At 66.0% G+C, this 115,343-nt stretch carries 102 protein-coding genes and 3 tRNA genes (1 of these 105 running past the window's edge); 30 read left to right on the forward strand and 75 right to left on the reverse strand.

What is annotated here, in order from left to right; translation table 11 throughout:
- Positions 1-276: 276 nt before the first annotated feature.
- The 3 genes from ACSLGO_RS15945 to ACSLGO_RS15955 all read right to left on the reverse strand — a co-directional run bounded on the left by ACSLGO_RS15945 (position 277) and on the right by ACSLGO_RS15955 (position 3,318).
- Complete coding sequence (locus ACSLGO_RS15945) at positions 277-1,074, reverse strand: MBL fold metallo-hydrolase (protein WP_436401472.1); 798 nt, start codon at positions 1,072-1,074, stop codon at positions 277-279.
- An 8-nt stretch (positions 1,075-1,082) separates the two neighbouring features.
- On the reverse strand, positions 1,083-2,189 hold the full coding sequence (locus tag ACSLGO_RS15950; RefSeq protein ID WP_263127086.1) for a branched-chain amino acid aminotransferase: 1,107 nt from the start codon (positions 2,187-2,189) through the stop codon (positions 1,083-1,085).
- A gap of 64 nt (positions 2,190-2,253) precedes the next feature.
- Entirely contained in the window at positions 2,254-3,318 is a 1,065-nt protein-coding gene (locus ACSLGO_RS15955) for a 3-isopropylmalate dehydrogenase (protein WP_091603686.1), read from the reverse strand.
- 175 nt (positions 3,319-3,493) lie between these two features.
- On the opposite strand from ACSLGO_RS15955, the gene ACSLGO_RS15960 reads away from it, so the two are divergent.
- The 5 genes from ACSLGO_RS15960 to ACSLGO_RS15980 all read left to right on the forward strand — a co-directional run bounded on the left by ACSLGO_RS15960 (position 3,494) and on the right by ACSLGO_RS15980 (position 9,587).
- Positions 3,494-4,759 (forward strand): sensor histidine kinase, encoded by a 1,266-nt coding sequence (locus ACSLGO_RS15960; RefSeq protein WP_419243464.1) that lies wholly within the window; start codon positions 3,494-3,496, stop codon positions 4,757-4,759.
- 3 nt (positions 4,760-4,762) lie between these two features.
- The gene (locus tag ACSLGO_RS15965) at positions 4,763-5,485 is read left to right on the forward strand and encodes a response regulator (RefSeq protein ID WP_091603680.1); all 723 of its coding nucleotides are present in this window, start codon (positions 4,763-4,765) and stop codon (positions 5,483-5,485) included.
- A gap of 167 nt (positions 5,486-5,652) precedes the next feature.
- Positions 5,653-6,423, forward strand: a complete 771-nt coding sequence (locus ACSLGO_RS15970) for an ABC transporter ATP-binding protein (protein ID WP_091603677.1) — start codon at positions 5,653-5,655, stop codon at positions 6,421-6,423.
- A gap of 2 nt (positions 6,424-6,425) precedes the next feature.
- Positions 6,426-8,939 carry an ABC transporter permease gene (locus ACSLGO_RS15975; protein ID WP_436401473.1) on the forward strand — a complete coding sequence of 838 codons (2,514 nt, stop codon included), beginning with the start codon at positions 6,426-6,428 and terminating at the stop codon, positions 8,937-8,939.
- 138 nt (positions 8,940-9,077) lie between these two features.
- Positions 9,078-9,587, forward strand: coding sequence for a hypothetical protein (locus tag ACSLGO_RS15980; protein ID WP_386918026.1), 510 nt, complete (start codon positions 9,078-9,080; stop codon positions 9,585-9,587).
- Between the two features lie 76 nt (positions 9,588-9,663).
- Here ACSLGO_RS15980 and metG read toward each other — a convergent pair whose 3' ends face one another.
- From metG to ilvD, 8 genes are all read right to left on the reverse strand, one after another.
- Positions 9,664-11,223 carry a methionine--tRNA ligase gene (metG, locus tag ACSLGO_RS15985; RefSeq protein ID WP_419243462.1) on the reverse strand — a complete coding sequence of 520 codons (1,560 nt, stop codon included), beginning with the start codon at positions 11,221-11,223 and terminating at the stop codon, positions 9,664-9,666.
- Between the two features lie 74 nt (positions 11,224-11,297).
- The gene (locus tag ACSLGO_RS15990; RefSeq protein ID WP_436401474.1) at positions 11,298-12,659 is read right to left on the reverse strand and encodes an FtsX-like permease family protein; all 1,362 of its coding nucleotides are present in this window, start codon (positions 12,657-12,659) and stop codon (positions 11,298-11,300) included.
- Entirely contained in the window at positions 12,656-13,366 is a 711-nt protein-coding gene (locus ACSLGO_RS15995; protein WP_436401475.1) for an ABC transporter ATP-binding protein, read from the reverse strand. The genes ACSLGO_RS15990 and ACSLGO_RS15995 overlap by 4 nt, the downstream gene beginning before the upstream one ends.
- A 166-nt stretch (positions 13,367-13,532) precedes the next feature.
- Positions 13,533-15,128: a phosphoglycerate dehydrogenase gene (serA, locus tag ACSLGO_RS16000; RefSeq protein ID WP_091603660.1), complete on the reverse strand. Its 1,596-nt coding sequence runs from the start codon at positions 15,126-15,128 to the stop codon at positions 13,533-13,535.
- 159 nt (positions 15,129-15,287) lie between these two features.
- Positions 15,288-16,313 carry a ketol-acid reductoisomerase gene (gene ilvC / locus ACSLGO_RS16005; protein WP_194782432.1) on the reverse strand — a complete coding sequence of 342 codons (1,026 nt, stop codon included), beginning with the start codon at positions 16,311-16,313 and terminating at the stop codon, positions 15,288-15,290.
- 45 nt (positions 16,314-16,358) lie between these two features.
- Entirely contained in the window at positions 16,359-16,871 is a 513-nt protein-coding gene (ilvN, locus tag ACSLGO_RS16010) for an acetolactate synthase small subunit (protein ID WP_091603654.1), read from the reverse strand.
- Positions 16,872-16,876: 5 nt separating this feature from the next.
- Positions 16,877-18,781, reverse strand: coding sequence for an acetolactate synthase large subunit (locus ACSLGO_RS16015; RefSeq protein WP_436401476.1), 1,905 nt, complete (start codon positions 18,779-18,781; stop codon positions 16,877-16,879).
- Positions 18,782-19,309: 528 nt separating this feature from the next.
- On the reverse strand, positions 19,310-21,013 hold the full coding sequence (gene ilvD, locus ACSLGO_RS16020; RefSeq protein WP_091603649.1) for a dihydroxy-acid dehydratase: 1,704 nt from the start codon (positions 21,011-21,013) through the stop codon (positions 19,310-19,312).
- A gap of 160 nt (positions 21,014-21,173) precedes the next feature.
- On the opposite strand from ilvD, the gene ACSLGO_RS16025 reads away from it, so the two are divergent.
- Positions 21,174-21,614: a hypothetical protein gene (locus ACSLGO_RS16025; RefSeq protein ID WP_091603646.1), complete on the forward strand. Its 441-nt coding sequence runs from the start codon at positions 21,174-21,176 to the stop codon at positions 21,612-21,614.
- Positions 21,615-21,617: 3 nt separating this feature from the next.
- On the opposite strand, the gene ACSLGO_RS16030 is transcribed toward ACSLGO_RS16025, so the two are convergent.
- From ACSLGO_RS16030 to bcp, 3 genes are all read right to left on the reverse strand, one after another.
- A complete protein-coding gene (locus ACSLGO_RS16030) occupies positions 21,618-22,574 on the reverse strand; it encodes a 2-hydroxyacid dehydrogenase (protein ID WP_436401477.1) in 957 nt (318 codons plus the stop codon).
- 74 nt (positions 22,575-22,648) lie between these two features.
- Positions 22,649-22,733: transfer RNA gene (locus ACSLGO_RS16035), tRNA-Leu, on the reverse strand.
- Between the two features lie 53 nt (positions 22,734-22,786).
- Entirely contained in the window at positions 22,787-23,254 is a 468-nt protein-coding gene (bcp, locus tag ACSLGO_RS16040; RefSeq protein ID WP_436401478.1) for a thioredoxin-dependent thiol peroxidase, read from the reverse strand.
- Between the two features lie 243 nt (positions 23,255-23,497).
- On the opposite strand from bcp, the gene ACSLGO_RS16045 reads away from it, so the two are divergent.
- Positions 23,498-23,908 (forward strand): MarR family winged helix-turn-helix transcriptional regulator, encoded by a 411-nt coding sequence (locus tag ACSLGO_RS16045; RefSeq protein ID WP_377955786.1) that lies wholly within the window; start codon positions 23,498-23,500, stop codon positions 23,906-23,908.
- Between the two features lie 133 nt (positions 23,909-24,041).
- Positions 24,042-24,890, forward strand: coding sequence for a DUF1206 domain-containing protein (locus ACSLGO_RS16050; RefSeq protein WP_263127104.1), 849 nt, complete (start codon positions 24,042-24,044; stop codon positions 24,888-24,890).
- A 10-nt stretch (positions 24,891-24,900) separates the two neighbouring features.
- On the opposite strand, the gene ACSLGO_RS16055 is transcribed toward ACSLGO_RS16050, so the two are convergent.
- From ACSLGO_RS16055 to ACSLGO_RS16070, 4 genes are all read right to left on the reverse strand, one after another.
- Entirely contained in the window at positions 24,901-25,161 is a 261-nt protein-coding gene (locus ACSLGO_RS16055; RefSeq protein WP_141653651.1) for a hypothetical protein, read from the reverse strand.
- A 184-nt stretch (positions 25,162-25,345) separates the two neighbouring features.
- A tRNA-Lys gene (locus tag ACSLGO_RS16060) sits at positions 25,346-25,418 on the reverse strand.
- Positions 25,419-25,617: 199 nt separating this feature from the next.
- Positions 25,618-25,690 (reverse strand) — tRNA-Lys (locus ACSLGO_RS16065).
- Between the two features lie 120 nt (positions 25,691-25,810).
- Positions 25,811-26,203 (reverse strand): hypothetical protein, encoded by a 393-nt coding sequence (locus ACSLGO_RS16070; RefSeq protein WP_436401479.1) that lies wholly within the window; start codon positions 26,201-26,203, stop codon positions 25,811-25,813.
- Positions 26,204-26,419: 216 nt separating this feature from the next.
- Between ACSLGO_RS16070 and ACSLGO_RS16075 the strand changes: the two genes are divergently transcribed.
- The 3 genes from ACSLGO_RS16075 (at position 26,420) to ACSLGO_RS16085 (ending at position 30,152) form a co-directional block, all read left to right on the forward strand.
- Positions 26,420-28,114 (forward strand): ABC transporter substrate-binding protein, encoded by a 1,695-nt coding sequence (locus ACSLGO_RS16075; protein WP_091603628.1) that lies wholly within the window; start codon positions 26,420-26,422, stop codon positions 28,112-28,114.
- A gap of 95 nt (positions 28,115-28,209) precedes the next feature.
- Positions 28,210-29,214, forward strand: a complete 1,005-nt coding sequence (locus tag ACSLGO_RS16080; RefSeq protein WP_091603625.1) for an ABC transporter permease — start codon at positions 28,210-28,212, stop codon at positions 29,212-29,214.
- Positions 29,211-30,152, forward strand: coding sequence for an ABC transporter permease (locus ACSLGO_RS16085; protein ID WP_152273486.1), 942 nt, complete (start codon positions 29,211-29,213; stop codon positions 30,150-30,152). The genes ACSLGO_RS16080 and ACSLGO_RS16085 overlap by 4 nt, the downstream gene beginning before the upstream one ends.
- 75 nt (positions 30,153-30,227) lie before the next feature.
- On the opposite strand, the gene ACSLGO_RS16090 is transcribed toward ACSLGO_RS16085, so the two are convergent.
- Positions 30,228-31,940, reverse strand: coding sequence for an ABC transporter ATP-binding protein (locus tag ACSLGO_RS16090; RefSeq protein WP_436401480.1), 1,713 nt, complete (start codon positions 31,938-31,940; stop codon positions 30,228-30,230).
- Positions 31,941-32,073: 133 nt separating this feature from the next.
- Here ACSLGO_RS16090 and ACSLGO_RS16095 point away from each other — a divergent pair, with 133 nt between their 5' ends.
- The 5 genes from ACSLGO_RS16095 to ACSLGO_RS16115 all read left to right on the forward strand — a co-directional run bounded on the left by ACSLGO_RS16095 (position 32,074) and on the right by ACSLGO_RS16115 (position 40,447).
- The gene (locus ACSLGO_RS16095) at positions 32,074-33,744 is read left to right on the forward strand and encodes an ABC transporter substrate-binding protein (protein WP_387004795.1); all 1,671 of its coding nucleotides are present in this window, start codon (positions 32,074-32,076) and stop codon (positions 33,742-33,744) included.
- A 97-nt stretch (positions 33,745-33,841) separates the two neighbouring features.
- Complete coding sequence (locus ACSLGO_RS16100) at positions 33,842-35,338, forward strand: malate:quinone oxidoreductase (RefSeq protein ID WP_263127111.1); 1,497 nt, start codon at positions 33,842-33,844, stop codon at positions 35,336-35,338.
- A gap of 165 nt (positions 35,339-35,503) precedes the next feature.
- Complete coding sequence (locus tag ACSLGO_RS16105) at positions 35,504-38,644, forward strand: efflux RND transporter permease subunit (protein ID WP_436401481.1); 3,141 nt, start codon at positions 35,504-35,506, stop codon at positions 38,642-38,644.
- A gap of 185 nt (positions 38,645-38,829) precedes the next feature.
- On the forward strand, positions 38,830-39,942 hold the full coding sequence (locus ACSLGO_RS16110; protein ID WP_091603609.1) for an LLM class flavin-dependent oxidoreductase: 1,113 nt from the start codon (positions 38,830-38,832) through the stop codon (positions 39,940-39,942).
- 4 nt (positions 39,943-39,946) lie between these two features.
- Positions 39,947-40,447, forward strand: a complete 501-nt coding sequence (locus ACSLGO_RS16115; protein WP_091603606.1) for a MarR family winged helix-turn-helix transcriptional regulator — start codon at positions 39,947-39,949, stop codon at positions 40,445-40,447.
- 31 nt (positions 40,448-40,478) lie between these two features.
- Here ACSLGO_RS16115 and ACSLGO_RS16120 read toward each other — a convergent pair whose 3' ends face one another.
- From ACSLGO_RS16120 to ACSLGO_RS16155, 8 genes are all read right to left on the reverse strand, one after another.
- Positions 40,479-41,966, reverse strand: a complete 1,488-nt coding sequence (locus ACSLGO_RS16120; protein ID WP_436401482.1) for an MFS transporter — start codon at positions 41,964-41,966, stop codon at positions 40,479-40,481.
- Positions 41,966-43,330 carry a M20/M25/M40 family metallo-hydrolase gene (locus ACSLGO_RS16125; protein WP_387004790.1) on the reverse strand — a complete coding sequence of 455 codons (1,365 nt, stop codon included), beginning with the start codon at positions 43,328-43,330 and terminating at the stop codon, positions 41,966-41,968. The genes ACSLGO_RS16120 and ACSLGO_RS16125 overlap by 1 nt, the downstream gene beginning before the upstream one ends.
- 104 nt (positions 43,331-43,434) lie before the next feature.
- Positions 43,435-44,595 carry a cysteine desulfurase family protein gene (locus tag ACSLGO_RS16130; RefSeq protein WP_436401483.1) on the reverse strand — a complete coding sequence of 387 codons (1,161 nt, stop codon included), beginning with the start codon at positions 44,593-44,595 and terminating at the stop codon, positions 43,435-43,437.
- Positions 44,592-45,515 (reverse strand): carboxylating nicotinate-nucleotide diphosphorylase, encoded by a 924-nt coding sequence (gene nadC / locus ACSLGO_RS16135; RefSeq protein WP_091603593.1) that lies wholly within the window; start codon positions 45,513-45,515, stop codon positions 44,592-44,594. The genes ACSLGO_RS16130 and nadC overlap by 4 nt, the downstream gene beginning before the upstream one ends.
- Before the next feature lie 21 nt (positions 45,516-45,536).
- Entirely contained in the window at positions 45,537-47,216 is a 1,680-nt protein-coding gene (locus ACSLGO_RS16140) for an L-aspartate oxidase (protein ID WP_436401484.1), read from the reverse strand.
- Complete coding sequence (gene nadA, locus ACSLGO_RS16145) at positions 47,213-48,517, reverse strand: quinolinate synthase NadA (protein WP_436401485.1); 1,305 nt, start codon at positions 48,515-48,517, stop codon at positions 47,213-47,215. Before nadA ends, ACSLGO_RS16140 begins: the two co-directional genes overlap by 4 nt.
- Position 48,518: 1 nt before the next feature.
- Positions 48,519-49,247, reverse strand: a complete 729-nt coding sequence (locus ACSLGO_RS16150; RefSeq protein ID WP_325787118.1) for an NUDIX hydrolase — start codon at positions 49,245-49,247, stop codon at positions 48,519-48,521.
- A 108-nt stretch (positions 49,248-49,355) separates the two neighbouring features.
- The gene (locus ACSLGO_RS16155; RefSeq protein ID WP_263127123.1) at positions 49,356-49,853 is read right to left on the reverse strand and encodes an Lrp/AsnC family transcriptional regulator; all 498 of its coding nucleotides are present in this window, start codon (positions 49,851-49,853) and stop codon (positions 49,356-49,358) included.
- Positions 49,854-50,713: 860 nt separating this feature from the next.
- On the opposite strand from ACSLGO_RS16155, the gene ACSLGO_RS16160 reads away from it, so the two are divergent.
- The 5 genes from ACSLGO_RS16160 (at position 50,714) to ACSLGO_RS16180 (ending at position 55,038) form a co-directional block, all read left to right on the forward strand.
- A complete protein-coding gene (locus tag ACSLGO_RS16160) occupies positions 50,714-51,757 on the forward strand; it encodes a thiamine pyrophosphate-dependent enzyme (RefSeq protein WP_436401486.1) in 1,044 nt (347 codons plus the stop codon).
- A complete protein-coding gene (locus ACSLGO_RS16165) occupies positions 51,750-52,790 on the forward strand; it encodes an alpha-ketoacid dehydrogenase subunit beta (RefSeq protein WP_263127126.1) in 1,041 nt (346 codons plus the stop codon). The genes ACSLGO_RS16160 and ACSLGO_RS16165 overlap by 8 nt, the downstream gene beginning before the upstream one ends.
- Positions 52,783-53,112: a biotin/lipoyl-containing protein gene (locus ACSLGO_RS16170; RefSeq protein WP_091603573.1), complete on the forward strand. Its 330-nt coding sequence runs from the start codon at positions 52,783-52,785 to the stop codon at positions 53,110-53,112. The genes ACSLGO_RS16165 and ACSLGO_RS16170 overlap by 8 nt, the downstream gene beginning before the upstream one ends.
- Before the next feature lie 2 nt (positions 53,113-53,114).
- Entirely contained in the window at positions 53,115-53,912 is a 798-nt protein-coding gene (locus ACSLGO_RS16175; protein WP_436401487.1) for an alpha/beta fold hydrolase, read from the forward strand.
- A 181-nt stretch (positions 53,913-54,093) separates the two neighbouring features.
- Positions 54,094-55,038 carry a serine/threonine-protein kinase gene (locus ACSLGO_RS16180; RefSeq protein ID WP_325787120.1) on the forward strand — a complete coding sequence of 315 codons (945 nt, stop codon included), beginning with the start codon at positions 54,094-54,096 and terminating at the stop codon, positions 55,036-55,038.
- A gap of 24 nt (positions 55,039-55,062) precedes the next feature.
- Here ACSLGO_RS16180 and ACSLGO_RS16185 read toward each other — a convergent pair whose 3' ends face one another.
- From ACSLGO_RS16185 to ACSLGO_RS16225, 9 genes are all read right to left on the reverse strand, one after another.
- Positions 55,063-55,221, reverse strand: a complete 159-nt coding sequence (locus tag ACSLGO_RS16185; protein ID WP_193313159.1) for a hypothetical protein — start codon at positions 55,219-55,221, stop codon at positions 55,063-55,065.
- A 156-nt stretch (positions 55,222-55,377) separates the two neighbouring features.
- Positions 55,378-56,292 (reverse strand): ABC transporter ATP-binding protein, encoded by a 915-nt coding sequence (locus ACSLGO_RS16190; protein ID WP_091603564.1) that lies wholly within the window; start codon positions 56,290-56,292, stop codon positions 55,378-55,380.
- The gene (locus ACSLGO_RS16195) at positions 56,282-57,055 is read right to left on the reverse strand and encodes an ABC transporter permease (RefSeq protein ID WP_091603561.1); all 774 of its coding nucleotides are present in this window, start codon (positions 57,053-57,055) and stop codon (positions 56,282-56,284) included. Before ACSLGO_RS16195 ends, ACSLGO_RS16190 begins: the two co-directional genes overlap by 11 nt.
- Entirely contained in the window at positions 57,052-57,840 is a 789-nt protein-coding gene (locus ACSLGO_RS16200) for an ABC transporter permease (RefSeq protein ID WP_091603557.1), read from the reverse strand. The genes ACSLGO_RS16195 and ACSLGO_RS16200 overlap by 4 nt, the downstream gene beginning before the upstream one ends.
- A gap of 41 nt (positions 57,841-57,881) precedes the next feature.
- Positions 57,882-58,868, reverse strand: a complete 987-nt coding sequence (locus tag ACSLGO_RS16205) for an ABC transporter substrate-binding protein (RefSeq protein WP_436401488.1) — start codon at positions 58,866-58,868, stop codon at positions 57,882-57,884.
- Between the two features lie 250 nt (positions 58,869-59,118).
- The gene (locus tag ACSLGO_RS16210) at positions 59,119-60,429 is read right to left on the reverse strand and encodes an MFS transporter (RefSeq protein ID WP_226802274.1); all 1,311 of its coding nucleotides are present in this window, start codon (positions 60,427-60,429) and stop codon (positions 59,119-59,121) included.
- Positions 60,430-60,614: 185 nt separating this feature from the next.
- Entirely contained in the window at positions 60,615-63,740 is a 3,126-nt protein-coding gene (locus tag ACSLGO_RS16215) for an AAA family ATPase (RefSeq protein ID WP_436401489.1), read from the reverse strand.
- Positions 63,737-64,903, reverse strand: a complete 1,167-nt coding sequence (locus ACSLGO_RS16220; RefSeq protein WP_436401490.1) for an exonuclease SbcCD subunit D — start codon at positions 64,901-64,903, stop codon at positions 63,737-63,739. The genes ACSLGO_RS16215 and ACSLGO_RS16220 overlap by 4 nt, the downstream gene beginning before the upstream one ends.
- A 110-nt stretch (positions 64,904-65,013) precedes the next feature.
- Positions 65,014-66,036 (reverse strand): MIP/aquaporin family protein, encoded by a 1,023-nt coding sequence (locus ACSLGO_RS16225; protein ID WP_091603545.1) that lies wholly within the window; start codon positions 66,034-66,036, stop codon positions 65,014-65,016.
- Positions 66,037-66,221: 185 nt separating this feature from the next.
- Between ACSLGO_RS16225 and ACSLGO_RS16230 the strand changes: the two genes are divergently transcribed.
- Positions 66,222-67,310, forward strand: coding sequence for an ADP-ribosylglycohydrolase family protein (locus ACSLGO_RS16230; protein ID WP_436401491.1), 1,089 nt, complete (start codon positions 66,222-66,224; stop codon positions 67,308-67,310).
- Positions 67,311-67,339: 29 nt separating this feature from the next.
- On the opposite strand, the gene ACSLGO_RS16235 is transcribed toward ACSLGO_RS16230, so the two are convergent.
- The 8 genes from ACSLGO_RS16235 to clpS form a co-directional block, all read right to left on the reverse strand.
- On the reverse strand, positions 67,340-68,353 hold the full coding sequence (locus ACSLGO_RS16235) for an exonuclease domain-containing protein (RefSeq protein ID WP_091603542.1): 1,014 nt from the start codon (positions 68,351-68,353) through the stop codon (positions 67,340-67,342).
- A gap of 1 nt (position 68,354) precedes the next feature.
- Positions 68,355-69,041: a DedA family protein gene (locus ACSLGO_RS16240; protein ID WP_091603539.1), complete on the reverse strand. Its 687-nt coding sequence runs from the start codon at positions 69,039-69,041 to the stop codon at positions 68,355-68,357.
- Positions 69,042-69,141: 100 nt separating this feature from the next.
- The gene (gene rdgB, locus ACSLGO_RS16245; RefSeq protein ID WP_436401492.1) at positions 69,142-69,789 is read right to left on the reverse strand and encodes an RdgB/HAM1 family non-canonical purine NTP pyrophosphatase; all 648 of its coding nucleotides are present in this window, start codon (positions 69,787-69,789) and stop codon (positions 69,142-69,144) included.
- Complete coding sequence (gene rph / locus ACSLGO_RS16250; RefSeq protein WP_091603533.1) at positions 69,786-70,541, reverse strand: ribonuclease PH; 756 nt, start codon at positions 70,539-70,541, stop codon at positions 69,786-69,788. The genes rdgB and rph overlap by 4 nt, the downstream gene beginning before the upstream one ends.
- 9 nt (positions 70,542-70,550) lie before the next feature.
- Positions 70,551-71,432, reverse strand: a complete 882-nt coding sequence (locus tag ACSLGO_RS16255; RefSeq protein ID WP_325787132.1) for an MBL fold metallo-hydrolase — start codon at positions 71,430-71,432, stop codon at positions 70,551-70,553.
- Positions 71,429-72,403, reverse strand: a complete 975-nt coding sequence (murI, locus tag ACSLGO_RS16260) for a glutamate racemase (protein WP_091603527.1) — start codon at positions 72,401-72,403, stop codon at positions 71,429-71,431. The genes ACSLGO_RS16255 and murI overlap by 4 nt, the downstream gene beginning before the upstream one ends.
- An 88-nt stretch (positions 72,404-72,491) precedes the next feature.
- Entirely contained in the window at positions 72,492-73,055 is a 564-nt protein-coding gene (locus tag ACSLGO_RS16265; RefSeq protein WP_226802276.1) for a DUF2017 domain-containing protein, read from the reverse strand.
- Between the two features lie 31 nt (positions 73,056-73,086).
- On the reverse strand, positions 73,087-73,395 hold the full coding sequence (gene clpS, locus ACSLGO_RS16270; protein ID WP_218054929.1) for an ATP-dependent Clp protease adapter ClpS: 309 nt from the start codon (positions 73,393-73,395) through the stop codon (positions 73,087-73,089).
- A 96-nt stretch (positions 73,396-73,491) separates the two neighbouring features.
- Between clpS and ACSLGO_RS16275 the strand changes: the two genes are divergently transcribed.
- Both ACSLGO_RS16275 and ACSLGO_RS16280 read left to right on the forward strand, forming a co-directional pair.
- Positions 73,492-74,826, forward strand: a complete 1,335-nt coding sequence (locus ACSLGO_RS16275) for a nicotinate phosphoribosyltransferase (protein ID WP_226802277.1) — start codon at positions 73,492-73,494, stop codon at positions 74,824-74,826.
- Positions 74,823-75,440, forward strand: coding sequence for a nicotinamidase (locus tag ACSLGO_RS16280; protein ID WP_436401493.1), 618 nt, complete (start codon positions 74,823-74,825; stop codon positions 75,438-75,440). Before ACSLGO_RS16275 ends, ACSLGO_RS16280 begins: the two co-directional genes overlap by 4 nt.
- Positions 75,441-75,517: 77 nt before the next feature.
- Here the strand turns inward: ACSLGO_RS16280 and ACSLGO_RS16285 are convergent, their stop codons facing one another.
- The 7 genes from ACSLGO_RS16285 to ACSLGO_RS16315 form a co-directional block, all read right to left on the reverse strand.
- Entirely contained in the window at positions 75,518-77,308 is a 1,791-nt protein-coding gene (locus tag ACSLGO_RS16285; protein ID WP_091603511.1) for a DEAD/DEAH box helicase, read from the reverse strand.
- Complete coding sequence (locus ACSLGO_RS16290; protein WP_325787137.1) at positions 77,305-78,723, reverse strand: MFS transporter; 1,419 nt, start codon at positions 78,721-78,723, stop codon at positions 77,305-77,307. Before ACSLGO_RS16290 ends, ACSLGO_RS16285 begins: the two co-directional genes overlap by 4 nt.
- A gap of 67 nt (positions 78,724-78,790) precedes the next feature.
- Entirely contained in the window at positions 78,791-79,096 is a 306-nt protein-coding gene (locus ACSLGO_RS16295) for a DUF3039 domain-containing protein (protein ID WP_091603505.1), read from the reverse strand.
- 40 nt (positions 79,097-79,136) lie between these two features.
- The gene (locus ACSLGO_RS16300; protein ID WP_263127146.1) at positions 79,137-80,708 is read right to left on the reverse strand and encodes a transporter; all 1,572 of its coding nucleotides are present in this window, start codon (positions 80,706-80,708) and stop codon (positions 79,137-79,139) included.
- Entirely contained in the window at positions 80,690-81,526 is an 837-nt protein-coding gene (locus ACSLGO_RS16305) for an ABC transporter ATP-binding protein (protein WP_436401494.1), read from the reverse strand. The genes ACSLGO_RS16300 and ACSLGO_RS16305 overlap by 19 nt, the downstream gene beginning before the upstream one ends.
- Positions 81,527-81,626: 100 nt before the next feature.
- Complete coding sequence (locus ACSLGO_RS16310) at positions 81,627-82,568, reverse strand: tetratricopeptide repeat protein (protein ID WP_091603496.1); 942 nt, start codon at positions 82,566-82,568, stop codon at positions 81,627-81,629.
- A 111-nt stretch (positions 82,569-82,679) separates the two neighbouring features.
- On the reverse strand, positions 82,680-84,380 hold the full coding sequence (locus tag ACSLGO_RS16315) for a hypothetical protein (RefSeq protein ID WP_436401495.1): 1,701 nt from the start codon (positions 84,378-84,380) through the stop codon (positions 82,680-82,682).
- A 259-nt stretch (positions 84,381-84,639) separates the two neighbouring features.
- On the opposite strand from ACSLGO_RS16315, the gene ACSLGO_RS16320 reads away from it, so the two are divergent.
- Positions 84,640-85,947 carry an AI-2E family transporter gene (locus tag ACSLGO_RS16320; protein ID WP_263127150.1) on the forward strand — a complete coding sequence of 436 codons (1,308 nt, stop codon included), beginning with the start codon at positions 84,640-84,642 and terminating at the stop codon, positions 85,945-85,947.
- A 15-nt stretch (positions 85,948-85,962) separates the two neighbouring features.
- Here ACSLGO_RS16320 and ACSLGO_RS16325 read toward each other — a convergent pair whose 3' ends face one another.
- Complete coding sequence (locus ACSLGO_RS16325) at positions 85,963-86,322, reverse strand: hypothetical protein (protein WP_263127151.1); 360 nt, start codon at positions 86,320-86,322, stop codon at positions 85,963-85,965.
- 39 nt (positions 86,323-86,361) lie between these two features.
- On the opposite strand from ACSLGO_RS16325, the gene nucS reads away from it, so the two are divergent.
- Together nucS and ACSLGO_RS16335 are read left to right on the forward strand one after the other, a co-directional pair.
- A complete protein-coding gene (nucS, locus tag ACSLGO_RS16330) occupies positions 86,362-87,057 on the forward strand; it encodes an endonuclease NucS (protein WP_091603484.1) in 696 nt (231 codons plus the stop codon).
- A gap of 287 nt (positions 87,058-87,344) precedes the next feature.
- On the forward strand, positions 87,345-87,548 hold the full coding sequence (locus ACSLGO_RS16335) for a cold-shock protein (RefSeq protein WP_055239636.1): 204 nt from the start codon (positions 87,345-87,347) through the stop codon (positions 87,546-87,548).
- A gap of 153 nt (positions 87,549-87,701) precedes the next feature.
- Here the strand turns inward: ACSLGO_RS16335 and murA are convergent, their stop codons facing one another.
- The 14 genes from murA to ACSLGO_RS16405 form a co-directional block, all read right to left on the reverse strand.
- Positions 87,702-88,967, reverse strand: a complete 1,266-nt coding sequence (murA, locus tag ACSLGO_RS16340; protein WP_091603481.1) for a UDP-N-acetylglucosamine 1-carboxyvinyltransferase — start codon at positions 88,965-88,967, stop codon at positions 87,702-87,704.
- Positions 88,968-89,072: 105 nt separating this feature from the next.
- A complete protein-coding gene (locus tag ACSLGO_RS16345) occupies positions 89,073-89,501 on the reverse strand; it encodes a DUF2550 domain-containing protein (protein WP_091603478.1) in 429 nt (142 codons plus the stop codon).
- A gap of 9 nt (positions 89,502-89,510) precedes the next feature.
- Positions 89,511-89,804: a F0F1 ATP synthase subunit epsilon gene (locus tag ACSLGO_RS16350; protein ID WP_055239633.1), complete on the reverse strand. Its 294-nt coding sequence runs from the start codon at positions 89,802-89,804 to the stop codon at positions 89,511-89,513.
- A 5-nt stretch (positions 89,805-89,809) separates the two neighbouring features.
- Positions 89,810-91,273, reverse strand: a complete 1,464-nt coding sequence (gene atpD, locus ACSLGO_RS16355; RefSeq protein ID WP_091603475.1) for a F0F1 ATP synthase subunit beta — start codon at positions 91,271-91,273, stop codon at positions 89,810-89,812.
- Positions 91,274-91,343: 70 nt separating this feature from the next.
- Complete coding sequence (locus ACSLGO_RS16360; protein ID WP_091603472.1) at positions 91,344-92,237, reverse strand: F0F1 ATP synthase subunit gamma; 894 nt, start codon at positions 92,235-92,237, stop codon at positions 91,344-91,346.
- 93 nt (positions 92,238-92,330) lie between these two features.
- On the reverse strand, positions 92,331-93,968 hold the full coding sequence (atpA, locus tag ACSLGO_RS16365) for a F0F1 ATP synthase subunit alpha (protein ID WP_091603469.1): 1,638 nt from the start codon (positions 93,966-93,968) through the stop codon (positions 92,331-92,333).
- A 101-nt stretch (positions 93,969-94,069) separates the two neighbouring features.
- A complete protein-coding gene (locus tag ACSLGO_RS16370) occupies positions 94,070-94,885 on the reverse strand; it encodes a F0F1 ATP synthase subunit delta (protein WP_263127153.1) in 816 nt (271 codons plus the stop codon).
- Positions 94,885-95,436, reverse strand: a complete 552-nt coding sequence (locus ACSLGO_RS16375) for a F0F1 ATP synthase subunit B (protein ID WP_091603459.1) — start codon at positions 95,434-95,436, stop codon at positions 94,885-94,887. Before ACSLGO_RS16375 ends, ACSLGO_RS16370 begins: the two co-directional genes overlap by 1 nt.
- Positions 95,437-95,481: 45 nt before the next feature.
- Positions 95,482-95,697, reverse strand: coding sequence for an ATP synthase F0 subunit C (atpE, locus tag ACSLGO_RS16380; RefSeq protein ID WP_026555392.1), 216 nt, complete (start codon positions 95,695-95,697; stop codon positions 95,482-95,484).
- Between the two features lie 69 nt (positions 95,698-95,766).
- Positions 95,767-96,573, reverse strand: coding sequence for a F0F1 ATP synthase subunit A (gene atpB / locus ACSLGO_RS16385; protein WP_436401496.1), 807 nt, complete (start codon positions 96,571-96,573; stop codon positions 95,767-95,769).
- A 94-nt stretch (positions 96,574-96,667) separates the two neighbouring features.
- The gene (locus ACSLGO_RS16390) at positions 96,668-96,946 is read right to left on the reverse strand and encodes a hypothetical protein (RefSeq protein ID WP_436401497.1); all 279 of its coding nucleotides are present in this window, start codon (positions 96,944-96,946) and stop codon (positions 96,668-96,670) included.
- A gap of 1 nt (position 96,947) precedes the next feature.
- Positions 96,948-97,430, reverse strand: a complete 483-nt coding sequence (locus tag ACSLGO_RS16395) for a hypothetical protein (RefSeq protein WP_436401498.1) — start codon at positions 97,428-97,430, stop codon at positions 96,948-96,950.
- A gap of 158 nt (positions 97,431-97,588) precedes the next feature.
- Complete coding sequence (locus ACSLGO_RS16400) at positions 97,589-98,593, reverse strand: MraY family glycosyltransferase (protein ID WP_386884952.1); 1,005 nt, start codon at positions 98,591-98,593, stop codon at positions 97,589-97,591.
- Complete coding sequence (locus ACSLGO_RS16405; protein WP_091603443.1) at positions 98,593-100,512, reverse strand: polysaccharide biosynthesis protein; 1,920 nt, start codon at positions 100,510-100,512, stop codon at positions 98,593-98,595. The genes ACSLGO_RS16400 and ACSLGO_RS16405 overlap by 1 nt, the downstream gene beginning before the upstream one ends.
- Before the next feature lie 179 nt (positions 100,513-100,691).
- Here ACSLGO_RS16405 and ACSLGO_RS16410 point away from each other — a divergent pair, with 179 nt between their 5' ends.
- Genes ACSLGO_RS16410 through ACSLGO_RS16420 form a run of 3 tightly spaced genes read left to right on the forward strand, consistent with a single transcriptional unit; the run spans position 100,692 to position 103,562 of the window.
- Complete coding sequence (locus ACSLGO_RS16410) at positions 100,692-101,591, forward strand: glycosyltransferase (RefSeq protein ID WP_436401499.1); 900 nt, start codon at positions 100,692-100,694, stop codon at positions 101,589-101,591.
- 1 nt (position 101,592) lies between these two features.
- Complete coding sequence (locus ACSLGO_RS16415; protein ID WP_436401500.1) at positions 101,593-102,600, forward strand: glycosyltransferase; 1,008 nt, start codon at positions 101,593-101,595, stop codon at positions 102,598-102,600.
- A complete protein-coding gene (locus ACSLGO_RS16420; protein WP_436401501.1) occupies positions 102,597-103,562 on the forward strand; it encodes an NAD-dependent epimerase/dehydratase family protein in 966 nt (321 codons plus the stop codon). The genes ACSLGO_RS16415 and ACSLGO_RS16420 overlap by 4 nt, the downstream gene beginning before the upstream one ends.
- An 82-nt stretch (positions 103,563-103,644) precedes the next feature.
- On the opposite strand, the gene ACSLGO_RS16425 is transcribed toward ACSLGO_RS16420, so the two are convergent.
- From ACSLGO_RS16425 to argS, 9 genes are all read right to left on the reverse strand, one after another.
- Complete coding sequence (locus ACSLGO_RS16425) at positions 103,645-104,382, reverse strand: L-threonylcarbamoyladenylate synthase (protein WP_387004746.1); 738 nt, start codon at positions 104,380-104,382, stop codon at positions 103,645-103,647.
- Between the two features lie 4 nt (positions 104,383-104,386).
- Entirely contained in the window at positions 104,387-105,262 is an 876-nt protein-coding gene (prmC, locus tag ACSLGO_RS16430; protein WP_436401502.1) for a peptide chain release factor N(5)-glutamine methyltransferase, read from the reverse strand.
- 8 nt (positions 105,263-105,270) lie between these two features.
- Positions 105,271-106,350, reverse strand: coding sequence for a peptide chain release factor 1 (gene prfA, locus ACSLGO_RS16435; protein WP_091603428.1), 1,080 nt, complete (start codon positions 106,348-106,350; stop codon positions 105,271-105,273).
- Positions 106,351-106,545: 195 nt separating this feature from the next.
- On the reverse strand, positions 106,546-108,612 hold the full coding sequence (rho, locus tag ACSLGO_RS16440) for a transcription termination factor Rho (protein WP_436401503.1): 2,067 nt from the start codon (positions 108,610-108,612) through the stop codon (positions 106,546-106,548).
- A 439-nt stretch (positions 108,613-109,051) separates the two neighbouring features.
- Entirely contained in the window at positions 109,052-110,023 is a 972-nt protein-coding gene (thrB, locus tag ACSLGO_RS16445) for a homoserine kinase (protein ID WP_226802279.1), read from the reverse strand.
- A 12-nt stretch (positions 110,024-110,035) separates the two neighbouring features.
- Complete coding sequence (thrC, locus tag ACSLGO_RS16450; protein ID WP_091603418.1) at positions 110,036-111,160, reverse strand: threonine synthase; 1,125 nt, start codon at positions 111,158-111,160, stop codon at positions 110,036-110,038.
- 4 nt (positions 111,161-111,164) lie between these two features.
- Complete coding sequence (locus tag ACSLGO_RS16455) at positions 111,165-112,463, reverse strand: homoserine dehydrogenase (protein ID WP_263127165.1); 1,299 nt, start codon at positions 112,461-112,463, stop codon at positions 111,165-111,167.
- Between the two features lie 23 nt (positions 112,464-112,486).
- Positions 112,487-113,908: a diaminopimelate decarboxylase gene (lysA, locus tag ACSLGO_RS16460; protein ID WP_152273525.1), complete on the reverse strand. Its 1,422-nt coding sequence runs from the start codon at positions 113,906-113,908 to the stop codon at positions 112,487-112,489.
- A 6-nt stretch (positions 113,909-113,914) separates the two neighbouring features.
- On the reverse strand, positions 113,915-115,343 hold the 3' portion of the coding sequence (gene argS, locus ACSLGO_RS16465; RefSeq protein WP_152273526.1) for an arginine--tRNA ligase. Its footprint extends 221 nt past the window's final position; 1,429 of the gene's 1,650 nt are visible here — the last part of the coding sequence; the start codon falls outside the window, past its right edge; its stop codon occupies positions 113,915-113,917.

Consider the following 115,343-nt stretch of genomic DNA (forward strand, 5'->3'; position numbering starts at 1 on the left):
TGCGAAACTGCCCGGTTTTACCCGGTTGATTCGTGTGGGTTTTGCTGCCGTCCGGCCTGTTCGGCCCCGCGGCAACTCGTTCTACTTTACACATCCACTGAACCCTGCGCAACTCGGCAGTCCTGTGACCTCCTGCACGAACTTGCGGGCCCGGTGCTGCGCTTCTCCACGGTTCCAGGGATCCTTCCCCGCGTATCAGCGCATTTCCATTTTAGGGAAGACTCCCCGGCGCCGTGCAAGTCCGAATCGGGTGGGAGTGCTCACACGGTTCAGGCGTTAGCCACGGACCCTGAGGTACTCCAGCTGTGCAGCTACGGACAATTCGGCCGCAGCCCGGACCGACGCGGGTACATCGGCATAGACAGCATTGGCAACTTGCTCAACCGTGGCGTCGTCACCCAGCAGGCTGAGCACCCCCCGGATCTGAGCCAGCCGCTCATCGCGGTGGTCCCGATAGGTCAGGACAACGGATTCAAGGTTTTCAAGATCGGGTCCGTGGGCCGGCAGCACCGTGGCCGGTCCCAGCCGGCCAAGCTTCTCCAGGCTGGCCATGAAGTCCTGCAGGGTTCCGTCCGGGTAATCCAGGACGGTGGTTCCCCGGCCCAGGATGGTGTCCCCGGTAAGGACAGACCCGCTGGGTCCGTCCGCAGGGAGAAAGAAACACACCGAATCCGAGGTGTGCCCCGGAGTTGCCAGTACCTGGATTTCCACTCCCCCGGCGGAGATGGTCTCCCCGTCCTGGAGCGGAGAACCGCTGAAGCAGAACGCGGGGTCCGCGGCCCGGACAGGAGCACCGGTGAGTTCATGGAAGCGCTCCGCGCCTTCGGTATGGTCCGGATGACGGTGCGTGATCAGCACCAGTTCCACTTTCCCTGCGGCAGCCAGTCCGGCAAGGTGCTCTTCATCGGCCGGCCCGGGGTCGACGATGACGCACGGTCCGCCCGGCTCGGCCGCAAGGACGTAGCTCTTGGTGCCGTCAAGGCTCATGGGCCCGGGGTTATCGGCCAGCCGGTACCGGGCCAGCGCGGTACTGCTGACTATCCGGCCCGGTGCCGGCTGCGCCGATGTACTCATGCTCTCCCCTAGGCCAGGCGGGTCAGCCAGCCCCGGGAGTCCTCCACGGCACCGGTCTGGATCCCCAACAGTTCACGCCGGATAGACATGGTTACTTCACCTGCAGCTGCTTCTGGAGAGCCGATCGTCTCGGTTTCAGACTTCAGTTCCCCGACGGGGGTGATCACTGCTGCGGTTCCGCAGGCGAAGACCTCAGTGATATCTCCGGAGGCAACGCCGTCGCGCCATTCGTCCAGGGTGATCTTGCGTTCTTCCACCGTCAGTCCGCGGTCCCGGCCCAGCTGGAGCACCGAGTCGCGCGTGATTCCGTGCAGGATGGTGCCGGAGAGCGCCGGTGTCACAAGGCGTCCGTCCTTGAAGACGAAGAAGACGTTCATGCCGCCCAGCTCTTCAACGGCGTTGTCATTGAACTCATCCAGGAACAGGACCTGCTTGCAGCCGTTCGCTTCGCCTTCCATCTGCGCGATGAGCGAGGCCGCGTAGTTGCCGCCGCACTTGGCTTCGCCGGTGCCGCCGCGGCCCGCGCGGGCGTACTTGGTGGAAAGCCAGATCGAAACCGGCTTCAGTTCTCCGCCGAAGTAGTTGCCTGCCGGTGATGCGATCACGCGGTAGGACACCTCACGGGCGGGACGGACGCCCAGGAACGCCTCGGTGGCGATCATGAACGGGCGCAGGTACAAGGATTCACCGTCACCGGAAGGCACCCAGTCGCGGTCGACGGCGACAAGCCGGCTCAGCGATTCGAGGAACAGTTCCTCGGGCAGCTCCGGCAGGGCAAGGCGGCGAGCCGAAGCGTTCAGGCGCGCGGCGTTGGCCTCGGGGCGGAAGGTCCAGACGGAACCGTCCCCGTGCCGGTAGGCCTTCAGCCCTTCGAAGATTTCCTGGCCGTAGTGCAGCACGGATGCAGCGGGATCCATGGCAATTGGCCCGTAGGGTTCAATGCGCGCGTTTTCCCATGCGCCTTCGCCGGACTCCGCAACACGGTAGTCAATGACGGCGGTGTGGTCCGTGAAGTGGTTTCCAAAACCCGGATCGGCCAGGATCGCGGCGCGTTCCTGCTCAGACTTGGGCTGGGTGGATAGCTTCTGGGTGAATTCCAGAGCGCTGACAGACATTATTCCTCCACGGTGAACGGCGCGGCCGTCGTTCGTCTTCCTGTTGATCGGGTCACTGTTGAGCTTATGACACAGCCGCGGCGATCGCATCGCCGATTTCCGCGGTGGTGCGCGTGTTTCCTGCGCGGGCAGCGACGTCGGCTTCCACTGCCTGTTCCACGCGGGCGGCTTCATCCGTGAAACCGAGGTGCGCCAGGAGCAGGGCTGCGGAGAGGATCGCGGCGGTGGGATCCGCCTTCTGCTGGCCTGCGATGTCCGGAGCGGAACCGTGCACCGGTTCAAACATGGACGGGAACGTGCCCTCCATGTTGATGTTGCCGGAGGCCGCCAGGCCGATACCGCCGGTGACGGCAGCCGCGAGGTCGGTAAGAATGTCCCCGAACAGGTTGTCCGTGACAATGACGTCAAAGCGAGACGGATCCGTGGTGAGGAAGATCGTGGCGGCGTCGACGTGCAGGTAATCCACCTCCACCTCGGGGAACTCCGCGGCCACGGCCTCGACGGTCCGCTTCCAGAGGCTGCCCGCATAGACCAGGACGTTGTGCTTGTGGACCAGGGTCAGCTTGCGGCGCGGCCGGTCGCTGGCGCGGCGGAACGCGTCGCGAACTACGCGCTCGACGCCGTAGGCAGTATTGAGCGAAACCTCGGTGGCGATTTCCTGCGGCGTTCCGGTGCGCAGCGAACCGCCGTTGCCGACGTACGGGCCCTCGGTTCCTTCCCGCACCACAACGAAATCGATCTCGCCGGGATGGGCCAACGGACTGGTGACTCCCGGGTAGAGCTTTGACGGGCGCAGGTTGACGAAGTGGTCCAGGCTGAAGCGCAGCTTCAGGAGCATCTCCCGCTCGATCAGGCCCGAAGGCATCGTGGTGTCCCCCGGGGCGGCGCCGACGGCACCGAAGAGGATGGCGTCGTGCTTCTTAATTGCCTCGAGGGTCTCATCCGGAAGCGTTTCCCCGGTGCGCAGCCAGTGCTCGGCACCGAGCTGGTATTCGGTGAGATCGAACTGCGCGGGGCCGGACGCGGTGACGGCCTTCAGGACCTTGACGGCCTCGGCCGTGACTTCGGGACCGATTCCGTCTCCGGGGATGACTGCCAGTGAGATGACCTTCGACGCTTCTTCGCTCATGCTGCAATTCTAGGAAGAGCGTCCAGATAGCGGTCAACATGTCTCGCATAATGAGACGCGCGACGGCGGCACGACGGAACGCGTCGCCATCCTGGGGTCACGCCCCTCCGCCCGAACGGCAAATCAGACCATGGCATGAGGTAGGGACCGCAGTGCGGGCCTAAAGTTGTTGTCCATGCTCCTGCACCGCCGTATCTATGCCTGGACCCAGGCGAATCCCTTCATCGTGGACCTCTTCGGTGCACTGCTGGCCATCCTGTTTTTCGCAATTCCTTTCCTGCTGGCGGGAGGCAGCACCGGCCTGCGCGAGTTCATCCTGTCCGTCGCCATCTGCCTCCCGCTGGCCTGGCGCCGCACCAGACCGGTCCCGGCAGCAGCGGTGATGGCCGCGGCCTGCCTGATCCAGCTCCCCGCGGTCCCGGAGACCGGCCTGCCGGCAGACTTCTTCGTCCTCGTCATGGTGCACGCCCTCGCCGCCTACGCCCCGCGCTGGGCCAGCCTCGGCGGGCTTGCCCTCGCGTTGATCGGCGGCGTGCTGCTGATCCTCCAGTACCTGGTGCGCCCCTACATCTCCTTCAGCACAGAGCCCGGCACGGTCTCCGGCGTCCACGTGGGCATGATCGGATTCTGGATCATCGCCCTCGTGGCGGTCGAAGCGGTGGTCCTGGTCTCCTGGACCTTCGGCGACCTGACCCGGACCAGGCGACTGGCCATGGAGTCGCTGCGTGACCGGGCCCGCCGCCTGGAAGTTGAACGCCAGCAGGAACGGGACCTGGCAGCTGCTGACGAACGCACCCATATCGCCCGCGAAATGCATGACATCGTGGCGCACTCGCTGTCGGTCATCATTACGCAGGCCGACGGCGCCAGGTATGCGAGCGCCCAGGACCCGGAGATCGCTGCGGCGACGCTGGGCACCATCGCAGAGACCGGCAGGGGGTCGCTGCGTGAGATGCGGCGCCTGCTCGGAGTGCTCCGCGGTGACGACGGCGCGTCTACCCGTCCGCTGCCGTCGCTGGCGGACATTGGGGACCTCGTGGACGGCGTCAAGCGCGCGGGAGTGGACGTGCAGATCATCACCGCGGGTGCCATGCGCCGGTCCCTGCCAGCCGGCGCCGAACTCACGGCCTACCGGGTGGTCCAGGAGGCGCTGACCAATGTGCTGAAGCACGCCGGTCCGCAGGCCCGGGCCAAGGTGGACCTGGACTGGACCGCGCGCGGACTGGGCATCACGGTGACCGACGACGGCCGGGGAGCCGGCGCGGATCCGGTCCGGGACGGAGACAGGACCACCGACGGCGCGCCCCGCACCCCCGGCGCAGGGCAGGGCATCATCGGCATGAAGGAACGCGTGGCGCTCTACGATGGAACCCTGGAGGCCGCTCCCGCCCCCGGCGGGGGATTCCGCGTCGCCGCATTCATTCCCTATACGGAGGCCTAACGCATGACCATCCCCTCCCCCGGTGCTCCCGGGGAGACTGAGCCCGCCGCGCCCATCCGCGTAGCCCTTGTCGATGACCAGCAGCTCGTCCGCGGCGGCTTCAAGATGCTGATCAACTCCCAGCCGGACCTGATGGTGACCGCCGAGGCCGGCAACGGGGCCGAAGCCGTGCGGGTGCTCTCCCAGGCCGCTGCCGACGTCGTGCTGATGGACGTGAGGATGCCGGGCATGGACGGCATTGAGGCAACCGCGCGGATCCTTGCGGAGGCCGGCTCGCAGGGAACGGAAATCAAGGTGGTGGTGCTGACCACCTTCGACCTCGACGAGTACGCGCTGTCCGCCATCCGGGCCGGTGCCAGCGGTTTCCTGCTCAAGGACGCACCGCCCGAGGAACTGCTCGAGGCCATCCGCACCGTCTACCGCGGGGACGCGGTGATAGCGCCGTCCACCACCCGCCGGCTGCTGGACCACGTGGCGCCCATGCTGCGCGAGCCCACCCCGGAAGTGAGCCGGCATGCCGCCAGCGTGGAGACCCTTACTCCCCGCGAGCGCGAGGTGTTTGCCCTCATCGCGGGCGGGCTGTCCAACCCGGAGATCGCCGCGAAGCTCTTCCTCTCCGAAGCGACCGTGAAGACCCACGTAGGGCACATCCTGGCCAAGCTCGGGGCGCGGGACCGCGTCCAGGCTGTCGTGATCGCCTATGAGACGGGAATCGTCACGCCGTAACTCCCCGGAGGTACCCATGGTGTCCGCAGAAGCAGCGGCGCAGGAGCTGCTGCCGGAGTCCTACCGGCTGGCGGGGCCGGTTCCACCCACGGGATGAGAAGGGGCGTGGAACATACCCGCCCCTGACCCGATGTGCCGGGCATGCCGCCGCCAATAGCGTAGAGGGCATGACAACCCTTACTGAGCACTCCGCTGCGCCGGGACCCGGCAGCTCCACGGCTGCCGCCGCCGCGCAGGCCCTGAACAAGACCTACGGAAAGGGCGACACCGCCGTTCACGCCCTGCGCGACGTCGACGTCCGCTTCGAAACCGGCACCTTCACCGCCATCATGGGCCCCTCCGGCTCGGGCAAATCCACATTGATGCACTGCCTCGCCGGCCTGGACAGCGCCGACTCAGGCCACATCTGGATTGGCGGAACCGAAATCACTTCCCTCAAGGATGCTGAGATCACCCGGCTGCGCCGCGACAGCGTCGGCTTCGTGTTCCAGTCCTTCAACCTGGTCCCCACGCTGACCGCCGAACAGAACATCACCCTCCCGGTGTCCCTGGCCAACGGCAAGGTTGATGCCGCCTGGCTCGCCGAGATCACGCGCACCCTTGGCCTCGAGGGCCGGCTCAAGCACCGTCCCCATGAACTTTCCGGCGGCCAGCAGCAGCGCGTCGCAGTTGCCCGCGCGCTGCTGACCCGCCCGCACGTCATCTTCGGTGACGAGCCCACCGGCAACCTCGATTCGCGCTCGGGCGCCGAAGTCCTCTCGCTGCTGCGGCGTTCCTCACGCGAGATGGGCCAGAGCATCATCATGGTCACCCATGATCCAGTAGCTGCTTCCTACGCGGACCGCGTGGTGCTGATGAATGACGGCGCGCTCGTGGGCGAGCTGAACAACCCCACGCCGGAGAGCGTACTGGCAGCGCTGACGAAGCTGGGGGCATAACGGTGCTGCAGGTAGCCCTGGCGCAGGTGCGCCTCAATGCCCGGCGTTTCATCGCCGTCGGCGTGGCCGTGATGATCGCCGTCGGCTTCCTCACCGCCACCCTGATCATCAACGCCTCCTCGAAGGCTTCCCTGACCCAGAGCGTCGGACAGAGCTTCCGCAACGCAGACCTGGTGCTTTCGGCCGCTTACGACGACGACGCCGGCTCCTGGGCAACCCTCGACGAGCAGACGGCGGAGGTGGCCGGCAGCGCTGACGGTGTGGAAGACACCTACGCGGTGCTCTCTTCCTCCGTGGCGGTTCGGGACGGCCGCGGAAGCTCCTACGCCGTCCTGGCCAATCTTCCGGACGACGTTTCCCTGCTGCCGGTGGACGTCGTGAAGGGCAGCCTCCCGGGAGCTACCGGTGAGGTTGCCATCGATGAGCAGACCGCCGAGCGCCGGGGCATTACCATCGGCTCGGTACTGCCCGTGGTGTCCTCGGACAATCTGGAGGGTGATGAAACTCCGCTCACGGTGACGGCACTCGTTGAGGCCTCTTCCGATCCGCGCTCGATGGGCGCCACCCAGCTTTACGCGACCGCAGCGACGGTCGCCCCCTTCGCCAACCTGGAGTTCGGCTTCGACTCCATCCAGCTCGCCCTGGCGGACAACGCGTCCGCGACGGCAGTCCAGACGGCGCTGACGCAGGCACTCAGCGACGCCGGCATCAAGGCGGTCACTGTTCGCACGGTGGAGGAAGAGACCACCGAACTCATGGCCGGCTTCACCGGCGGCCAGGACAGCCTGACGGTCATCCTGCTCGCTTTCGCCGCGGTTGCCCTGCTGGTCTGCGCCCTCGTAGTTTCCAACACCTTCTCGGTTCTGGTGGCCCAGCGCACCCGCGAGCTCGCCCTGCTGCGCTGCATCGGCGCCGGCCGGTCACAGATCCGCCGCTCCGTCCTCGTGGAGGCGCTGCTGGTCGGCATCGTGTCCTCGATTATCGGTGTGCTGGCAGCCGTGGGACTGGTGGGCGGAATCGTGGCCTACCTGCGAACCCTGCCGGAAAGCGGTTTCGCCACCCTGGATGTTCCCCCGCTGGCAGTCGCGGCAGGGATTGCGGCAGGCGTGATCCTCACTGTCCTCGCGGCCCTGGTTCCTGCCCGGGCGGCGACTGCCGTGGCACCGCTCGCAGCCCTCCGTCCCGCAGATGACGTCCGGGCCGGTACCCGCAAGGGGCGCGTCCGGCTGGTGTCGGGCCTCGTGCTGACCGCCGCGGGTGCCGCACTGCTGGGCTACGGTGCTTCCCAGGGAGACTTGCTGGTCGCGCTCCCGGGCGGCATCCTGAGCTTCGTGGGCATCCTGATGTGCTCCACGCTCTTCATCCCGCCGCTGGTCCGTGCCGTGGGCTTCCTCGCCTCCCCGCTCGGCGTACCTGGCAAACTGGCAGCGGTCAACGCCGTCCGCAATCCGCAGCGAACGTCCGCCACCTCCTCTGCGCTGCTCATCGGCGTCACCCTGGTGGTCATGATGATGACGGGCGCTGCCACCGCCCGGAGCGCGTTCAACGACACGCTCGCCGGCGAGTTCCCGGTGGACGTCACCGTCAGCGGAGCCATTCCGGTGGAATCGCCGTTCACCGCGAAGGACGCAGCCGCAGCAGCGGCCGTTGACCACGTGGACCAAGCAGCTTTCCTTCCGGTCGCCGGCCTGATCGACAGGGATGGTGAAGAAGTTCCGGTCTACTCCCTGGACCCTGCTGACAGCCAGGTCCTGCAGGACGCTTCCATGGTTCCCGAAGCGGGCACCATCACCATGCCGCAGGGCACCGAAGGAGAGATGCTCACCGTGCGCGGTGCCGCAGGAGACGTGGAACTGAAGATTGTGACTTCTGAGAGCCGCAACTTCTCCCCGCTGGTAAGCACTGACACCGCGCGGCTGCTGGGCGGCGTACCGGAGGAACAGAACCCGGAACAGTTCCGCGCACAGCCGATGCTGTGGATCGCCGTCGCCGACGGCCTGAACACGCCGTCCATCATGGAACTCCAGACAGCCCTCGCGGAGGCCCTGAACATCCAGGACTACCAGGTCACGGGCGCCGCCATCGAGCGCGCTGCCTTTGAACAGGTCATCGACGTGCTGCTGATGGTGGTCACCGGACTGCTGGGCGTCGCCGTCGTCATTGCCCTGGTGGGTGTGGCCAACACTCTGTCCCTCTCCGTCCTGGAGCGGACCCGGGAATCCTCGCTGCTGCGGGCACTGGGCCTGACCAAGGGCCAGCTGCGCGGCATGCTGGCACTGGAGGCGGTGCTGATCGCCGGAGTGGCGGCCCTGCTTGGGCTCGGACTCGGAGCGGTGTACGGGTGGCTTGGCGCGCAGTCCGCCCTGGGCGTTTTCGCCGATGTGACACCGGCACTGCCGTGGGTCCAGCTGGGCGGCGTGCTGGCCGTGGCCCTGGTGGCGGGGCTGGGCGCATCCCTGCTCCCGGCCCGCCGGGCAGCGCGGCTCTCCCCCGTCGCCGGACTGGCCGCGGACTAGCGGCCGCAGATAAGGCGCGAGGCGGTACCCGATGGGTGCCGCCTCGCGCTTTATGCCTCTGATCTGCAAAGATACACAGCATACTGATAACCCGAGCCGGCGCTGTCAGCCGTGCCAGGAACAGAAAAAGGAGCCGCCATGCCGCAGAAAGAAACCGGCCGCACGCCCCGCCACGAGTCACTGGCCGCTTACCTGGATGATCACCTGCTGGGTGCAGAGACCGGAGTCCGCCTCTTCAAGGCCGCCCGGGAAACCTGGGAGGGAACCGAGCACGAGAGTGTCTTCGCGGACCTGGTTCAGCAGATTTCCGACGAGCGGGATGAGCTTGAAACCCTGATCCTGGCGCTGGGCTACCAGCGCAGCCGCTTCAAGAAAGCGCTGGCACTGGTTGGCGCGGCCGGCGGCAGGCTCGGCCCCATCAATCCGCTCAGCACCGGAAAAGGAACCACCGGCCAGCTGGAACTTGAGACACTGCAGTCGATTGTGCGCGCAAAGGAGTGCCTCTACCGGACCCTGCTGGTACTTTCCCCCCACGACCACCGGTTCCACGCCCCGCGGATCCGCGAACTGCTCGAGCTCGCCCGGAACCAGCAGGACGCCGTCGCGAAGGTCATGGAGGATACCGTTCCCGCCCGCTTCCTCACCTAGCCTTCCCCTCCAACGAGATGACAGAAACTGCACGTACCAGCGCTGGTACGTGCAGTTTCTGTCATCTCGTTTAGGTTTACTCCGCCGGCTCTTCGTACTTGGGGAAGATCGGCGCCGGAGCGGGCAGTTCGGTGCCGGGGACCAGCGGGGTGCCCAACGCAGCGAAGGCGCGGGCATCGCCGTCGGGCTGGCCCAGTACATCCAGCAGCTTGCCGGCACTGACCGGCATGACCGGCTGGATGAGGATGGCGACGATCCGCAGGACTTCCAGCGTCACGTACAGCACGGTGTTCATGCGCTCGACGTCGGTCTTCCGCAGCACCCACGGGGCCTGCTCGGCGAAGTAGGCATTGGTATCGCCGAGGACCTTCCAGGTGGCCTCGAGCGCACCGTGGAAGTCCTGCACGTCATACGCCTCGCGGGAAATGTCCAGCAGCTTTCCGGCGGCCTCGAGCAGTGCCTTGTCCTCGTCCGTAAACTCCCCCGGCTGCGGAACCACACCGGCGCAGTTCTTGGCCACCATGGACAGGGAACGCTGGGCGAGGTTGCCCAGGTTGTTGGCGAGGTCGGAGTTCATCCGTCCCACCACGGCCTCATGGTTGTAGGAGCCGTCCGCACCAAAGGGCACTTCGCGCAGCAGGAAGAAGCGGACTGAATCGAGCCCGTACTGGTCCGCCCAGTCCTTGGGCGCCACCACGTTGCCCAGCGACTTGGACATCTTGACGCCCTTGTTGTGCAGGAAGCCGTGGATCATGATCCGCTTGGGCAGTTCCAGTTTCGCGGACATCAGGAACGCCGGCCAGAAGATGGCGTGGAAGCGGGAGATGTCCTTGCCAATGACATGGACGTCGGCCGGCCAGTACTTCTTGAAGGTTTCGCTCTCCGTGTCCGGGAAGCCGACGCCGGTCAGGTAGTTGGTCAGCGCGTCCACCCACACATACATCACGTGGTCCGGGTTGCCGGGAACCGGAACGCCCCAGTCAAAGGTGGTGCGGGAAATGGAGAGGTCCTCGAGTCCGCCCTTGACGAAGCTGATGACCTCGTTGAAGCGGGAACGCGGTGCGGCGAAGTCCGGCTGGGACTCGTACAGGGCCAGCAGCTTGTCCTGGTAGGCCGAGAGGCGGAAGAAGTAGCTCTCCTCTTCCGTCCAGGTCACCTCAGTGTCGGTTTCCTTGGAGTAGCGCACGCCGTCCTCACGGACTTCGGTTTCGTCTTCGCCGTAATACGCCTCGTCACGGACGGAGTACCAGCCGGAGTACTTGGACAGGTAGATGTCGCCGTTCTCCTCCATGCGCTTCCAGATGGCCTGGGCGGCGGCATAGTGGTCCGCGTCCGTGGTGCGGATAAACCGGTCATAGGAAGTGCCCATGTCCGCTTCCATCTGCTGGAAGGCAGCGGAGTTGCGGTCTGCCAGTTCCTTGGCGGTGATGCCTTCCTTGTCCGCGGACTGCTGCATCTTGAGCCCGTGCTCGTCCGTACCCGTCATGAAGAAGACGTCGTAGCCGTCCAGCCGCTTGAAGCGGGCCATCGCATCGGTGGCGATGTGCTCGTACGCGTGGCCGATGTGCGGCTGGCCGTTGGGGTAGGAGATGGCTGTGGTGATGTAGAACGGAGTCTTGGAGTCGGTTGAAGTCACACTAGAAAATTACCCTGTTTCGGCGCGGCTTGTCGCTTCGGGCCGGGCACGGCCCAGGCCCGAAGCAGCGTGTGTCAGTGAGCGTCGGCCTCCAGCACCGAGGTGAGCACCGGAGAGGTGGTCGCGAGCCCGGCCCGGACCAGCAGGATTCCCACCGCCACGGAGGCCGCGAGGAACCCCATGGCCACCGGATTGAAGATCAGGGCGGCACCGACCACCGGGAAGAGCAGCGCCCCGGAAACGCCCGCGGACGCCGTACTGACCAGCACCACGGGCTGCATCACCGCGCCGGTGCGCGCCGCGTCGATCACGTCCCGGGGCATTCCCATCCGGTGCAGGCTGCGGTACAGCTCCGCACGGTCCAGGACTGTCGCTGCCTGGTTGATACCTGCGGAGCAGGCAACCATCAGGAAACCGGCGATCACGGTGATCAAGACTCCGGTCATAATGTCCTGGATCAGGAAGTCTTCCGGCCCTCCGGACTGTGCGGTCTGCAGCAGGGCGGCCCCGGCCCCGGCAACGACGGCGGTGAAACAGACCATTGACAGTGCGCTGACCTGCCGCCAGGCTGCCTTCGGGGCATCCAGCACAATCCGGGCTGCGAGCAGCGCCTGCGGAGTGGCTGCCCGCCGCAGGCGCAGTCCGGCGGAGCGGGCCACCAGCCACGGACCCACCAGGTTCAGCACGGCGAGGCCGCCGGCGAAGGCTGCGAAGATGATGGCCAGTGCAATCGCCGCCGCGCCGACCGGAGTCATCAGCCCGGCTACGCAGAGTCCCACAATGAGCACTGCGATGCCGGCACGTGACCAATGGACTTTCTGGGCATCGGCCCGGGTGCGCACACCCAGCGGAGAAATGACCACGCGGCGGAGGCTGATCACGGAGCTGACTGCGGCGAGGACGACGACGGCGGCAACTCCGGCGGCTGCGGCACCAGGATGCAGCCAGTAGGCACTTCCCAGTGCCGCGCCGCGGAAATGGATCAGCTGGACGAACGGGGCGAGCACGACGTAGCCGAGGACACCGGCGAGGGCTCCGGCGAAAGCCTGGGCAGCGGCTTCCAGGACCGTGACCTGCCGGACTGTCCGGGCGGAGGCGCCGAGCAGCCGGAGGGTCGAGAGGTGTTCGTCACGGCGCCGGGCGGACAGGCGTGCAGCTGATCCACCCAGTGTCAGGAGCGGCAGGACCAGCAGGATCAGGGCAAAGGCAGCCAGCAGCAGGTACAGGTTCCCCTCGTCATCGCCCCACTGGGTGAAGGACAGGGCTCCGGCGAGCACGGTCAGGAGCAGCGTGGTGACGACGGCAAAGGACGCTGCGGGCAGCAGCGCGGCAGCGGATCCCGCGGTGCCGGGCCGGTTCAGCAGCCATGTCAGCCGCAGCGGTACCGCCCACGGGGATGAATCCACCGCCCGGGCGAAGGCGCCGGACGCACTCATCGGGCCACCTCGGCCGTGTCCGCAACAATCCGGCCGTCGGCCAGTGTGACTACCCTGCTGCACCAGCGGGCGACTTCGGGATCATGCGTGACCACCACGAGGGCGCGTCCGGTTCCCGCCACGGACTGCAGCAGCAGTGCCATCACCTCCGCGGAGGTGCGCGAGTCAAGAGCCCCTGTGGGCTCGTCCGCGAACAGAACCCGGGCACCGTTGACCTGGGCCCGCGCTATGGCCACCCGTTGGGCCTGCCCGCCGGAGAGCTCTCCTATCCGGCGTCCTTCCATCCCGGCCAGTCCCAGCGCTGCAAGGGCGGCAACGGCCCGCTGCTCGGCAGCCGGGCGCGGGGTTCCGTTGAGCATCAGTGCCAGCGCCACGTTTTCGCCGGCGGTCAGCTCGGGAATCAGCAGGCCCTGCTGGAATACGAAGCCAAACTCGGTGCGGCGCAGCGCCGAGCGGGCCCCGTCATTAAGGGAGCTGACTTCCACCGGCGCAGCGCCGGAATACCTGACGGTGCCGGCGTCCGGCAGCACGATCCCTGCCAGGCAGTGCAGCAGGGTGGTCTTGCCCGATCCGGAGGCGCCCATGACGGCAGTAGCCTCTCCGGCCCGCACCTGCAGGCTGACACCGGCCAGTGCGGTCGAGTTTCCGTAGTTCTTAGTCAGGTTGGCGGCTGCAAGCAGGGTTGCGCCGGGCAGGGATTCACTCATGGATCCATCCTGTCCCGGCGGGCCCCGCACGCACATCGGCTCTCAGCGTGAACCCGGCGGCAGCGGCGTCGTACTGCGGGTGGAGGCCGGGACCGCTGTGCTGCTCCCCCGGACGCAGCAGAGGCCGGCTCCGAACGGAACCGGCCTCTGCTCAACGCAAGGCGACTTAGTCCTGCAGGTCCACTTCGCGGGCCACGGTTGCACCGATCGCATCGCGGACGGTTTCCAGGACGTCCTGCGGCACGGAGGAATCCACCGTCAGCAGGGACAGGGCCTGGCCGCCCTCGGAGTTGCGGGCCACCTGCATGCCGGCGATGTTGATTTCCGCTTCGCCCAGGATGCGGCCCAGTGCGCCGATGACGCCGGGGCGGTCCTGGTAGATCAGCACCAGCAGGTGTTCGCTGATCGGGATTTCAAGGTCGTAGCCGTTGACGCCCACCAGCTTCTGGATCTGCTTCGGGCCGGTCAGCGTGCCGGCAACCTCGAGCTGCGTGCCGTCGGAGAGCGCGCCGCGGATGGTGAGCAGGTTCCGGTAGTCGTCAACGTCGGGCGTGGTGATGAGGCGGACGGCAATGCCGCGCTGCTCAGCCAGCACCGGAGCGTTCACGTAGGAAACCTGCTCCGAGACGATGTCGGTGAAGATGCCCTTCAGCGCGGCCAGTTCAAGTGCCTTCACGTCCAGTGACGCGATTTCTCCGGCTACCTCGATGTCGATGGCGGTCATTGAATCGTGCGCCAGGGCGGTGAAGATCCGGCCCAGCTTTTCGATCAGCGGGATGCCCGGGCGGACGTCCTCGGCGATGACGCCGCCGGCGACGTTCACGGCGTCGGGCACCAGTTCACCGGCCAGGGCCAGGCGGACCGACTTCGCGACGGAGATCCCCGCCTTCTCCTGCGCTTCGTCGGTGGAGGCTCCCAGGTGCGGGGTCACAATGACGTTGTCCAGGGCGAAGAAGGGCAGGTCGGTGCTGGGCTCCTTCACGAAGACGTCGACGCCGGCGCCGGCGATCTTGCCTTCGGTCAGGGCGGTGTAGAGCGCGTCTTCGTCCACAAGGCCACCGCGGGCCACGTTCACCACGTAGGCGGTGTCCTTCATCTTCTCGAACGCCTCGGCGCCGAGCATGCCAACCGTCTCCGGCGTCTTGGGCATGTGGATTGTCACGAAGTCAGACTGTTCCAACAGCTCGTCCAGCGTGACCAGCTTGACGTTCAGCTGGGCGGCACGGGCGGAGGTGATGTACGGGTCATAGGCCAGGACCTCGGTGCCGAAGCCCTGGACACGGGCTGCCACCAGGGCACCGATGCGGCCCAGGCCGATGATGCCGACCTTCTTCTCGAACAGCTCGGTGCCGGTGTACTTGGAGCGCTTCCATTCCCCGCCCTTGAGGGCGGAGGACGCCTGCGGAATGTGGCGGGCGAGGGAGAGGATATGGCCGACGGTCAGTTCGGCGGCGGAGATGATGTTCGACGTCGGGGCGTTGACCACCATGACGCCGGCCTGTGTGGCGGAACGGATGTCCACGTTGTCCAGGCCCACGCCGGCGCGGGCGATGACCTTCAGGTTCTTGGCAGCGGCGATGGCTTCGGCATCCACCTGGGTGGCGGAGCGCACCAGGATCGCGTCGACATCCGCGATGGCGGAGAGCAGCTGGGAACGGTCAGCGCCGTCGGTCTGGCGGATCTCAAAGTCGGGGCCCAGGGCCTCAACCGTGGCCGGGGAAAGTTCCTCCGCGAGAAGTACTACTGGTTTGGTGGCAGTCACCGATGACCTCTTTAGCTGTGTGTCGATGTGGTTTTGGGTATTTCACGCCGAAGGCCGGACCCCGTGCAGGGCCCGGCCTCCTTACCGAAACGGCTTGCTTTTCAAGCGTAGCGCCGCGGCAACTGACACGGGGAATCCGTGCCATTGTTACCGGCGGAATTAACGCGCGACGGAGCCTTCGGTGTAATCGTCGTCGGACTTGATCCAGGAGAACAGCTTGCGCAGTTCGCGGCCGGTGGCCTCGATCGGGTGGTCCTCACCCTTCTGGCGCAGTTCCTTGAACTCCGGAGCGCCGGCGTCCTGGTCATCGATGAAGCGCTTGGCGAAGGCACCGTTCTGGATGTCCGCGAGGACAGCCTTCATGTTTTCCTTCACCTCGGGGGTGATGACGCGCGGGCCGGAGACGTAGTCGCCGTACTCGGCGGTGTCTGAGACGCTCCAGCGCTGCTTGGCGATGCCGCCTTCAACCATCAGGTCAACGATCAGCTTGAGCTCGTGCAGCACCTCGAAGTAGGCGACCTCCGGCTTGTAGCCGGCCTCGGTCAGCGTTTCGAAGCCGTACTGGATCAGCTGGGAAGCGCCGCCGCAGAGGACAGCCTGCTCGCCGAAGAGGTCGGTTTCGGTCTCTTCGGTGAAGGTGGTCTCGATGACTCCTGCACGGGTGCCGCCGATGGCCTTGGCGTAGGAAAGCGCCAGGTCCTTGGCCTTGCCGGAGGCATCCTGTTCAACGGCGATCAGGTCCGGAACACCGCGGCCTGCTTCGAACTCGCGGCGGACAATGTGGCCCGGGCCCTTCGGAGCAACCAGTGCGACGTCGACGTCGGCCGGCGGCTGGATGTAGCCGTAGCGGATGTTGAAGCCATGGCCGAAGAACAGGGCGTCGCCGGACTTCAGGTTCGGGGCAATCTCTTCGGCGTAGACGAAGCGCTGGACCTGGTCCGGGGTGAGGACCATGATCAGGTCTGCTTCGGCAACGGCGTCGGCAACGCTGAGCACCTTCAGGCCTTCGGCTTCTGCCTTGGCGCGGGACTTGGAGCCTTCCTTGAGGCCAACGCGGACATCAACACCGGAATCGCGCAGGCTCAGGGCGTGTGCGTGGCCCTGGCTGCCGTAGCCGATGACGGCGACTTTGCGTCCCTGGATGATCGACAGGTCTGCGTCGTCGTCGTAATACATGTCAGTCACTTCAATATCTCCTGTTTGGTCTTGGATAAAGGTTTGCGGGTGGAACTAGGCGCTGCGCAGGGCGCGGTCGGACATCGACTTGGCGCCGCGGCCAACGGCCAGTGTTCCGGATTGAACAATTTCGCGGATGCCAAAGGGCTCCAGCACTGAGAGCAGTGCATTGAGCTTTTCGGCGGTGCCAGTTGCCTCAACGATCAGGGAGTCTGTAGACACATCTACCACTGAAGCACGGAACAGCTCGGCTGCCTGGGTTACCTGCAGCCGGGTTGCGGCATCCGCGCGAACCTTGACCAAGATGTGGTCGCGTTGCACGGAAGACTCGGGAACAAGTTCGACAATCTTGATGACGTTGACGAGCTTGTTCAGTTGCTTGGTGACCTGCTCCAGCAGGTCACCTTCAGCCTCGACGACGACGGTGATGCGGGACAGGCCCGCAACTTCCGACGGGCCGACGGCCAAAGAATTGATGTTGAACGCCCGGCGGGCGAACAGGGACGCAACACGGGTCAGGACACCGGGTACGTCTTCTACGAGCACGGAAAGGGTGTGGCGTGCCATGTCCCCTACTCCTCCTCTTCCCAGGTGGGCGTCATGTTGCGGGCAATCTGGATGAGGTCGTTGCTGACTCCGGAGGGAACCATCGGCCAGACCATGGCGTCGCGGCTGACCACGAAGTCGATGACGACGGGGCGGTCATTGATAGACAGTGCCTTCTCGATTGTCGCGTCAATGTCCTCTTCGCGTTCGCAGCGCAGGCCCACGCAGCCGTAGGCATCCGCGAGCTTCACGAAGTCCGGAACCCGCACGGTGTCGTGGCCGGTGTTCAGGTCCGTGTTGGAGTAGCGGGATTCGTAGAACAGGGTCTGCCACTGGCGGACCATGCCCAGGGAGGAGTTGTTGATGATGGCTACCTTGATCGGGATGTTGTTGATCAGGCAGGTGGCCAGCTCCTGGTTGGTCATCTGGAAGCAGCCGTCGCCGTCGATCGCCCAGACCACGCGGTCCGGGTTGCCGACCTTGGCGCCCATGGCCGCCGGCACGGAGTAGCCCATGGTGCCCAGGCCGCCCGAGTTGAGCCAGGCGCGGGGACGCTCGTAGTTGATGAACTGAGCGGACCACATCTGGTGCTGGCCCACGCCTGCCACGTAGACGCCTTCCGGCCCCGTGAGCTCACCGATGCGCTTGATGACCTGCTGCGGGGCAACGTGTCCGTCTTCGGGTTCGGTCCAGCCCGTGGGATAGGTTTCCCGGATCCGGTCCAGGACCGCCCACCAGGCGGTGATGTCCGGTGAGCCGGAGGCTTCGAACTGGCTGCGGACCGCTTCGGTGAGTTCGGGGATGATTTCCTTGACCGAACCCACGATCGGCACGTCCGCGGTGCGGTTCTTGGAGATTTCCGCCGGATCGATATCTGCATGGATGACCTTGGCACCCGGTGCGAAGGAGGACAGCACGCCGGTGACGCGGTCATCGAAACGGGCCCCCAGGGTGATCAGCAGGTCCGACTGCTGCAGGGCCGTGACTGCCGAGACGGAACCGTGCATGCCCGGCATGCCAACATGCTGCTTGTGGGAGTCGGGGAACACGCCGCGGGCCATCAGCGTGGTCACCACGGGAGCGCCAACCTCTTCGGCGAGCTCCAGCAGTTCAGCCGATGCGTCTGCCTTCAGCACGCCGCCGCCAACGTAGAAGACCGGCCGCTGGGATGCGGCGATCAGGCGGGCAGCCTCGCGCACCTGCTTGGAATGGCCGCGCACCACGGTGCGGTAGCCGGGCAGGTCGATCTTCGGCGGCCAGGAGAACGTTGTGGTTGCCTGCTGTGCGTCCTTGGTGATGTCCACCAGGACGGGGCCGGGACGGCCGCTGGTCGCAATGTGGAACGCTTCGGCCAGGACCCGGGGAATCTCGTCTGCGCTGGTCACCAGGAAGGAATGCTTGGTGATCGGCATGGTGATGCCCACGATGTCCGCTTCCTGGAACGCGTCGGAACCGATCACGGCACTGTTGACCTGGCCGGTGATGGCAACCATGGGAACTGAATCCATGTGTGCGTCCGCGATGGCGGTGACCAGGTTGGTGGCGCCGGGGCCCGACGTCGCAATGCAGACACCGGCGCGGCCGGTGACCATGGCGTAGCCTTCCGCAGCGTGGCCGGCGCCCTGTTCGTGGCGGACCAGGATGTGACGCAGCTTGGTGGAGTCCATCAGCGGGTCATAGGTCGGCAGGATCGCACCGCCTGGCAACCCGAAGACATCGTCGACTCCGAGCTCTTCCAGGGAACGGACGATGGCTTGCGAACCGGTCATCTCGGTGGGCGATACTACGTTGTTGGGTCCCTGGACACGAGTGTCCACGGCTTCAGCAGGATGAACAGAAAAAGCTGCATCTTTGTGCTTGGCCGGCGCGGGGCGTGCCGGGCCGGTCTTTTGTGCCATCAGCGACGGGCTGGCTGGCGATCCCTTACTCATCGGAAACTTCCTTTGCGGATACATATCCATTTGTTCTGATGCGGCGTACCGCCCGGAGGGTAGGCCCGGAGCGGTCTCTGTGCTTTCTGAAGCCAATAAAAAAACCCCTCGTGCCTGTTGGCTCCGTAGGGGTCCGCGCGTGACGTCTTTTTCAAGTCGGGCTGTTACGCCACGCGCTTGCTAAGGACGACGGTTACGATCTGCATAAAGATCAGTGTTCCCCTCCTCCGGCAACGGTGTCAACCGGAGGCCCATCCGTCTCATTATATGGACATCCCGTCCCACCCTCTGGACATGCCCCATGGGAGGGCCCCGCCGCCATACCCATCCCCCACCCCACCGAGATGACAGAAACGGCTCGTATGAGGCCTGTAACGAGCAGTTTCTGCTATTTCGGCGAGATGGCAGGAGTCAGGCTACGCGCTAGCGGGTCTCCAGCACCCTCCCCCTCAAGGCGGCAGGGCTTAATAAAGTTGGAACCAGGGCCCCGAGGTGCGGTGCGCTCCAGCGCCGCACCTCGGGAAGGTTTCAACCGCAGTAAGCCCCGGTGGAAGCCGAGTTGACCATCTTGGCGTACTTGGACAGGACGCCCTTGGTGAACTTGGCGGGCAGCGGCTCCCACCCGACCTTGCGGGCTTCGAGCTCTTCGGGCTCCACGAGCAGGTCGAAGGTGCGGGCTGCGATGTCCACGCGGATGCGGTCGCCGTCCTTAACAAAGGCGATGGGTCCGCCGTCGACTGCTTCCGGAGCAACGTGGCCGATGCACAGGCCTGTGGTGCCGCCGGAGAAGCGGCCGTCCGTCAGCAGGAGCACGTCCTTGCCCAGGCCCGCGCCCTTGATGGCGCCGGTGATGGCGAGCATCTCGCGCATACCGGGGCCGCCCTTGGGGCCTTCATAGCGGATGACGACGACGTCCCCCGCGTGGATTCCGCCGGCGTCGAGCGCATCCAGGGCACCCTGCTCGCGCTCGAAGACGCGTGCGGTGCCTTCGAAGACATCGGCGTCGAAGCCTGCGGACTTTACGACGGCGCCTTCCGGTGCCAGCGAGCCCTTCAGGATGGTGATGCCGCCGGTCTTGTGGATCGGGTTGTCGATGGCACGGAGCACCTTGCCGTCGGGATCCGGCGGGTTGATGGCTTCGAGGTTCTCGGCAACGGTCTTGCCGGTGACGGTGAGGCAGTCGCCGTGCAGCAGGCCGGCGTCGAGCAGCGCGCGCATGATGACGGGCACGCCGCCGATCTTGTCGACGTCGTACATGACGTAGCGGCCGAACGGCTTGAGGTCACCCAGATGGGGAATCTTGTCGCCAATGCGGTTGAAGTCCTCGAGCGTGAGGTCAACCTCCGCTTCACGGGCGATCGCCAGCAGGTGGAGGACGGCGTTCGTGGAACCGCCGAAGGCCATGGTGACGGCTATGGCGTTCTCGAAGGCCTTCTTGGTCATGATGTCGCGTGCCGTGATGCCCTTGCGCAGCAGGTTCACGACGGCTTCGCCGGACTTGCGGGCGAATTCGTCGCGGCGGCGGTCAGCCGAGGGCGGTGCGGCCGAGCCGGGCAGGGACATGCCCAGTGCCTCGCCGATGCAGGCCATGGTGTTGGCGGTGTACATGCCGCCGCAGGCACCTTCGCCGGGGCAGATGGCCCGTTCGATGGTGTCCAGGTCCTTGAGGCTCATCTTGCCGGCGGCGCAGGCACCAACAGCTTCGAAGGCGTCAATGAGGGTGACTTCCTTCTCGGTTCCGTCTTCGAGCTTGGCGAAGCCGGGCATGATCGAGCCGGCGTAGAGGAACACGCTGGAGAGGTCGAGGCGGGCGGCAGCCATCAGCATGCCGGGCAGGGACTTGTCGCAGCCGGCCAGCAGGACCGAACCGTCCAGGCGCTCTGCCATCATCACGGTCTCAACGGAGTCGGCAATGACTTCGCGGGACACCAGGGAGAAGTGCATGCCTTCGTGGCCCATTGAAATACCGTCAGAGACGGAAATGGTGCCGAACTGCATGGGGAACCCGCCTCCGGCGTGCACCCCTTCCTTGGCACCCTGGGCCAGCCGGTTCAGGGAGAGGTTGCAGGGAGTAATTTCGTTCCAGGAACTCGCAATGCCGATCTGGGGCTTGGCGAAATCGTCATCGCCCATGCCAACCGCACGGAACATGCCGCGCGCAGGCGCCGCATGGATACCGTCGGTCACGACTCGGCTGCGGGGTTTGATGTCAGGGGTGCTCTCCGTGGTCATAGCAAAATCCTATTCCTTCCGCGTCCGGGCCGGCGCATCCGGAGGCGGCGCCGGGGGCCGTGTTACGCCCGGGTTACGCGGACTGCACAGCCGAATGAACTTTGCCTGCAGCCCCGGCGCGCTTCCCTCGATGGGGGTGCGTGTCCATACACTGGGGAGCATGAGTGCGGAAACAGGACCGGAAGAAAGCCATGGCAGCGACGAACTGAAGTCCGCCCTTCGCCGCGTCTTCGACTCCCAGATGCCGAACTACGGTGACTACAACCTTGTCTGCGCCACTCCCCTGCCGGGTTCAGCGGGCTACTTTGTCCTGGGCTACCGGTGGAGTCCTCCCGAGCTGGTGTTCGCACCGTTCGAAACCGGTTCGCTGGAGGGCCTTGAACCGCCCACTGCGGTAAATACCACCAACCTTTCCCATGCCGATGAGCTGGCACCGGGAAGCTATGAGGTAGGAACCAGCACCGGAAGGGTGTTCCGTTTCGGAGTTGAAGCCGAGGCAGCACTCCCGGCCGCAGCCGGGGGCACGAACCGGGTCCTCCGCCAGCACGGTGACCGGTCCGACTTCAACTCCTTCCTGGACGTCTTCCTGGACCTGGCGTAGGCGTCAGCCGCGCTTCCAGGGTCCGGACTGGACCAGGTTTAGTGGTTCTTCCCCGGCGGCCAGCCGCTGTACCTGCCGGCGCAGGAACTCCTCGATCCGTGGCGTGAACGCGTCCGAGTTCCCGCCGACGTGCGGGGTGATGATGGCATTGGCGCAGCCCCACAGGGGATGGCCGGCCGGCAGCGGTTCCGGATCCACGACGTCGAGGGCGGCGCGCAGCCTGCCCGATACGACCTCCCGGGTCAGGGCGTCCGTGTCAACCACGGGTCCGCGTGCCACGTTGACCACCAGCGCGCCGTCCGGCAGGGCGGCGAGGACCTGTTCACCGACGAGGCCGCGGGTGGATTCGTTAAGCGGCGTGATGACCACGAGGACTTCGGTATCCGCAGCCAGGCGCACCAGTTCATCCGCGCCGTGGACCCGGCCGCCGTCGTCGTTCCGGGCCGTGCTGCCCACCCGGGTGAGCCGCACTTCGAACGGCGCCAGGCGGGAGGCGATTTCCCGGCCGATTCCGCCCACACCAACGAGCGTGACCTTCCGGTCCGCAAGACCGGGGTACCGGTGGGGATTCCACCGGCTCTCCTGCTGGTCCCGTACGGCCGCATCGATACCCCGCAGCGAGGCAAGCATCAGGCCGACGGCGAGCTCAGCGGTGGCGGCTGCATGGACGCCCGCGGCGCTGGCAACGGCGGCGCCGCCCGCCGCCTCCGGCAGACCGTCATAGCCGGTGGTCTGGGCCTGGAGGAGAAGGAGGTTCGGCACCCGCCGCAGGCCCTGCTGCCAGCCGTTCCCGCCCGCGTAGGGAGCAACGACGGCGTCGATGTCCGCGTAGCCAGCTCCCTCTGGATCCGATTCGAAGTCCCAAAGCACTGCGCGCATTCCGCCGGGAAGCGGCGCGAGGGAATCAAGGAGCTGGCGGGTCGGCACGGTGATGGTGCGGACTTTTGGTTCGGCTGACATGCTTCCATAGCCTAGCGGCGCTGCCCTGACGGCAAAGAAAAACACCCCGGCCTGATGGCCGGGGTGTTTTGCCGTGGTGCGCGAGGAGGGACTTGAACCCACACGTCCGAAGACACTGGAACCTAAATCCAGCGCGTCTGCCAATTTCGCCACTCGCGCGCGGCAGCCAGGCCGGTTTCCCGGCGAAAGCCAGCCTTTAGTGTACCCGAGGTTCAGTCGAGACCGAGATCACGGCGCAGTTTGGCAACATGGCCGGTGGCCCGGACGTTGTACTGGGCGAGGGAAACCTTGCCCTCGGGATCGACAACCACGGTGGAGCGGATGAGCCCTTCGTAGGTTTTGCCGTAGTTCTTCTTCTCGCCCCAGGCGCCCCAGGCCTCGGCCACCGCGTGGTCCGGGTCGGAGAGCAGCGGGAAGTTCAGGGACTCGTCCGCGGCGAATTTCGCCAGTTTCTCCACCTTGTCCGGAGAGACGCCGAGGACGGAGTACCCCGATGCGGCAAGCGAGTTCAGGTTGTCCCGGAAATCGCACGCTTCATTGGTGCAGCCGGGCGTTGCTGCTGCCGGGTAAAAGTAAACAATGACGCTGCGGCCGCGCAGGTCCGCCAGGGACTGGGCCGAGGAGTCCGAAGCCGTCAGGGTGAAGTCGGGCGCCTGGTCACCGGGGGTGAGTTTCGACATAAGAGACTGGGCTCCTTAGGTATCAATTGAGCAAAGGCTGTGTCACAGGACGACAGCAGGCTTGCGGTTGGTTATCCTAGACACTGGATTTGTAGGCTATCCGATCAGGCCGCGTGAATCCGCACTCGAAAGGAAGAGTTCAGTTTTATGCCGGATATGGAGCATTGGCCAACCGGTCGCCTCTTATCAACAGCTGCCCGCCTGGTTGAACATGCCTGGAATGAGCGGCTTGTTCGTATAGGAGTGACCCACGCGGGCGTCATCGCCCTTGGAGTCCTGGACAGCCAGGGACCCATGACCCAGGCGCACCTCGCGCAACTGGTCCGCGTACAGGCACAGACGATGGGCAAAACCCTTGCGCGCCTCGAAGCGCACGGGCACGTCACGCGTGTCCGCAATGACCTGGACAAGCGCAGCCACATGGTGTCCATCACTCCTGCGGGCGTTGAGGCCCTGCATGAGGCACAGGACATCGAACGCACCCTGCTCGACGGCGGAGAGCTGCTTTCCGAGGACCTCCGCAGCCAGCTGCGCACCGTCATCCGTGAACTGGGCAATCCGCGCTGGCACATGTCAGTGGATGTGCCGGGCCTCCCGGTGCCCCTGGAAGCACCGCTCGAAGTCCCGGTGGACACAGCGTCCCGGACCGCGTAGCGGCCGGACAACGAGCTTATTTACGGGAGGGGCACACCATGACGGTGTGCCCCTCCCGTATTTATGCCCCCGCACTTCGCTGGCGCTGCGCCAACCCCAAACACCTGGGTAAAGTCCGCGTAAGGAGGTGGCAGTGACGGCAGAACCAGACCGGGAAACCTCCAGCGGGGACGGCAGCGAGACGGCCGAGGTGCTGGAAGAAACGGCCAACAGCACGGGGCTTGACGTCCTTGCGCGGTCCGGATTCGCGGTCCTTGCCCTGCTCCACATCCTGATCGGTGCGATCGCCGCCGGCATTGCCTTCGGTGGATACGGGCAGGCGGAGACCAGCGGCGCCATCGGGCCCCTTGCCCGATCCGAACCCTTCGGCCCCCTGCTGATGTGGGCAGGCTGTATCTCCTGCGCCGCACTGGCACTGTGGCAGCTCGCCGAAGCCACCGTGCGCGTGCGCCGCGCTCCCCTGAAGAAGAGACTGGCCAAGGGTGTCTCCTCCGGGTCCCTGGTCCTGATCTACGGGAGCGTCGCTGCGACGTTCGCCGCGTTCGCCGCCGGCCGGGGCCGGGACTCCGGGGACAGTACTGCGGACTTCAGCGCCGCGGTCATCGATTCACCCGCGGGCTCCCCCGCACTGGGTGCCGTGGGTGCCCTCGTCCTGGGGATTGGCGGGTACTTCGTCTTCAAGGGCTGCGCACGCCGCTTCCGTCCCGAGCTGAGGTACTTTGCCCACACCCGTCGCGGGCACCTGCTCAACGCGCTGGGCGTGGCCGGCCATGTGGGCAAGGGAATCGCTCTGGTCTTGGTGGGAATGTTGTTTATCGCCGCCGCCATCAACCACCGGGCGGAGGAGTCAACCGGGCTGGACGGCAGTCTGCAGGCCCTGCTGGACTATTCCTTTGGTGCGCCGCTGATCCTCGCGATTGCGGCCGGCCTCATCTGCTACGGCATCTTCGCGCTGGCGCGGGCGCGCTGGGGCAGGATGTGAGCCGGGACAGCTAGGTGACCGGAACTTCAACCCATTCGGGTCCGCCCCGCCATCGCACATGCATGCTTCCCGGCGGACGGTACCCGCCGTGGTGATGCAGGTGGAATTCGACACCTTCTTCCGCGGCGAGGTTCATTCCAGCAGGCAGGTCCTGGGACGTTGCCCCGGTCCGGGCGAGGTCCACCATCACCTCGTCGAGCTCTCCACCACTCGTATTGCGCAATACGTAGGTGTCCTTCGCGGGGTTCTCGATACGGACTTCACCACTCATGGCAGGCTCCCGTGACTAGCGGCAGGCTGAGTCGCTTGGACAGCGGCTCCTTACCCCCAGTGATGCTACGGGAAGCGGCCCGGCCGCCGGAAGACTCCGCGGCCGGCAGTGACGCAGCAGGGGGCAAACGAAAAGCCCCGTGCTCCCGGCCAGTGGCCGGTCCGCACGGGGCTTTCCTCAACTGTGCACCCCCCGGGACTTGAACCCGGAACCCATTGATTAAGAGTCAATTGCTCTGCCAATTGAGCTAGAGGTGCGCGGTGGTGATCCTACGGAATGAAACTCCCCGGCGATCAGCACCGGGAAAATACTTTACCACCCTTTTTGCGTCCTGCCTAAACAGGTCCGCGGCCACCCTGCGGACCCGAAAAGCAGCGGGGCGGCAGCAGCAGATCCGCCCCGGATCATAAAAAAATCCGCCGCTCCATGAGCCGGAGCGGCGGATTTCCTCAACTGTGCACCCCCCGGGACTTGAACCCGGAACCCATTGATTAAGAGTCAATTGCTCTGCCAATTGAGCTAGAGGTGCGTGGCAGATGCTGAACGTGAACGGCGCTGGTAAAACCAGCTCTTCGCGCTCGGCAACGACATGAAACTCTACCAGCACTTTTCGCGTGGCAAAAACCAAACCCGCCAAGTGAGAGCTGATTCACAACGGGGTGCCGGGGTTCGTGCCTGCCTGGTTCGGCGGGACCATGAGCTCCCCGGGCCGGGATTGCCACTGCGGACCGTTGTGGACCACCCAGGTACGGCGCGGACCTCCGGTTCCTGCATCCAGCGAACTGACCTCCACGGTTACGGTCCCCGGAGTGCCCGGCATCCCCTGCCGCCAGTCCGGCAGGTACGGATCCTTGCGCGCACTGATGGGCACAGAGCCCGCCGGGCCAGGATCCGGGATGTCCGCCCGGCTGCCTGGTCGGACGGGGATCCTGCGCAGCCGCTCCAGGAGCGCTGCCGCTGCCGCAGCTGCCAGCCCAATCGCGGCGCCGGCTGCGAGCGCCGCCAGCCCGGGCCGTCCGCTTCCCGCCGAAGAGGTACCCACAATTCGACGCTACGGCCGGTCCTCCGCGCTGTCCACATGATCCGGGCAAAACCCTGCGCGGTGTGTAACCGAATTGTGACCCCGCTCAACACGCTTAGCGTCCCAAACCATCCCGCAGGTGCCGCTAGGCTCTGGGACTACACATGTGTTCCACAACACATCGATGCGTCCGGCCAACCGGCAGGAACGCACCTCACGCCCAGAGGAGATAGAGAAATGACCCTTGCTGGCAGATTCACTCTCAGCCGGCAGGCCCGGCGACGGGCTGCCGCCCTGACTGCCGGGCTGGCCATGAGCGCCCTGGTGCTCTCCGGCTGCGCCGAAAGCAACCGGGACGCAGCGGACGACGGCGCCACAGCCTCCGAGGTTGACGGCACTTTCGTCTTCGCCGCTTCCTCCGATCCCAAGACCCTGGATCCCGCCTTCGCCTCTGACGGCGAGTCCTTCCGCGTCAGCCGCCAGATCTTCGAAGGCCTCGTGGGCGTGGAGCCCGGCACCGCCGATCCCGCACCGCTGCTGGCCAAGTCCTGGGAGACTTCCGAGGATGCACTGACCTACACCTTCGATCTGGAGGAAGGCGTCTCCTTCCACGACGGAACGCCGTTCAACGCAGAGGCCGTCTGCGCCAACTTCGACCGCTGGTACAACTTCACCGGTATCCAGCAGGCCGAAAGCCAGGCCTATTACTACAGCAAGCTCTTCAAGGGTTTCGCTGACACCCCGGAGACCGCCACCTACGAGTCCTGCGAGGCCCCGGCCGAGAACCAGGCAGTCATTACGCTGGCCAAACCCTTCGCGGGGTTCATCGCCGCTCTCTCCCTCCCCGCGTTCTCCATGCAGAGCCCGGCGGCGATGGAAGAGTACGCAGCAAACGAAGCTTCCGGCACGGCCGAAGCTCCCACGCTGACCGCCTACGCCAAGGAACACCCCACCGGCACCGGTCCCTTCAAGTTCGAAGGCTGGGAAGTCGGCAACCAGATCACACTGTCCGCCTACGAGGACTACTGGGGCGACCAGGGCCAGGTTACGGACATCATCTTCCGCGTCATCGATGATCCGAACTCCCGCCGCCAGTCCCTGCAGTCCGGCGACATTGACGGCTATGACCTGGTGGCTCCGGCCGACACGCAGGCCCTGGCCGACGCCGGGTTCAAGGTCATCCCGCGGGATCCCTTCACCATCCTCTACCTGGGCATGAACCAGAAGGTGGAGCAGCTCGCCGATCCCCTGGTGCGCCAGGCAATCTCCCACGCAATCGACAAGGAAGCGCTGGTCAACCAGACCCTGCCTGAGGGCACCAAGGTTGCCACGCAGTTCATCCCCGACGTCGTCAACGGCTACAACGAAGACGTCACCACATACGAGTACGATCCCGAGAAGGCCAAGGAACTGCTGGCGGAAGCCGGCTACCCGGACGGCTTCACGGTGGACTTCAACTACCCCACCGGCGTCTCGCGCCCGTACATGCCGACTCCCGAGCAGGTGTTCTCCAACATCTCCGCACAGCTGGAAGAAGTGGGCATCAAGGTCAACCCGCAGCCGAGCAAGTGGTCCCCGGACTACCTCGACCGCGTCCAGGCCACTGAGGACCACGGCATCCACCTGCTCGGTTGGACCGGTGACTACAACGACACGGACAACTTTGTAGGCGTGTTCTTCGGCCAGGAGAAGCCCGAGTTCGGCTTCACCAACCAGGAGATCTTCGACCAGCTCGAGGCCGCCCGCCAGGTAAGCAGCCTGGAGGAGCAGACCCCGATGTACGAGAAGATCAACGACGACATTGCCAAGTTCGCCCCGGCCGTCCCGCTGGCACACCCGGCGCCGTCGCTCGCGTTCTCGGAGCGCGTGGATTCGTACCCCGCCTCCCCCGTGAACGACGAAGTGTTCAACCAGATCAAGCTCAACAAGTAGCGGCGAAACGGACCGGGATCCAGCTGGTGCTGGGTCCCGGTCCGTTCTGTCCTTACCTTTTCCGCAGCCGTACCCCCGGCTGAGAAAGGACGCTCGTGCTGCGAGTTATAGGCAAGCGCCTGTTAATGCTGATCCCGACCCTGATCGGCTTGTCCATCCTCCTGTTCATCTGGGTCCGCAGCCTCCCGGGCGGTCCTGCGACCGCCCTCCTGGGAGACAAGGCCACACCCGAAGCAATTGCCCGGATCAACGAGGCCTACGGTTTTGACCGTCCGCTCATCGAGCAGTACTTCACCTACGTTGGAAAACTGCTGCAGGGCGACTTCGGCGTCTCGACCGTCACCGGACGCCCGGTGCTGGAGGAGTTCGCCACCCGCTTTCCGGCCACGCTGGAACTTGCTGCCGTCGCGCTCATCTTCGCGATCGGCATCGGCATCCCGCTCGGCTACCTGGCCGCCCGGCACTACGGCCGTTTCTGGGACCATTCCTCCGTAGTGCTGTCCCTGATCGGCATTACCGTGCCCGTCTTCTTCCTTGCCTTCATCCTCAAATGGCTGTTCGCCATCCAGATCCCGCTCTTCCCTACGGACGGGCGGCAGGATCCGCGGATCAACGCCACCCATGTCACGGACTTCTACGTCCTGGACGGAATACTAACGAGGGAATGGGACGCCTCCTGGGATGCCCTGATGCACCTGGTGCTTCCCGGCATTGCCCTGGGTACCATTCCGCTGGCCATCATCGTGCGCATCACGCGCGCCTCCGTCCTGGAAGTCCAGGGCGCCGACTACGTCCGTACGGCCCGGGCCAAGGGCCTGATGGAGCGCACCATCCGGAACCGGTTCGTGCTGCGCAACGCGATGCTTCCGGTTACCACGACGGTCGGCCTGCAGACGGGCCTGCTGATCTCCGGCGCAGTGCTCACGGAGACGGTGTTCGCATTCAGCGGCGTCGGCAGGTTCCTGCGTGATGCCATCTTCAACCTGGACTATCCGGTACTGCAGGGCTTCATCATCTTTATTGCCGTGGCATATTCGCTGATCAATCTCCTGGTTGACGTTTCCTACGGCTTCATCGACCCGAGGGTGAGGGTGCAATGAGTACAGTTCTTCCACCGCCGGCAGGCGGAGCCGTCCGGCCAGACGAGCCAGCCGCTCCCGATACACGGGGCAGCGGCATGTGGCGCGATGCTTTCCGCAGGCTCCGGCGCAACCCGGCGGCAATTGCCGGTGCCGTCATTGTGGGCCTGTTCCTGCTCGTGGCCATCTTCGCCCCGATCCTTGCACCGTACGGCGGCGAGGACCTGCCCGGCCGCACCGAGATCACTCCGACGTCGATTCCCGGCCCGGGTGACATCGACGGGTATCCGCTGGGCCTGGACCGCTTCGGCGGCGATGTGCTCTCCAAGCTCATCTGGGGCGCGCGGGCTTCGCTGCTGATCGGCGTCATCTCCACCGCACTCGGCCTGGCCGGCGGGATGCTGCTCGGTGTCATTGCCGGCGGCTTCGGCGGCTGGGTGGATAACGTGATCATGCGGTTCGTGGACATCCTGCTCTCCGTCCCGAACCTGCTGCTGGCCGTGAGCATCGCGGCCGTGCTGGGACAGACACCCACGGCGGTGATGATCGCCATCGGGGTTTCGCAGGTGCCTATCTTCGCCCGGCTGCTGCGGTCTTCCATGATCAGCCAGCGCGGGGCGGACTATGTCCTCTCCGCGCAGGCCCTCGGCCTGAGCACCCGGACCATCACCATGAGCCATCTGCTGCCCAACAGCGTGGGCCCGGTGATTGTCCAGGCGACCCTGACCCTCGCCACGGCTGTGATCGACGCCGCTGCACTGTCCTTCCTGGGCCTCGGCGGCGGCAGGCCGGAAAGCGCGGAATGGGGCCGCATGCTCACCTATGCGCAGAACGAACTCGCGGTGGCACCGCAGCTCGCCTTCCTGCCGGGTATTTGCATCGCCGTCACGGCCCTGGGATTCACCCTGCTGGGTGAGTCCCTGCGGGAAGCCCTCGATCCGAAAACCAGGCGCAAATAGGCCGGTAGGGCACAGCCCGGAAACGGCAAAAGGGCCCGCATCCCCAGTCTGGGATGCGGGCCCTTTCGCTGTGGGCTAGGACGCCATTTCGTCCTGGATGTTCAGCTCATTGCCCGGTATGGAGGCGAGCAGCTTGCGCGTGTACGGGTGGCGCGGGTTCTGGAAGACTTCCTCCGACGTCGCCGCCTCCACCAGTTCACCGTCCTTCATCACGCACACGTAATCCGAGATCAGCCGCACTACGGCCAGGTCATGGCTGATGAAGAGGTAGCTCAGTCCCAGGTCCCGCTGGAGGTCTCCGAGCAGTTTGAGGATCTGGGCCTGCACCAGCACGTCCAGGGCCGAGACGGGCTCGTCACAGACAATCAGTTCCGGATTCAGCGCCAGCGCACGGGCGATCGCCACGCGCTGCCGCTGTCCGCCGGAAAGCTCAGCCGGATAGCGGCGCAGCATGGATGCCGGGAGGGCAACCTGTTCCATCAGCTCACGGACCCGTGCGGAGCGCTCCTGCCGGTTGCCGCGCTTGTACGTCTTCAGCGGCTCCTCAAGGATCCGTTCAATCGTGAACATGGGGTCCAGGGAGGAATACGGGTCCTGGAAAATCGGCTGGACCCGCTGGCGGAAATCACTCAGCCTGCCTTTCTCAAGGGTGGCGATGTCCACGCCGTCGAACGTCATTGAACCGCTCGTCGGCTCAATGAGCTTGAGCAGCATCCGCGCGGTGGTGGTCTTGCCCGAACCGGATTCTCCGACAATTGCCACGGTGCTTCCCCGCGGAATCTCCAGGCTCACGTTCTTCACCGCATGGAAGTCCCCGGATTTGCCGCGGGTCTTGTAGACCTTGCTGAGGTCACGGATTTCAACGATGTTGTCCGGAGCGGCTTCAGGGGCCGCTGTCCCGGCGGACCGGGCCGGCGTCTCCTCGACGACGGCGAGGCGCTCCTCGGCAGGCGCCACGAACGCTCCCGGACGGAGGCGGACGGCGGCGACGCTGGGAGCCGCGCTGACCAGCGACTTGGTGTACGGGTGCTGGGGATCCTCGAGGAGCTGGCGCGCCGGGCCCGTCTCGACGACTTCGCCGCGGTGCATGACCACCAGGTCCGAGGCGCGCTCCGCGGCCAGGCCAAGGTCGTGGGTAATGAGCAGCACGGAAGTACCAAGTTCATCCGTCATCCGGCCAATCTGGTCCAGGATGGTGCGCTGCACCGTGACGTCCAGGGCACTGGTAGGTTCATCCGCGATCAGCAGGCGCGGGCGGCAGGCCAGGCCAATGGCAATCAGCGCCCGCTGGCGCATGCCTCCGGAGAATTCGTGGGGGTACTGCTTGGCACGTTCAGCGGCGTCGGGCAGTCCGGCCGCGGTCAGCACCTCAATGACCTTGCGGTCCACATCCCTGGACGTCGCCATGCCGTGCACCAGGAGGGTCTCGGCAACCTGCGTGCCGATCTTCGTCACGGGGTTGAGGTTGGACATGGGGTCCTGGGGGACCAGGCCAATCGAGCGGCCCCGGATGGCACGCATCTTGGACTCGGGCAGCCCCACCAGCTCCTGCCCGTCAAAACGGATACTGCCGGAGGAGACTTTTCCGTTCCCCGGCAGCAGTCCGATCACCGCCATCGCCGTCGTCGACTTACCGGAACCGGATTCGCCCACGATGGCCAGGGTTTTCCCGGCGCCGAGGCTGAATCCGGCCTTGCGTACCGCCTGCACGGGGCCATCCATGGTTTGGAAGCCAACGGCGAGATCGGTCACTTCGAGCAGCGGAGATTCAGGGCTGGTTTCAGTCATTTCCATATCCTGCCTTACCAAAGCCCTGTTGTGAGGCAACTCTCACCCGGCTTTACCGGTTTTTTATCATTTAGACTAAGAAATCCACCGCCCAGGCCGGGATGGTGCCTGCCTCGAGGAGAACCCAGCAGCTGTGACTAAATCCGCCACGCGGCGCTCCGTGATCAAAGCTTCAGCCATTGCCGCCGCCCTTGCCCTGACCGGGTGCACCGCTGCGCGGCCGGAGGAAGAATCCCCGAGCGGATCACCCTCGGCCTCCGCTGCCGGCGTTCCAGCTGCCGCCTTCGCCTTCGCCACTGCTGCGCGGCCGTCCGGGCTCGATCCGTTCCTGGCAGTGGACACTGAGTCCCATCGGGTGACCCGGCAGATCCTGGAGACGCTCGTCGGCGTCGATCCCCTCACCTCGGCACCGGTTCCCGCACTGGCCGAAGAATGGGACGAGTCCGATGACGGTCGGACCTACGATTTCACCCTGCGCCGCGGGGTCACCTTCCACGACGGCACTGAGTTCAATGCGGAGGCGGTGTGCGCGAACTTCGACCGCTGGTACAACCTGCCCTCCGCCGCCCGGGGGCCGGAGGTGCTGATGTTCAGCTCCGTCTTCAAGGGGTTTGCCGACACGCCGGACCTTTCGGCCTTCAAGTCATGTGTTCCCACCGGTGAATTCACGTTCCGGCTGGAACTGACCACCCGCCTGCCGGGCCTCATCCCGGCCCTGGCAGCCCCGGCATTCGCCATCTCCTCCCCGGCGGCCCTTGCCGAGGGAAATGCAGACAAGCTCACTGAGGACCGTAACGGAACGCGGCTTTCGGCCTACGCCCAGCACCCGGTTGGGACCGGCCCGTTTATGTTCTCCAGCTGGGAAGAGGACGAACTTTCCCTCGTTTCCTACCCGGGCTACTGGGGAGACCAGGGGCAGATCAGCAACCTGGTGTTCCGTACGATCACCAGCCCTGAGTCTCGGCTCCGTGCGCTGAAGAACGGCGAGGTGGACGGCTATGACCTGGTGACCGTCTCCGACGTCGGCGAACTGGCCCGTGCTGGCATGCAGATCCTGCAGCGGGATCCCTACTCCATCCTGTACCTGGGCATCAACCAGAACTTCCCCGGGTTGGACGAGCCTAAGATGCGCCAGGCCATTGCCCATGCCATCGACAAGCCTGCGCTGCTGGAGGGGCTGTTCCTGAACGGGACCAAGTCGGCCAACCAGTTCCTTCCGGAGAAGCTCGGCCTGCGCTCCGAGAACGTAACCAACTACGGCCACAACCCCGAGCGTGCCAAGGAGCTTCTCGAGGAGGCGGGATACGCCGGCGAGGAACTGCCGTTCTACTACCCCCGCCGCGTCACCCGCGCCTACCTGCCCAACCCGGAGAAGGTCTACGCGGAACTCAGCCGGCAGCTGACGGCGGCAGGCTTCAATATCCGCCCGGTGCCGATGGAATGGTCCGAGGGATACCTGGAAGCAGTCTCCAAGGACGGCAACCGGGCACTGCACCTGTCCGGCCTCTCGGGCAGCTACATGGATGCGGATAATTTCATCGGCACGCTGTTCGGTTCCTACACGGAGGAATTCGGGTACGAGGACGCACAGCTCTTCACCAAGGTCGACCGCGCCCGTACGCTGGGCGACTCCGAAGAACGGGCCGAGGCCTACCGCTCAATTTCGGACCGGATTTCAACGCGGGTGCCTGCAGTTCCGCTGGCGTTTCCCATCTCTACCCTCACTGTCTCGCCTCGGGTCTCCCAGTACCCAACGTCGCCGCTGCTCAATGAGGTCTTCAATAACATCCGCCTCACGGACTAGCGTGTATGTTCGGGCCGGGGAACATCCCGGCCGGAATTTTAGTAAGCACCACCGGGAGAGATAGTCTTCTAGGGCTAGCGTCCACGTGACTGGAGATATGAAGTTGAGTGCTGAGAGCCCGGCGGAGAAGTCCGCAAACAGAACTGATGTACTGCTGATCGGCGGCGGCATCATGAGCGCGACCCTCGGGGCGTTCCTGAAGCAGCTGGCACCGGACTGGGACATTTCCCTCTATGAGCGGATGGACCGCGCCGGAACCGAGAGCTCTGATCCCTGGAACAACGCCGGCACCGGCCACGCGGCACTCTGCGAGCTGAACTACAGCCCGGCAGGTCCGGACGGCACCGTTGACCCGGCAAAGGCGATCGGCATCAACGAGCAGTTCCAGGTCTCCCGCCAGTTCTGGTCCCACCTGGTGGAAAAGGGCGATATCTCCGGCGGTTTCATCAACCCGCTGCCCCACATGAGCTTTGTCTGGGGGAACGCGCACGCGGAATACCTGCGCAAGCGCTATGAGTCCCTCAGCGCCCAGCCGCTGTTCAAGACCATGGAGTTTTCCGAGGACCACAGCAAGATTGCCGAGTGGGCTCCTCTGCTAATGCAGGGCCGTGACTCCGGCCAGCGCGTTGCAGCGTCCCGCGTCGCCGGCGGCACCGACGTCGACTTCGGTGCCCTCACCCGCGAACTCGTGAACTTCCTCGGTGCCAACGGCGCCGACCTCAACTTCGGCCACGAGGTCACCAACCTCACCCGCAACTCGGGCGGCGGCTGGGACGTGACGGTCCGCAACCGCGCCACCAAGGCTTCCAAGACGGTCTCGGCGCGCTTCGTCTTCATCGGCGGAGGCGGCGGTGCCCTGCACCTGCTGCAGCGCTCCGGCATTCCCGAAGGCAAGGGCTTTGGCGGCTTCCCCGTCTCCGGCCAGTTCCTGCGCTCCACTGACGAGTCGATCATTTCCGCCCACAACGCCAAGGTTTACGGCCAGGCATCGGTCGGTGCACCGCCCATGTCCGTCCCGCACCTCGACACCCGGTTCGTGGACGGAAAGAAGTCCCTGCTCTTCGGCCCGTACGGCGGTTTCTCCCCCAAGTTCCTCAAGAACGGTTCCCTGACCGACCTGCCGTTCTCCGTGCGCCCGCACAACTTGGTGCCGATGCTGGCCGTGGCCAAGGACAACATGTCCCTGGTGAAGTACCTCGTCACCGAGGTCCTGAAGTCCCGCGAAGGCAAGACCAAGGCGCTGCGCGAGTTCTACCCGGAGGCCGTTACCGAGGGCTGGGACCTCATCACGGCCGGCCAGCGGGTCCAGGTCATCAAGAAGGATCCGAAGAGCGGAGGCGTGCTGCAGTTCGGCACCGAGCTCATCACTTCCGCGGACGGCACCGTGGGCGCACTGCTCGGTGCCTCCCCGGGAGCTTCCACTGCCCCGCCCATCATGATCAACCTGATGAAGCGCTGCTTCCCGGCGGAGTTCCCGGGCTGGGAAGCCAAGATCAAGGAAATGATCCCCGGCTACGGCGTCAAGCTCAACGAGAATGAGTCCCTGGCAGATGAGATCATCGCCGAAACCAACCGTGTGCTGAAGCTGGCGTAGGAGCCGCAGCACTCCCTCGGTGTCCCGGACTGCAGCTGCAGTCCGGGACACCTGTGTTTAAGGCCGGCCCGGGGATTCGCCTGCCCCCTCCAGCACCGGTGCAGGCGGACGGGAGGACGTATACGCGCACGTATGATGAATCCGTCTACGAATAAAGGCAGGTTCATGGATCGTCTGGCCAAACTCTCGCTCGCCAACCGGGCGCTGATCGCCCTCATCACAGTCTTTGTAGCGGTCTTCGGCGTGATCTCGCTGAATTCCCTCAAGCAGGAGCTCATTCCCGCGCTGGAGTTCCCCCAGATCACCGTCATTACCGCTCTGCCGGGCGCTTCGCCCGAAGTCGTGGATGCACAGATCAGCGAGCCGCTCGAGGCCGCCCTCACCGCAGTCGAAGGACTGGAGTCATCCTCCGCGACGTCGCGGTCTTCAATCTCCGCCATCAACCTCACGTTTGCCTACGGTACGGACCTTGACCGTGCCCGCGGCCAGGTTGACCGTGCCATCTCCAACGCGCGCCAGTCGCTCCCGGATGACGTCAACCCGCAGTCCCTGGCGGGAAGCATCAGTGACTTCCCCATCGTCTACCTGGCCGTCTCCAGCGACACATCCCTTAGCGAGCTGAACTCCGAGCTGCAGCGGCTGACGGTTCCCCGGCTGCAGAAGATCGAGGGCGTCCGTACCGCCGAAGTGACCGGCGGATCCCAGCGGCACGTCGCGATCACCCCGGACCAGGCGGCCCTCGCGGCGCTGGGGGCATCGCCGTCGTCCATTGCCTCGGCGCTGGAGAACAGCGGCGCGCTGATCCCCGCCGGCACGGTCCAGGAGGAAAGCCGTTCGCTCTCCATCCAGGTGGGCAGCCCGCTGGATTCGCTCGAGAAGATTTCGGCGCTGCCCATCGAGGCGGAGGGCACGTCGCCGGGCGCCGCCCCGCCAACAATCGGCGACGTCGCCACGGTTGAAATCACCGACGACGAGCAGACCTCCATCACGCGCACCAACGGCGAAGCCACTCTGGCGATCTCCATCACCAAGACCCCGGCCGGAGATACCGTGGGCATCTCCCACGAGGTCCTGGACCTCATCCCCTCGCTGCAGGATGAGCTGGGTAACGGCGCGAAGTTCACCGTGATCTTCGACCAGGCCCCGTTCATTGAAAAGTCGATCTCCGACCTCACCACTGAAGGCCTGCTGGGCCTGGGCTTCGCCGTCCTGGTGATCCTTGTGTTCCTGCTCTCGGTCCGTTCCACGCTGGTGACGGCCATTTCGATTCCGCTGTCCCTGCTGGTGACCTTCATTGGCCTGCTGGCGTTCGGCTACTCGCTGAACATCCTGACCCTGGGAGCGCTGACCATCGCGATCGGCCGGGTGGTGGATGACTCGATTGTGGTCATCGAGAACATCAAGCGGCATCTTGGCTACGGCGAAGAGAAGCGCACCGCCATCCTCACGGCCATCCGCGAAGTTGCCGGAGCCGTTACCGCCTCCACGCTGACCACGGTCGCCGTTTTCGCTCCCATTGTGTTTGTGGGCGGGCTGGCGGGAGAACTGTTCCGCCCGTTTGCCGTCACCACCTCCCTGGCCCTGCTGGCCTCGCTTCTGGTGTCACTGACGATTGTTCCGGTGCTGGCCTACTGGTTCCTGAAGTCCTCCAAGCCGGTCCGCGATCCGGAGGCACACCGGGCCGAAGTCGAAGCACGGGAGCAGAAGACCTTCCTGCAGCGCGGCTACCTTCCCGTCCTCCGCGGCACGCAGCGCCACCCCGTCTACACCCTCCTCGCCGGCGTCGTGATCCTCATCGGCACGGCCGCACTCACCCCGCTCCTGCAGACCAACCTGCTGGGCGACACCGGCCAGAACACGTTCAGCGTGCGCCAGGAACTTCCGGCCGGCAGTTCGCTCCAGACCACGTCCGCTGCAGCCGAATCGGTGGAGGAAGTGCTCTCCGGCACCGAAGGCATCAAGGACGTCCAGGTCACCATGGGAACCTCGACGTCGGGAATCGCCGCGTTCACTGCCGGCGGCGCCTCGGTGGCCAACTTCACGGTCATCACCGAGCAGGACGTGGACCAGGTTGAGCTGCGTGAGACAGTCCGACGGGAGCTGGAAGAGCTGGGCGAGGAAGCCGGCGAGGTTTCCCTTGGTACCCAGGGCGGCGGCTTCGGCACGTCCAACACCGTGGACATCGAGGTTTCCGCCGGGGACCCCGCTGAACTCCAGCCCGCATCGGATGCCCTGGTGGCGGCCATGTCCGCCCTGCCGGGAGTAGCCGAGGCCACGTCCAACCTGTCCAGCGCCGAACCGGTGGTCCAGGTCACGATCGACCGAGCCAAGGCCGTAGCGGCCGGGCTGGACGAGCAGCAGGTGGCCGGCATCCTGGCCTCCACGCTGAGCCCGCTTCCAGGCGGTACCGTCCAGCTCGGTACGGAGGACCTCCCGGTGCTTATCGGTGACGGAACCGAGGTAACCACCCTGGACCAGCTCTCCGGGATTGTGGTGCCGACAGCCGGCGGGCCCGTACCGCTGAGTGACCTGGCCGTCGTCGAAGAAGTACAGGTACCGACGTCGGTCTCCTCCTCGGGAGGGGAACGCACGGCAGTTGTTTCGGTTACTCCGTCCGGTGACGACCTTGGCGGGGCAATCGCCGAGGTCCAGGCCGAGCTGGCCAACGTGGATCTGCCCACCTCGGTGACCGCAACGCTCAGCGGCGCTGCCACCCAGCAGAATGAGTCCTTCACCCAGCTGGGCCTGGCGCTGCTCGCGGCTATCGCGATCGTCTACGTGATCATGGTTGCTACCTTCAAGTCCCTTATCCAGCCGCTCATCCTGCTGGTCTCAGTGCCCTTTGCAGCTACCGGCGCGATCATTGCCCTCCTCATTGCGAACGTGCCGCTGGGCCTGCCCTCCCTGGTGGGCCTGCTCATGCTGGTGGGGATCGTGGTGACCAACGCTATTGTGCTGATGGACCTCATCAACCAGTACCGCAGGCCACAGGGGCGCGAAGCCGGCATGAACGTGCGGGAGGCGATCGTCCGCGGTGCCCGGCAGCGCCTGCGTCCCATCCTCATGACGGCGCTGGCCACCATCCTGGCGCTGACGCCGATGGCACTGGGCGTCACGGGCGAAGGCGGATTCATTTCCCGGCCGCTGGCGATCGTCGTCATTGGAGGCCTGATCTCCTCCACGGCGCTCACCCTGGTCCTGGTGCCCGTCCTCTACCAGCTGGTTGAAGGGCCCCGGGAACGCCGGGCCAGGGCACGGGAAGAGCGGGCCGAACGTGAGCGCCTCGAGGCAGAAGCTGCCGGCTGACCCTTAGCCTTGGAACCGACGGCAGTGCCGGACCCCTGCGGGTGCCGGCACTGACGGGTTTAACGGACCGGAACCGGGGGAATGAAATTCGGGGGCTACCTGTTGTAGACTCACAGTAGATGCAAATGCATCTACCTTCCCCGGGGCCAGCTGCCGCCGGGAAAGCGCTGCAACAGGAGGACACCATGCAGATCGGCGTATTCAGCGTCAGCGACATCACCCGCGACCCGGTTACCGGCCGGATGCCCACGGAAGGCGAGCGCATCAAAGCCGCGGTTGCCATCGCCCGCAAGGTCGAAGAGATCGGCATGGATGTCTACGCCACCGGCGAGCACCACAACCCGCCGTTCTACGCCTCCTCCCCCACTACGCTGCTTGGCTACATCGCCGCCCAGACCGAGAGGATCATCCTCTCCACCGCCACCACGCTGATCACCACGAATGATCCGGTGAAGATCGCCGAGGACTTCGCGATGCTGCAGCATCTCTCCGACGGCCGCACCGACCTGGTTCTGGGCAGGGGCAACACGGCCCCCGTGTACCCCTGGTTCGGCAAGAGCCCGCAGGATTCAGTGGACCTCACGGTGGAGAATTACAACCTGCTCCGCCAGTTGTGGGACAAGGAAACCGTTAACTGGCAGGGCAAGTTCCGCACCCCGCTGCAGAACTTCACCTCCACTCCCCGGCCGCTCGACGGCGTCGCGCCCTTCGTCTGGCACGGTTCAATCCGTACGCCCCAGGTCGCTGAAATTGCCGCCTACTTCGGCGACGGCTTCTTCGCCAACAACATCTTCTGGCCGAAGGAGCACTACATGCAGCTGATCGGCCTGTACCGCGAGCGCTACGAGCACTACGGCCACGGTTCAGCCGACCAGGCGATCGTGGGCCTTGGCGGACAGTTCTTCATGCGGAAGAACTCCCAGGACGCAGTGAACGAATTCCGCCCGTACTTCGACAACGCCCCCGTATACGGCCACGGCCCCTCGATGGAGGACTTCACGGCACAGACCCCGCTGACGGTGGGAAGCCCGCAGGAGGTCCTGGAGAAGACGCTCACCTTCCAGGAGTACTTCGGGGACTACCAGCGCCAGCTCTTCCTCATTGACCACGCCGGCCTGCCGCTGAAGACCGTGCTGGAGCAGCTGGATCTCTTCGGCGAGTACGTGCTGCCCGAGCTTCGCCGGGAACTTGACTCCCGCCGTCCGGCGCACGTGCCGGACGGACCCACCCACGCCGGACGAGTGGCGGCTCGCGAGGACTCGGTGTCCGCTTCCACCCCGGTAACTTCAGTAGGCTAAAGGCATGAGTTCCGAGACCATCCACGCAACCACCGTCAAAGAAACCGCCGAGGCGTGGGAATCCCTGTTCCGGGCACAGGTGGGCGTCATGCGCCGGCTGCAGCGCGACCCGGAGTTCAAGGAACTCACCATGCGCGAGTATGACGTGCTCTTCAACCTGAGCCGCTGCCCCACCGGCTGGACCCGCCTCAATGAGCTCAACGAGCATCTGCTGATCAGTCAGCCCAGCCTCTCCCGGATGGTGGAGCGGCTGGAGAACAAGGGACTGGTCCAGCGCCGGCCTGCCCGGAAGGACCAGCGGGGTGTTGAGCTGTCCCTGACGGAAGAAGGCCGGGCGGTGCAGAAGCGCCTGGGCCGGATCCATGTCCGGGGTATCCACGACCTCCTGGCTCCGGCGCTGACGGGCCAGGAACTGGCTCAGGTCAAGGAACTCATGGACAAGCTCCTGGCCGGCTTGAACTCCGAGGGGCCGGTCAGCGCCGACGGGCGGCAGGCAGGGGCCTAGGCCTCCGCCTGACCAGGGGGCTGTGGCCAGGCTACCTGGCTGCCGTGTCCCCGGCCCCGGCGCCGCTGTTCCCGGCAATCCCGCTTTCCGGAAGAATCGGCGGATCAGCAAAGGCCAGCCGGGGAACCAGCAGCAGCGCGGCCGCAGCGGCGAACGCCGTCACGGAGCAGACCGCCCACACCGTGAGATAACCGGACAAGGGTGCCGCCGTCGCAGCGCCGGCCACTGTGCCTAGTGACTCACCGGCCGCGCTGAGCAGCGCAATCCCAAACACCGCCGAGGCAAAGGACCCGCCAATCGTCTTGGTGGTGTTGGTGAGCCCCGTTGCCATACCGGTCCGGTTCAGCGGTGCAGCCGCGGCGGCAGCGGAAGGCAGCGCTGCCACCAGCGCACCCGAGCCCAGGCCCGCAATCACCATGTTGGTCAGTGTCTGGGCCAGGGAATCGTGGAACGGCAGGAACAGTCCGTACCCAATGCCAACCACTGCTGCCGCCCCGGACAGGGTTATCCGTGGAGTGCTCAGCTTCGCGGCCAGCGGGAACAGCAGCGCACCCGCCAGCACGGACAGGACGTACGCTCCAATGATCAGCGACACGGATCCGGCTTCCAGCCCCAGCCCGTAGCCGTGCACGTCCCGGTCTGTCCGGGCGAAAGTCGACATGGGCGCCTGGGCGCCCAGCACGGAGATGCCGAACAGGCCGGCTGTCAGCTGGACGGGCCACATGGTGGGCGCACACAGCATGCGGATGTCCACCAGCGGCTCGTCGAGGCGGAGCTGGTAGCGCACGAACGGAATGAACGCCGCAAGGCCGGCAGCCAGCACGGCCCAGACCCACCACGTTCCGGGACCGTTGATGCGCAGGAACGTGAGCCCGGAAGTGAGCAGCAGCAGCCCAACAGCCAGCAGGGCGAAGCCCCGCACGTCCAGGGCGCCGCTGGCTTTCAGTCCTGACTCGGGTACGCCGAACCGGATGGTGAGGATGCAGAGGGTGGCCGCTGCGGCAGGAACCATCAGGGTAAGCCGCAGGTCGCCTCCGAAGACGTCCACCAGTGCACCGGCGGCGAGCGCCCCGGCGATGACGCCGAACTGCAGCCCGCCCACCAGCACTCCGGCTGCCTTGCGGGTTACCGCCGCCCGGTTAGGGGCCGACGCCGCCCGCGCGAAAATGAGCGCGACTTCCAACGGCAGCCACACCACGTAGAACCCCTGCAGGGACCACGCCACGAGGAAGGTCCAAAAGTCCGGTGCGAAGGCTACGCCCCAGGAGGCTGCCGCCGTCAGCACGGTGGAAACCAGCAGGATGCGTTTATGTCCGTACATGTCCCCCAGCCGTGCCAGGACAGGCACGGCCAGGGCACTGAACATCAGCTGCGCCGCCTCGAACCAGTTGACGTCGCCGTCGGCAATCCCGAGGTTGCGGGCAATGTCGGTGAGGATCGGAGTGTAGTACCCCTGCAGGATTCCGCTGGTGATCTCGACAAGCACCAGGAAGAACACAATGGGACCGAGGGCGCGCATCAGGGCACTAGCCCCTGGAGCAGGCGCCGGTAGAACGTAATACCCTCACCGAACGTCTGGATGGAAAGCTTCTCGTTATCCGCATGGATGGATGCTCTCGCCGCCTTGTCCATGCGGAACGGTGCAAAGCGGTAGACCGCGTCGCTGATCGCAGTGAAACGGCGTGCGTCTGTTCCGCCGAGCATGATGTAGGGCGCGGCGATGGCATCCGGGAACACCTCGCGGACCGCCTCCTCCAGCGCGGCGAACTGCGCGTTCGACGTCGAGGAGACCGGGGACGGTTCGCTGCCTTCCACCACCCGCAGCGAGACTCTACGGTCCCGCACCGTACGCCGCATCCGTGCCAGCACGGAGTCGATGCTCTCTCCCGGTGCGATCCGGACGTTCGCGTTGGCGGTAGCCCGCGTGGGCAGGACGTTGGCGGCCTTTGAACCAGCCAGCTGTGTGAGGGCCACGGTGGTGCGGGCCAGGGCATTGGGCTCTCCGCCCAGGGCACTGAAAACCCGGGTCAGCGGACGCCGCAGGGCACCGGCACGGGCAAACAGTGCCGCCGGCAGCGGGGATGCCCCGGCCGCCAGCCGCCCCAGCATTTCGATGGTGACGGGGTGCAGGGAGGCGGGAAAAGGCCTGCGGTCCAGGCGTACGACGGCGCGTGCCAGCCGGGCAGCGGCCCCGAGACGGTTGGGCGTGGACGCATGGCCTCCCGGGTCATCGACTGAGAGTTCAACATCGAGGATGCCCTTTTCGGAGACGCCGATGACGGCGACCGGCGCTTTGACGAACGGGAAGGCCTGGCCGGCGACGGCCCCGCCCTCATCGAGTACCAGCCACGGGCGCACGCCGCGGTCCTGCAGGAGCGCTGCGGCCCGGGCTGCGGTGTCACCGGCGGTCTCCTCGTTGTCCCCGAAGGACAGCCAAACGGTACGGGCAGGGGTGAACCCTTCCTCAAGCAGGGTCTCGACGGCTTCCAGGATCGCCGCCAGCGACCCCTTGTCATCGAGTGCCCCGCGGCCGTGGATGCATCCGTCAGCCAGGACACCGGCAAAGGGCGGGTGCTCCCAGGTCGAATCGTCCTGGACCGGCACCACGTCGTAGTGCGCCATCAGCACCACCGGATCGAGTGTCTCTTCCCTGCCGGGCCAGCGGAACAGGAGTCCGCCGCCGACTTCCTCGCGGGTCAGATGCTCGTGGACCAGCGGGAAGAGGACGGTGAGTTCGCCGCGGAACCGGGCGAACTCGGCGTCGTCCACTTCCTCCGGTATGCGGGACGAAACCGTGCGGCAGGCGATGAGCCGGGACAGCTTGGGAGCCGCGGCTTCTCCCCTGTCCGCTGGCCGCAGTCCGGCCGGGGATGTGATGTGCATTACTGCAGTGTAGGACTGCGGTGTTACCGGCAGGTTTTGCGACGCAATGCTACGTGCCACCGTTTCGGCGGTAGCTAATCAGGGCAGGTGATGGGGCGCTGCGCCTAGCTGCGGGTCCCGGCTGGACCCGCCAGCCTCCGAACCCGTTCCACGGCGCCGCTGAGGGCCCGCGCGGCCAGTGCAACCTCGCTTTCCCGAACCGACGGCGGAAAACTGAGGCGGACCGCAGTCTGCGCGGTTTCCCTGTCCATCCCCATGGCGGTCAGCACTGCGGAGGGCTCATCCGAACCTGCCGCGCACGCCGAGCCGGAGGAACAGAGCACCCCTGCCCGCTCAGCTTCCAGCAGGACAGACTCGCCGCTGGTTCCGGGGAAGCAGAAGGAAGCATGCCCGGGCAGCCTGTCCGTCCGGTGACCGGTCAGCAGGGCTCCGGGCACTGAGTCCAGGACCGTCTCAATGAGGTAGTCGCGCAGTTTTGCGGCACGGGGTGCGGCTGCCTGGCGTTCCTGGTCTGCGAGCTTCAAGGCCGTAGCCATGGCAACCGCACCGGCAACGTTCTCGGTCCCTGACCGGCGGCCGCGTTCCTGGCCGCCGCCGTGAAGCAGCGGTTCAAGGGGCAGGACACCGCGGACGTACAGCACGCCGCAACCCTTGGGTGCGCCAAGCTTGTGGCCGGAAATGCTCATCGCGTCGATTCCCGTACCGGTTACGGAGACCGGCAGCCAGCCGGCGGCCTGCACTGCGTCCGTGTGGAACGGTATGCCGCGGGCCCGGCACGCGGCGGCGATCTCCGCGACCGGCTGGAGTGTTCCCACCTCGTTGTTGGCCGTCATGATGGTGCACAGGGTGGTGTCATGTGTCAGCGCCGCTTCCACCGCGGCAGCATCCACCAGTCCCGTTCCGTCTACCGGGACCAGGGTGATGCGGAAGCCATGGAAGCGCTGCAGGTAGGCCAGGGACTCCAGCACGGCCGGATGCTCGACGGCGCTGGAGACAATGTGCCGTCCCTGCGGCGAGGCCAGTGCCACACCCTTGATGGCCAGGTTGTCCGCCTCGGTGCCGCCGGATGTGAAGACAATGTCTCCTGGCCGGACGCCGAGCACGTCCGCAGCGGTGCGCCGGGCATAGTCCAGGGCGCGGGCCGCCGTCTCACCCGCCGAATGTGTGCTGGAGGGGTTGCCGAAATCGCTGGTGTACAGGGGCGCCAGCGCCGCCAGCACTTCGGGCCGGACCGGTGTGGTGGCTGCGGCGTCGAAGTAGATCATGCGCGGATGTCCAGGCCCAGGTCCAGCGCACGGACACTGTGGGTCAGGGCGCCGGCGGAGATGATGTCCACGCCCGTGGCCGCAATCGCGGCCACGGTGTCCAGCCGGACGTTGCCGCTGGCCTCGGCCAGCGCCCGTCCGTCGATGGCCTCCACCCCGCGGCGCAGGTCTTCGATGCTGAAGTTATCCAGCAGTACCGTGTCCGCTCCGCCGGCCAGCACAGCTTCGATCTGTTCCAGGGAATCCACTTCCACCTCGAAATGCACGGTGTGGGAGAGCCCGTCCTTGGCCTGGCGGAGTGCGGATGCCAGGTCTGCACCGGATGCGGCCAGGACGGCCAGGTGGTTGTCCTTTGCCATGACTGCGTCGGACAGCGAATAGCGGTGGTTGAACCCGCCTCCGCAGCGCACTGCGTAGCGTTCGAGCGCCCGCAGCCCCGGGGTTGTCTTGCGGGTGTCGGCGATGCGCGCGCCGGTGCCTTCGGTTTCGGCAACGAAGCGGGCCGTCAGGGTGGCGATCCCGGAGAGCCGCTGGGCAAGGTTCAGGGCCACCCGTTCGGCGGCGAGGATGGTCCTGGCCGGCCCGCTGATTTCGGCGAGGATTCCTCCGGCATCGAACCGCTCGCCGTCACGGACCAGGCTGATCACTGCCGCGCCGGGGCCGGCGAGCCGAAACGCGGCCTCGATGACCTGCGTGCCGCAGAAGATGCCCTCTTCCCTGGCGGTCAGGAAGGCAGTGGCGTCGGCGTCCTCGGGGATCAGGGCAAGCGACGTGAGGTCTCCCCACGGTGCATCCTCTGCGAGCGCAGCCGCGACCACGTGGTCAACCGCGGGGCCGGGAACGGGCAGCGGTGACGCCCCGGCGTTTGGCGGCAGCGGTTTGGGCGAGGGGGTTTCAGTCGGCGGCAGGGTATTCGTCATCTGGGTATTTCCGTTCTTGGGTCAGGCAAATTCCGGGAGCGGGACGGTGCCCGGGCGATGGATGGCAGGTGCAGCCGGTGTTCCGGGCACCCCCTGCGGAGCGTCGGTGCGGAAATGCGCGCCGATCGATACACTCCTGCGCAGCGCGGCTCCAACGACCAGCCGGGCGCAGGTGAGCAGGTTGGCGTCTTCGAGGGCCCTGATGTGTCCTTCCCTGCCGGAAAGAACCGGCAGGGCGCCGTCGAGCACGCCTGCTGCCTCGCGCAGTCCGGCCGCACTGCGCAGCACCCCGGCTTTCTCCCACATCAGGGACTGCAGGGCGGTGCGCCCGAACGGCTGCGTTCCGGACGGGGCTTCCAGCGCGTGCTGGGAGGACGGGGAGGACGCCGTCCCGGAACAGGGAGTGCCGGCGGCCTCCGGGACTCGGCGGATTCCCGCCCACAGCCCCGCGGGTGTCCCGGCGTCCCACGCCCGTCCGGCGTCCGGCGCAGTGCAGGCCGCAGCAGCTCTGGCTCCAAAGACCAGGCCTTCCAGCAGGGAGTTCGAGGCAAGCCGGTTGGCTCCGTGGACTCCGGTACAGGCAGCCTCTCCCGCCGCGTAGAGCCCTGGAACGGAGGTCCGGCCGGACAGGTCCGTGGCAACGCCGCCCATCCAGTAGTGTGCTGCCGGCACTACCGGCAGCAGTTCGCGTTCCCAGTCGAATCCGTGTGCGGCGGTGACCTCGGCCAGGCCCGGGAATCGGCTGGCCAGGAATCCGGGCCCCCGGCGCCGGGCCACCCCGGTGGCATCCAGCCAGACGGTGTCCTCCCCCGTGCCCTCCCCCGTGCCTTCCCCCGCGCCCTCCCCCGTGGCCGCCAGGTGCCGGACGATCGAACGGGAGACGACGTCGCGCGGCGCCAGCTCGGCGTCGCGGTGGTAGCCGGTCATGAACCTGCCGCCCCGGCTGTCGCGGAGCACCGCGCCCTCACCGCGGACCGCTTCGGAAATCAGCGGGGTGCCGGGTACGGCGAGCGCCGTGGGATGGAACTGGAAGAACTCCTCGTCCCTCGTTGCCGCCCCCGCTCGCCGGGCCAGGGCAATTCCGTCTCCAGTGGAACCGGCAGGGTTGGTGGTGTGCCGGTAGAGTTCGCCTGCTCCGCCCGTTGCCAGGACAACGGCGTCCACGGCGAGCCGCTGCCCGCGCCCCTCTGTCAGGACCTCCAGCCCGGAGACACTGCCACCGGTGAGAACCACGCGAACGGCGAACGCGTTCTCCAGGATGGTGATCCGGGGATGCGGGCGCACAGCCGCAATGAGTGCCGCGGCGATGCCCGCACCGGTGGCGTCCCCGCCAATGTGCAGGATCCGCCGGGCCGTATGGGCGGCTTCCCGGGCAAGCGCCGGTGACCCGTCGGGATTGGCATCGAAGGTAGTGCCGAGCTTTTGCAGGCGCCGGATGTGGGCTCCGGCTTCCCGGCAGAGCGCTGTGGCAGCGGCACGATTTCCTGTCCAGGCGCCCGCCGACAGGGTGTCCTCGCAGTGGGAGGCCGGCGTGTCCCCGCTGGAGGACTCCATGACAGCGGCGATTCCTCCCTGTGCGTGCCAGGTGCTGCTGTGCTGCAGCGCGGACTTGGACACCAGCAGCACCGGGGTGTGCTGCTCCGCTGCGCAGAGCGCCGCGTACAGGCCGGCGATCCCGCTGCCAACAACGGCGATGCTCAAGGCCGGACCGCCAGCATCCGTTCCAGGGCCATGCGGGCGGCGGCCGCTGCCGCGTCCGGCACGGCGATCCGGTTGCGGACCTCTCCGGACATGAGTCCCTCAAGCACCCAGGCGAGGTAGCCGGGATGGATGCGGTACATGGTGGAGCATGGGCAGATGACCGGGTCGAGGCAGAAGATAGTGTGTTCCGGATGCTGTGCAGCCAGCCGGTTCACCATGTTGATTTCGGTACCTATAGCGAAGGTGCTTCCGGCGGGCGCCGCGGCTATGGCTTTCTGGATGTAGTCCGTGGAGCCGGATTCGTCAGCGGCATCCACGACGGGCATGGGGCATTCGGGATGCACAATCACCCGGACACCGGGGTGGTCGGCCCTGGCCTGCTCTATCTGTCCTACTGTGAAGCGCTTGTGCACGGAGCAGAACCCGTTCCAGAGCAGGACCTTCGCCTGCAGCAGGCGTTCCGGAGTGTTTCCGCCCAGCGGGAGGCGCGGATTCCACAGGGGCATGGCTTCCAGCGGAATTCCCATGGCCTTGGCGGTATTGCGGCCCAGGTGCTGGTCCGGGAAGAAGAGGACCCGCTGGCCCCGTTCGAATGCCCATTCCAGCACAGACGCGGCGTTGGAGGATGTGCAGACAATGCCGCCGTTTTCTCCGCAGAAGGCTTTCAGTGCGGCTGAGGAGTTCATGTAGGTCACCGGGATGACCGGCTGCTTCCCGCCGCTTTCCGGTGCCCTCCCGTACAGCATGGTGAGCTGCTCCCAGCATTCGGCGACCGAATCGGCGTCGGCCATATCTGCCATGGAACAACCTGCGGCAAGGTTCGGCAGCACCACCGCCTGGTCCGGGCCGGAGAGCAGGTCCGCTGTTTCCGCCATGAAGTGGACGCCGCAGAACACGATAGCTTCGGCCTCCGGACGGCTCCTGGCTGCGCGGGCCAGCTGGAAGGAGTCCCCCACAAAGTCTGCATGCCGCACCACCTCGTCCCGCTGGTAGAAGTGCCCGAGTATCACCACACGGCTGCCCAGTGCGGCCTTGGCACGAAGGATCCGCTCGTCCAGCTCCGCCGTGCCCGCCTCGCGGTACTCGGCCGGAAGTTCCCCTTGGCGCGGTGTTCCGGCGGGGACCGGATCCGCGAGGGACGCGCCGGGCCCGTATCCAGGAACCGTGTCGAAGGACCAGGGGTCGGCGGCAAGGCCGGGGGTGCAGGTGGCGGCGGCACGTGCCTGGGCCTGGGCGGGTCCGGAAAGCAGGGCGATCCTCGTGGCTACGCTGCCGCCGGGGACCGGAACCGTTTCAGTCATGTCAGTGCTCCGTTGCTTCTGGTCTTTGGCTGGGAAAGGACTCGTCCCGGGGATCCGGGCCGGTGTAGCGGTACAGCCGCGGCGGCCGGTGCCGTCCGCCCTGGAGGTAGTGCTCAGTGGGTTCAATGTGCACCGATGCCTGCAGCTGGCGGCGGAAGTTCGCTGGGTCCAGTTCGCGTCCCAGCACGGCTTCATAGACCTCACGGACCTGTGCAAGGGTGAAGGTGGAGCCGAGGAACGCATAGGCCACGGTGCCGTACTCGAGTTTGTTGCGCAGGCGCCAGAGTGCGTACTCCACGATCTGGTTGTGGTCGAAGGCCAGCGTCCCCACCTTGTCGGCCCGGAACCAGGCAACGTTTTCGTCCTGCCTGGCCAATGCGGCCTCGTCCGGCTGGACCAGCGCCCAGTAGACGATTGAAACCACCCGGGGGGACGGTGACCGGTCCGGCCCGCCGAAGGCGTAGAGCTGTTCAAGGTACCGCGGCGTCAGTGCCGTAGTTTCCCGCAGGTTCCGGGCCGCTGCGTCCTGAAGGGATTCGCTGGGCCGCAGCGGGCCGCCGGGCAGCGCCCACAGATCCAGGTAGGGCTGCCTGATGCGGCGGACCAATGGCAGCCACAGCGTCAGGGTCCCGGTAACCGGGTCCGGGCGCAGCGCGAAAATAACCGTTGAAATGGCCAGCGACGGTGGTTCCTGTTCCCGTTCCGAAACATTGGCGTATCTGGGGCTCATTCCTGTCTGCCTTCCTGGCTGAGGACCGGAGGCCGCAGCGTGAAATAGTAAGAGTCATGCTGACTCTAACTCAGGGGACAGTAAAACGGGGTCTTTGCGAGGGGTAGATTACGCGCTCTTCCCGGGCTCGGCGGTGCCCGATCCCGCCGCTGCATGGAGCAGCGGCAGCATCCGGCCTTCGAAGTGGGTATTGAGGACGATCACGGAGGATGACCTCAGAACGGCGCCGGTAGCAACCATTGAGTCAATGACACGCTGCAGGTCGGAGTTGGACCGGGCAGCCACCCGGGCGATGAGGTCACTCTCCCCGGAGACTGTGTGGGCTTCCTGGATTTCAGGGATCTCTGCGAGCGCCGCGACGACGGCGTCATGCCCCATGTCCTGCCGGATGGTCAGCGAGCAGTATGCCGTGACAACGTAGCCGAGGGCCGCGGGGTCGAGCCGGGGCCCCCACCCCGCTATGACGCCGCTGCGCTGCATCCGATCCAGTCTTGCCTGCACCGTAGCGCGGGCAACTTTGAGGGTCCGTGAGGCTTCCAGGACCGACATTCGCGGATCGTCGGTAAAGAGGGACACAATCCGGGCGTCGAGCTGATCTGTTGCCATGGCGGCCTTTCCCTGCAGGAGATCCGGGCTAATCCGGACATCCGCCCGGGACAGGGCGCACTGTGCCACCCCTGAGGGAACTTTAGCGGCACGGGAGGAAGTATCGCACCACGCCACGCACACATAAGTGCAGACCAGGGACGGGGACAGACATTTGAGTCTATAAATGGACTAGAACCACGAACCCAAAAAGTATCCGCAAAAAGGGTACAAATTATTTACACAGACACGTTATCCATGCGGCATGGGTTTTAATGCGGGCAACCGGAAATCTGGTAAGAACAGAAACCCGGCCCAATTCCGAACCTGAGACATTCGGAAACCATAAGACCGGCCCCGACGGAGTAGCCGCCCTGCCCGGCGCCGGGCCTGTGGCAGGGCGGCTGCAAACCCCTGGAACCTACTGTCCCTTGCGCTTCCGCGGTGCCGGCTCCGCGCCGGCAGACTTGGCCCGCTTTTCTGCGCGCTTCTCCTTGATGGACTTACCTGGCTTTTTGGCGTTTCCGGACAATGTGCCCTCCTTGACGTCTGGCCAGCGGCTTCCCGCGGTAGTCGGGAGCCGCATGGTTTTTTATCCACGGCGGTTTTCTGCATTTGCTGGAGAACCGTTATTCCAGACCATACCCGGAAATAAAATAAATGCCAGTCCTGGCCGAACCCTCCAGGCGCGGGCCCCTGGGCCGGCCCACGGGTATTGGCGCACCCCCGGCGGCCGGGAAGCGGGACAGCTTCTCACACACTCTTTCTGAGGGTAGTCACTTTGTATAGGTGGTTGCCGCTATCGGTGGACTATCTGCGCAGTCTGCACATGGGATATCTATCTGTTTGCACGGTGCCGTGATGCCGGTTACGTTCTCCCTATGGACCTAGACACATCGAGCATCCCTGAGCTCACAGCCGAGGAACTGCGCCAGCTGTACAAACTGCTCATCGCCACCCGCGACCTGGACGTGGCAGCGGTGGCCTGGCAGCGCCAGGGCATCCTTCCGGGCTACGCTCCGGAGCTTGGCCAGGAGGCCGCCCAGGTAGGGAGCGCCTTTGCCCTCGACACTTCACGCGACTTCGCATTCCCCACTTACCGCGAGATGGGGGTCGCCCTGTCCCTGGGCGTGGACATGGTGGAATACATGTCCACGCACAAGGCCAGCTGGCACGGGGGGCTCTACAACCCTGTCAGCACGAGGCTTGCGCCAATCCAGGCCGTGGTCGGCGGCTCTGTGCTGCACGCCGTCGGCTGGGCCCACGGCCAGCGGCTCGCCGCCGGTGCCGGCAGCGCCGAAGCCTGGCTGCCCGCCGCCATCACCTACTTCGGAGACGGCGCCAGCTCGCAGGGCGACGTGCATGAAGCCATGAACTTCGCCGGTGTGCTCAAAGCCCCGGTGGTGTTCTTCGTCCAAAACAACGGCTGGGCCATCTCCCTGCCCACTGAGGAACAGGTAGCCGGCGGCACTGTGGCAGCTCGAGCGGCGGGGTATGGAATGGCCTCGGTGACCGTGGACGGCAACGATGCCCCCGCCGTCGTGCGTGCCACCCGGGCCGCCCTTGAGCACGCCCGGGCAGGAAACGGTCCGGTGCTCATCGAAGCAATGACCTACCGCCGCGGACCACACTCAACCAGTGATGATCCGGGCCGCTACCGTACCCTCGACGAAGAGCGCCGCGACGGCGGCGAGGATCCCGTAGCCCGGCTGGCAGCCCTGCTGCTCGAAACCGGCGCAGCAGACCAGTCCTTCATCGACGACGCCGCCGCCGAAGCAAAGGCACACACCGACACCGTCCGCGAAGGCATCCAGGCACTCCAGCCGCGTCCGGGACAGGAAATGTTCGACTTCGTCTTTGCCGAACCCACGAATGCACTCAAGGCCCAGGCCCGCGCCTGGCGGGAGGAATCCGAGCATGTCTAGCCAGCTGACCGAAGGAGTACGCCCCATGGAGGCCGGCTCCGCTTCGGACACCACCGAAACCCTGTCCATGCAGGCGGCCCTGAACCGGGCCCTTTCCGAAATCCTCGCCGATGATCCGAAGGCCGTAGTGCTCGGGGAAGACGTGGGCCGGCTCGGCGGCGTGTTCCGCATAACCGACGGACTGCAGAAGCGCTTCGGTGCTGACCGGGTCTTCGACACGCCGCTGGCCGAATCCGGCATCCTGGGGATGTCCGTGGGCCTGGCGATGGCCGGATTCCGTCCTATTCCCGAGGTCCAGTTCGACGGATTCGCCTATCCCGCGGTCAATCAGATCATCACCCAGCTGGCCCGCATGAACTACCGCAGCCGCGGCACCATGCCAATGCCGGTGACCCTGCGCGTGCCCAGCTTTGGCGGAATCCGCGCGCCTGAGCATCACGGCGAATCCCTCGAGGCACTGTTCGCGCACGTTCCGGGCCTGAAGGTCGTTTCGCCGTCGAGCCCCCACCAGGCCTACCACCTGCTCAAGCACTCGGCAGCGCAGCCGGATCCCGTCATCTTCATGGAACCGAAGTCCCGCTACTGGCAGAAGGACACCGTGGATCTGGGCACCCCGGGGAACCTGCAGGGCTCACACGTGGTCCGCGAGGGCAGGCACCTGACCCTGGTTGCCTGGGGAGCGATGGTTGCACGGTGCCTGCAGGTTGCCGAGCTCGCCGCCGAGGACGGAATCGACATCGAGGTCCTGGACCTGCGCTGGCTGAAGCCGATCGACGCCGAAGGGCTGGCTGCCTCGGTCTCCAAGACCCGGCGCGCCGTCGTCGTGCATGAAGCCCCGCTGACCGCCGGGCTGGGAGCGGAAGTTGCGGCGCTCATCACGCAGCACTGTTTCGACACACTCAAGGCTCCGGTGGAGCGGGTCACCGGATTCGACGTACCGTATCCCTCGGGTGACCTGGAAGACGAATACATCCCGAACATTGACCGGATCCTCTTTGGGATCCAGCGAGTATTGGAGTACCGGCGTGGCTGAAATTTCATTCCCCCTGCCAGACCTCGGCGAAGGCCTGATCGAAGCAACTGTCCTGGAGTGGCTCGTGGCTCCCGGCGACCAGGTGGAGCGCAACCAGCCGCTGGTGGAGGTTGAAACGTCCAAGTCCGCCGTTGAACTGCCGTCTCCCCAGGCCGGCGTCGTTGCCCGCATCTACGGCGAAGCGGGCGAGAAGATCAACGTGGGCGAGCCCCTGGTGGTCTTTGAGGTTCCCGATGACACTGCGGGAATTGTCGGCACCGTCCCGCAGGAAGCGCCGGCACGCCGCCGGGTCCGGCTCTCCGCCGTCCTGGACGAGGACTAGGCGTGGGCACAGGCATCGGCACCTCCCCTGCCTTGTACACCCAAGTCCACGAGCCCGACGGCGGCACTTCCCTGCGTCCGGTGCTCGTGCTGCACGGATTTGCCTCGTCAACAGAGCTGAACTGGGAATCCACGGGCTGGATCACCGCGCTGACCGGCGCCGGACGGCGCGTCCTGACGGTGGACCTGCCTGGACACGGCCGCAGCGAGGCGCCCCGGGAACGGGAGCACTACTCCCCCAGCCGGATCCGGGCCCGGCTGCTGGAGCTGCTCGCAGAGGCAGGCGTGCGCCCGCTCACCGAAGACGACCCTTCCTCCGGAGTGGACATTGTCGGATACTCGCTGGGTTCGCGGCTCGCATGGGAACTGGGCGCAGCCGCTCCGGACCTGGTGCACCGCATGGTGCTGGGCGGACCGGGAGCCGGAGACCCGCTGGCTGACTTCGACCTGGACGGTGCCCGGCAGTTCCTGGCGGACGGGACGCCGCTGGCAGATCCCGTGAGCGCAGACCTGCTGCGCATGGCCCAGCTTGTGCCCAGCAATAACCTCGAGGCCCTTCTGACACTGGTCGAGGCGATCAAGGACGAACCCTTCCGTCCGGAATCAGCCGTCCCGTCCATGCGGGTGCTGCTGGTAGCCGGGGAACAGGATGAGCTGGCTGTCACGGCACCGGACCTTGCAGCGCTCAACGGGCAGGCCGACCTTCTCCTGCTGCCCGGCCGACGGCATGCCAACGCCGTGACGTCCCGGGCTTTCAAGAACGCTGCCATCGAGTTCCTGGACGTCCAGCCCCTCACTTAAGGTCAAGAGTTGGTTACGGCGGGTCAAATCGGAACTGGAAGGGTGTCTGCGCAGGATAGGATCGAATAGTCAGTACACTGAAACTGAATTACTAAGTGTGCTTTCGATTTATCCTCGACCATTTAGTGCAGCATCCATCCATGTTCCATCCCCGCAGTTTCAACATTAAGTGAGGACGCCCGTGGACCTTTTCCTGGGGCAGCGTTACCGCACCACCGACCTGATCGGCACCGGTGGCGCTGCTTCCGTGCACCGGGCGATGGATGAGAACCTGGGCCGCGAAGTTGCCGTCAAGGTCTTCCGCCCCACCGTGCAGGAGGATGACGACTACCGCCGCCAGCACACCGAGACCCTCCTCCTGGCAACCCTGAACCATCCCGGACTCGTGACCCTGCTGGACGCAGGCCTGCACGAGGAGGAAGACGGCCAGGTGCTGAATTACCTCGTCATGGAACTGGTGGACGGTCCGGACCTGCGCCGTACCCTCAAGGCCGGACCGCTGCCGGCTGTATCAGTGGCCTCCCTGGGAGCGGACCTGGCTGACGCACTGGCCTACGTGCACTCGAAAGGCGTGATCCACCGGGACGTAAAGCCGGCGAACATCCTGCTCTTCCCCCAGGAACACGATTCACGCCTCTATCCCAAGCTCACCGACTTCGGTATCGCGCGGCTCGTCGAGGCTACGGTCGCTACGGCGCACGGCGCCACCATCGGCACCGCCAACTACCTCAGTCCGGAACAGGCGCAGGGCGGAACGGTGGCCCCGTCCACCGATATCTACTCTCTGGGGCTGGTGCTGCTTGAGTCGCTGACCGGCGAAAAGGCCTTCCCGGGCCCGATTGTCGAAGCCGCGGTTGCTCGGCTGCTCCGCGATCCCGAAATCCCCGACTCCCTCGGTCCGGATTGGGTGGACCTGCTCCGTGCCATGACCAACCGGCTCCCGGATGCCCGGCCGGCCGCGCACGAGGCAGCTTCGGCGCTTCGCGCCCTCGCTGTAGAGCCGGAGACGGCCATCCCGCATGCTGACGACGAAGAGCCGGACGCCGAAGAAGTCTGCACGGGCGGAGTGACAACGGGAAACATCTACATCCCGCTGCCACCCACGCACGCCCCGAGCCTGGGCTAGGCCTTCCGGCCCGGCCCTGGCGGGTCAGGAATCGGCGTCGGCGTCCTCTTCAGGTTCGAAGTTGGATGCTTCCTCCGTGCTGGACGCGGCTACCCCGTCACCTGAATCGGGGATGGTGCCTTCCGGGCCCGCTCCGCCGTTCTTGTCCTGCTCTTCGGGTGTTCCCTTGCCTGCATCAGCCATGGTGTTCCTCTCCTGAAGTGACCTGCGAGCCAAACCGGCAGGCAGGTGCCTGGCTTTTGATACTAGGCCACCCGCCGCACACAGCACAGGGCCGGTGGTTTCCTCCCCCCAAGGAAGAAACCACCGGCCCTGTGCTGCAGCCGTCCTGGCTGCGGGCTACGAACCGTCCCCGGAGCCGCCGCCGTCAGCCAGCACCCCGTGGGTAGCCGCCGAGACGTGCGGGACTGTGGTCCGTGGCGCGGCCGACGCCGCGGGAGCAGCCTGGCCCTTGTTCTGCTTGGCAATCTGGATCTGCTCGTACACGTGGTTGCGGAGCTCCACGAAGCGCGGAAGCGACCGGGTGGTGAGCTGGTCGCGCTTCTCCGGAAGGTCGATCACGATGTCTTCCTGCACCACCGTGGGCGAGCTGGACAGAACCACGACCCGTTCCCCGAGATAGACGGACTCGTCAATGTCGTGCGTGACGAACAGAATCGTGACGCCGAGCTTCTCCCAGACACTGCGCACCAGGTCCTCAAGATCGGCACGCGTCTGGGCGTCGACGGCGGCAAACGGCTCGTCCATCAGCAGCACCTTGGGCTGGTACGCCACGGCGCGGGCGATGGCCACACGCTGCTGCATGCCGCCGGAGAGCTGCCACGGGTAGCTGGTGGGCACGTGCGCCAGGCCAACGGCCTCCAGGGCATCGTCCACCAGCTGGTTGCGCTCGGCCTTGGCGATCCCCGCGTTCTTGAGCGGGAGCTCCACGTTGCCGCGGACCGTCATCCAGGGGAAGAGGCTCCGCCCGTATTCCTGGAACACCACTGCCATGTCCTTGGGCGGTTCGGTGACTTTCTTTCCCGCCAGGACCACCTCACCGGAGGTAGGGGCCATGAGGCCGGCGATGATCTTCAGCAGGGTGGTCTTGCCGCTGCCCGAAGGGCCAACCAGGCAGACGAGCTCACCCGGGCGAAGGTCGAAGGTCAGGTTGCGGACAGCTTCGATCTCCCCCGCGTCGACCTTGTAGATCTTCTGGACGCCCCGGACCGACAGCAGCGGCTGGACGGAGCCTTCCGTGGGATTACTCTGCATGTTCTACCTCTCTCAAACCGTGGTACCAGCCGAGGATGCGGCGTTCGGACCACTGGAACAAAAATGACATGGCCACGCCGATCAGGCCAAGGACCACAATGCCGCTCCACATTTCGGGGATAGCGAAGGACCGCTGGAACTGGACGATGGTGAAGCCCAGGCCCTCGGAGGACGCAAACATCTCCGAGATGACCATGAGGATCAGGCCGATTGACAGGCACTGGCGGACGCCGGCCATGATCTGCGGGCTGGCACTGGGAAGCACCAGGTAACGCAGCCGGGCAAACCCGCTGATGCGGAAGGTGCGGGCGGAATCGCTGAGCACGCCGTCGACGGCGCGGACGCCCTCAATGGTGTTCAGAAGGACCGGCCAGATGCAGCCGGAGACAATGACCGCGATCTTCATCTGGTCATTGATGCCGATCAGCAGCATCAGCACCGGGATGAGCACTGGCGGAGGGATTGCCCGGAAGAATTCGAGCACCGGTTCCAGCAGGCTGCGCAGCCAGCGGTTGGTGCCCACGAGGATGCCCAGGGCGGTGCCGAGCACAATGGCCAGCGCAATGCCCGCTACCAGGCGAATGAGGCTCGGCAGCACGTCCGCCATGAAGCGGTCCCAGGTCCACACCGTCACGAACTTCTCAACCAGGGTGCCCGGTTTCGGGACGAAGAAGTTTGTGCTGCCCTGGGTGCTGAACCACCAGATGAAGATCAGCAGCGCCGGCAGGCCTACAAGGTAGCCCGCTTTCTTGAGCGTGTTCATACCACTACCTCCCCGCGGACCGAGCTGTGCCAGGACAACGTGCGGCGTTCAACCACGCGCATGCCCATGTTGATCAGGATGCCCAGCACACCGGTGGTCAGCACCAGCGCGTACATCTGGGCAATTGCGCCGCCGGACTGTGCGTTGGCAATCTCCTTGCCCAGTCCGGGCGAACCGATGATCAGGCTCGCCGTGATAGCCAGGATCAGGGCAACGGCAGCGGCAAGCCGGACGCCGGTCATCAGGTACGGAAGGGTGGTGGGCCACACGACGTAGCGGATCCTTGCCATGCGGCCCAGGCCGAAACTCTTGGCCGTGTTGTTGGCCACCGGGTCCACATCCGCTACCCCGTACAGGACCTGGATCAGGACCTGCCAGAAGGATGCGTACACCACCAGCAGCAGCGTCGATTCGATGCGGAAGCCGAACAGAAGGACGGCCAGCGGAATCAGGGCCACCGACGGGATGGGGCGGAGGAATTCGATGGTGGAGTTGGTTGCCTTGCGGAGGAAGTTGCTGGAACCGATCACCAGGCCCAGGACCACCGCAGCAACGGTGGCAATCAGCAGCCCAAGGAACCAGCCCGTCATGGTGTCAACCACGGCGGCCCAGAACGCACCAAGGCCGAGGTTGTTGATGAAGACTCCCAGCACCTCACTGGCCGGAGGCAGGAATCGGGGGTTGACCACTCCAAGCCGGGGAATCAGTTCCCAGGTCAGCAGGAACCCGAGGATTCCGGCCAGCCCCAGCAACGGCCCCGTGGGGAGACGTTTTGCGGATTTCATATGCTCTCGTTCTTCTCGAACCGGGCGGAGGGGGCTCGCTGCTAGTCCTGTGCCGGCAGCATGGCGTCCAGGTCCGGTGCCTTGGACAGCGTGCCGTAGCTGGCTGCTGCTTCTCCGAGAATCGTCAGGCCTTCTCGGTCGAAGTCTGCGTGGAAGGCAGGCAGGACCATCTTGGCGCGCATTTCTTCGTCGATCTTGGTGTAGGTCCCTACGATTTCCCGGACCGCGTCAGGGTTTTCCTGTGCGTACTCCAGCGACTTCTTCATGGCGCGGGTGAACTTTTCGACAGTCTCCGGATTCTCCTGGATGTACGCGGAGGTGGTGAAGTAGCCGCTGATGTCCAGGCTCGGGTGCGTTTCCGCGAAGTTGTAGGCAATGACCCGGGCGCCATTCTCGACGGTCTGGGTCAGGAAGGGATCCAGGATCCAGGCGGCGTCAACCTGGCCGGACTCAATGGCGGCGGGCGCGTCGGGGAAAGCCACCTCGACGAACTTGATGCTTTCCTGGTCCCCGCCCGCGTTCTCCACGAGCTTCCGGATGGTGGTATCACCGATGTTTGAAAGGTTATTGACGGAAACCGTCTTGCCGGCCAGGTCTGCCGCAGTTTGGATATCCGATCCGGCGGGGACGACGACGGCCCCGAAGTCCGAAGAAGTGTCCCCGGTGGTCGAATTACCGTTCGAGACCAGCTCGATGTCCAGACCCTTGTCATTGGCGACCATGACGGAAACGACGTTGCCAAAGGCAAAGTCGAAGTCTCCGCTCACCACGCCCGGCACGGCAGCCGCCCCGCCGGTGGTGGTCTGGATATCCAGGTCCAGGCCTTCGGCCTCAAAGAATCCCTGCTCCTTGCCCAGCCAAATAGGGGCGGTATCCACGATTGGCATAATTCCCACCGAGAGGGTGGTGAGACCGGAGGCGCCTCCTGCATCGGACGTGCTTTCGTCTCCGGAAAGGGATCCGCCTCCACAGGCACTGAGGGTCAAAGCGGCCGCTGCGGTCAGGAGGACGGGGGCATTGCGTTTCACTTAAAGCGCTCCTTGTACGGTGGAACCCCGCGAAGACGGCCGCAGGGCGAAAACCCCGGTTCAACTGCCATCCCTCAAACCCGTGGTATTACTGAGTTGTTCGCATGTTGAACAAAGGTTCTACAGGTAAACGCTATGAAATGCGTCACCCTCCGTCAAGGAATTTATGTGATTGGAAACACAATCGAGACCGGCCGCGTAATGTTACCCGGGCGGTGCCTGCAGAGCCGTTCTTCCTGCCCGCACCGGGCTATGCTGTTTGGTTCCTTGCCCGCCTGACGGCCAGGGCAGAAGCCAGACCCAGGATGAGCAGCGATGCCGCTGCACCTGCAGTGACCAGAAACGCTGCCGGATGGCCGAAGGCTTCTGCCAGCGGTCCGGCCAGCCCCGAACCCACTGCGGTGCCGGCAACCGTGCCGCTGGCCAGCAGCGTCATGAAGGTGCCCATCAAATGACGTGGTGCCAGCTCCGCTCCGATGCCGAAGATGCTGACCATGGTGGGGCCCACGGGGATGCCCAGGATGAACAGGACGGCAAGCATTCCGGGGATGCCCGAGGGCACCAGCAGGAGCAGCGCCGCAGCGGTCATGGCTGCTGCCGCTACCACCCAGCGGGCGGACTGGCTGAACCGCTGGGGCCAGAACGCCACGGACAGTGCAGCCGCGGCAGAGCTGATCCCCATGATCGAGTAGAGAAGGCCTGCGGCGTCCGCGGCGCCAAACGTTCCGCCAAAGGCAGCCAGTGAAGCCTGGGCTGACCCGAAGAAGGTGCCCATGGCCACCATGCCCAGGATCGGCAGCATCAGCAGGCCCCAGGAGGTGCTGCCGCGGGCGGCCCGGCCCCTCGGTACCGGTGTCTTCTCCCTGATGCGCCGGGGGGCGGGGACAACGACGGCTGCCGAGCGGTGGAAGGCGAACGCACTTACCATCGAGGCGGAAAGCACAGCTGCCAGCGCGAGGGGAAGCCAGGGGGCAACTGCGGCGGCCAGCAGGCCAACGAGTGCAGGGCCAAGCACGAAGCTGAGTTCATCAGCCATGCTCTCGTAGGACAGGGCAGTGCCCATTTCCCGTCCGGTCCGGTCCCGGGAGGTGAGCGCCATCCAGCGGACCCTTGCCAGCGGTCCCACCTGCGGACCGGTAGCTCCCATGCCGAACGCCGCGGCGAGGACGGCAGCAAACGGGCCGCCGTCGGGAAGCTGCAGGGCAGCCAGTATCACGGCAGTGATGAGCAGCGGATTGGCGACGGCGGCAGCCAGCAGCACCTTGCGCTGGCCAATGCGGTCCGCGAGGTAGCCAAGGGCCGGACCGCCGAGGGCGGATCCAACTCCAACGGCCCCTGCGGTGAAACCGCCCTGGGCATAGGATCCGGAAATGCTGGTGACCAAAGTCAGGCCGCCGATGGTGATCATCGCCAGCGGAAGGCGGGCCAGGAAGGCAATGGAGAAGAACGCGGGCCCGGCCAGTTCCAGAATGCGGGCGTAACGCCCCTTGGCCGGCACATCAGCGGCCGCGGATGGCGGGGTGTCGGCGCCGGAGTGCTGATCAGACGTAAAGGGTTTCATGCGGTACTCAGTTCAGGCAAAAAGCGCGCATCGTCCCTCCTCCCGATGCGCCCGACCCGGATACATGCCGATCCTACCCCGCCAAGCATGCGTGTGTGGTGCCTGCTCGCTCCTGGCGTACAGCCCGGGGCGTGCACCACGCTGGACATATCCGTACGTCTCGTCGGCGGCGTGAGCCCCGGGCGTTAGACGGGCAGTGCATCCACCGTCCGGTAGCTCACGGTTGATCCGTTGCGGCCGCGGGTGATCTGCAGCTGTGCGCTGATCCGCTGCTTCATTTCGCTGACGTGGCTCACCAGACCAACCATGCGTCCGCCGTCGCGCAGCCCTTCGAGTGCGTCCATCACCTGTTCCAGTGCCTCCTCGTCGAGGCTGCCGAATCCCTCGTCAACGAAGAGGGTTTCCATGCTCGTCCCGCCCGATTCCTGCTGGACGACGTCCGCCAGGCCCAGCGCAAGGGCCAGGGAGGCCATAAAGGACTCGCCGCCGGATAGGGTCGACGTGTCCCTGCGCACGCCCGTCCAGTCGTCGATGACATGCAGGCCGAGTCCTGCCTTCCGGTTTCCGGATTTCGAGTCGTCATGCACCAGCGAATACCGTCCCCCGGTCATCGCCGCGAGCCGCTCCGTGGCGGCGGCGGCCACCTGCTCCAGACGGGCCGCGAGGACGTAGGTGCTCAACGCCATCCGGTAGTTGTTTTCCCCGTTGCCGCGCGCGGTATCGCTCAGGGAAGCGAGGAGGCTGCAGCGCCGCTGAAGCGGCTCCATTTCTGCCTCGGCCTCGGCCAGCCGGGCGGCGAGGTCATCGAGGGTCCCTGCCGAACCTTCGAGCAGCCCGATCTGCACTGCTCCGTCTGACACTGCCTGGCGGGCCGCGTCAGCAGCTTCGGCTGCCTCGGCGACGTCTTCTTCGTCGGGCATGGGTTCGGGAACGCCGTCACTGTCCAGCTGTGCCAGCGCATCCTCATCTTCGCGGCGCATGGCCAGGCGTGCAGCCTGTGCGTCGAGGGTATCGAATTCGGCGCGCAGTTCTTCGGCCTCGGCCACCGGCAGCAGCGCGGCACGGACTGCGCCCGCATCCGGGAAACCGGTTCCGGCAAGCGCATCCTGCAGCGCGCGGACGGCTTCGGCCTGGAAGACGCCGGCCTGCCCGGCGGCCTGGAGGGCAGTCCTGGCTGCGGCGGTGAGACGGCGGACGTTCTCCAGCTGCCTGAGCCGGGCAGAGAGTGCTTCCTGGTCTGACAGGTCCCCCGAACCCCGCCGGCCCAATTCGGCAGTTTCTTCCTCGGCGGCGTCGGCGCGTGCTTGTGCCTGGGCTGCTTCCTGGAGCAGGCCGGACAGGGTCTTCTCCAGCCGGCTGAGTTCGGTTTCGATTCCCTGAAGCCGCTTTTCGGCCTCGCTGAGCCCGGCCGCCGCATCCTCCGCCGCGCGGAGCTCTTCCTCTGCCCGCTCACGTGCCGTCCGCGCTTCGTCCGGATCGGATTCCCCGCCCTGGGCACGCAGGGCTGCTACGGCCGATGCATCTGCCTCGGCCGCGGCACGTGCCTCCTCCCAATCCTTCTCTGCGGCGCTGCTGGCCACCCGGGCTGCTGCCTCTTCCTCGCGGGAGACGAACTGCCCGCCCTCCGGCGGCGGCGCCGGCGCAGGGTGGGTGGCACTTCCGCATACGGGACAATCCCGTCCGGGTTCGAGGGACGCTGCCAGCTCCGCGGCTGCCTGGTCCAGCCGCAGCTGGAGCAGGTCCTGCCATCTCCCCCGCGCATCCTGGTACTCCTGGCGGGCCTCGGCCGCGCGCTCCGCTGATTCTAGGGCAGCGGTGTTGGCGGCCTTGAAGTTCCGGATCACCTCCAGCGTGCCGTCCGCATCCTGGATCCGTCGCCGGGCTGCCTCGGCCTGCGCGGCACCGGAGCGCAGTCCGGACAACGCCGACCGCAGGGACGTTTGTTCCTCCCGCAGCGCCGCAGCGGTGTCTTCCGCTTCTGCGGCTTCTGCACGGAGCTGGGTTTCCCGTGCTGCTTCCCGGGTTTTCAGCGCGGCGAGTTCCGCAGTCCGCTGAGCATCGGCCAGCGCGTTCTCCGCAGCGGAGAGTTCCTTGGCGGTGCGCTCCTCCAGTTCGGTTAAGGCCTCTGCGTCCGGCAGCTGCGGTCCCGGTGCCGGCAGGGCGGCAGCGGATTCCGGGATGAGCTCCCCCAGGCCCGCCGGAGCCGCGGCGGCCGCCAGGGCAGCGAGGGCACTCTGGCCTGCGGCTTCCGCGCGCCGGAGTCCCTGGTCCGCGGAGCCGAGGGCGTCCAGGTAGCCTTTGAGGCTTTCCGCCCGCAAGTGGGACTCTAGCTGGGCCCGTCTGGGGACGCTGGCGGCCTGGCGCGCCGCGTGTTCGCGTTCTTCGGCCTCGAGCTGAAGCCTGGCCAGTCCGCGCGCACGGCGCGCTTCAAGCCTGTGCAGGAGGTCCTCGGCTGCTTTGGAGCCGGAGATCTTCCCGGCCTGGTCAACCCGGAGGGAGGAAAGCCGGCCAGTCACTGCCGCGCGTACGGCACTGATCCATCCTGAGCCCGCTTGCGCAGGGTCCGGCTCCGCGGTGCCAGGTTCTGCCGGGACGGCGGAGCCATCTTCCTGGCTCCCCAGCAGACGGGCGCAGCGTTCAGCCTCGCTCTGTGCCTGGGCGCGCAGGAGATCGGCGTCGGCCTGCGACTTGGACAGCTCTGCCTTCGCGGCGTCAGCCTCGGACTTGAGCTGCTGCTCGATCTCCTCATAGCGCCGGGTCCCGAATAGCCTCTGCAGCAGCTCCGCACGGGAGGTCGCGTCGGCGCGCAGGAACGCTGCGAAGTCCCCCTGCGGGAGCATGACCACACGGGTGAACTGCTCGCGGCTCATGCCCAGCAGGTCCTGAATCTCAGTGGCGGCCTCATCATTGCGGGCGGTTTTCTGCACCCATTCCCCGTGGACCAGTTCGCTGAGCAGGGTGCGGGCTTGTTCGGTGACTGTTCCGGTAGCGCTGCCGACCCGCTTAGCCGGACGCTCCCACTGGGGGCTGCGGATCACTTTGAACCTCCGGTCCCCGGCACTGAAATCCAGGAGGACTTCAGGTGCGACGCCGGGGGCGGCGTGGTCGCTGCGGAGTTTCCGTGCCTCCTGGCGCGCACCCGGAACCGCTCCGTAGAGGGCGAAGCAGACGGCGTCCAGCACACTCGTCTTGCCTGCGCCGGTGGGCCCGTTCAGCAGGAAGAGTCCCTGCGTGCCGAGTTCGTCGAAGTTGATTTCCTGGCGGCTGGCGAATGGGCCGAAAGCCTGCATTTCAAGCCGGTGGATCCTCATTTGGATGCCTCCGCTGCGTTGACTTTCTGCAGTACCTCTGTGAACACAGCCTTCTCTTCGGCTGAGGCTTCCCGTGAGCGCACGTGGTCCAGGAACCCGCAGCAGACATCAAGGTCATCCGTTGCCCGGGCCAGCCTCCGGCTATAGCTCTCGTTGCTGCCCCGCGGACCGGAGGCGGGTTCGAAGGAGAGCACGAGGGTGTCAGGGAACCGCGTGCGGATCTGCTCCATGGCCTTGGCCGGGCGCTGGTCATCGGTCAGGGTGACCTGGCACCAGGCGTCCTCGGCATGGGCATGTGCCGGGTCTTCAAGCAGTTCCTGGAGCGTTCCCCGGAGTACGGCCAGCCGTTTCGGCGCCTTCCACGGAACGGGTGTGACCTGCGTCAGTCCTGCCGCATCAGTATCCACGAGCAGTCCCCCCTTTGCCTGGCGCGCTTCGGAGAAGGAGTACGGCAGCGGGGATCCGCTGTACCAGACATTCGGGGCCAGCTCCTGCCGCCCGTGCAGGTGGCCCAGCGCGGTGTAGGTGAAGGAGCTGAACAGGTCCAGGGGTACGGCTCCCACACCGCCGACGGACAGGTCCCGCTCGCTGTCCGAGGTGATGCCGCCTGAGGCGAAGGTGTGTGCCATGACGAGCGGCAGGACCGGCTCTCCGGCTTCCCGCCGCTCCTGGACGTCCATCCGGATCCTGCGAACAGCCTCGCCAAGCACACCGGCATGGCTGGGCGGCACATCGGTGCCAAGTTCAGGGGCTGCGAGCCGCGGTTCAAGATAGGGGATGCCGTACACCGCCACTGTGGCCGTGCCTTCACGCAGCAGCACCGGGGAGGTGATTGCGTCGATGCCCGTCCTGAGGTGCACTCCGCCCTGCTCGAAGATGCGGCCGCCGAAGCCCAGGCGGGCAGCGGAATCGTGGTTGCCGCTGGTGAGGATTACCTTTGCCCCGGTCGCGGTGATGCCTGCAAGCGCTTCATCGAGCAGCCGCACAACGTCCACTCCGGGGAGGGCACGGTCATAGACGTCCCCGGAGATCAGGACCGCATCAACATGCTCGCTGCGGACGGTTTCCAGGAGCTGGTCAATGAAGGCGTGCTGCGCCTGGAGCATCCCCACGCCGTGGAATGAACGGCCCAGGTGCCAGTCGGAAGTGTGCAGGAATCGCATACCCATAAAACTACCGCCCGCCGGTGACACAGCAGATTCGCGGGCACTGACCGGCCGGATCTGCTGTGCCGCCTGCGGGCGGCAATACGTGCGGTTGCACCCGCACGGAGTTAGGAGCGGGGTGTGCCCGGGGCGTTGCCGCCGTCCTGCTCTCCGTCTTCCCGGGTAGCTTCGGTGGAGCCGGCTTCAGCGGAGGAGTTTCCGGGTGCGTCCGCTTCGAAGAAACCGCGGGCAGCGGCGTCGTCTGCCTCGGCCCGGGGGGTGCCGGCCGCGGGAGCCGCGGTGCCCTCAGCGGCCTCCGAGGGGAGCTCGCCGTCATCTTCAAGGAACTCGTCCTCGACGATCTCTTCCTCGACGACTACGGCGGCGGCGGGCACGGCGAAATCAAGGCTGCGGTAGATCAGGCCGGTGATGGCCGCGCCCAGCAGCGGTGCAACCCAGAAAAGCCAGAGCTGCTGGATGGCCCAGGGCTCAGCGAAGACTGCCACCGCCGTGGAGCGGGCGGGGTTGATGGATCCGCCGGTGATGGGGACCAGGAAGGTCAGGAGCGCGGCGTAGGTGACGCCGACGGCGAAGGCACTGGCAGCGCTGGAAAGGCGCGTGCCGGCGCCGAGGAAGACCGCTGTCAGGAGCGCGGCCGCGATGACCTCGGTCAGCAGCGCGCCGGCCAGCGGGAACTGCGTGGCAGAGTTCTCGGCGAAACCGTTCGCAACGGCGGCAAAGAACGGCTGCGTCTCCGGGATCTGCGGGTGTCCGGTCATCGAGACCCAGAGGATCAGGGCAGCAAAGAGTGCACCAACCAGCTGCGCCACGATGTACGGCAGCACTGCCTTCCATGACGTGCGGCCAGCCAGTGCAGAGCCAAGCGTGATGGTGGGCAGGAAATGCCCGCCTGAGATGTAGCCGAAGGCGACCATGGCGGCCGCAAGGACCAGCCCGAAGGCGAGCGGAGCAGACAGTCCTCCGGAGGGGTTGAAGAAGGAAACGCCCAGACCCGCGAGCACCAGCAGGAAGGAACCCGCCGCTTCCGCGATGCTGCGGCCCAGGATCCCGTAGGAGCGCAGGGACGTGACGGTGGTGCCTTCGGCCGCTGCGGCGCTTGCACCGGCTGGGATATGTGGCTCTGCAGTCATGGGGGGAAGTATTCCTATCAGTCGGTGAAGTACGTGGTTCGGTGCGCGCGCCGTATGCGGACAGGTCCCCGGCCGCGCAAACACCCCAGCCTTCCACCGCTTCCTGTGAGGCTGCTGGGTGCGCACTGAGCATACACGCGCGCCGTCCCGAGGGATGGGCCCCGGCGGAGACCTATGCTGGATAGGTGAACAATTCCGTGCCCCTGCCGCAGGCAGATCCTGACCTTTTCCGTTCCAAGGTCCGTGCGTGCCTGCTCGGAGGCGCCCTCGGTGATGCCCTGGGATACGCGGTCGAATTCGACTCCCTGAACGGCATCCGCGCCCGCTTCGGCTCCGGCGGCCTGACGGACTTCAGCCAGCTGGATGCCCCGGCGCCGGTTTCCGACGACACCCAAATGACCCTGTACACCGTTGACGGTTTGGTGGAAGTCCTGCAGTGGGCCAATGACGGAGTAGGCGCCGACGAGACCGCCTGCCTCTGGCTTGCCTACCTCCGCTGGCTCAAAACACAGGGCGAGGCCCTGCCCGCGAACGCCCCGGACCAGCCCGACCGCTGGATCGACGGGCAGGAGGTGCTCCGTCACCGCCGTGCCCCCGGCAACGCCTGCCTGTCCGGTCTGCTGACCGGCGAGATGGGCACGAAGCAGAGGCCCGTCAATGCGGAGTCCAAGGGGTGCGGCACCGTGATGCGCTCAGCACCCTTTGGCCTGCTCCCCTACGTTTCGGACGAAACCGTCTACAAGTTCAGCGCCGACGGCGCTGCCCTGACCCACGGCCATCCCTCGGCCCTGCACAGCGCTGCGGTCTTCAGCGCGCTGGTCCACGACCTGCTTCCCTCAGGAGCAGCACTTGGGGATGCCGCTGCGGCAGCCGTGGAACGAGCCACGGCCTCCGGGGTCCCCGAGCTCGCCGAACGGGTCGCAGCTGCCGTCCGGCTGGCAGCCGAAGAGCGCGCCGGAGAGGCACATCCTTCCCCGGAACGAATGAAGCAGGCGCTGGGCGAAGGCTGGGTTGCCGAGGAAGCACTGGCCATCGGCCTTTATGCCGCATTGGCAGCAGCGGACGCGGACACCCCGCAGGAACACTTCCGCCGCGCCATCGCTGTGGCCGTAAACCACGACGGCGACAGCGACTCAACTGCCTCGGTGGCGGGAAACATCCTCGGCGTCCTGTACGGGATGGACGCACTCCCGGCGGACTGGCTGCAGGCCATCGACGCCGGAGAAACGGTGGCCTCGATGGCCGACGCCTTCATCGGCGTCACCGCGGGCTGACGGGCCCCCTGGCAGGCCTGCCCGGTGGCTTACTGGCTGCCGGCAGGCCAGGTTCCGCCGATCATTTGCAGGAACTCGGCCTCTGAGAGCACCTCGATGTCCTGTCCGCGGTCATGCAGCTCCAGCACACGGCGCGCCTTGCCCGTAACGCGCCCGCTGCGCAGGTCCCCTGCCTCGAAACCGTCGCCGACCACGAGGACGGTAGTGGACCGGGTGACGTTGCTGGCGGTACGTGCGCCCAGCTCGGCCGCCCGTTCCTTGGCACTCTGCCGGGGCATGCCCAGATTTCCGGTAAAGACCACGGTCTGCCCGTACAGCGGGTGCCCCGGCCGGGCGTCCGGGTTCGGCGGCGGGTTGACTCCCTCGGACGGCCAGCCGCTGAAGGACGACGACGCTGCTGCCGCGGCCGCCGTTCCGGTTCCCCGTTCCAGGGCGTCCCGGGTGGCCTTGGAGAGCGGGTCGATTCCGGGCCGGTAAGCCGGTGCATGGTTGGGCCGCAGGCCCTGCAGGAGGAAGTACTCCGACAGGCTCCCGGCCCCTGAGCGCGCCACGATGTCGATGAGGATTCCGGCGCACGCCCGGGCGTCCGCCGTGGCGTCGTGGTGGTTCTCCAGCGCAACGCCCGCTGCCTCGGCTACAAACGGCAGTGAGTGCGAAGGCAGCGAATAGGTCCGCCGGGACAGGACCACAGTGCAGGCATAGTCATATGCCGGTGCGGGCAGGCCGGAGACTTCCAGGGCGGACCGGATGACGCCCAGGTCAAAGGCCGCGTTATGGGCCACCAGCAGGTCCTCGCCAATGAAGGCTCCGATTTCCGGGAACAGCTCGCCGAACCGGGGTTTTCCAGCGACCTCGTGGGCTTCGATGCCATGGATGCGGATGTTCCGCCGGTCAAAGAAGTCGTGCCCGGCCGGCGGGCGCATCAGCCAGGATGCCTCTTCCACGATCCGGCCGCCGCGGACCTTGCTCAGGCCAACGGAACAGGGCGACCCCCGGAAACCATTGGCTGTTTCAAAATCAATGGCGGTGAAATCGACGCCCACGTCAGGACTCTTCGGCCGCGCGCTGGGCCTTTCTCCGACGGTAGGAACGGATCTTGGACGTGACGTACCAGATGCCCGCGATGAGGACGGCGGCTATGACAATCTTTTGGAAAATGCCGGCATACTCTTCGACGATGTGCCAGCTCTCGCCCAGGAAATAGCCGGAGAACACGAAGATGCTGTTCCAGATCAGGCTGCCGGCGGTGGTGAGGCCAAGGAACTTGAGCAGCGGCATCCTTTCGATGCCGGCGGGGATTGAGATCAGCGACCTGAAAATGGGAATCATCCGGCCGAAGAAGACGGCCTTGTAGCCGTGTTTCAGGAACCAGGCCTCAACCTTGTCCACGTCCTCGATATCAACCAGCGGCACCTTCTCGACGATGGCGCGCATGCGGTTCCGGCCGAGCCAGGCGCCCAGCCCGTACAGTGCCCAGGCACCGAGGACGGAGCCCAGCGTGGTCCAGATCAGGGCCTCGACAAGGGAAAAGTTTCCCTGGCTGGCGGCGAATCCGGCCAGCGGGAGGATGACCTCGCTGGGCAGCGGCGGGAAGAGGTTCTCCAGGGCGATCGCCAGGCCGGCACCCGGAGCGCCGATGGCCTCCATGATGTCCACGGCCCACTGGGCTACCCCTCCCAGGGCCGATTGGGAACTGGCGGGGTCGGTTGCGGCGCTGATCAGGATACTCATATCGGAACCAATTGTGCCCTACTCCCCCGCCCGGCAAGAACGAACCCGGCGGCCCCGGAGCGGCGCCGCACCGATCCGCGGCGCCGTCCGGTGGCCTAAATCACGCGTCGCTGCCGGCCGGCGGGGCCGCCAGCACACGGATGATGGCGGGAAGCAGTGCCCGGAACGCCTGGCCGCGGTGGCTGATGGCATTCTTCTCGGCGCGGGAGAGCTCGGCACAGCTGCGCGTCTCTCCCTCCGGCTGGAGCACGGGATCATAGCCAAAGCCGCCGGCACCCCGGGGTTCGGAGAGCAGGGTGCCGCGCAGTTCCCCGCGTTCCACGACGTCCTCACCACCGGGCACGGCGAGGGCGGCCGCACAGATAAACGCCGCCCCGCGGTGCTCGGCGCTGATGTCGGAGAGCTGCGCCAGCAGCAGGTCCAGGTTGGCCTCGTCATTACCGTGCACGCCGGACCAGCGGGCGGAGAAGATGCCCGGCGCCCCGCCAAGAACGTCCACGGCCAGGCCTGAGTCGTCCGCTATGGCCGGAAGTCCGGATGCTTCGGCGACTGCGCGTGCCTTCAGGAGCGAATTTGCTTCGAACGTGACCCCGGTTTCGGGCACGTCCGGGACGCCTGCTGTCTCGGCGTCGATGACCTGGGTATCGACGTCGAGCCCGTCGATCCGTCCGCGCAGCAGGTCTCGCAGTTCCTTCAGTTTTCCGGCGTTGCGCGTGGCCAGCACCAGCCGGGGTGCCGCCGCGTTCACGAGGCGGCCAAGGTCTCGCGCTGGATCTCGGCAAGCTGGGAAGTGCCCAGCAGCGCCAGGTCCAGCAGGGCATCCAGCTCAGCGCGGTCGAAGGGTGCGCCCTCGGCAGTGCCCTGGACTTCCACGAACTTTCCGCTTCCGGTGACCACCACGTTCATGTCCGTTTCGGCGCGGACATCTTCTACGTAGGGCAGGTCAAGCATGGGGACGCCGTCGATGATTCCCACGCTCACGGCCGCAACGGTGTCCAGCAGCGGGCTGGCATTGCGCGCCACCAGCTTGTTCTCCTTGGCCCAGGCGAGCGCGTCCGCCAGTGCCACGTAGGCGCCGGTGATCGCGGCCGTCCGGGTGCCGCCGTCGGCCTGCAGGACGTCGCAGTCCAGGACCACGGTGTTTTCGCCGAGGGCGCGGGTGTCGATCACCGAGCGCAGTGAACGGCCGATCAGGCGGGAGATTTCATGGGTGCGGCCGCCAATCTTGCCCTTGACCGACTCGCGGTCATTGCGGGTGTTCGTGGCGCGCGGAAGCATGGCGTATTCGGCCGTGACCCAGCCCTTGCCTTCGCCCTTCAGCCAGCGGGGCACGCCCGCCGTCAGGGAGGCGGTGCACAGCACGCGGGTGTTGCCGAATTCGATCAGCGCTGATCCTTCGGCCTGGCTGGACCAGCCGCGGGTGATGCTGATGGTGCGGAGCTGGTCAGGGGTGCGGCCGTCGGCACGCAGGGCAGGCGAAGAATTCGGAACTGTAGTCATGCGGCCAGTCTATCGGCCGTGTACCGGCCGTCCCGAGGCCGGGTGTTCCAGCACTTCGCTCCCGTTCACGGCCAGCGGCGGCGCGAAGTCCGTACCGACGTCGTAGGAGACGCCGGCGACGGCGACGGCCAGGCCGCCGTCGTAGGTCTCACGGGCCTCGGAAACAGCAGTGTTGGCATCGTTCCAGACCGGCAGGTGGGTGAGCAGCAGGCGGCGTGCCCCGGCCTCCGTGGCTGCCGCGCCGGCCCGCTTGCCGGTCAGGTGGACGCCGGTGATCGCGTCGTCGCGCCCTTCGTGGAAGGCAGCTTCACAGAGGAAAACATCGGTGTTCCGTGCCGCCTCCACCAGGCCGGGGCATGAATCGGTATCTCCCGAGTAGGCCAGGGTCCGGACCCGCTGGGTTCCGTCCCCGGCCGGCTCTACAGCCTCAACACGCAGCGCGTACGCCTCTTCTGCCGGGTGGGACACCGGGTAGGGAGTCACCGTGAACGGGCCAATCCGGACCGGTTCGCGGGCTTTCCACTGCATGAACTCGAAATCCTCGTGCATGCCCGGATCCGGTTCCAGGCCGTAGGCGACGGCAATCCGGTCTGCGGTCGCGGCGGGACCGTAGACCTTGACCCGGTCACGTCCCCAGCCGGCGGGATCCCAGTGGACCGCCACGTGCAGTCCGCACAGGTCCATGAAGTGGTCCGGGTGCAGGTGCGTAATAAGGACGGCGTCGATGTCCTTCAAATCCATGTAGCGCTGCAGGGTTCCCAGTGAGCCGTTGCCCAGGTCCAGCAGGATGCGCCAGTCGCGGACTCCGTCATTGGCGGTCACCAGGTAGCAGGAGGCGGGCGAAGCGGGGCCGGGGAAGGACCCGGAACACCCTACGATCGTCAGTTTCATCGGGCACCGTTCCCCAGGGCAGCGTCCGCAGCCGGCAGTCCGGCGGAGGCGCGTGCAGCGGCAATCATTTCAGGCGTGATCCGGGCAAGGACTCCGGTTGGATAGCGCGCGGCGACGGAGTCCGCGTGCTCCACTCGCAGGACTTCGGGGCCGAGGAAGCGCCGGGCAAGCAGCTCGAACGATTCCGCGTCTCCGGTGGCTACGAACCGGTGTTTGGGCGCGGTCTCGGCAGTGCGGGCCAGGCCGTGGGTGATCAGCGCCTTGTACACATCCTTGGCGGTCTCTTCGGCGCTTGAAACGAGCGTCACGTCCTCGCCCATCACGTAGGAAATCACGCCGGTCAGCAGCGGGTAGTGTGTGCAGCCCAGGACCAGGGTGTCCACGCCGCGTTCCTTCAGGGGCGTGAGGTAGCCGACGGCGGCCTCCAGCACTTCCTTGCCGGCAGTGACTCCGGCCTCTACGTACTCCACGAAGGCAGGGCAGGCGACCGAGGAGACACTCAGGTGCGGGGCGGCGGCGAAAGTGTCGTCATAGGCGCGGGACCCAACCGTGGCAGCCGTGCCGATTACGCCGATGCGCCCGGTACGCGTGGCCGCGACCGCCCGGCGCACGGCGGGCTGGATGACTTCCACCACGGGAATGCCGTAGCGTCCGGTGTACCGTTCCCTGGCATCGCGCAGGACGGCGGCGGAGGCGGAGTTGCAGGCAATCACCAGGAGCTTGACGCCGGCATCCACGAGCTCATCCATGACGCCCAGGGCGTACGCCCTGACATCGGCGATTGGCAGCGGACCGTAGGGGCCGTGGGCGGTGTCTCCGACGTAGAGGATCGATTCGTTGGGCAGCTGGTCGATCACGGCGCGGGCAACCGTGAGGCCACCGACTCCCGAATCGAAAATTCCAATCGGCGCGTCAGTGGTCTTCGGCAGGTCGTCCTTCAGCAGTGAAGTACCCGGGTGGTCAGAGCTCATGATGTATCGACAATAGTCCCCGGGCCACCCAGCGTGCACTCAGCTGCCAGTGGTCTTAGTCACAGGAACGGGACTTCCCGCCCGAAGTTCATCGGCGCGGAAGGCTGTCCAGCAGCGCCTTCATCAGGGTTTCCTGCAGCCAGGTGACGAAGTTGTAGACGAGTGCGAGGTACTGGTCCACGTCCTGCGCGTCCCCGGGCTCGGTGATGTCATGCAGCGCTTCGGCGTCCGCATCCGTCTTCAGCCCGAGCCTGGAGCCGAGGACAAGCCGTACGTCATTCAGGGCCTGGGCGAAGTGCCTGGCCTGCTCGTTGTCCAGGTGCAGCGGACTTGACTCCAGCGCCAGCGATGCGGCACGCAGTGAGCCGGTCTTTGATTCGCGCAGGGAGCGTTCGGTGAGCCGGCGGAATTCAAGGGAGTCGTCGTCGTTACCTGCCACGGCGTTCGGCAGCAGCCGAAGCAGGGCGGGGTCATCGGGTGCCTCAGCGCTCGTGTCCAGCCCGACCATGGCGGCCAGCGGATCTTCCGACGCAGGGGTCCGCGGCTCGAGCATGGTGATGATGTCGGCGAAAAGCCCGCGCAGCAGCGAGCGTTCGCCGGGCTCCAGCTGGGCAGTGATGCCTTTGCGGGTGAGCTTGAATCCGGTAGCCAAGAAGGACCTTTCCTGTGGTGTTCGGCCGTGCTTAGGCCTGGTCGGCTTTCTGGAACGTAGCCCAGAGACCGTAGGAGTGCATGGCGAGGGTGTGCCGTTCGGCCTCCTCGCGCGGACCGGTGGCCACCACCGATTTTCCGTCATGGTGGACCTGCATCATCAGCTGGTTCGCCTTGGACTCGGAATAGCCGAAGTAGCTCTGGAAGACGTAGCTGACGTAGCTCATCAGGTTCACCGGGTCATTCCAGACAATCACTACCCATGGCACATCCGTGGCGGTTTCCTCGCTGGCCAGGGAGTCGGTCTGGGTCCCGGTGTCCGGGAGGGTGGCAACGCTCATGCAGCCAATTGTAGTTTGGCCAACACCCCTTGCAGCCCGCGCTCCGCTGCCGGCGGGTGCGGCGCGCGCCGGGGGCGGCGGGTTAGAGTTTTGGATGTGAACGCTCCCACCGCGTGGCAGCAGCCAAATGCTGCCCTGTACACCGACCACTACGAACTGACCATGCTGCAGGCTGCCCTGCACTCAGGCACGGCCGAACGTCGCTCAGTGTTCGAGGCCTTTGCCCGTAAGCTTCCCGACGGCAGGCGCTACGGCATCGTCGCCGGAACCGGCCGGCTCCTGGAGGCACTGGAAAACTTCCGCTTCGAGGAAGCGCAGCTGGATTTCCTGGCCGCCAACGGCGTCGTTGATGACCGGACGCTGGCCTGGCTCGCGAACTTCCGCTTCTCCGGCACGATCACCGGCTATGCCGAAGGCGACGTCTATTTCCCCGGCTCCCCCATCCTGCAGGTTGAATCGAGTTTCGGTGAAGCCTGCATCCTGGAAACACTGATCCTTTCGGTGCTGAACCACGACTGCGCCATCGCATCGGCTGCCTCGCGGATGACCAGTGCCGCCGGGGGTCGTCCATGCATCGAGATGGGTTCACGCCGTACCCATGAAGAAGCAGCCGTGGCCGCGGCTCGGGCCGCCGTCATCGCCGGTTTCGACAGCACCTCCAATCTTGAGGCCGGGCTCCGGTACGGCATCAAGACGGTGGGCACTGCCGCGCACTCCTTCACCCTCCTGCACGATTCGGAGGTGGACGCCTTCACCGCGCAGACGGCCTCGCTCGGCGTCAACACCTCGCTGCTCGTGGACACGTACGACGTCGAACAGGGCGTCCGCAACGCCGTCGCCGTCGCGGGCCAGCAGCTGGGCGGCGTGCGGCTCGACTCCGGCGATCTGGTTGCCCAGGCCCAGTGGGTCCGCGAGCTGCTCGATGACCTCGGCAATACGTCCACCCGGATCATGGTGACCTCGGACCTGGATGAGTACGCCATCGCCGCGCTGGGATCCGCTCCCGTAGATGCTTACGGTGTGGGCACCTCCCTGGTAACCGGTTCCGGGGCTCCCACTGCCGGGCTGGTCTACAAGCTCGTCAGCCGGGAGGGCACGGACGGGAACTTCGTTTCAGTGGCCAAGGCTGCCAAGAACAAAGCGTCCCTGGGCGGACACAAGTACGCGCTGCGCCGGATCAACCAGCGCGGCCGCGCCGTCGCCGAGGTGGTGGGCGTTGGCGCCCTCCCGCTCAATGACGGCAATGACCGTGAGCTGCTTGAGACCTTCGTCGCTGACGGCGTCGTGCAGCCCGGCTGGACCGGACCGGACGCCGTTGACCGCGCCCGTGCCCGCCATGAAGCTTCGCTGCTTGAGCTGCCGGCGGCGGCTTACCGCCTGCAGCGCGGAGAGCCCGTGATCCCCACCGAATTCGAGGAGGAAACCCGATGACCCGTGCACTGATTGTGGTTGACGTCCAGAACGACTTCTGCGAAGGCGGCGCCCTGGCCGTGCCCGGCGGAAACGATGCCGCGGCGGAAATCAGCGACTACATCGAAACGTCCCGGGACAGGTACGCGGCCGTCGTCGCCACCCAGGACTGGCACATTGAACCGGGCAGCCACTTTTCCGACAATCCAAACTTCCGCGACACGTGGCCGGTCCACTGCGTTGCAGGCACCCACGGGGCGGCACTGAACCCGGACCTGGACACGGAGTTCATTGACGCCTACTTCCGCAAGGGACAGTATGAGGCCGCCTACTCCGGCTTCGAGGGGCTCCTGGCCCCGGACGTTGAAGTGCCGCTGGGCGATCCGGACGCCGAACCGGCGCCGGACGAGGACGCCGTCAGCCTTGACGACTGGCTCCGGGACAACGGCGTGGACGAGGTTGTGATCGTTGGCCTGGCCACCGAATACTGTGTCAAGGCCACTGCGCTGGACGCCATCGCGGCCGGTTACAACACGGCCGTCATCCCGGAGCTGTGCCGCGGCCTGGACCGGGTCGATGTCCGCGCCGCCCTGGACGAGCTGGAGGACGCCGGCGTCGAGCTGCTGGACCTCTAACCCCATCGACATGACAGAAACTGCCCGTATCGGCTTCGATACGGGCAGTTTCTGTCATCTCGATAAAGGGGAGTGGACTACTTGCGGCCGATGAACCAGTCCTGCAGTTTGGCCAGCCGCTTCTGGAGCTGTTCCTCGTTGGCCTGTGCCACGGCCGGTCCGCCGCAGATCCGGCGCAGTTCGGAATGGACCACGCCGTGGGGCATTCCCGAGCGGGCGGACCACGCGGACACATTCTTCGCCAGCTGGGCGCGCAGCTCGGTCAGGTGCCGGTGGTCGGCCACCGAGGGCAGCTGTTCCGGGACGGCTTCCTCCGGCTTTTTCCGGCCGCGGCGGGAGAGCTGTTCCTGCTGGCGCTGGCGCAGCAGCATGGTCACCTGATCCGGGTCCAGGAGGCCGGGTATGCCCAGGAAGTCCTGCTCATCCTCGCTGCCCAGCTCGCCGCCGGTACCGAACTCGCCGCCGTCGAAAAGCACACGGTCAAAGGACGCCTGCGATTCAAGCGCCTCGAACTTCTGCTTCTGCAGCTCTCCGGAGGCCTTCTCTTCCCGGTTCGCGGCCTCCATCAGGGAGTCGTCCAGGCCGAAGCCCTCTTCCTCCGCATGATTCTCCGGCCGGTCCAGGGCGTGGTCCCGCTCAACTTCCATCTCATTGGCCAGGAGCATCAGGTGCGGCACCGAGGGCAGGAAGACCGACGCCGTCTCGCCGCGTTTGCGGGCACGCACAAAACGCCCCACGGCCTGGGCGAAGAACAGCGGCGTTGCCGTGGACGTCGCATAGACGCCGACGGCGAGGCGAGGCACGTCCACGCCTTCGGACACCATGCGCACGGCCACCATCCACCGGGTGTCCCCGGCGGAGAAGTCATCGATTTTTTCAGATGCCTTGGCGTCATCGGAGAGGATCACCGTGGGTGACTCCCCGGTGATTCTCTTCAGCTGGCCGGCATAGGCCCGGGCGTCCTCATGGTCGGTCGCGATCACCAGGCCGCCGGCGTCGGGCACGGTACGGCGGACCTCGCTCAGGCGGCGGTCCGCGGCTGCCAGGACCGCCGGGATCCACTCGCCCGTCGGGTTAAGTGCGGTGCGCCAGGCATGCGCAGTGATGTCCTTGGTGACGGCGGCCTCGCCGAGCGACGCAGCCATTTCCTCTCCGGCACTGTTGCGCCAGCGCATCTGGCCGGAATAGGCCATGAAGATCACCGGACGGACAACGTGGTCTTTCAGGGCCTGGCCGTAGCCATAGGTGTAGTCGGCCTTGGATCGCCGGATCCCCGCGCCGTCCTCGATGTACTCCACGAAGGGAATGGGCGCGGTGTCGGAGCGGAACGGCGTACCGGTCAGGGCGAGGCGCTTCGTGGCCGGTTCAAAGGCCTCCCGGATGCCGTCGCCCCAGGACAGGGCATCACCGCCGTGGTGGATCTCGTCCAGGATCACCAGGGTGCGCGCGGCTTCCGTCTTGGCGCGGTGCAGCATGGGCTTGCTGGCCACCTGGGCATAGGTGACCGCGACGCCGATGAAACCGTGGCCGTGCCGGCCGTCAGCGTTCTTGAAATTCGGGTCCAGTGCCAGGCCGACGCGGGCGGCGGCATCCGCCCACTGCCGTTTCAGGTGGTCCGTGGGCGCCACCACGGTAATCCGGTTGACGATCCCCCGGTCCACCAGTTCGGTGGCCACTCGAAGCGCGAAGGTGGTCTTACCTGCGCCGGGCGTCGCGACGGCGAGGAAATCGCTGTCATTCTTCGTGAAGTATCGCTCCAGGGCTTCGGCCTGCCACTGGCGCAGCTTGGGGGCTGTTCCCCAGGCCGCTCGCTCAGGGTAGGCAGGGGGCAATGCCGGTCCGCCGCCGAACAGGGTATCGGGACTCACGCTTGGGAATGCACCTTTCCGGTACTTGGTCTAACACTTGCACTGCGGATACCCGCCGCTGTTCCAATCACGGCGAAAACCGCCAGGACCAGCCACATCACGGAATACCCGGACTGCTGGCCCACAGGCTGCTGCTGCACCAGGACTGCCAGCAGAACCCCGCCTGCCGCGGTGCCCGCTACCGCGCCCACCTGGTCGGAGAGCTGGAGCGACGCGGAATTCTTTCCCCGGTCAGCTGCCGTGGACGCATCGAGAACCAGGACCGAAGTGCTGGAAAGCGCCGCGCCCATGGCTACCCCGGCCAGTGACCAGACCGCCACCAGGAGCCAGAACGGGGCCTGGGCTCCGGCCAGCAAACCGGTGCCGCCGATTGAGAGCGTCAGCAGTCCCGAACCTCCCGCCAGGAGCAGGTATCGCCGGGGTCCCGGGACCCGTGCCTGCAGGAAGGATCCAATGGCCCAGCCTACCGCGCCCGCGGTCAGCGCGATTCCGGCCGTGGCCGGGCTCACCCCGTAGACGGCCAGCAGCAGCACGGGCATAAAGGCTTCCGCGGAGACGAAGGCGGCGTTAATCAGTCCGCGTGTCGCCACGACCGAAGGCAGTCCGCGCCGCAGCCAGAGCGTGCCGCGCGGAAGCAGCACGGCGAGCGCCGCCACGGCTGCCAGGACGCCGGCGACCGCCAGCAGGCCCAACACCACCGATCCCCTGGCCGCAGCCTCATTGGCGGCCCACTGCGCAGCAAACACGCCGCCGGCCAGGAAGACGCCCCACACCGCGCGGCGCCGTGCCAGTGCGGGATCAAGCTCGGGGTTCTCCGGGGCGCCAAGATGCCGGACGCGCGGCCACACAAGCGCGGCGGCCACGGCCACGATGGGAATGGCGACGGCGAAGACCCACCGCCAGCTCGCGTACTGGGCCAGGAGCCCGGCTGCCAGCGGACCCACCATGGACGGCAGGATCCAGGCCGTCGCCACCCATCCGAAAACCACAGGCTGCAGCCGCGAGGGATACACCTGGCCAATGATCACGTACAGCGCCACCACCATGGCACCGCTGCCCAGGCCGGAAACCGCCCGGCCGGCGGTAACCAGCCAGAATTCGCCCGCCGCGGCCGAAAGCACCAGCCCGGCAACGAGCAGGGCCATGCCGGTAATCAGCGACCGGCGGGGTCCCTCGGCGTCGCAGCGCGAGCCGGCCAGCACCGAGCCAAGGAGCGACGCCGTCAGGAACATCGAGAAGGCAAGTCCGTACCCTGCGCCGGCGCCCAGATCGTCTCCGATCACGGGCATCGCCGTCGTCACCGCCATCGCTTCGAAAGCCACACAGGTGACTATCGCCACGACGCCGAGGGTCAGCGGCCGGAAGGCAGCGGACATTGCGCCGTCACGCCTGTCCGCGGGCAGGGGCTCACTCATAAGGGCATCAGGACTTTACTGCCGCGCGGAGTGCGACGGCGACGAAGGGCCGGGGCAGGAACGGGGGTTACTTCTTCCCGCCGTCATCCTTGCCCGGGCGCAGCCCTTCGTAGATCTCCTTGCAGGCGGGGCAGACCGGGAACTTCTTGGGGTCCCGGCCCGGGGTCCAGACCTTCCCGCACAGGGCGATCACGGGCTCGCCCGAGAGGGCCGATTCCATGATCTTTTCCTTGCGGACGTAGTGCGAGAAACGCTCGGCGTCACCCGGCTCAACCAGCTCGCGCTGCTCTTCGCGCTCGATGACGGCGGTCGAAGAACCGCTGTCAGCCCGGCGCATGGGGTCGGATTCGAAGGGATCAGGAGGCAGAGTCATGTCCCCATCTTAGTACCCGCAGCATTACGAAACCCGGCTCCTACTTGTTCACGGATACGGCCTGGAGGACCTCGGGGCCGCGCTTGTCCAGCCAGCGTCCGCCTATCCGGATGCCTGCCACCATTGCTGCTGCCCCGTAGACCACGCCCACCGCCAGGCTCACCCAGCCCCAGGCACTGCCCAGGCCAAAGACGTACAGCCCCGCAGGAACCAGCAGCGGCAGGGTGATCACGAACTGCATTCCCATCCAGAGGAACTGGACCAGCATGGTCCGTCCGGTCGAACCCGGAGGGGTCTTGAAGGCGTTCTCCCCCGGCAGCGGCACGTTGTAGGTGTACCGGGCGGAGAAGACGCTGGAGAGTCCCAGCCCGCTCAGCAGCAGCCCAAGGCAGAGTCCGAGCAGGACGGGAATGTCCTCCGGCCTGCCCAGGACGATCGGCGGGACGACTGCCGCGGCGAGCGTCGCCGGCAGCGCGAACACCAGACAGGCCAGCGCGCGGCCCGCCCGGTCCGCCGTCCCGGAGAGCCCGGTGGAGAGGTGCAGGGCAAACGCGGTGTTGTCGTAGGAGATATCCGCCGAAATGCCGAACGCGAGCAGGAAGGCCACCAGCGGGCCGATGCCCAGGACCACCGGAGGCAGCCCTTCAGTCTGCACCGCGAAGATCAGGACGACGGCGAGCACCGGAACGATGATCAGCGAGGCGCTGTAGCGAGGGTCCCGGACCCAGTACGTCAGTGCCCGGGCCGCCACGGCGCCCGTGGGCGTAGCCGGGAAGCGGGCGAAGAATCCGAGTTTCCCGGCGCTGCGGCTCGCGGTGGCGTTGTGGGCCGGGGTAACCAGGGCCCTGGCCAGCAGCGCCTTCCAGGCCCATGAGATCAGGGCAAGGAACAGGACGGAGATCAGAAGGCGGAGCAGGCCCGTGCCGGCATTGCCCAGGGCGACGTCGCCCGGGACCGCCCAGGCGACACCCAACGGAGTCCAGGCCAGGATCCCGGCCATCCGGGCGAGGAAGTCCCCCTCGACGGTGATCGCAGTGGCGGTGAAGCCGATAACCGGGCCGATGAACATCAGCGGGACAATCAGCACGAGCCCCGAAACGTCCTTGAAGCGGCGGCTGGAGGCCAGCGACGTCGTCGCCGCTACCCCGAGCCTGGCCATGACAACGCAGGTCAGGACCGCTACCAGGGCAGCCGGAATGCCGGCCAGCACGGCGGCGGGATACTGCCACCAGGCCACGGCCTGGATCAGTGCGGCACCCAGGGTGATGATGCCGGGGATGCCGATGAGGGACGCAAGCGCCAGGCCCAGGATCATCTGGCGCATGGGAATCGCAAAGGTCACGAAGCGGGCCGGGTCCAGCGTCATATCGACGCCGGTGGCCACCACCGGGATCACGGCCCAGCCCAGGACCGCAGCGGAGCCGCCCAGGACCACCAGGGTCCGTGCCAGCTCGGGGTCGTTGAAAGTGAGGAAAAACAGCCCGGCGAGCATGAGCCCGAGAATGCCCAGGCCGTAGAGCGCGCCAAAGGCGATACCAACGATCTGCCAGGGACTGCGCTTGATCGAGTTGCGCAGCAGGATCAGCTTGAGTTTTAGGAGGTGCGCAACCATGAGAGCCCCTCCGAGGTGCTGCGTCCGCCCACCAGGTTCACGAAGGTGTCTTCCAGGCTCTGCCCGCCGCGGACTTCGTCCACGGTTCCGGCCGCCAGGACGTTGCCGGCGGCCACCACGGCAAGGTGGTCGCACATGCGCTGCACCAGGTCCATCACGTGGCTGGAGACGATCACGGTGCCGCCGGACGAGACGTAGTCCGCCAGGATGTCCCGGATGTTGGCGGCGGACACGGGATCCACCGCTTCGAACGGCTCATCGAGGACCAGGAGCCGCGGGGCATGGATCAGCGCAGACGCCAGCGCAATCTTCTTGGTCATACCGGCGGAGTAATCCACCACCAGGGTGCCGGCGTCGGCGGCGAGGTCCAGGGCCTTGAGCAGGTCTGCGGTGCGTTCCGCCACGGTTTCCCGCTCCATTCCGCGCAGCAGGCCGGCGTATGTGACCAGCTGTTCACCGGTGAGCCGGTCAAAGAGCCGCACCCCGTCCGGGAGGACGCCCATCAGGCGCTTGGCTTCGAGCGGCTTCTCCCAGACGTCAACGCCGTGTACCCATACCTTGCCGTAGTCCGGGCGCATGAGTCCGGTGGCCATGGACAGCGCCGTGGTCTTGCCCGCGCCGTTGGGGCCAACCAGGCCGTAGAAGGACCCTGCCGGCACGTCGAGGTTGATGCCGTTGACGGCAATCTTCTGGCCGAACCGCTTGGCCAGCCCGCGGATGGCCAGGGCAGGTGCCGGCTGGCTTGATCCGTTCGGGGCCGGCTGGACGTTCTGCGGTTCCCCGCCGGGCACGGCGGCAGGATCAGGATTTTGGCTCATACCGAAAATCTAGCAAGCGGGGCCTCGTCCGACCTCCGCCTTACGAAGGAAATCCGCGCACAAAACCAGCGCCGGCACCCCGCCGCGCGGACTAGGAATCCTAGAAAAGCGCCCGGGCCAGTGCGGAGCGGGCCTTGGTGACGCGCGGATCTGACGGACCGGCAATTTCGAACAGGTCCAGCAGGCGCACGCGGACCCGTTCGCGGTCCTCCCCTCCGGTGCGGGAAATCAGCCGGATGAGCCGGTTGAAGGCGTCCTCGACGTGGCCCCCGGAAATGTCGAGGTCCGCCACCGCCAGCTGGGCATCGACGTCGTCCGGGTGGTCGGCTGCCGCGGTGCGCAGCGCCTCTGCGTCCGCGTCCCTGAGCCGCTGCATCAGCTCAACCTGGGCGAGCCCAGCCTTTGCGTCCGCGTCTGCCGGCTGTTCGGCCAGGGCCTTGCGGTAGGCGGCGGCCGCGCCGTCATAGTCCCCTGCCACGATCGCGTCGTATGCCTCCTGGTGCAGCGGCGGAAGGGGCTTTTCCTCTGCGGCACCCTCACCTGCCTCGCCCAGGGAACCGCTGACGCCGTTGGCCTCGGCCACCTGCATCAGTTCAGTGACCAGGGCCCGGATCTGCTCCGCCGGAACCGGGCGGTCCAGCAGCGGCACAGGCTGGCCCTTAATGACAGCGGCGACGGTCGGTACCGCAACGGCCTGGAAGGCCTGGGCAATCTGCGGATGGGCGTCTACGTCGACGTTGGCCAGCAGCAGGCGTCCCTGCCGGGCAGCGGCTTCCTGTTCCAGCACCGCGGTGATCTCCGCCGACTCGGGGCTGCGCGGGGAATAGAGGTTCACGATCACGGGCACTGTGGACGAAAGCTGCACCACCTGCGGGAACGTCTGTTCCGAAACTTCCACCACGTAGGAGGAGGGCCCCTCCCCCGGGGCACCGGCCGCCGCAGGGGGCGGCGTGCTCGCGCGGTTCTTCAGCGCGGAGAGGTCCACCGCTCCCCGAAGGTTCATGGACGGAGCGGGCGCGGGTCGGTGGTTCGGTGTGCTCATGGCTTCAACCCTAATACGGCTGCCGCACTCCCGGGCAAGTGTCCGTGGACAGCACAGCGGCGCCGCAGGCATCTCATGCCGCGGCGCCGCTCTCCGGTGGGTTAGGGAGTTTTACTTGAGGGTGGCGGAGAGCAGCTGCTGCGCCGCTCCAATGACCTCCACCTTTTCGTCTGCTCCTGCCGGCGGAACGTAGAGCATGACGGCTTCGCCGTACGCCACGTCAATGCCCGCTTCGGTGTTCTTCTCACCGGTGAGGGTCTCATAGATGGTGCCCTCAAGGTTGATCGAGTCCCCGGCTTCGCGCGGGACGCTGGAGTAGCTGTGGGACATGTAGCCGAACACGATCGCGCCTCCGTCAGCGGTCCGCAGTGCCCGGGTGTCGGACGGCACCGGGGTGTGGCTGAAGGTAATGGTAGCGAACTCGTTTGCCGGGTTGCCGGTCACTTCGGCCTGGAACGTGGTCACGGCCTCGGCGAAGCTGTTCGGAGCGAAGGTCTCCTTGTTTCCGCCGTCCGGCTTGGTCAGGGCATCGGCAAGGGCATCCACGGCTGCCTGCGGTGCCATTGCCAGGTCCTCACCGGAGTCCGCGGCGACGGTTTCAACGCCGGTGCCGTCCGCGGGCGGCTGCGGGAAGGTTGTTCCGGGCAGCATCTGGATCGCGGAGACCAGCTTGTAGTTTTCCCGTGCGGAGGCCTGGACCAGTACCAGCGCCTGCGGGACCGTGTTGTCACCGCCCTGCGTCACGGCTACGACCGTACGCGGGAACGAGGTGTCGCTGGAAATGAGGTCGGTGAGCAGCGGCGAGGCAGCCACGGCGGGCGGAGCCTTCGTATCCGGGACCTTCGCAGCCGTAGCGTAGTTGGCCTTGCGCAGTTCCAGTGCCGTGGACGCCGTGCGCTCGGGAAGCAGCGAGGCGTCCTTGGCGGCGTCGGCCTCCTGCACTGTTCCGGCCACCGAACTGAGGATCCGGGACAGCTGCCCGTCCAGCACAACGGGGTAGTTCTCTTCCTGGGCCGGAGCGTCCGCCGCGTTTGCTGCCCCGGGCACCAGCCCCACTGCCAGACTGCCGGCGAGTGCAGCGGCCGTGAAACCGGCTGCTGTCCGCAGGGCCGAAGAGGAGGACGATTCTTCGGATGTCTTCTGTCCGCGGCGGGCAACGATGCGCTGCGCAGCGGTATCCGTTTCGCGCACTGCGCGGCGGCTGCCGGGCGTCGGCGGACCCGTCTTCCTGCCGCGCGCCAGGAAGGCCAGTGCCAGGCCGAGCACGGCTGCGAGAGCACCGGCGATGATCAGCGGAACGGCCAGCGGCGTGCCCTGGTCATTGGGCCAGCTGATGGTGATGTCAGTGGGCGCGGGCGCGGTTCCGTCAGAGGCAATCAGCACCGACCAGTCCCCGGCGGCGGGTGCGGTCCAGGTGTAGGAGAGCTCGCCGTCCACGCTTTCCTCGCTGACCCAAAGATCGGATCCGGCGGGGCTGGGGACGGTGGAATCACCTTCGCTGGTTTCGGCGCTGAGGGACTCGTCCGCACCGGAACCAATCCGCGTCACGGCTGCGCCGTCCACCCACGCATCGACGTCGGCTGAACGCCCCACGGCGAGGAAGACGCCGTCATCGGAACGGACCGTGATCTCAGCGCCGTCCGGGCGGGAGTCCAGCAGGTCTGGCTCAAGGACGGCCACTGGCGCGGCGCCGGCGTCGGGGGCCTGGGCCGTTAGGGTCTGGGGCGGCGCCCAGATAGTGCGCTGGCCAATCCCGACGAGCATCATCAGGATTCCGAGCACTATGAGCGGAACTGCAATTTTGTTTCGCACAGCTTACCTATCGTTGGTCACGGTCCTCCGCGCGCCTGTAGGCAGCGGGAACGGGACTGATGCCCCTATGGTCATCGTGGTTGGCGGTTGCTTTATAACCCTATGGTAACGAACGGCCCCGCGTGAGCACATTTCGGCGGCCGGCCCCTCAACCGCCGCGTGCAGCGGGCCTACCCGCGCAGCCGGTCTGCGGCTGATAATCTGACGCGGCACGGTACACCCCGCGCACCAGTGCAGGCACCGAGGGAGAGCAGGGCAGATGAGCGAGGACCGGGACCTTCCCGTCGACGAACCACTCCCCGCTCCGGGCACGCCGCCCACCCGCCGTGAGCGCCTTTCCTCCGCCGGCTCACGCGCCTGGCGGCTGATTTCCCGCATTCCCGGGGCACGTCCGCGGCCGCAGTTCGATTTTCCGCCGGAGGAGCAGGACCTGGAGGTCCTTCCCGAGCCGGAGGTTGATCCGGACGCAAAGCTCTCTGATGAACGACGCCGGTTCGGCGGCCCTCCCCCGCCGCTTTCCACGGGCGCGGGTCCGGACAAGCACCCGATCCGCTTCGGGTTCATGTTCACCGTGGGCGTAGGTTTCGCCCTGCTGCTGTTCTTCATCATCACCAACGTGGGCGAACTGCTGGTCTGGATCGGCGCTGCACTGTTCATTGCCCTCGGGCTGGATCCGGTGGTCCGCTGGCTCAGTGCCCGCGGCGTCCCGCGGCCGGCCGGCATCGCCATAGTGGTGGTCATCCTGGCCGGTGCCGTGACCGCCTTCTTCGCCACCCTGATTCCGACGATCGTCAGCCAGACCACTGAAGTGGTCAACAACGCACCAAGCTATGTGGACCGGTTCCTCTCCTCCGATTTCTTCGTGACGATCGAGGCCCAGTTCAAGATCCGCGAACGCGTGGATGAAGAGGTGCAGAAGTTCTTCTCCAACGCGGACGCAGTCGGCGGGATCTTCGGCGGTGTGCTCAGTGTGGGCACGGTCATTGCCAACGGGCTGTTCGGCGCGCTGATCATCCTTGTCCTGACGCTCTATTTCCTCGCGTCGCTGCCCTCCATGAAGAAATGGGCCTACCGACTGGCTCCGCGCAGCCGGCGCCGGCGGGTAGAGGCGCTCTCGGAGGAAATCACCGGCAGCGTAGGAAACTACGTGATCGGCCAGGGGTTCGTCGCCCTGCTGGATGCGCTCTACGCCTTCATCATCATGACCATCACCGGCGTTCCGTTCTCCGTGCTGCTGGCCTTCGTCGTGGCCCTCCTGGCTTTCATTCCGCTGGTAGGCCCGCCGATCGCCCTGGTGCTCGTCTCCCTTATTGCCCTGACCTCGAGCTGGCAGACTGCCGTGGTCTTTGCCATCCTCTACATGGCCTACCTCCAGTTCGAGGCGTACTTCGTCTCGCCGCGCGTGATGCAGCGGGCGGTGGCGGTACCAGGCGCCGTCGCGGTGATCGCCGTAATTGCCGGCGGCACGCTGCTGGGTGTCCTCGGCGCCCTGATCGCCATTCCGACGGCGGCTGCCGTGCTGCTGCTGATGAAGGAAGTAGTTATCGCCCGCCAGGACCGGCTCTAGCCGGGGCGGGCAGAACTAGCGGCGGGGAGCTGAACCCGGACGCGTGCGCCAGCACCGGGCGTGCCAGTGGCGGCGGTCCTCGACCGCGCTTTGCCGGCCAAAAAGGGAATCTTCCTGCCAGACCACCAGATGCTCGATCCCGGGCGGAATGACCTGCCCGCAGCCCGGGCAGCGGTAGTCCTTGGCTGCGTTCCGGGCGGTGATACGCCGGACCGACCATTCGCCGTCGGACGCCGACTCGTGCTGCGGCAGCCCTGCCCGGGAGCGCTCCAGGTCAATCTCCGGAACCGGCGCGGCCCACTTGCGGCGCGCGTTGCGCCCGGCTGCGGTGCTGGAGGCCGGCAGCTGCCGGCGGGGACGGTTGGAGCGGGGCATAAAACCATCTTGCCGCAGCCGAACCGGTAAAGTGCAACTGTGCGTTTAGTGATAGCCCGCTGCTCCGTTGACTACGTCGGCCGCCTCCGTGCCCACCTGCCCCTCGCTACCCGCCTGCTGATGGTGAAGGCGGACGGTTCCGTGCTGATCCATTCCGACGGCGGTTCCTATAAGCCGCTGAACTGGATGAGCCCGCCGGCCACGCTCCGGATTACCGAACCGGGTGAGGACGACGCCGAAGCGGGAGTCGTGGAGGTCTGGAACGTCCAGAGCGCCAAGACGGATGACAAACTGGTCATCAGCGTCTTCGAGCACATCTCCGACGTTGCCCATGAGCTCGGCACAGACCCCGGACTGATCAAGGACGGAGTGGAGGCTGATCTCCAGCGGCTCCTGGCCGAGCAGATCACCAAGCTGGGCGAGGGCTACACGCTGATCCGCCGCGAATACATGACAGCGATTGGTCCGGTGGACATTCTCGCCCGCGACGCCGACGGCGGCACGGTCGCTGTGGAGCTCAAGCGCCGCGGCGACATTGACGGAGTGGAGCAGCTCACCCGGTACCTTGAGCTGCTGAACCGCGATCCCCTACTGGCACCGGTGCGCGGAGTGTTTGCGGCCCAGCAGATCAAGCCGCAGGCAAGGGTCCTCGCAACAGACCGCGGCATTGATTGCCTCACCCTGGACTATGACGAAATGCGCGGTGTTGACGACGTCGAGTCGCGTCTCTTCTAACCATTTCCCTGCAGTTAACCGCCGCGTTAACCAAGCCCTTTATCAGCGCAAAACGAGCAGCCGGAAATCTGCGAAAATTTTCCATCGAATCCGTTGACGGCTCTTTAGTGGTATGTAACGCTATAACCAGTCTTTGTGTAGGTGTTTTTCATGCTCGCAAGACGGTTGCGAGCGTGTTGCTCCTGTAGGAACTGCCTTACCGGCAGGGAACCTGGACTTCCCGCTTCGGTAACAACCAGAGGCACGAGGTGTGCCGGTACAGTTTCAGCACTAAAGGAGATAGACAAATGGCACAGGGAACCGTCAAATGGTTTAACGCGGAAAAGGGTTTTGGCTTCATTACCCCGGATGATTCCGACGGAGACGTTTTCGTCCACTACTCGGAAATCCAGTCCAACGGGTTCAAGACCCTGGATGAGAACCAGCGCGTTCAGTTCGAGATCGGCCAGGGCGCCAAGGGCCCCCAGGCTACCGGCGTAACCGCCCTCTAGTTCTCAGCAGAGCAGCAGCGGGGACCTTCGTGGTCCCCGCTGTTTTTGCGTCCGGCCGACGTCCCCCGCCCCCCATCGAGAGGCCAGTTACGGCTCTTCCCAGGGCTGAAAGGGGCCGTAACTGGCCTTTCGACGGAAGAAGGGTGGCCGGATTCAGCTGCGGCGGCGCAGCACGTTGGCGCCAAGGCCGCGCAGCGACTCCATGAACCGCTCGTAGCCGCGGTCAATGTGGTCCACTCCCCGCACTTCCGTGGTCCCCTCCGCCGCCAGCCCGGCGATCACCAGTGCAGCACCCGCCCGAATGTCGTTCGCCTCCACCGGCGCCCCGGAAAGCCGCGACACTCCCTGGATCAGGGCATGGTGTCCGTCCAGGCGCACCACGGCACCCAGCCGGGCCAGTTCCGAGGTGAACCCCCAGCGCGCTTCAAACACGTTCTCCGTGACCATGCCGGAGCCGGTGGAAACGGCGTTCAACGCCACCACGAAAGGCTGCAGGTCCGTAGGAAAGCCCGGGTACGGCAGGGTGGAGACGTTGATCGGCTCCGGACGGGAGGGGCCCTTGACGGTGAACCCATCCTGCCGGGTCTCCACCGCGCAGCCCGCCTGGGCAAGCTTGTCCAGCACCACCGTGAGCGCGCGGGGGTCGGCGTTGCGCACCTCGATGTTGCCTCCGGTGATGGCCGCAGCAAACGCCCACGTACCGGCGACGATGCGGTCCGGCACCACACGGTGCGTCACGGGAGAGAGCGTCTGAACTCCCTCGATCACCAGAGTGTTGGTTCCGATTCCGCTGATCTGGGCGCCCATTGCACAAAGCATCCGCGCGATGTCGGTGATCTCGGGTTCACGGGCCGCATTGTCGATGATGGTGGTGCCGCGGGCCAGGGTGGCCGCCATCATGATGTTCTCCGTAGCCCCCACCGAGGGAAAGTCGAGGACATGCCGGGCACCAACGAGTCCGTCAGGTACGGAGGCGATCAGGTAGCCGTGGTCGATGGAAATGGAGGTGCCCATCGCTTCCAGTCCGGCCCGGTGCATATCCAGTCCGCGCGAGCCGATGGCGTCTCCGCCGGGCAGGGCAACCTCCGCGCGGCGGCATCGGGCCACCAGCGGGCCGAGCACGGAGATCGAGGCGCGCATGGCCCGGACAAGATCGTAGTCCGCCTGGTGTCCGGGAACAGCCGGGACGTCGATCCGCACCTCGGCGGCGTCGGCGTCGTAATCCACGGTGCAGCCCAGCCGGCGCAGCAGCTCGGCCATAATCCAGACGTCCTGGATGTTGGGCACGTTGGTGATGGTGGAACGTCCCTGCGCCAGCAGCGTGGCTGCCATGAGCTTCAGTACCGAGTTCTTGGCCCCCGGGACGGTCACCGAGCCGTTGAGCGTGGAGGGGCCGGTGACAACAATGACGTCTTCCATGACTCCATACTAGGGGCCGCGGGGCGCTGCCGCGTGCCGCCGGCTGGATACGGCAAAGGCGCAGGGAAGATTCCCTGCGCCTTTGCGCGCACTTAGTCCCGGGCCTTAGCGCCAGGTGCCGATGCCTATCACCGGACCGGCTTCCAGCCAGGAAGACAGTCCGGTGTAGACGTCATACTTCATTGCCATGAGCAGCTCGCGACCCTCGTACTCCAGGGTCACTACCAGCGCTCCGGGCTGAATGCGGGCGCGCTCAGCCTCGGTGGGCTGGCGCCACCCCTTCACCTCCAGGGAGCTGCGCAGGAACCTGTGCGGAGGCCGCGGGCTGAGAGAGAACAGACGGAGCCATTCAAGATGGGTGTCCGTATAACGACAAACCCCCATCCGCCACCCGCCGGGCGGGAAGCAGATGGAGGCGTCGAAGGTACCCAGGGTGCGCCGCAGCTGCGTGCGGCGCACCCAGAAAAGCGCCGTTGCAAGTACCAGCAGCCCGAAGAAGGCTGCCAGCGCAATGAACACGTAGGTACTGTCCATTGGAGAGGGTCAGCGGGTCCCAGCGTTGGCTGCGTCGTTCAGCTGGGCGTTGTCCGCGACGATGACCACACGGTTGGAGTCGACGGAGAAGAACCCGCCGTCAACGCCAACGGTGATGCGGCTGCCGGACACCGGTTCGATGGCCAGCTCGCCCTCGGCCAGGATCGCCAGCACCGGCGCGTGGCCGGGAAGGATCCCGATTTCCCCGTCGGCAGTGCGTGCCTTGACCATCTTTGCCGGACCGGACCACACAAAGTGGTCGGCCGCGACAATCTCGACTTCGAGTTCAGCAGTGTCAGCCATGGGGCTTACTTCCCGGTCTGCTCTTGGATCTTCGCCCACTGACGCTCAACATCGTCCATGCCGCCAACGTTGAAGAAGGCCTGCTCGGCAATGTGGTCCACGTCGCCGTCGCAGATAGCCTTGAAGCCTTCGATGGTGTCCTTGACGGACACGGTCGAGCCCTCAACGCCGGTGAACTGCTTGGCGGTGTAGGTGTTCTGCGACAGGAACTGCTGGATGCGGCGTGCACGGGCGACGACGATCTTGTCTTCTTCGCCCAGTTCGTCAATGCCGAGGATGGCAATGATGTCCTGCAGTTCCTTGTTCTTCTGCAGGATCTGCTTGACGCGGACAGCCGTGTCGTAGTGCTCCTGGCCAACGTACTGCGGGTCGAGGATACGCGAGGTTGAAGTCAGCGGATCCACGGCCGGGTACAGGCCTCGGGATGCGATTTCACGGGAAAGTTCCGTGGTGGCATCCAGGTGCGCGAAGGTGGTGGCCGGAGCCGGGTCGGTGTAGTCATCAGCCGGGACGTAGATGGCCTGCATCGAGGTGATGGAGTGGCCCTTCGTCGAGGTGATGCGCTCCTGCAGCAGACCCATCTCGTCAGCCAGGTTGGGCTGGTAGCCCACGGCGGAAGGCATGCGGCCCAGCAGGGTCGACACCTCGGAACCGGCCTGGGTGAAGCGGAAGATGTTGTCGATGAAGAGCAGCACGTCCTGGTTCTGGACATCGCGGAAGTATTCCGCCATGGTCAGGCCGGACAGTGCAACGCGCAGACGCGTTCCCGGCGGCTCATCCATCTGGCCGAATACAAGGGCGGTGTCCTTCAGGACGCCTGCCTCTTCCATTTCAACCCAGAGGTCGTTGCCTTCACGGGTACGCTCGCCAACACCGGCGAACACCGAGGTACCACCGAAGTTGCGGGCAACACGGGTGATCATTTCCTGGATCAGAACGGTCTTGCCGACGCCGGCGCCGCCGAACAGGCCGATCTTTCCACCCTTGATGTACGGGGTGAGAAGGTCGATGACCTTGATGCCGGTTTCCAGCATCTCGGTGGATCCCTCAAGGTCCGCGAAGTTCGGGGCCTTGCGGTGGATCGGCCAGCGCTCGTTGATTTCCAGCTGCTCGGCCGGAACGTCCAGCGGCTCACCGAGCACGTTGAAGATGTGGCCCTTGACGCCGTCACCAACGGGAACGGAGATCGGAGCACCGGTGTCCACCACGGCTGCGCCGCGGACCAGGCCGTCGGTGGCCTGCAGGGAGATGGCGCGGACGAGGTTGTCACCCAGGTGCTGGGAGGTCTCGAACGTGATGGTCTTGGTCTCACCGTTGAGCGTCAGCTCGGTGGTGAGTGCGTTGTAGATGGTGGGGATTGCGTCAGCCGGGAATTCGACGTCGACAACCGGGCCAATGACACGGGCGATACGGCCTGTGGCGCCCGGGGCTACGGAGGTTGCTCCGTGCTCGGCAGTTTGGGCAGTCATCTCTCTCACTTCACTCAGTTAGATGGCGTGTGGACTAAGTATTTTCTGGTGGATCTCTTCGATAAGCGGGCTAGGAAGCGCTGAGCGCGTCCGCACCTGCCACGATCTCGGAGAGTTCCTGGGTGATTTCAGCCTGACGGGCGTTATTGCGAAGTCGCGTGTACTTCTTAATAAGTTCGGAGGCGTTGTCCCCTGCGGATTTCATGGCGCGCTGGCGGGCTGCGAGCTCGGAAGCTGCGGCCTGGAGCATAGCTGCGAAGATGCGCGACTCGATGTAGCGCGGCAGCAGTGCGTCAAGGACCTGTTCCGGTTCGGGCTCGTACTCGTAGAGGGGCAGGATGTCCGATTCGGACGGTGCTTCCTCTTCGACTACTTCCAGCGGCAGCAGGCGGATTACCGCAGGTTCCTGGACAACCATGGACTTGAAGCGCGTGAATACGATGTGGATTTCGTCCACGCCGCCGTCTTCGTAGGCCGTATTGAAGTCATCGAGGAGTGTCTTGCCGATTTCACGGGCGGTCTCGAACTCGGGCGCATCCGTACCGCCGGTCCACACGCGTTCGTAGGCGCGGTCGCGGAAGTCGTAGTACGCCTGGGCCTTGCGTCCCACCAGGTACGTCTTGACCTCTTTGCCCTCTTCACGGAGCAATTCGTTCAGCGATTCGCTCTGCTTCAGGACTCCGGCGGAGTACGATCCGGCAAGACCGCGGTCAGAAGTCATGATCACTACTGCGGCCCGGCGGATCTGCTCCGGCTCGGTAGTCAGCGGGTGATCGATTTCCGACTGGGACGCCACAGCAGAAACGGCACGGGTGATCGCATTGGAATAAGGCAGCGCCGCGGCAACGCGGGTGCGGGCCTTTCCAATGCGAGAGGCAGCAATCAGCTCCATCGCCTTGAAGATCTTCTGCATCGACGTGGTCGAGGCGATCTTCTGGCGGTAGACCCGAATTTGGGCTCCCATACTTTTCCTTTCGGTTCCTAGTTGAGACTAGGGGCTAAGGCAATGGCCAAGGGTTCCGCGGCCGGCTTGCACCGGCCGCGGAACTCTAAGCCGCTAGCGCTTCTGCTTGACGATCTTTTCCTGGTCGACTGCGTCCTCGTCCAGAGCCGAAGCTTCTTCGTGGCCGGCAGCAACCATGCGGTTGTCACCCTCGCCGAAGAAGCCCTGCTTGAAGTCGGTGATGAGCGTCTTGAGTTCGTCAACCGTTGAGTCTTCGAGCTTGTTGGTCTCGGCCAGAACGGTCATGACCTTCGAAGAGTGGCGGACGTGGTCAAGGAACTCGGATTCGAAGCGGCGAACATCTTCCACCGGAACGTCATCGAGGAAGCCGTTCGTACCGGCCCAGATGGAGACAACCTGGTCTTCAACGGGGTACGGCGCGTACTGGCCCTGCTTGAGCAGTTCCATCAGGCGTGCACCGCGGGTCAGCTGCTGGCGGGAAGCCGCATCCAGGTCCGAGGCGAACATGGCGAATGCCTGCATGTCGCGGTACTGAGCCAGTTCCAGCTTCAACGTACCGGAAACCTTCTTCATGGCCTTCTGCTGTGCCGCACCGCCAACGCGGGAGACGGAGATACCAACATCCACGGCGGGGCGCTGGTTGGCGTTGAAGAGGTCCGACTGCAGGAAGATCTGGCCGTCGGTGATGGAGATGACGTTGGTCGGGATGTAGGCCGAGACGTCGTTTGCCTTGGTCTCGATGATCGGCAGGCCGGTCATCGAACCTGCGCCGAGCTCGTCGGAGAGCTTTGCGCAACGCTCCAGCAGGCGGGAGTGCAGGTAGAAGACGTCGCCCGGGTAGGCTTCGCGTCCCGGCGGGCGGCGCAGCAGCAGCGACACGGCACGGTAGGCTTCAGCCTGCTTCGAGAGGTCATCAAAGATGATCAGGACGTGCTTGCCGCCGTACATCCAGTGCTGGCCGATAGCCGAGCCGGCGTACGGTGCCAGGTACTTGAAGCCTGCGGGGTCAGATGCCGGGGAGGCCACGATGGTGGTGTACTCCATGGCGCCTGCATCTTCGAGGGTCCGCTTGATCTCGGCGATCGTGGACGCCTTCTGGCCGATGGCCACGTAGATGCAGCGCACCTGCTTCTCCGCGTCACCCGAAGCCCAGTTGGCCTTCTGGTTCAGGATGGTGTCGACGGCGATAGCGGTCTTGCCGGTCTTGCGGTCACCAATGATCAGCTGGCGCTGGCCGCGGCCGATCGGGATCATCGCGTCGATGGCCTTCAGGCCGGTCTGAAGCGGTTCGTGAACCGACTTACGCTGGGTAACACCCGGTGCCTGCAGTTCCAGTGCGCGGCGTGCCTCAGCCTGGATCGGTCCCATGTCGTCCAGGGGCTCGCCCAGGGGATCGACGACGCGGCCGAGGAAGGCATCCCCAACGGGGACGGACAGGACTTCACCGGTGCGGTGAACTTCCTGGCCTTCTTCAATTCCGCCAAAGTCGCCGAGGACAACGACACCGATTTCACGGGTGTCGAGGTTCTGGGCCAGGCCCAGCGTGCCGTCCTCAAACCGAAGCAGCTCGTTCGCCATAACGGAGGGCAGGCCCTCCACACGGGCAATGCCGTCGCTGGCGGTGGTTACGCGGCCAACTTCAACGCGCTCTGCGTTTCCGGGTTCGTAGGACGCCGCAAATTCATTCAACGCATTACGGACGTCGTCGGCGTTGATGGTCAATTCGGCCATCTGCAGTCCCTGCTCTCCTATGTTGTGATCATCGCTTCGTGCCGATGACCTTCGATTGGTTCTCAAATGTTTCTCATGGCCCGGTAAGCCACAAAGGGTGGCTAGACCGCGAGCTTCCGGCGGAGTTCCGACAAACGGGTTACCACGGTGGAATCGACGACTTCATCGCCCACCGTAACCCGGATGCCCCCGACGATCGAGGGATCAACGGTTGCGTTGATCTTCAGCTCGCGCCCGTACAGACCGTTCAGAGACGCCTGCAGGCGTGCCCGCTGCTCATCGGTGAGTGGCCGGCTGGTGCGCACTTCGGCGATCCACCGCTGCTGCCGTCCGGCAACCAGTTCAAGGAACCGGGTGACCAGGGCGGTCGGGCGGAGTCCACGCGGAGCGGTGACAGCCTGACGGATCAGTACCTTCGCAGCGTCGGAGCTGCCCGGCACCAGTTTCTCTGCCAGCTCTGCCCGTGCCTGCAGGCTTGCCTGCGGGTTGGACAGTGCTCGCTGCACCTCATGGCTGGCTGCCACGGTCTCGTTGAAGGCGAAAAGTTCGCTCTCAAGTGCTTCAAGGCCGGCTGAACCGGGACCCTTGTTTTCCGCGACCGCGGAGACAACCGTTGCAGCCAGGGTTTCCAGAGCATCCCCGAGGTCGCGCGGTGTGCGCCACCGGGATTCAACCAAAGAAGCAACAATCTGCTCGGCGTCGGCCGAAACCTTGCCGCCAACCAGTTTGGAGACCAGGGCTGCCTTCTCATGGCCATCACGAGCCGGATCAGTCAGGGCCCGCAGCAGGCCGGTCTGGCCGTCCAGGAGGCCCAGGATTCCAAAGAGTTCCTCGGCGAGGCCGAGGGTCGCGTTGGGAAGGCGTGCTTCCAACTGACCCTGGGCCGCTGCCAGTGACTCGCTCGATATACCTGCCATTACTGAACCGCACCTGCGTTCTGCGAGGTTTCCAGCTCATCCAGGAAACGGTCAACCACGCGGGCGGAGCGTGCGTCGTCGGCGAGGGACTCGCCAACGATCTTGCTTGCCAGCTCGGTGGCCAGGGTTCCTACCTCGGCGCGGAGCGAGACAACTGCTGCCTGGCGCTCGGCTTCGATGGTCACCTGGGACTGTTCCATGATGCGTGCCGATTCGGCAGCAGCCTTTGCCTTCAGGTCGGCGAGAATCTGAGCGCCTTCAGCGCGCGCTTCCTCACGGATCCGGTTGGCTTCGGTGCGTGCGTCGATCAGCTGCTGCTTGTACTCGTCGAGGGCAGCGCTGGCTTCAGCCTGTGCTGCCTCGGCCTTGGCAAGTCCGCCTTCGATGGCCTCGGTACGTTCTGCATACGTCTTCTCGAACATCGGGACGACGAACTTGACGACGATGAACATCAGCACGGCGAAGCCAAGCAGTGTTACCAGGATCTCCCAGATGTTTGGGATCAGAGGATTAGCGCCTTCAGCGGCGGCGAGGATTACTGCCTCGTTCATTTCTCATCCGTCCTATCTACTTGGTGTGGGAAATACGCGCTGACGTTAGAGGACGAACGCGAAAACCAGACCAAGGATGGCGAGGGCTTCGGTCAGGGCCAGGCCCAGGAAGGCGATCGGCTGCAGGACGCGCTGTGCTTCGGGCTGGCGTGCAACACCGTTGATGTAAGCGGCGAAGACGAGGCCCACACCGATTGCACCGCCGATTGCCGAGAGGCCGTAGCCGATGAGGTTCAGGGAGCCGGAGATTTCACCAGTCATTGGTATTTCCTTTCAAGATGCCCGCAGGCAGGTTGTTTGGTTCAGGGGGTTCCCCGCTAAGGGGAGGTTTTAGTGGTCCGCGGCTGCTACTGAGCCTTGGATGTAGATCGCAGTCAGCAGGGTGAAGACGTACGCCTGCAGGCACTGGATCAAAACTTCGAACAAGAACATTCCGACGCCGCCAACCAGGGTCAGTGCGCCGAGCGGCTTGAGCAGGCCTTCGGCCTCCAGCAGGAGGAACTCGGTGCCCGACGCAGCCAGCATGATGATCAGGTGGCCTGAGAGCATCGTGGCGAAGAGTCGGAGGCTGTGGGTGATCGGGCGGACCAGGAAGGTCGAGATGATTTCGATCAGGACCACCAGCGGCAGAATGAACACCGGAACACCGGAAGGAACGGTGGCGTACTTGAAGTACTTGATGCCGTGCTTCTTGATGCCCAGGATGATCCAGGTGAAGTACACGATGGCGGCCAGCGCGTACGCGGTGCCTACGTGGGAGGTGGTCGGCAGCTGGGCCAGCGGGATACTGCCCCACAGGTTGTTCAGCAGGATGAAGAAGAACAGCGAGAACAGCAGCGGAACAAAGGGACGGAAGTCCTTTTCACCGATGATGTCGCGGCCGATCGAGTTGCGGACCAGGTTGTAGCTGAACTCGCCCAGGAACTGCAGGCGGCCCGGTACAAGCTGCCGCTTCCGTGCGGCAGCAATAAAGAACCAGCTGATCAGGGCAACGGACAGGAGGATAAGCAGCATCTGCTTTCCAAAGCCCTCGCCGTACTCGGCGCCCCAGGGAAGGATCTCAGGGAGGTGCATTTCATCGAGGGTTGGTGCAACAAACCCCTCTTCATTGGCGGCGGGAAGCGCAAGCGCGATCAACGCGTTTCCTCTCTGCTTTGTCCATCGTTGGGCATTTCATTGGCGGGGGCATGTGGCATGCATCCGTTTACTAAGTTGTGTGACATTGCTTCGTCTAACCCTCATCCGGCCGTTCTCCGCCCGTAGGCGGTTTTGGCTTAGTGGAAGTGAGCCCGTGGGCGGCGGCGACGTAAAAACCGCTCAGCCCGCCCAGGGCGAAACCTGCAAAAAGAATCCAGCGGGTCCCCAGAAGACTGTCCAGCCCCCACCCTATCAAACCAAGGGCAATGATTCCGGACAGGACATATTGGAGGATTGCGCGGCGCTTGCTCAGCGGGGCTTCAAACGCAGCGGGAACCTGTCCGGCTGCATTCTTCTTTGATTTCGCTGCCACCTCAGGCTCCTTTCGCGGCGTCGTCTGTAGGCGCTGACACATCGTTGTAAATCAGCTGGCGCGTGCGGGAAAACGCACGGATTTCGGCGACCTGCCAAATCACTACGGTGCCGAGGGCAGCAAAAGCGAACCAGGGGCGCTCGAGCCATTCAGGCACGCCCACGCTCCAGAGGGCCACCGCGAAACCGACAACCTTGACGGCATATGTCACGGCGAACATTCCTATGGCGCCTGACGGGTTCTTCCGTCCCACTACATGTCCGACTACGAGGCTGAGCCCGAAGAACAGGGCGATGAGGCCCCAGCCGGCGGCAACGCTCGCGGCACCGGCAGGTCCCGGACCAGCGATCAGTGCGGCCGCTGCTGCGGCGGCGGCAGGGATGCCGGTCCAGGCAAGGGACATCCCCAGGATGCGGAGCCAGGGCGCGTCTGTGGGCCCGGAAGCACTGATCCGCTTAGCGCGTGCGCCGTCGGCTTGGCTCATGGCTGAAGGATCATCCTTGCGATGTGGGGAAAACGGCTGTGGGAAAAGCTAGTGGGGACGCAGCTCTGTACGTCGCACCGCTTGAATTCTACAGTACATAGAACTGCGCTGTGACATCCGTGCGGGCGACAGTCAGCTTCGTGCTGCCCGGAAGGGCATCACGTGCGTGCCCGCTGCCGGAAGTGCGCGGCAATCCTTGGAGAGGCCAGGTACAGGCAGGAAACGGCAATCACTAACACGGTGCCCGCCGCCGTCGTACCCCAGCCGGTCCCTCCGGTAACCAGGCCGGTGCCGCCCACGAGTACGGTGCACAGTGTCACCAGGGACGCAGACTGGACGTGGCTGAAACCTTCGTCGGTGAGCCGCTGGTAAACATGCTGGCGGTGGGCGGCATACCACCGCTCGCCGCGCCAGATCCTGCGCACCAGCGTGGTGAAGGCATCCAGCAGGTAGATCAGGATGGGGAAGAGCAGGTACTCGATGTAGACGCCGGCGAGGAACGCGGCAACAGCGGTCCCCGCGATGGCTGCGCCCAGCAGGTAGCTGCCGACGTCGCCCATAAAGACCGATCCGCGGCCCAGGTTCCAGGGCAGGAAGGCCGCGAAGGCCGCAGCGATCACGGACCCCGCGGCGATGAGCCACACCTGGTCCGAGAGGACGCCCGCCATGGCATAGAGGACACCGACCGCCAGCCCGTGCAGGCCGGAGATGCCGTTGACGCCATCCATGAAGTTGGCCACGTTGATGTAGCCGGCGATGACGAGGGTTCCCACCGGGACCCACCAGAAGCTCTGGCCCAGCGCGGCGGCCAGGGCCGTGGTTCCGGCGGCGCCGATTGCCAGCTGCAGTCCAAACCGGGCCAGCACGGAGAGGCCGCGGAAGTCCTCCACCCAGCCCAGCAGCGATGCCGAGGCGATGATGCCGATCAGCAGGAGGACCAGTGAGCGGTCCACCGCCACATAGCCGGTCAGCAGGGCCGTTGCGAGGCCAACCAGTACTCCCGCAGCAATGGTGGCGCCCACGCCCCTGATGACGGTCTTGGTGTGGGATGAACGCTCATTGGGCACATCCACGACCCCCAGCCGGCGCAGCAGCGGAATAAACGCGAAGGGCAGCAGCAGGCTCGCCAGGAACGCGGCTGCGGCTGAAGCGGCAAGGGCCATCAGCCGGTCCGCCGATCGCCCTGCCCGGTTCCGTCCTGGATATCCGCCAGTCGCAGTGCTGCCGTATCAGGAAGCGGGAAGAGCGCAGTGGCTGCTCCGCCGGCAGTCTCCGCGGCGGCCGCCGGTCCGAAGCCGCACCGCCGCAGCCAGTCCTCGGCGTCGAGTTCCTCCGGGTCCAGGACATCCACGGATGCATGGGAGATCTTCGGGTGAAGCGGCCGGGAATCGTCCTCGCCGGTGCCCACCAGGATTTCGTGGAGCTTTTCGCCTTTCCGGAGTCCGGTAAAGACAATATCTATGTCCTTCCCGGACATGGCGATCATGCGTCGCGCAACATCCAGGATCTTGACCGGCTCGCCCATGTCCAGGATGAGCACCTCTCCCCCGCGCCCGATTGCGCCGGCCTGGATCACCAGCTGGCACGCCTCGGGGATGGTCATGAAGAACCGCGTCACCTCGGGGTCCGTCACCGTCACCGGTCCGCCCTGGCGGATCTGTTCGGTGAACAGCGGCAGCATGGATCCCCGGCTGCCAATGACGTTTCCGAACCGGACCGAAACAAAACGCCGTCCGCTGCGCCCAGCCATCCATGCGGTGAGCTTCTCCGCCACGCGCTTTGAATGTCCCAGCACTGTGGTTGGGTTAGCTGCCTTGTCCGTTGAAATGTTGACGAAGTGGCTGACGCCGGCCTTCTGCGCCGAGCGCAGGACGTTCGCCGTGCCAAGCACGTTGGTCTTCCATGCTTCCAGCGGGTACTGCTCCAGCAGTGAAACATGCTTGAGCGCGGCAGCATGGAAAACTACGTCGGGGCGGCGCTGGGCAAAAACCTCGTCCAGTGCCCGCGCGTCCCGGATGTCCGCGAGGACCGTGTCCCGGCCGTTGAGCAGGCCCTGGCCGGTTATGGACAGCTGGGTGAGCTGGAGCCCGGTTTCGTCACGGTCCACCATGATCAGCTCGCTCGGCTCGAAAGCCGTGATCTGGCGGCACAGCTCCGAACCGATGGATCCGCCGGCACCGGTGACCAGGACCTTCTTTCCCTTGAGGTAGCCGGCCACTTCGTCCACGTGGATGTCCACGGGCCGGCGGCCAATGAGGTCCTCGACGGCGACTTCCCGGAAATCGGTCAGGCCGGCGCCTGTGCCCTTTGCCAGCATGTCCCGGAGCGGGGGAAGCACCATCACCCGGAGGTTCAGGCCTTCTGCCTGGTCCGTGACCTGGCGCACCTGGGACGCGTCTGCGTCACCGATCGCGATGATGAGCACTGTGGCACGGGTCCGCTGTGCTGCCTCGCGCAGGTCGGTGAGCCTCCCCACCACGGGAACGGTGCCAAGCCTCAGGTGTTTCTTGGCCGGATCGTCGTCGATCAGGCCTACGGGGTAATACGGGGATTCCGGATCGTTCATCATCCGTGTGACAAGTGAGTTGCCCAGGAAGCCCGCGCCGTAGATCAGGGTCCGGTGTGCTTCCTCGCCGGGACGCGCCTTGCTTTCAACGTACATCCGCTTCATATAGCGGATGGCAGCCATGAACAGGCAGGCGAACGGGAATGCCAGGACGCCGGTGCTGCGGGGAATGTCTAGCGCGAGGCCAAAGAGCGCACTCACGAGGACCAGGATTGCCGAGACCACGATCGTAACGACGGCCAGCAGGCGCATCTCATGGAAGCTGCCGAAGCTGTACCGCCCGCGGTACAGGGCGAACGAGTACCCCACCACGAGCTGGGTCACCACGGCCACGCCGCAGAATGCGGCCAGGCCGGACACGTTGATCTCGTCCACGGACAGCTCGTAACGCAGGATCAGAGCCAGGACAATGGCCACCACCCAGGCCAGTGAGTCCAGCACATATTGGGACCAGAGCCAGAGCGCCGGCTTCTCGTCCCTGACCGGGGTGGTTCTGTCCCTGCTTGAATCGTTCATAGTCCTCAGCGGGCCTGCGCCCGGTTCGCGTCTAGGTTGTAAGCGGTCCTGCCATGCCGCAGGCACGGCAGGGCGTCCAATCCGGTGTAATAGACTGAATTCTATTCAGCATACTAACTGCACCCCCTTGAACGTCCGGCACCGCCGGGGTATCGGGGCGGAGCCGTGAAAGGAACGTCTTGCCGGAATCAGTGGCCGTTGCAGCGGTGACATTCGACCGCCCCGATGACGTCAAGACCCTCCTCGGGGCCCTGGCCGCGCAGTCGGCCGGCGTCTCTACGGTGGCCTTGGTGGACTCCGGCACGAGCCCGGTCAAGGACATCGCCGAGTCTTCAGCCGCGAACGTGAACTACGTCCGTTCGGAGACGAACCTGGGCGGCGCGGGCGGCTTCTCCCTGGCGATCCTCACCGCAATGGCTTCCGGCGCCGATTGGATCTGGATCATGGATGACGATGCGCATCCGGAAGACCCGGGCTGCCTGCAGGCACTGCTCGACGGCGCTAATGAACGCGGGCTGGATGTCATCCTTCCGCTCGTGGTTGCCCCCGGCAAACCCGACACCCTCTCCTTCCACTTCCGGGTTGACGGCCGCCTCACCCATGACCGGGCAGAGGTCGCCAAGGCCGGGTTCATTCCCGGGGTGGGCCACTTCTTCAACGGCGCGCTGATCCGCCGCGACGTCTTCTTCCGCGTTGGCCTGCCGGACCTCAGGCTCTTCATCCGCGGCGACGAGACGGACTTCATGATCCGGCTCCGCAAGGCAGGCATTCCCTTCGGCACCCTGACCTCGGTGGCACTGAGCCACCCGGCCGCATGGTCCGAGGTCCAGGAAATCCTCGGCGGGCGCCTGCACGTCCTGGTCCCTGACACTGAGTTCAAGCGCTTCTTCTTCTACCGCAACCGCGGACACCTGACGCGCAGGTACCGGCGGGTCCGTTCCCTCGCGGCGGACGCTGTTGGCTACCCCATCCACTTCGCACGTACCCGTGACCTGCGCGGGTTCAGGTCCTGGCTGCGTGCCTACGCCGGCGGATTCCGCGGCAAAACCTTCGGGCCGCCGTCGGACCAGGGCTTTTAGCGTGTCAGCAACGGCAGCGGGAATCGGCGGCCTGGCACTGGTAGTCGTGACCTTCAACAGGTCCGGCTACCTGCGCGGCCTGCTTGAATCCGTGGCAGCACTGGATCCCGCACCGGAGCGCGTGGTGGTGGTGGACAACGCCAGCACCGATGACACCGCTGCGTACCTCGACTCCGCCGCGGCCGGGTTCCCGGTGCCGCTGACAGTGGTCACCCTCACGGAGAACACCGGCGGTTCCGGTGGATTCTCTGCCGGAATCCAGGCTGCGCTCGAACTGGGTGCGCAATGGCTGTGGCTGATGGACGACGACGTCGAGGCCCTCCCGGGTGCCGTGGCCGCACTGGGAAAGTGGACAGGAACCTACGACTGCATTCACGGCAGGCGCTATGACGAAGCCGGGAACCCGTTCTTCTGGCAGCACCGGTTCATACCGCTGCTGGGCGTGCACGTGCCCGTCCGAGGCAACGTTTTCCGGGACAGCGCCGCCTTCGAGACCAATGTGGGCTGCTTCGAGGGCATGCTCATCAGTGCCGGGGCAGTGCGCGCAATCGGGCTTCCGGATCCGCGGTACTTCATCAACGGTGACGACGAGATCTACGGCTGGCTGGCTTCCCTGAACCACAAGGTCGCCTACGTTAACGACTTCGTGCTGCGCAAGGTACGCCCGCAGAAGCAGATTGATCTGGGCATCCGGCACCTCAATGATTCGAGCGACCTGAGCCGCTTCTGTGCCATGCGCAACCGCGGACACACTGCCGGCTACCTTCGCAGCCACGGCCGCTTCAACCGGGCCGGGTTCGCGGCCGGCACCCTCCTCACGGCAGCAAAGGAACTCCTGCGGCTCGCAGCCGTTGAGCACCGGTTCAGCGGAGCCGGTGCCCTGTGGCGGGGATGGCGGGAATCGCGGGCCATCCTCAGGGATGCCGCCTGGCAGCCCATGCCGCCACTGTCCGGGCCTTCGGGCCCAGCAGTTCCACGAGACCCCGAAACCGGCAGGATGGTCCTTTGAGCAGCAGTACACCCGCAGGGCAGGAACCCGTCTGGGCTGTCCTCGGCGCCAGCGGCTTCATCGGCAGTTCGCTCGAAGCAGTCCTCACCAGCGCCGGCATCACGGTGCGTTTCGTGAAGGCTCCCCGACTCAGGTCCCGGACCTTCGAGGTGTCGGGTATCCTCGCCGAGGCGGCCGCACTCCGGGACATCCGGCAGGACCTCGCCGGTGCACTTTCGGGAGCGGACGTCGTGATCAACGCGGCAGGCCTGGCCACACCCACCGGAGCCGACTCTCCCGAGCTGCGCGGCGCCAACGCACTGCTGCCCGTAGTCATCGCCGATGCCGCAGACGATGCCGGCGCCCGGCGCTTTATCCACCTCAGCAGTGCCGCCGTCCAGGGACACCGGCCGCTGCTGGATGAAAGCACGCAGGTGGAGCCGTTCTCCGCCTACTCCCGGTCCAAGGCACTCGGCGAGGCCGCACTGGGAGCACGGGTACCGGGAGGGTGCCCGGTAACCAGCCTCCGCGCCACGTCTGTGCAGGGTGCGTCGCGCCAAACCACGGCGTCCCTTGTCCGGGTGGCCTCCACCCCGCTCTCCTCCGTTGCCGGCCGGGGGAAGTCCCCCAGTCCGGTGAGCTCCGTGGACGCACTGTGCAGTTTCGTGCTGGCGGCGGGCCGGCATTCCGGCACCGTGCCGCCGGTCATCCTGCAGCCCTGGGAGGGTGCCACCGTGGCCTCCGTGCTCAGCGCCGCCGGCGGACGCAGTCCCCTGCACCTGCCGGTATGGCTGTGCCGTACGGCACTGCGGACCGGCTACCTGGTATCGGGACTGTGCGGTGAGCGCATGCACGGAACACTGCGCCGGGTGGAAATGATGTGGTTCGGCCAGCGGCAGGCACCGGGCTGGGCCGAGGCAACCGGAAACGTACCGGAGCCGCGCGTCCACCAGGTCCTTGAGGCTGCTCGCAAACTCTCTTAAAAGAAGCAGCCTCCGGACCGCTGCCGTGAAGCTGCGGTCCGGAGGCTGCTGCGGACGGGTATCCGGGATTCCCGCGGACGGCCTAGGACTCCGGAGACGCCGGCGCCTCGCTGCCGGCATCGGCCGGAACGCCCGGCCCGGCGCTCTCAGCGGCCGGCTCTTCGCCCAGCCCCAGCACGGACGGCACTACGGCCCGGAGCTCGTCCAGGCTGACAGCGCCGTCGCGCACTACGCGCAGCACGGGACCGGTGGCGTCAACGATCGTCGACGGAATTCCCTCGCTGCCTTCAGCGGGACGCGGCCCTGCTTCCAGGTAGACTTCCACGGATTCGGCCAGCTGGGCCTGTGCCTCGGCCGCGGTCTGCGCCGCGGGCTGACCCGTGCGGTTGGCAGACGAGACAGCCATGGGGCCGGTCAGCGCCAGGAGATCCAGCGCAATTTCGTCGTCGGGCATTCGCAGCGCCACCGTGCCCTTGGTGTCTCCCAGATCCCACGTCAGCGAAGGCTGGGCATGGAAAATGAGGGTCAGTCCGCCCGGCCAGAAGGCTTCGGCGAGGGCACGGGCTTCGTCCGGGACATCCACGGCCAGCCCGTCCATCGTCTGGAGCCGCGGCACCAGGACGGGTGGCGGCATGGACCGTCCACGGCCCTTCGCCGCCAGCAGCGTAGCCACCGCCTGCGGTGAGAAGGCATCGGCGCCGATTCCGTACACCGTATCGGTGGGGAGCACGATGCACTGCCGGTTGGCGATGGCCTGCTGCGCGGCAGCTAGTCCGGCACTGCGGGTATCAGTATCTGTGCAGTCAAAGCTGGTGGTCACGGGGCTATTCTTTCACGTCGGGAAGAGTGGTTGGGGTTGCTGACCGGACTGCCGAGGTGGCCCTGGGACGGTCATTCAGGTCATTGTGGGAAGCGACGTCCTGCCACGCCGGATCCGCTGCGAGCCGTTCGGCGATGGTGCCGGCCTGCACTTCGGCATGTTCCATCACGAAGTAGCCGCCCGGTTTGAGCAGCCGCGCCGCAGTCCTGGCAGCGGCGTCGGGAAGCTCCATCCCGTCCTCTCCCCCACCGTAGAGGGCCATGGCCGGATCGTGGTCAGCGGCTTCCGGCTCGTTGGGAACGGCGCCGGCGGGAATGTAGGGAGGGTTGGAGGCGACGACGTCGAAGGTGCCTTCCTGCCCCGCCAGCGCTGTCCGGAGGTCACCTTCAAGCACCAGGACGCCAAGGGGTTCAAGGTTCCTGCGTGCCCAGGCGAGGGCCAGCGGGCTCAGTTCCACCGCGACGACCTGTGCGCCCGGAACCTCTGCCGCCACGGACCCGGCAATGGCGCCGGACCCGGTGCCGAGGTCTGCGACCCGGGCCGGAGCCGGCACCACGAGCGCATGGTCGATGGCCAGCTGCGCCACGGTTTCGGTTTCCGGCCGCGGCACGAAAACCCCGGGCCCCACCGCAAGTTCCAGGCGGCGGAAGTATGCCTTGCCGGTGAGGTGCTGCAGCGGAATCCGGCGGGCGCGTTCGGCAACCAGTTCTGCATAGCCTTCCGGTGCCGCGGCATCCGTGAAGGCAAGCGCCTTCACCCTGCCCACGCTCTCGCCGAGCAGGTGCGCTGCCAGCAGCTCCGCGTCCACCCGGGGGCTTGGCACTCCGGCAGCGGCCAGTTCCGCGGCCGCGTCGCGCAGGGCCGTCTCCAGGGAGGGCACTGCGTTGCCTAGGCTTCGTCGCCGATTGCGTCCAGGCGGGCCTGCTCATCCATTTCGATGGCAGCCTGGACAACGGCTTCCAGGTCACCGTTCATGACGGTGTCCAGGTTGTAGGCCTTGTAGCCGGTGCGGTGGTCCACAATCCGGTTTTCCGGGTAGTTGTAGGTGCGGATGCGCTCGGAACGGTCCATCGTGCGGATCTGGGATTTGCGGATATCCGAGTTCGCGGCGTCGATCTTTTCCTGCTCGTGGGCCAGGATGCGGGAACGCAGCACTCGCATGGCCGCTTCACGGTTCTGCAGCTGGGACTTCTCGTTCTGCATGGCCACCACAATGCCGGTCGGCAGGTGGGTGATGCGCACGGCGGAGTCGGTGGTGTTCACGGACTGCCCGCCCGGGCCGGAGGAACGGTAGACGTCGATCTTCAGGTCATTCTGGTTGATCTCGACTTCTTCGGGCTCATCCACTTCGGGCAGCACCAGTACGCCGGCGGCAGACGTGTGGATGCGGCCCTGGGACTCGGTGACGGGAACGCGCTGCACGCGGTGCACGCCGCCTTCATACTTCAGGCGGGCGTAGACGCCCTCGGCCGGATCGTTGGAGGAACCCTTGATGGCCATTGACACGTCCTTGAAGCCACCAAGGTCCGATTCGGTGGCGGAGATGATCTCCGTGCGCCAGCCGCGGGACTCCGCGTAGCGGGTGTACATACGCAACAGGTCTCCGGCGAACAGGGCCGCTTCGTCGCCGCCTTCACCGCCCTTTACCTCAATGATGACATCGCGGCCGTCGTTGGGGTCACGCGGAATCAGCAGGCGGCGGAGCTTCTCCTGGGCTTCGGCCAGCTGGTCCTTGAGCACGGGCACCTCGGCGGCGAATTCTGGGTCCTCGGCTGCCATTTCCTGGGCGGCAGCGAGGTCGTCTTCCAGTCCGTGCCAGGAGTTATAGGCATCGACAATACGGCTCAGCTCGGCGTAGCGGCGTCCCAGCCGGCGTGCCAGCCCCTGGTCCGCGTGCACGGCGGGGTCGGAGAGCCGCATCTGGAGTTCGGCGTGCTCATCCAGCAGTCCCTGTATGGACTCAAACATTGTTTTCCATTCCTTCTTCGCGCCGTGGGATGCTCGCCTGTGTTCGCGGATCCCGCTGCTGTCTTAGAACCATTCTCGCCCCGGGCGGCAGCTGGAAATAATCGGCTGCCGCTTCGCTGCGGTTAACTGCCAAGCCGCCCAGGCCCCCGGGTCCTCCTGGAGAGGGCCGGGGGCATGAGCGGCTCGGTGGGGCAGCTAATCGTTCTTAGTGCCCAGGGTGGTCTTCTGCACCTGCATCAGGAACTCAACGTTGGACTGGGTCTCCTTGATCTTGCCGGTGAGCAGTTCAAGTGCCTGCTGCGTGTCCAGGCCCGAAAGCACGCGGCGCAGGCGCCACATGATCTTGACCTCTTCAGCCGAAAGCAGGTTCTCTTCGCGCCGGGTTCCCGAGGCGTTGACGTCCACGGCCGGGAAGATGCGCTTGTCCGCGAGGTTGCGGGAGAGGCGCAGTTCCATGTTGCCGGTACCCTTGAACTCTTCGAAGATGACCTCGTCCATCTTGGACCCGGTCTCGACGAGCGCGGTGGCCAGGATGGTCAGTGAGCCACCGTTTTCGATGTTCCGGGCAGCACCGAAGAAACGCTTCGGCGGGTACAGCGCGGAGGAATCCACGCCGCCGGAGAGGATACGCCCCGACGCCGGAGCCGCCAGGTTGTAGGCACGGCCCAGGCGGGTCATCGAGTCCAGCAGGACCACGACGTCGTTGCCCATCTCCACGAGGCGCTTGGCCCGCTCAATGGCGAGTTCGGCAACTGTGGTGTGGTCATCGGCCGGACGGTCGAAGGTGGAGGCAATGACCTCGCCCTTGACCGTGCGCTGCATGTCGGTGACTTCTTCGGGACGTTCGTCCACGAGGACCATCATCAGGTGCACTTCGGGGTTGTTGATGGAGATCGCGTTGGCGATCGCCTGCAGGATGAGCGTCTTGCCGGCCTTCGGCGGGGAGACGATCAGACCGCGCTGGCCCTTGCCGATCGGGGCAACCAGGTCAATGACACGGGGGCCGATGACCTTGGGCGAGGTCTCCAGGCGCAGGCGCTCGGACGGGTAGAGCGGAACAAGCTTGTTGAACTCGACCCGGTCCTTGTTGTCCTCGGCGGGCTTGCCGTTGACGGAGGTCAGGCGGACCAGTGCGTTGAACTTCTGGCGTGCCGAGTTGCCCTGGTTCTCGCCTTCGCGCGGAGCGCGGATGGCGCCAACCACCGCATCGCCCTTGCGCAGGTTGTACTTCTTGACCTGGGCGAGGGAAACGTAGACGTCATTCGGGCCGGGCAGGTAGCCGGAGGTGCGGACGAACGCGTAGTTCTCCAGGACATCCAGGATGCCTGCGACGGGCAGCAGGACGTCGTCCTCGGTGACCTCGACGTCGTCAACCTCGGGGCTGCGGTCGCGGTTGCGGCGCCGCTCGTTGCGGTCGCGGAACCTGTCATTGCGGTCACCGCGGTCATTGCGGTCGTTCCGGTTGCGGTTGCGGCGGTTGCGTCCGCTGCGGCTGTTGTCATCGCCGTCGGCATCGCGGTCGCTGCGGTCGTTCCGGTTGTTCTCGCGGTCGTTCCGGTTACCGTCGCGGTCGTTCTTCTCGCCGCGGTCGCCGCGGTCGCCGCGGTTGCGGCTGCGGCCCGAACGCTCGTTCCGGTCATCCTCGCGGGATTCGCGGGACTCCCGTCCGGCTTCGCCCTTCTCTGCCTTGTCCTGGGAAGGAGCGGCCTCGGCCGAGCCTTCCTCGGCGGTGTTCTCGCTGTCGCTGCGGCGGTTGCGGCGGTTCCGGCCGCGCTCGCGCTGGCCTTCTTCCCGGCCGTTTTCCTGTGCCGGAGCGGCTGCAGGGGCTTCGGCGGGTGCTGCTTCAGCGGTTTCGCTGCCGGCCGGAGAGACGACGCCGTCGCTCGCTGCACGGCGGTTGCGGTTGCGGGTGCGGGACGGACGCTCAGCGGCCTTCTCGCCCTCGGCTTCAGCCGGGGCAGCGGCGGCGGCTTCCTGGGCCGGGCGCTCCGCCACGGCCTTGTCCGCCTGCGGTGCCTCTGCCTTCGAACCGCGGACCGGACGGTCTGCTACGGCTCCGCCGCGCTGGTGGTTCGAGATGGCGGTAACCAGGTCGCCCTTGCGCATGCGGGATCCGCCGGTGATTCCCAGCTGTCCGGCCAGTGCCTGCAGCTGTGCAAGCTTCAGGCCGGCAAGGCCGGAGCTCTTGGAATTCGATTCACCGTTGGAACCGGCGGATGCTGATGAGTCCACACCTGCAGTCAGGTCGGTGGTATCTGTCACGAAGGATCCTTCCCCCTCGTCGGGCGGTCCGGCATGGATGCCGGCCGCGTTGAATGGCCCTGGAACCGATGATCTGACATGCGGTCCAGGGTTCACCTGCTGCGGGGAATCCCGGCAACGGTGAAATCTGCTGGTGCCTTGTTTGGAGAGTCCACGGGATACGGCAGCCAGGCTGCCGGAAAACGCGTGGATCAGATAATCGTTCGACTGACCGTTTCTTGGCAGTCTCCGGAAGGCTACACCGATGCTTGCATTTCCGCGGGTGGACTTTACCCTGCCGTCCGAATTGTTATGAAGGCTGCTTAGCCGCCAGCACCTGGGCTGGAAACTGCAGATCAGTCATTTCATCCGGTCATGAGGAGCAAGCCACGGTGGTCCACAGAACGGGACGACCTGCCGGTGGAAGCACAAATACGGTTGCATACCGATTTTCGGGTATTTACCGCTGGTGCAGTACCACTCTAGCACCATCTCGGTCCACGCCAAGCCGAAGCACACGCCAATTCCCGCTGCTTTCCCCGCCCAGGCGGGCAGCAAGGAACGCTTCGGCGGCATCCGCCTGTTCCGTTCCGGAAGCCAGGACCATCACGGTGGGCCCCGCCCCGGATACCACGGCGGCAAAGCCGGCGGTGCGGAGGGACGCAATCAGTTCGGCGCTGGGCGCCATGGCCGGCGCACGGTACCCCTGGTGCAGGAAGTCCTCGGTTCCTTCGCGGAGCAGCGACGGGTCCGCGGTAAGGGCCTGCATCAGCAGCGCCGCCCGTCCGGAGTTCGCTGCCGCATCGCGGTGCGGCACCATGGCGGGCAGCAGCCCGCGCGCGCTCTCAGTCGACAGCTCCGTGGCGGGTACGGCGGCTACCGGGATGATGTCCGGATGCACGTCCGCGCGGACGGACCGGAAGACACCGTCCTCTTCCCAGGAGACCGCCAGCGCACCGGCGAGGGCGGGAGCCACGTTGTCCGGGTGTCCTTCCAGCGCCGAGCAGGCATGCAGCAGTCCGGCAGCGTCCAGGCGTGCGGAAGCCGGAAGCAGTGCGTTGCCGGCGAGGACGCCGGAGACGATCGCCGACGCCGAAGAGCCGAGGCCGCGGCCGTGCGGAATGACGTTCTCGCATTCGAGCTCGAACCCGCCCGCGGCGTATCCCGCGCTCCGGATCGTGTCCACTATGGTCCGGGCAACAAGGTGCGTACCATCCGTGGGCAGCACTGCTTCGCCCTCGCCGCTCACGCGCACCCGGATCCCGTCCGAGTCCGTGGTGCGCACGCGCACGGTGTCGTACAGGGTGACGGCGAGGCCCAGGGAGTCGAAGCCCGGCCCCAGGTTTGCGCTGGTTGCCGGGACCCGGACGCTGAGGTCCTGTCCCGCGGCAACCCGCGAAGCCGAAGGGGTATCCGCGTGCTGGAATTCCACCTGCATGCCCGGCTAGCGGGCTTCAGCCGGGGCGGACTCTTCGAGCCCCAGGGCAGCGGCAACACTGACGACGTCGAAGTCCACCTTCGTGGGTTCAACATCGGACCCGTCTGCGGTGCGGAGGGCCCACTGCGGGTCCTTCAGGCCGTGGCCGGTGACGGTGATGACGATCTTCTTGCCCGTGGGGGCCTCGCCGGCGGCATGCTTCTTCAGCAGGCCTGCCACGCCGGCTGCGGAGGCCGGTTCCACGAAGACGCCCTCGCGGGAGGAGAGCCAGCGGTGCGCTTCGAGGATCTCGGTGTCCGAGACGGCTTCAATAAGCCCGCCGGACTCGTCGCGGGCAGCGATCGCCTGGTCCCAGGAAGCGGGGTTGCCAATGCGGATGGCGGTGGCGATGGTGTCCGGGTCCGTGACCGGGTGGCCTTTGACCAGCGGAGAAGCGCCTTCAGCCTGGAAGCCCCACATAACCGGGGTCTTGGTGGCAACCGGTGCCAGCTCGGTACCGGCCTGGTTGGTCCACGGCTGGGCGTATTCCCGGTAACCGCGCCAGTAGGCAGTGATGTTGCCTGCGTTGCCCACCGGCAGCAGGTGGTAGTCCGGGGCGTCGCCCAGGTAGTCCACAACCTCGAAGGAGGCGGTCTTCTGGCCTTCGATGCGGGCCGGGTTCACGGAGTTGACCAGGAACACCGGGTAGGCCTCGGCCAGCTTGCGGGCAACTTCGAGGCAGTTGTCGAAGTTGCCGTTGACCTGCAGCAGCTGCGCGCCGTGCGCGATGGCCTGGCTCAGCTTGCCCATGGAAATCTTGCCGTCCGGCACCAGCACGGCACAGGTAAGACCGGCCTGGGTGGCGTAGGCGGCGGCGGAAGCACTCGTATTGCCGGTGGAGGCACAGACCACGGCCTTTGCGCCGGCTTCCACTGCGGCGGTCATGGCCATGGTCATGCCGCGGTCCTTGAACGAACCGGTGGGGTTCATTCCTTCGACCTTGAGGTAGACCTCGTTGCCGGTCAGCTCGGAGAGTGCCTTCGCGTGGACCAGCGGGGTGCCGCCTTCACCGAGGGTGATGACCTCGGTCTTTTCGGTAACCGGGAGACGGTCGGCATATTCGCGGATAACGCCGCGCCATTGATGAGCCAAGGTTCTAGACCCCTTCTACCCGCAGGACGGATGTAACTGAATTGATGACGTCCAGGCCCTTGATGGCCTCGACGGTGGCCGCCAGTGCGGCCTCGGGCGCCCGGTGGGTGACAAAGCGCAGTTCGGCGCTGGCGCCGGCTGCGTCGGTGTGGCTCTTTTGGCGCATGGTCTCAATGGAGACGCCGTTTTCGGCAAAGACGCGGGCGACGGCGGAGAGGACTCCCGGTGCGTCGGCAACGTCGAGTCCGATGCTGTAGCTGGTGGTGACCTTCTCCAGCGGCAGGGCCGGAACATGCCCGGAGGCTGCTTCGACGCCCATGTGGCCGCCCAGCACCAACCGGCGCGCAACGGTGACCACATCACCCATCACCGCGGAGGCAGTTGGGGTACCGCCGGCGCCCTGGCCGTAGAACATCAGTTCACCGGCGTTCTCCGCCTCGACGAAGACGGCGTTGAACGCGCCGTGCACCGCGGCCAGCGGATGGGTGCGCGGCAGGAGCGTGGGGTGCACGCGGACGCTGACGCCCTCGGCGCCGTCGGACTCCAGCTTCTCCGCGATGGCCAGCAGCTTGATGACAAAGCCGGCGTCCTTGGCGGCGGCAATGTCCGCCGCGGTGACGGAGGTGATGCCTTCGCAGGACACGTTGGCCATTTCGAAGGTGGTGTGGAAGGCAAGGGACGCCAGGATCGCGCCCTTGGCAGCGGCGTCGTGCCCTTCGACGTCGGCGGTGGGGTCCGCTTCGGCGTAACCCAGCCGCTGTGCTTCGGCCAGCGCATCGGCGAACTGAGCGCCGGTTGAGTCCATGGCATCCAGGATGTAGTTCGTGGTGCCGTTGACGATGCCCAGCACCCGGGTGATCCGGTCACCGGAGAGGCTGTCACGGATCGGGCCGAGGATGGGAATGGCTCCGGCAACCGCCGCTTCATAGGCCAGGCGGACACCGGCGGCGTCGGCCTTCTCATACAGCGCGGCGCCGTCGGCAGCCAGCAGCGCCTTGTTGCCGGTGACTACGGAGGCACCGTGGCCAATGGCATGAAGGATCAGGCTGCGGGCAGGCTCAAGGCCGCCCATCAGCTCAATGACAATGTCCGCGGACTCGACCAGCGAGTCGGCGTCGGTGGTGAACAGTTCGCGGGGCAGCTCGACGTCGCGGGGAGCATCCAGGTTGCGGACGGCGATTCCAACCAGCTCCAGCTGCGCACCCGTGCGTGCCGTGAGGTCGGCGGCATCGTTCAGGAGGATCCGGGCTACCTGGGATCCCACGTTGCCGCAGCCCAGCAGGGCCACCTTGAGTGTCTTCATTGCTTTGCGTTCTCCAATACCGGTCATGAAACGTCCCGCGCCAGCAGGTCTTCTTCGGTTTCGCCGCGGATAATCAGCCGCGCTGCGCCGTCCCGGACAGCCACGACGGGCGGACGGGCAATGTAGTTGTAGTTGCTCGCCAGCGCCCAGCAGTACGCGCCGGTGCCGGGAACGGCCACCAGGTCTCCGTGGTCAACGTCCGAGGGCAGATAAACATCCCTCACCACTATGTCCCCGCTTTCGCAGTGTTTGCCAACCACGCGCGAAATAACCGCGTCATGTTCCGAGGCGCGGGAAGCCAGTACCGCGGAGTAGTCCGCGTCATACAGGACGGGCCGGGCGTTGTCGCTCATGCCGCCGTCGACTGAAACGTAGCGGCGTTCCGCGGACCCGCCGTCGGCCGTATCCACGCGGACAGTCTTGACGGTCCCTGCACGGTACAGCGTGAAGGTGGTCGGGCCCACGATCGCGCGGCCCGGTTCGATGGAGATTCGCGGCACGGCGAGCCCAAGCGCGGCGCAGGTGCCGGAGACGACGGCGGCCATGGCCTTGGCGATCTCCGCGGCCGGGCGCGGGGTGTCGGCCTCGGTGTAGGCGATTCCGTAGCCGCCGCCCAGGTCCAGTTCGGGCAGCTCGACGCCGTGGAGCTGCTTGACCTCTGCCAGGAAGCCGAGCAGGCGGCGGGCCGCTTCCTCGAATCCTGCCGGGTCGAAGATCTGCGAGCCAATGTGGCTGTGCAGGCCCAGCAGCCGGATACCCGGGTTCTGCAGGGCCGCGGCCACGGCTTCCGAGGCCGGGGACATCCCGGATTCACGGTCCGCTGCCATGGACAGGCCGAACTTCTGGTCCTCGTGCGCCGTGGCAATAAATTCGTGGGTATGTGCATGGACACCGGGGGTCAGGCGCAGCATCACGTTTGCCTGCACCCCGCGTTCCTGTGCCAGGGCACCGAGGCGGTGGAGCTCCGGAAGGGAATCCACCACAATCCGGCCCAGCTCCATGTCCAGCGCCCGGTTCAGCTCGGCGTCGGACTTGTTGTTGCCGTGCAGGCCCAGGTTCGCTCCGGGAATTCCGGCACGGGCGGCAACGGCCAGCTCACCGCCGGAACACGTGTCCAGGCGCAGCCCCTCAGAGGCCACCCAGCGGGCGATCTCGGTACAGAGGAAGGCCTTGCCTGCGTAGTAGACGTCCACTCCCCCGCAGGCGTCCGCGAACGCCGCGTCGAAGGAGTCCTTGAAGTCGCGGGCCCGGGCGCGGAAGTCGGCTTCGGATACAACGAACAGCGGGGTCCCGAATTCAGCGGCGAGGGCGGAGACGGGGATGCCGGAAATCTCCAGCTCACCGTTCCCGCCGCGCAATACGTCCTGCGCCCACATGCCGGGGCGGAGCGCGTTTGAATCCTCGGGGAAGCTGAGCCACTGCGGCGCCAGCGGGGAGATACTCATGGAGACCTACATCCGTTCCGGTGCAGAGACGCCCAGCAGGTCCAGTCCGTTGGCCAGGACCTGCCGTGCGGCAGTGTTCAGCCACAACCGCGTGCGGTTGACGTCGGTGACCTCTTCGCCGTTCTGCGGGGCGATGCGGCAGGCGTCGTACCAGCGGTGGTAGGTACCGGCAATGACTTCGAGGTGCCGGGCCACGCGGTGCGGTTCGCGGAAGGCGCTGGCCTGGGCCACCACGCCGGGGTACTGGCCCAGGGCAGCAAGCAGGGCGCTCTCGGTCGGGTGGGAGAGCAGCGCGGCGTCGAACGCGGAATCATCCACGCCCGCGGCTTCGGCGTTGCGTGCCAAGGCGTAGGTCCGGGCGTGGGCGTACTGGACGTAGAACACCGGGTTCTCGTTGCTGCGCTTGGTCAGCAGGTCCAGGTCGATGTCAATGTTCGAGTCCGCCGAGAAGCGGGCCAGGGTGTAGCGCGCGGCGTCCACACCGACGGCGTCAACCAGGTCTTCGAGCGTGACCACGGTTCCGGCGCGCTTGGACATACGGACCGGCTTGCCGTCCTTGACCAGGTTCACCATCTGGCCGATCAGCACCTCGACGCACTCCGGATCGTGGCCCAGGGCGGCCGCGGCGGCCTTCAGCCGGGCAACGTAACCGTGGTGGTCCGCCCCGAGCATGTAGATGTTGAGGTCGAAACCGCGCTCGCGCTTGTTCTGGATGTAGGCGATGTCTCCGGCGATGTAGGCGGCGTTGCCGTCCGACTTGATCACCACGCGGTCCTTGTCATCACCGAATTCGGTGGAGTTCAGCCACCAGGCGCCGTCCTTCTCGTACAGGTTCCCGGAGCCCTTGAGCTTCTCGAGCAGCATTTCGACCTGCCCGTTTCCGTGCAGGGAGTCCTCGTGGAAGTACACATCGAAGTCCACGCCGAAGTTGTGCAGGGATTCCTTGATGTCACCGAACATCAGGTCCACGCCAACGGCACGGAAGCGTTCCTGTGCCTCCGCTTCCGGGAGTTCCAGGATGTCCGGTTCAACGGCAAGCACGCGCGAAGCGATGTCCTCGATGTAGGCACCGGCGTAGCCGTCTTCGGGAGCCGGCTCGCCCTTGGCGGAGGCCAGCAGGGAGCGGGCGAAGCGGTCGATCTGCGCACCGTGGTCATTGAAGTAGTACTCGCGGGTGACTTCCGCTCCCTGGGATTCGAAGACCCGGGCCAGGGCGTCGCCGACGGCGGCCCAGCGGGTACCGCCCAGGTGGATCGGACCGGTGGGGTTGGCGGAGACGAACTCGAGGTTGATCCGGGTTCCGGACAGCGCATCGGAGCGGCCGTAGGCGGGGCCTGCTTCAACGATGGCCTTGGCCAGTTCACCGGCGGCACCGGCGTCGAGCGTGATGTTCAGGAAGCCCGGCCCGGCGATGTCCACCTTCGCGACGCCGTCA

Source organism: Arthrobacter sp. IK3, assembly GCF_051337705.1.
Lineage (GTDB): Bacteria > Actinomycetota > Actinomycetes > Actinomycetales > Micrococcaceae > Arthrobacter_B > Arthrobacter_B koreensis.

Excerpts from the sequence above, each read along its gene's own strand:
- ACSLGO_RS15945 (WP_436401472.1), bottom strand. The coding sequence starts at position 1,074 with ATGAGTACATCGGCGCAGCCGGCACCGGGCCGGATAGTCAGCAGTACC.
- ACSLGO_RS16335 (WP_055239636.1), top strand. The coding sequence starts at position 87,345 with ATGGCACAGGGAACCGTCAAATGGTTTAACGCGGAAAAGGGTTTTGGC.
- ACSLGO_RS15990 (WP_436401474.1), bottom strand. The coding sequence starts at position 12,659 with ATGAGTGCGTCCGGCGCCTTCGCCCGGGCGGTGGATTCATCCCCGTGG.
- ACSLGO_RS16110 (WP_091603609.1), top strand. The coding sequence starts at position 38,830 with ATGCAGATCGGCGTATTCAGCGTCAGCGACATCACCCGCGACCCGGTT.
- ACSLGO_RS16025 (WP_091603646.1), top strand. The coding sequence starts at position 21,174 with ATGAGTGCGGAAACAGGACCGGAAGAAAGCCATGGCAGCGACGAACTG.
- ACSLGO_RS16220 (WP_436401490.1), bottom strand. The coding sequence starts at position 64,903 with ATGCGATTCCTGCACACTTCCGACTGGCACCTGGGCCGTTCATTCCAC.
- ACSLGO_RS16120 (WP_436401482.1), bottom strand. The coding sequence starts at position 41,966 with ATGCGCGCCCTCGGTCCCATTGTGTTCTTCCTGGTGCTTGTCGAGATC.
- ACSLGO_RS16240 (WP_091603539.1), bottom strand. The coding sequence starts at position 69,041 with ATGAGTATCCTGATCAGCGCCGCAACCGACCCCGCCAGTTCCCAATCG.
- ACSLGO_RS16015 (WP_436401476.1), bottom strand. The coding sequence starts at position 18,781 with ATGAGTAAGGGATCGCCAGCCAGCCCGTCGCTGATGGCACAAAAGACC.
- ACSLGO_RS16350 (WP_055239633.1), bottom strand. The coding sequence starts at position 89,804 with ATGGCTGACACTGCTGAACTCGAAGTCGAGATTGTCGCGGCCGACCAC.
- ACSLGO_RS16455 (WP_263127165.1), bottom strand. The coding sequence starts at position 112,463 with ATGAAGACACTCAAGGTGGCCCTGCTGGGCTGCGGCAACGTGGGATCC.
- ACSLGO_RS16195 (WP_091603561.1), bottom strand. The coding sequence starts at position 57,055 with ATGAACACGCTCAAGAAAGCGGGCTACCTTGTAGGCCTGCCGGCGCTG.
- ACSLGO_RS16190 (WP_091603564.1), bottom strand. The coding sequence starts at position 56,292 with ATGCAGAGTAATCCCACGGAAGGCTCCGTCCAGCCGCTGCTGTCGGTC.
- ACSLGO_RS16255 (WP_325787132.1), bottom strand. The coding sequence starts at position 71,432 with ATGAAACTGACGATCGTAGGGTGTTCCGGGTCCTTCCCCGGCCCCGCT.
- nadA (WP_436401485.1), bottom strand. The coding sequence starts at position 48,517 with ATGACTGAAACGGTTCCGGTCCCCGGCGGCAGCGTAGCCACGAGGATC.
- ACSLGO_RS16300 (WP_263127146.1), bottom strand. The coding sequence starts at position 80,708 with ATGGTTGCGCACCTCCTAAAACTCAAGCTGATCCTGCTGCGCAACTCG.
- ACSLGO_RS16360 (WP_091603472.1), bottom strand. The coding sequence starts at position 92,237 with ATGGGAGCCCAAATTCGGGTCTACCGCCAGAAGATCGCCTCGACCACG.
- murA (WP_091603481.1), bottom strand. The coding sequence starts at position 88,967 with ATGGAAGACGTCATTGTTGTCACCGGCCCCTCCACGCTCAACGGCTCG.
- bcp (WP_436401478.1), bottom strand. The coding sequence starts at position 23,254 with ATGTCGAAACTCACCCCCGGTGACCAGGCGCCCGACTTCACCCTGACG.
- ACSLGO_RS16325 (WP_263127151.1), bottom strand. The coding sequence starts at position 86,322 with ATGCCCCGCTCCAACCGTCCCCGCCGGCAGCTGCCGGCCTCCAGCACC.
- rph (WP_091603533.1), bottom strand. The coding sequence starts at position 70,541 with ATGACTACAGTTCCGAATTCTTCGCCTGCCCTGCGTGCCGACGGCCGC.
- ACSLGO_RS16150 (WP_325787118.1), bottom strand. The coding sequence starts at position 49,247 with ATGAGCCCCAGATACGCCAATGTTTCGGAACGGGAACAGGAACCACCG.
- ACSLGO_RS15995 (WP_436401475.1), bottom strand. The coding sequence starts at position 13,366 with ATGAGTGAATCCCTGCCCGGCGCAACCCTGCTTGCAGCCGCCAACCTG.
- atpE (WP_026555392.1), bottom strand. The coding sequence starts at position 95,697 with ATGACTGGTGAAATCTCCGGCTCCCTGAACCTCATCGGCTACGGCCTC.
- ACSLGO_RS16125 (WP_387004790.1), bottom strand. The coding sequence starts at position 43,330 with ATGCACATCACATCCCCGGCCGGACTGCGGCCAGCGGACAGGGGAGAA.
- ACSLGO_RS16055 (WP_141653651.1), bottom strand. The coding sequence starts at position 25,161 with ATGAGTGGTGAAGTCCGTATCGAGAACCCCGCGAAGGACACCTACGTA.
- ACSLGO_RS16130 (WP_436401483.1), bottom strand. The coding sequence starts at position 44,595 with ATGATCTACTTCGACGCCGCAGCCACCACACCGGTCCGGCCCGAAGTG.
- clpS (WP_218054929.1), bottom strand. The coding sequence starts at position 73,395 with ATGAGCGTTGCCACCCTCCCGGACACCGGGACCCAGACCGACTCCCTG.
- nadC (WP_091603593.1), bottom strand. The coding sequence starts at position 45,515 with ATGACGAATACCCTGCCGCCGACTGAAACCCCCTCGCCCAAACCGCTG.
- ACSLGO_RS15965 (WP_091603680.1), top strand. The coding sequence starts at position 4,763 with ATGACCATCCCCTCCCCCGGTGCTCCCGGGGAGACTGAGCCCGCCGCG.
- ACSLGO_RS16320 (WP_263127150.1), top strand. The coding sequence starts at position 84,640 with ATGAGCGAGGACCGGGACCTTCCCGTCGACGAACCACTCCCCGCTCCG.
- ACSLGO_RS16370 (WP_263127153.1), bottom strand. The coding sequence starts at position 94,885 with ATGGCAGGTATATCGAGCGAGTCACTGGCAGCGGCCCAGGGTCAGTTG.
- ACSLGO_RS15950 (WP_263127086.1), bottom strand. The coding sequence starts at position 2,189 with ATGTCTGTCAGCGCTCTGGAATTCACCCAGAAGCTATCCACCCAGCCC.
- ACSLGO_RS16200 (WP_091603557.1), bottom strand. The coding sequence starts at position 57,840 with ATGAAATCCGCAAAACGTCTCCCCACGGGGCCGTTGCTGGGGCTGGCC.
- ACSLGO_RS16030 (WP_436401477.1), bottom strand. The coding sequence starts at position 22,574 with ATGTCAGCCGAACCAAAAGTCCGCACCATCACCGTGCCGACCCGCCAG.
- ACSLGO_RS16305 (WP_436401494.1), bottom strand. The coding sequence starts at position 81,526 with ATGAGCCAAAATCCTGATCCTGCCGCCGTGCCCGGCGGGGAACCGCAG.
- lysA (WP_152273525.1), bottom strand. The coding sequence starts at position 113,908 with ATGAGTATCTCCCCGCTGGCGCCGCAGTGGCTCAGCTTCCCCGAGGAT.
- ACSLGO_RS16090 (WP_436401480.1), bottom strand. The coding sequence starts at position 31,940 with ATGACTGAAACCAGCCCTGAATCTCCGCTGCTCGAAGTGACCGATCTC.
- ACSLGO_RS15980 (WP_386918026.1), top strand. The coding sequence starts at position 9,078 with ATGCCGCAGAAAGAAACCGGCCGCACGCCCCGCCACGAGTCACTGGCC.
- ACSLGO_RS16295 (WP_091603505.1), bottom strand. The coding sequence starts at position 79,096 with ATGACTCTGCCTCCTGATCCCTTCGAATCCGACCCCATGCGCCGGGCT.
- ACSLGO_RS16100 (WP_263127111.1), top strand. The coding sequence starts at position 33,842 with ATGAAGTTGAGTGCTGAGAGCCCGGCGGAGAAGTCCGCAAACAGAACT.
- ilvN (WP_091603654.1), bottom strand. The coding sequence starts at position 16,871 with ATGGCACGCCACACCCTTTCCGTGCTCGTAGAAGACGTACCCGGTGTC.
- ACSLGO_RS16375 (WP_091603459.1), bottom strand. The coding sequence starts at position 95,436 with ATGAACGAGGCAGTAATCCTCGCCGCCGCTGAAGGCGCTAATCCTCTG.
- prfA (WP_091603428.1), bottom strand. The coding sequence starts at position 106,350 with ATGTTTGAGTCCATACAGGGACTGCTGGATGAGCACGCCGAACTCCAG.
- ACSLGO_RS16105 (WP_436401481.1), top strand. The coding sequence starts at position 35,504 with ATGGATCGTCTGGCCAAACTCTCGCTCGCCAACCGGGCGCTGATCGCC.
- ACSLGO_RS16345 (WP_091603478.1), bottom strand. The coding sequence starts at position 89,501 with ATGGACAGTACCTACGTGTTCATTGCGCTGGCAGCCTTCTTCGGGCTG.
- ACSLGO_RS16310 (WP_091603496.1), bottom strand. The coding sequence starts at position 82,568 with ATGAGCACACCGAACCACCGACCCGCGCCCGCTCCGTCCATGAACCTT.
- ilvD (WP_091603649.1), bottom strand. The coding sequence starts at position 21,013 with ATGACCACGGAGAGCACCCCTGACATCAAACCCCGCAGCCGAGTCGTG.
- ACSLGO_RS15960 (WP_419243464.1), top strand. The coding sequence starts at position 3,494 with ATGCTCCTGCACCGCCGTATCTATGCCTGGACCCAGGCGAATCCCTTC.
- murI (WP_091603527.1), bottom strand. The coding sequence starts at position 72,403 with ATGAGCTCTGACCACCCGGGTACTTCACTGCTGAAGGACGACCTGCCG.
- ACSLGO_RS16075 (WP_091603628.1), top strand. The coding sequence starts at position 26,420 with ATGACCCTTGCTGGCAGATTCACTCTCAGCCGGCAGGCCCGGCGACGG.
- ACSLGO_RS16280 (WP_436401493.1), top strand. The coding sequence starts at position 74,823 with ATGACCCGTGCACTGATTGTGGTTGACGTCCAGAACGACTTCTGCGAA.
- ACSLGO_RS16185 (WP_193313159.1), bottom strand. The coding sequence starts at position 55,221 with ATGGCTGATGCAGGCAAGGGAACACCCGAAGAGCAGGACAAGAACGGC.
- ACSLGO_RS16160 (WP_436401486.1), top strand. The coding sequence starts at position 50,714 with ATGGACCTAGACACATCGAGCATCCCTGAGCTCACAGCCGAGGAACTG.
- ACSLGO_RS16085 (WP_152273486.1), top strand. The coding sequence starts at position 29,211 with ATGAGTACAGTTCTTCCACCGCCGGCAGGCGGAGCCGTCCGGCCAGAC.
- ACSLGO_RS16225 (WP_091603545.1), bottom strand. The coding sequence starts at position 66,036 with ATGACTGCAGAGCCACATATCCCAGCCGGTGCAAGCGCCGCAGCGGCC.
- ACSLGO_RS16165 (WP_263127126.1), top strand. The coding sequence starts at position 51,750 with ATGTCTAGCCAGCTGACCGAAGGAGTACGCCCCATGGAGGCCGGCTCC.
- ACSLGO_RS16405 (WP_091603443.1), bottom strand. The coding sequence starts at position 100,512 with ATGAACGATTCAAGCAGGGACAGAACCACCCCGGTCAGGGACGAGAAG.
- ACSLGO_RS16400 (WP_386884952.1), bottom strand. The coding sequence starts at position 98,593 with ATGGCCCTTGCCGCTTCAGCCGCAGCCGCGTTCCTGGCGAGCCTGCTG.
- ACSLGO_RS16210 (WP_226802274.1), bottom strand. The coding sequence starts at position 60,429 with ATGAAACCCTTTACGTCTGATCAGCACTCCGGCGCCGACACCCCGCCA.
- atpD (WP_091603475.1), bottom strand. The coding sequence starts at position 91,273 with ATGACTGCCCAAACTGCCGAGCACGGAGCAACCTCCGTAGCCCCGGGC.
- ACSLGO_RS16395 (WP_436401498.1), bottom strand. The coding sequence starts at position 97,430 with ATGAGCCAAGCCGACGGCGCACGCGCTAAGCGGATCAGTGCTTCCGGG.
- ACSLGO_RS15970 (WP_091603677.1), top strand. The coding sequence starts at position 5,653 with ATGACAACCCTTACTGAGCACTCCGCTGCGCCGGGACCCGGCAGCTCC.
- ACSLGO_RS16115 (WP_091603606.1), top strand. The coding sequence starts at position 39,947 with ATGAGTTCCGAGACCATCCACGCAACCACCGTCAAAGAAACCGCCGAG.
- ACSLGO_RS15955 (WP_091603686.1), bottom strand. The coding sequence starts at position 3,318 with ATGAGCGAAGAAGCGTCGAAGGTCATCTCACTGGCAGTCATCCCCGGA.
- atpA (WP_091603469.1), bottom strand. The coding sequence starts at position 93,968 with ATGGCCGAATTGACCATCAACGCCGACGACGTCCGTAATGCGTTGAAT.
- ACSLGO_RS16290 (WP_325787137.1), bottom strand. The coding sequence starts at position 78,723 with ATGAGTGAGCCCCTGCCCGCGGACAGGCGTGACGGCGCAATGTCCGCT.
- ACSLGO_RS16155 (WP_263127123.1), bottom strand. The coding sequence starts at position 49,853 with ATGGCAACAGATCAGCTCGACGCCCGGATTGTGTCCCTCTTTACCGAC.
- ACSLGO_RS16215 (WP_436401489.1), bottom strand. The coding sequence starts at position 63,740 with ATGAGGATCCACCGGCTTGAAATGCAGGCTTTCGGCCCATTCGCCAGC.